At 50.6% G+C, this 115,343-nt stretch carries 110 protein-coding genes, 8 tRNA genes and 9 pseudogenes (1 of these 127 only partly in view); 51 read left to right on the top strand and 76 right to left on the bottom strand.

Annotation, left to right across the window (positions count from 1 at the left end; genetic code table 11):
- Positions 1-158 precede the first annotated feature (158 nt).
- The gene (mrdA, locus tag NA986_RS02140; RefSeq protein ID WP_000142866.1) at positions 159-2,030 is read left to right on the top strand and encodes a penicillin-binding protein 2; all 1,872 of its coding nucleotides are present in this window, start codon (positions 159-161) and stop codon (positions 2,028-2,030) included.
- Between the two features lie 53 nt (positions 2,031-2,083).
- Here the strand turns inward: mrdA and bglB are convergent, their stop codons facing one another.
- The 15 genes from bglB to flhD form a co-directional block, all read right to left on the bottom strand.
- Positions 2,084-3,223 (bottom strand): beta-galactosidase BglB, encoded by a 1,140-nt coding sequence (gene bglB, locus NA986_RS02135; RefSeq protein WP_000989908.1) that lies wholly within the window; start codon positions 3,221-3,223, stop codon positions 2,084-2,086.
- Positions 3,224-3,459: 236 nt separating this feature from the next.
- The gene (gene flhE / locus NA986_RS02130) at positions 3,460-3,852 is read right to left on the bottom strand and encodes a flagellar protein FlhE (RefSeq protein ID WP_001233619.1); all 393 of its coding nucleotides are present in this window, start codon (positions 3,850-3,852) and stop codon (positions 3,460-3,462) included.
- Positions 3,852-5,930: a flagellar biosynthesis protein FlhA gene (gene flhA / locus NA986_RS02125; protein WP_000002386.1), complete on the bottom strand. Its 2,079-nt coding sequence runs from the start codon at positions 5,928-5,930 to the stop codon at positions 3,852-3,854. The genes flhE and flhA overlap by 1 nt, the downstream gene beginning before the upstream one ends.
- A complete protein-coding gene (gene flhB / locus NA986_RS02120) occupies positions 5,923-7,074 on the bottom strand; it encodes a flagellar biosynthesis protein FlhB (protein ID WP_000797081.1) in 1,152 nt (383 codons plus the stop codon). The genes flhA and flhB overlap by 8 nt, the downstream gene beginning before the upstream one ends.
- Before the next feature lie 193 nt (positions 7,075-7,267).
- Positions 7,268-7,912 (bottom strand): protein phosphatase CheZ, encoded by a 645-nt coding sequence (gene cheZ / locus NA986_RS02115; RefSeq protein ID WP_000983586.1) that lies wholly within the window; start codon positions 7,910-7,912, stop codon positions 7,268-7,270.
- A gap of 10 nt (positions 7,913-7,922) precedes the next feature.
- Entirely contained in the window at positions 7,923-8,312 is a 390-nt protein-coding gene (cheY, locus tag NA986_RS02110; protein ID WP_000763861.1) for a chemotaxis response regulator CheY, read from the bottom strand.
- A 17-nt stretch (positions 8,313-8,329) separates the two neighbouring features.
- Positions 8,330-9,379 (bottom strand): protein-glutamate methylesterase/protein glutamine deamidase, encoded by a 1,050-nt coding sequence (gene cheB / locus NA986_RS02105; RefSeq protein ID WP_000036392.1) that lies wholly within the window; start codon positions 9,377-9,379, stop codon positions 8,330-8,332.
- Positions 9,376-10,242, bottom strand: a complete 867-nt coding sequence (gene cheR / locus NA986_RS02100) for a protein-glutamate O-methyltransferase CheR (protein ID WP_000204362.1) — start codon at positions 10,240-10,242, stop codon at positions 9,376-9,378. Before cheR ends, cheB begins: the two co-directional genes overlap by 4 nt.
- 153 nt (positions 10,243-10,395) lie before the next feature.
- Complete coding sequence (gene tar, locus NA986_RS02095) at positions 10,396-12,057, bottom strand: methyl-accepting chemotaxis protein II (protein ID WP_000483264.1); 1,662 nt, start codon at positions 12,055-12,057, stop codon at positions 10,396-10,398.
- A gap of 236 nt (positions 12,058-12,293) precedes the next feature.
- Entirely contained in the window at positions 12,294-12,797 is a 504-nt protein-coding gene (cheW, locus tag NA986_RS02090; RefSeq protein ID WP_000147295.1) for a chemotaxis protein CheW, read from the bottom strand.
- A 20-nt stretch (positions 12,798-12,817) separates the two neighbouring features.
- A complete protein-coding gene (gene cheA, locus NA986_RS02085; RefSeq protein ID WP_000061302.1) occupies positions 12,818-14,833 on the bottom strand; it encodes a chemotaxis protein CheA in 2,016 nt (671 codons plus the stop codon).
- Between the two features lie 4 nt (positions 14,834-14,837).
- Positions 14,838-15,767 (bottom strand): flagellar motor protein MotB, encoded by a 930-nt coding sequence (motB, locus tag NA986_RS02080; protein WP_000795653.1) that lies wholly within the window; start codon positions 15,765-15,767, stop codon positions 14,838-14,840.
- Positions 15,764-16,651 carry a flagellar motor stator protein MotA gene (gene motA, locus NA986_RS02075; protein WP_000906312.1) on the bottom strand — a complete coding sequence of 296 codons (888 nt, stop codon included), beginning with the start codon at positions 16,649-16,651 and terminating at the stop codon, positions 15,764-15,766. The genes motB and motA overlap by 4 nt, the downstream gene beginning before the upstream one ends.
- 124 nt (positions 16,652-16,775) lie before the next feature.
- The gene (gene flhC / locus NA986_RS02070) at positions 16,776-17,360 is read right to left on the bottom strand and encodes a flagellar transcriptional regulator FlhC (protein WP_000605987.1); all 585 of its coding nucleotides are present in this window, start codon (positions 17,358-17,360) and stop codon (positions 16,776-16,778) included.
- Complete coding sequence (gene flhD, locus NA986_RS02065; protein WP_001518146.1) at positions 17,357-17,698, bottom strand: flagellar transcriptional regulator FlhD; 342 nt, start codon at positions 17,696-17,698, stop codon at positions 17,357-17,359. Before flhD ends, flhC begins: the two co-directional genes overlap by 4 nt.
- Before the next feature lie 682 nt (positions 17,699-18,380).
- Here flhD and NA986_RS02060 point away from each other — a divergent pair.
- Together NA986_RS02060 and uspC are read left to right on the top strand one after the other, a co-directional pair.
- Positions 18,381-18,497: a hypothetical protein gene (locus NA986_RS02060; protein WP_001617301.1), complete on the top strand. Its 117-nt coding sequence runs from the start codon at positions 18,381-18,383 to the stop codon at positions 18,495-18,497.
- Complete coding sequence (gene uspC / locus NA986_RS02055; protein WP_000122606.1) at positions 18,494-18,922, top strand: universal stress protein UspC; 429 nt, start codon at positions 18,494-18,496, stop codon at positions 18,920-18,922. The genes NA986_RS02060 and uspC overlap by 4 nt, the downstream gene beginning before the upstream one ends.
- A gap of 17 nt (positions 18,923-18,939) precedes the next feature.
- Here uspC and otsA read toward each other — a convergent pair whose 3' ends face one another.
- The 4 genes and pseudogenes from otsA to NA986_RS02035 form a co-directional block, all read right to left on the bottom strand.
- Positions 18,940-20,361: an alpha,alpha-trehalose-phosphate synthase gene (gene otsA, locus NA986_RS02050; protein ID WP_000089042.1), complete on the bottom strand. Its 1,422-nt coding sequence runs from the start codon at positions 20,359-20,361 to the stop codon at positions 18,940-18,942.
- Positions 20,336-21,139: a trehalose-phosphatase gene (gene otsB, locus NA986_RS02045; protein ID WP_023216873.1), complete on the bottom strand. Its 804-nt coding sequence runs from the start codon at positions 21,137-21,139 to the stop codon at positions 20,336-20,338. The genes otsA and otsB overlap by 26 nt, the downstream gene beginning before the upstream one ends.
- 222 nt (positions 21,140-21,361) lie before the next feature.
- A pseudogene (araH, locus tag NA986_RS02040) lies at positions 21,362-21,543 on the bottom strand (L-arabinose ABC transporter permease AraH); the annotation flags it as partial.
- Positions 21,544-21,654: 111 nt separating this feature from the next.
- Positions 21,655-22,212, bottom strand: a complete 558-nt coding sequence (locus tag NA986_RS02035) for a DJ-1/PfpI family protein (RefSeq protein WP_000754800.1) — start codon at positions 22,210-22,212, stop codon at positions 21,655-21,657.
- Between the two features lie 550 nt (positions 22,213-22,762).
- On the opposite strand from NA986_RS02035, the gene NA986_RS02030 reads away from it, so the two are divergent.
- Complete coding sequence (locus NA986_RS02030) at positions 22,763-23,266, top strand: non-heme ferritin-like protein (protein ID WP_000741707.1); 504 nt, start codon at positions 22,763-22,765, stop codon at positions 23,264-23,266.
- Between the two features lie 178 nt (positions 23,267-23,444).
- Here NA986_RS02030 and NA986_RS02025 read toward each other — a convergent pair whose 3' ends face one another.
- Complete coding sequence (locus NA986_RS02025; protein ID WP_000684804.1) at positions 23,445-24,083, bottom strand: RpiB/LacA/LacB family sugar-phosphate isomerase; 639 nt, start codon at positions 24,081-24,083, stop codon at positions 23,445-23,447.
- Between the two features lie 255 nt (positions 24,084-24,338).
- On the opposite strand from NA986_RS02025, the gene NA986_RS02020 reads away from it, so the two are divergent.
- Entirely contained in the window at positions 24,339-24,674 is a 336-nt protein-coding gene (locus NA986_RS02020) for a YecR-like lipofamily protein (protein WP_000803229.1), read from the top strand.
- A gap of 239 nt (positions 24,675-24,913) precedes the next feature.
- Entirely contained in the window at positions 24,914-25,411 is a 498-nt protein-coding gene (gene ftnA / locus NA986_RS02015) for a non-heme ferritin (RefSeq protein WP_000920616.1), read from the top strand.
- A 45-nt stretch (positions 25,412-25,456) separates the two neighbouring features.
- On the opposite strand, the gene NA986_RS02010 is transcribed toward ftnA, so the two are convergent.
- Entirely contained in the window at positions 25,457-25,696 is a 240-nt protein-coding gene (locus NA986_RS02010) for a YecH family metal-binding protein (protein ID WP_000377238.1), read from the bottom strand.
- 226 nt (positions 25,697-25,922) lie between these two features.
- Here NA986_RS02010 and tyrP point away from each other — a divergent pair, with 226 nt between their 5' ends.
- Complete coding sequence (tyrP, locus tag NA986_RS02005; RefSeq protein ID WP_001562965.1) at positions 25,923-27,134, top strand: tyrosine transporter TyrP; 1,212 nt, start codon at positions 25,923-25,925, stop codon at positions 27,132-27,134.
- A gap of 74 nt (positions 27,135-27,208) precedes the next feature.
- Here tyrP and NA986_RS02000 read toward each other — a convergent pair whose 3' ends face one another.
- From NA986_RS02000 to uvrY, 10 genes and pseudogenes are all read right to left on the bottom strand, one after another.
- Positions 27,209-27,874, bottom strand: coding sequence for a YecA/YgfB family protein (locus NA986_RS02000; protein ID WP_000781521.1), 666 nt, complete (start codon positions 27,872-27,874; stop codon positions 27,209-27,211).
- Positions 27,875-28,112: 238 nt separating this feature from the next.
- The gene (locus NA986_RS01995) at positions 28,113-28,439 is read right to left on the bottom strand and encodes a glucose-6-phosphate dehydrogenase (protein WP_000240837.1); all 327 of its coding nucleotides are present in this window, start codon (positions 28,437-28,439) and stop codon (positions 28,113-28,115) included.
- Positions 28,440-28,651: 212 nt separating this feature from the next.
- Positions 28,652-30,091, bottom strand: a complete 1,440-nt coding sequence (locus NA986_RS01990; RefSeq protein ID WP_077905752.1) for an SH3 domain-containing C40 family peptidase — start codon at positions 30,089-30,091, stop codon at positions 28,652-28,654.
- A 214-nt stretch (positions 30,092-30,305) separates the two neighbouring features.
- Positions 30,306-30,637 (bottom strand): annotated as a pseudogene (locus tag NA986_RS01985) (hypothetical protein).
- Positions 30,638-30,886: 249 nt separating this feature from the next.
- Positions 30,887-30,973 (bottom strand) — tRNA-Leu (locus tag NA986_RS01980).
- Positions 30,974-30,984: 11 nt separating this feature from the next.
- Positions 30,985-31,058, bottom strand: a tRNA-Cys gene (locus NA986_RS01975).
- Between the two features lie 52 nt (positions 31,059-31,110).
- A tRNA-Gly gene (locus tag NA986_RS01970) sits at positions 31,111-31,186 on the bottom strand.
- A 151-nt stretch (positions 31,187-31,337) separates the two neighbouring features.
- Positions 31,338-31,886 (bottom strand): CDP-diacylglycerol--glycerol-3-phosphate 3-phosphatidyltransferase, encoded by a 549-nt coding sequence (gene pgsA / locus NA986_RS01965; protein ID WP_001160192.1) that lies wholly within the window; start codon positions 31,884-31,886, stop codon positions 31,338-31,340.
- A gap of 56 nt (positions 31,887-31,942) precedes the next feature.
- Positions 31,943-33,775 carry an excinuclease ABC subunit UvrC gene (gene uvrC / locus NA986_RS01960; RefSeq protein WP_070793955.1) on the bottom strand — a complete coding sequence of 611 codons (1,833 nt, stop codon included), beginning with the start codon at positions 33,773-33,775 and terminating at the stop codon, positions 31,943-31,945.
- Positions 33,772-34,428 (bottom strand): UvrY/SirA/GacA family response regulator transcription factor, encoded by a 657-nt coding sequence (gene uvrY / locus NA986_RS01955; protein ID WP_000611323.1) that lies wholly within the window; start codon positions 34,426-34,428, stop codon positions 33,772-33,774. Before uvrY ends, uvrC begins: the two co-directional genes overlap by 4 nt.
- A 311-nt stretch (positions 34,429-34,739) precedes the next feature.
- Here uvrY and NA986_RS01950 point away from each other — a divergent pair, with 311 nt between their 5' ends.
- Positions 34,740-34,895: a hypothetical protein gene (locus NA986_RS01950; protein ID WP_000546186.1), complete on the top strand. Its 156-nt coding sequence runs from the start codon at positions 34,740-34,742 to the stop codon at positions 34,893-34,895.
- Positions 34,892-35,116 carry a DUF2594 family protein gene (locus NA986_RS01945; protein WP_000106483.1) on the top strand — a complete coding sequence of 75 codons (225 nt, stop codon included), beginning with the start codon at positions 34,892-34,894 and terminating at the stop codon, positions 35,114-35,116. The genes NA986_RS01950 and NA986_RS01945 overlap by 4 nt, the downstream gene beginning before the upstream one ends.
- Positions 35,117-35,182: 66 nt before the next feature.
- Here NA986_RS01945 and sdiA read toward each other — a convergent pair whose 3' ends face one another.
- The 9 genes from sdiA to NA986_RS01900 all read right to left on the bottom strand — a co-directional run bounded on the left by sdiA (position 35,183) and on the right by NA986_RS01900 (position 43,981).
- Entirely contained in the window at positions 35,183-35,905 is a 723-nt protein-coding gene (gene sdiA, locus NA986_RS01940; RefSeq protein ID WP_001157167.1) for a transcriptional regulator SdiA, read from the bottom strand.
- A 232-nt stretch (positions 35,906-36,137) separates the two neighbouring features.
- Positions 36,138-36,890, bottom strand: coding sequence for an L-cystine ABC transporter ATP-binding protein TcyN (gene tcyN, locus NA986_RS01935; RefSeq protein ID WP_001273033.1), 753 nt, complete (start codon positions 36,888-36,890; stop codon positions 36,138-36,140).
- A complete protein-coding gene (gene tcyL / locus NA986_RS01930) occupies positions 36,887-37,555 on the bottom strand; it encodes a cystine ABC transporter permease (protein WP_001158238.1) in 669 nt (222 codons plus the stop codon). Before tcyL ends, tcyN begins: the two co-directional genes overlap by 4 nt.
- 20 nt (positions 37,556-37,575) lie before the next feature.
- Positions 37,576-38,562 (bottom strand): D-cysteine desulfhydrase, encoded by a 987-nt coding sequence (gene dcyD, locus NA986_RS01925; protein WP_023216558.1) that lies wholly within the window; start codon positions 38,560-38,562, stop codon positions 37,576-37,578.
- Positions 38,563-38,715: 153 nt separating this feature from the next.
- Positions 38,716-39,516 (bottom strand): cystine ABC transporter substrate-binding protein, encoded by an 801-nt coding sequence (tcyJ, locus tag NA986_RS01920; RefSeq protein ID WP_000761634.1) that lies wholly within the window; start codon positions 39,514-39,516, stop codon positions 38,716-38,718.
- A gap of 146 nt (positions 39,517-39,662) precedes the next feature.
- A complete protein-coding gene (gene fliZ, locus NA986_RS01915; protein ID WP_000218080.1) occupies positions 39,663-40,214 on the bottom strand; it encodes a flagella biosynthesis regulatory protein FliZ in 552 nt (183 codons plus the stop codon).
- A 58-nt stretch (positions 40,215-40,272) separates the two neighbouring features.
- Complete coding sequence (locus NA986_RS01910) at positions 40,273-40,992, bottom strand: RNA polymerase sigma factor FliA (protein ID WP_001087453.1); 720 nt, start codon at positions 40,990-40,992, stop codon at positions 40,273-40,275.
- Positions 40,993-41,188: 196 nt separating this feature from the next.
- A complete protein-coding gene (gene fliB, locus NA986_RS01905; protein ID WP_070793954.1) occupies positions 41,189-42,394 on the bottom strand; it encodes a flagellin lysine-N-methylase in 1,206 nt (401 codons plus the stop codon).
- Between the two features lie 78 nt (positions 42,395-42,472).
- Positions 42,473-43,981 (bottom strand): FliC/FljB family flagellin, encoded by a 1,509-nt coding sequence (locus tag NA986_RS01900; RefSeq protein WP_023137490.1) that lies wholly within the window; start codon positions 43,979-43,981, stop codon positions 42,473-42,475.
- A 256-nt stretch (positions 43,982-44,237) separates the two neighbouring features.
- Between NA986_RS01900 and fliD the strand changes: the two genes are divergently transcribed.
- The 4 genes from fliD to amyA all read left to right on the top strand — a co-directional run bounded on the left by fliD (position 44,238) and on the right by amyA (position 47,987).
- A complete protein-coding gene (fliD, locus tag NA986_RS01895; RefSeq protein WP_000146806.1) occupies positions 44,238-45,641 on the top strand; it encodes a flagellar filament capping protein FliD in 1,404 nt (467 codons plus the stop codon).
- 14 nt (positions 45,642-45,655) lie between these two features.
- The gene (gene fliS / locus NA986_RS01890; RefSeq protein WP_000287764.1) at positions 45,656-46,063 is read left to right on the top strand and encodes a flagellar export chaperone FliS; all 408 of its coding nucleotides are present in this window, start codon (positions 45,656-45,658) and stop codon (positions 46,061-46,063) included.
- Positions 46,063-46,431 (top strand): flagella biosynthesis regulatory protein FliT, encoded by a 369-nt coding sequence (fliT, locus tag NA986_RS01885; RefSeq protein ID WP_000204899.1) that lies wholly within the window; start codon positions 46,063-46,065, stop codon positions 46,429-46,431. The genes fliS and fliT overlap by 1 nt, the downstream gene beginning before the upstream one ends.
- A 71-nt stretch (positions 46,432-46,502) precedes the next feature.
- Positions 46,503-47,987: an alpha-amylase gene (amyA, locus tag NA986_RS01880; protein ID WP_023216556.1), complete on the top strand. Its 1,485-nt coding sequence runs from the start codon at positions 46,503-46,505 to the stop codon at positions 47,985-47,987.
- A 39-nt stretch (positions 47,988-48,026) separates the two neighbouring features.
- Here amyA and yedD read toward each other — a convergent pair whose 3' ends face one another.
- Positions 48,027-48,440, bottom strand: a complete 414-nt coding sequence (gene yedD, locus NA986_RS01875) for a lipoprotein YedD (protein ID WP_000754694.1) — start codon at positions 48,438-48,440, stop codon at positions 48,027-48,029.
- Between the two features lie 185 nt (positions 48,441-48,625).
- Here yedD and yedE point away from each other — a divergent pair, with 185 nt between their 5' ends.
- The 3 genes from yedE (at position 48,626) to NA986_RS01860 (ending at position 50,712) form a co-directional block, all read left to right on the top strand.
- Positions 48,626-49,831 (top strand): selenium metabolism membrane protein YedE/FdhT, encoded by a 1,206-nt coding sequence (yedE, locus tag NA986_RS01870; protein WP_001519382.1) that lies wholly within the window; start codon positions 48,626-48,628, stop codon positions 49,829-49,831.
- On the top strand, positions 49,828-50,061 hold the full coding sequence (yedF, locus tag NA986_RS01865) for a sulfurtransferase-like selenium metabolism protein YedF (protein ID WP_000790504.1): 234 nt from the start codon (positions 49,828-49,830) through the stop codon (positions 50,059-50,061). Before yedE ends, yedF begins: the two co-directional genes overlap by 4 nt.
- Before the next feature lie 264 nt (positions 50,062-50,325).
- Positions 50,326-50,712 (top strand): hypothetical protein, encoded by a 387-nt coding sequence (locus NA986_RS01860; RefSeq protein WP_000639596.1) that lies wholly within the window; start codon positions 50,326-50,328, stop codon positions 50,710-50,712.
- 120 nt (positions 50,713-50,832) lie between these two features.
- Here the strand turns inward: NA986_RS01860 and fliE are convergent, their stop codons facing one another.
- Positions 50,833-51,147, bottom strand: a complete 315-nt coding sequence (fliE, locus tag NA986_RS01855) for a flagellar hook-basal body complex protein FliE (RefSeq protein WP_000719037.1) — start codon at positions 51,145-51,147, stop codon at positions 50,833-50,835.
- Positions 51,148-51,363: 216 nt separating this feature from the next.
- On the opposite strand from fliE, the gene fliF reads away from it, so the two are divergent.
- The 14 genes from fliF to rcsA all read left to right on the top strand — a co-directional run bounded on the left by fliF (position 51,364) and on the right by rcsA (position 62,875).
- Complete coding sequence (gene fliF, locus NA986_RS01850) at positions 51,364-53,046, top strand: flagellar basal-body MS-ring/collar protein FliF (protein WP_001276834.1); 1,683 nt, start codon at positions 51,364-51,366, stop codon at positions 53,044-53,046.
- Positions 53,039-54,034 (top strand): flagellar motor switch protein FliG, encoded by a 996-nt coding sequence (gene fliG, locus NA986_RS01845; RefSeq protein WP_000067735.1) that lies wholly within the window; start codon positions 53,039-53,041, stop codon positions 54,032-54,034. The genes fliF and fliG overlap by 8 nt, the downstream gene beginning before the upstream one ends.
- The gene (gene fliH / locus NA986_RS01840) at positions 54,027-54,734 is read left to right on the top strand and encodes a flagellar assembly protein FliH (protein WP_000064158.1); all 708 of its coding nucleotides are present in this window, start codon (positions 54,027-54,029) and stop codon (positions 54,732-54,734) included. The genes fliG and fliH overlap by 8 nt, the downstream gene beginning before the upstream one ends.
- Entirely contained in the window at positions 54,734-56,104 is a 1,371-nt protein-coding gene (fliI, locus tag NA986_RS01835) for a flagellar protein export ATPase FliI (protein ID WP_000213257.1), read from the top strand. The genes fliH and fliI overlap by 1 nt, the downstream gene beginning before the upstream one ends.
- Before the next feature lie 21 nt (positions 56,105-56,125).
- Positions 56,126-56,569 (top strand): flagellar export protein FliJ, encoded by a 444-nt coding sequence (gene fliJ / locus NA986_RS01830; protein WP_000046981.1) that lies wholly within the window; start codon positions 56,126-56,128, stop codon positions 56,567-56,569.
- Positions 56,566-57,783: a flagellar hook length control protein FliK gene (fliK, locus tag NA986_RS01825; RefSeq protein WP_023216554.1), complete on the top strand. Its 1,218-nt coding sequence runs from the start codon at positions 56,566-56,568 to the stop codon at positions 57,781-57,783. Before fliJ ends, fliK begins: the two co-directional genes overlap by 4 nt.
- A gap of 104 nt (positions 57,784-57,887) precedes the next feature.
- Positions 57,888-58,355: a flagellar basal body-associated protein FliL gene (gene fliL, locus NA986_RS01820; protein WP_000132169.1), complete on the top strand. Its 468-nt coding sequence runs from the start codon at positions 57,888-57,890 to the stop codon at positions 58,353-58,355.
- A 4-nt stretch (positions 58,356-58,359) separates the two neighbouring features.
- A complete protein-coding gene (gene fliM / locus NA986_RS01815) occupies positions 58,360-59,364 on the top strand; it encodes a flagellar motor switch protein FliM (RefSeq protein WP_000502811.1) in 1,005 nt (334 codons plus the stop codon).
- Positions 59,361-59,774: a flagellar motor switch protein FliN gene (gene fliN, locus NA986_RS01810; protein ID WP_001282111.1), complete on the top strand. Its 414-nt coding sequence runs from the start codon at positions 59,361-59,363 to the stop codon at positions 59,772-59,774. The genes fliM and fliN overlap by 4 nt, the downstream gene beginning before the upstream one ends.
- Positions 59,774-60,151: a flagellar biosynthetic protein FliO gene (gene fliO, locus NA986_RS01805; RefSeq protein WP_000978276.1), complete on the top strand. Its 378-nt coding sequence runs from the start codon at positions 59,774-59,776 to the stop codon at positions 60,149-60,151. The genes fliN and fliO overlap by 1 nt, the downstream gene beginning before the upstream one ends.
- Complete coding sequence (gene fliP / locus NA986_RS01800; protein WP_001253411.1) at positions 60,151-60,888, top strand: flagellar type III secretion system pore protein FliP; 738 nt, start codon at positions 60,151-60,153, stop codon at positions 60,886-60,888. Before fliO ends, fliP begins: the two co-directional genes overlap by 1 nt.
- Before the next feature lie 9 nt (positions 60,889-60,897).
- A complete protein-coding gene (gene fliQ, locus NA986_RS01795) occupies positions 60,898-61,167 on the top strand; it encodes a flagellar biosynthesis protein FliQ (protein WP_000187355.1) in 270 nt (89 codons plus the stop codon).
- Positions 61,168-61,175: 8 nt separating this feature from the next.
- Complete coding sequence (fliR, locus tag NA986_RS01790; protein WP_000616953.1) at positions 61,176-61,970, top strand: flagellar biosynthetic protein FliR; 795 nt, start codon at positions 61,176-61,178, stop codon at positions 61,968-61,970.
- Between the two features lie 281 nt (positions 61,971-62,251).
- Complete coding sequence (rcsA, locus tag NA986_RS01785; protein WP_000103971.1) at positions 62,252-62,875, top strand: transcriptional regulator RcsA; 624 nt, start codon at positions 62,252-62,254, stop codon at positions 62,873-62,875.
- Between the two features lie 38 nt (positions 62,876-62,913).
- On the opposite strand, the gene dsrB is transcribed toward rcsA, so the two are convergent.
- Positions 62,914-63,108, bottom strand: coding sequence for a protein DsrB (gene dsrB, locus NA986_RS01780; RefSeq protein ID WP_000867218.1), 195 nt, complete (start codon positions 63,106-63,108; stop codon positions 62,914-62,916).
- A 128-nt stretch (positions 63,109-63,236) separates the two neighbouring features.
- On the opposite strand from dsrB, the gene yodD reads away from it, so the two are divergent.
- Together yodD and NA986_RS01770 are read left to right on the top strand one after the other, a co-directional pair.
- Positions 63,237-63,464, top strand: coding sequence for a YodD family peroxide/acid resistance protein (gene yodD / locus NA986_RS01775; RefSeq protein WP_000844798.1), 228 nt, complete (start codon positions 63,237-63,239; stop codon positions 63,462-63,464).
- 310 nt (positions 63,465-63,774) lie between these two features.
- Positions 63,775-64,590, top strand: coding sequence for a mannosyl-3-phosphoglycerate phosphatase-related protein (locus tag NA986_RS01770; RefSeq protein WP_000948786.1), 816 nt, complete (start codon positions 63,775-63,777; stop codon positions 64,588-64,590).
- On the opposite strand, the gene dgcQ is transcribed toward NA986_RS01770, so the two are convergent.
- The 3 genes from dgcQ to NA986_RS01755 all read right to left on the bottom strand — a co-directional run bounded on the left by dgcQ (position 64,569) and on the right by NA986_RS01755 (position 67,625).
- A complete protein-coding gene (gene dgcQ / locus NA986_RS01765; protein WP_023216961.1) occupies positions 64,569-66,281 on the bottom strand; it encodes a cellulose biosynthesis regulator diguanylate cyclase DgcQ in 1,713 nt (570 codons plus the stop codon). The genes NA986_RS01770 and dgcQ overlap by 22 nt on opposite strands.
- A gap of 164 nt (positions 66,282-66,445) precedes the next feature.
- Positions 66,446-66,631, bottom strand: a complete 186-nt coding sequence (locus NA986_RS01760; protein ID WP_001521741.1) for a YodC family protein — start codon at positions 66,629-66,631, stop codon at positions 66,446-66,448.
- 76 nt (positions 66,632-66,707) lie between these two features.
- Positions 66,708-67,625, bottom strand: a complete 918-nt coding sequence (locus tag NA986_RS01755) for a DUF808 domain-containing protein (protein WP_094445042.1) — start codon at positions 67,623-67,625, stop codon at positions 66,708-66,710.
- Positions 67,626-67,794: 169 nt separating this feature from the next.
- Between NA986_RS01755 and yedA the strand changes: the two genes are divergently transcribed.
- Entirely contained in the window at positions 67,795-68,715 is a 921-nt protein-coding gene (yedA, locus tag NA986_RS01750) for a drug/metabolite exporter YedA (protein ID WP_001212262.1), read from the top strand.
- Here yedA and NA986_RS01745 read toward each other — a convergent pair.
- The 4 genes from NA986_RS01745 to drpB form a co-directional block, all read right to left on the bottom strand.
- Entirely contained in the window at positions 68,704-69,174 is a 471-nt protein-coding gene (locus tag NA986_RS01745; RefSeq protein ID WP_070793951.1) for a very short patch repair endonuclease, read from the bottom strand. The genes yedA and NA986_RS01745 overlap by 12 nt on opposite strands.
- Complete coding sequence (locus NA986_RS01740; RefSeq protein ID WP_001157308.1) at positions 69,155-70,585, bottom strand: DNA cytosine methyltransferase; 1,431 nt, start codon at positions 70,583-70,585, stop codon at positions 69,155-69,157. The genes NA986_RS01745 and NA986_RS01740 overlap by 20 nt, the downstream gene beginning before the upstream one ends.
- Before the next feature lie 73 nt (positions 70,586-70,658).
- Complete coding sequence (locus NA986_RS01735; RefSeq protein ID WP_000377038.1) at positions 70,659-71,354, bottom strand: phosphohydrolase; 696 nt, start codon at positions 71,352-71,354, stop codon at positions 70,659-70,661.
- A 79-nt stretch (positions 71,355-71,433) separates the two neighbouring features.
- Entirely contained in the window at positions 71,434-71,745 is a 312-nt protein-coding gene (gene drpB / locus NA986_RS01730; RefSeq protein WP_000107439.1) for a cell division protein DrpB, read from the bottom strand.
- Positions 71,746-72,394: 649 nt separating this feature from the next.
- Here drpB and ompS1 point away from each other — a divergent pair.
- Positions 72,395-73,573, top strand: a complete 1,179-nt coding sequence (ompS1, locus tag NA986_RS01725; protein WP_001080668.1) for a porin OmpS1 — start codon at positions 72,395-72,397, stop codon at positions 73,571-73,573.
- Between the two features lie 260 nt (positions 73,574-73,833).
- Here ompS1 and ymcF read toward each other — a convergent pair whose 3' ends face one another.
- From ymcF to NA986_RS01690, 7 genes and pseudogenes are all read right to left on the bottom strand, one after another.
- Positions 73,834-74,022, bottom strand: a complete 189-nt coding sequence (gene ymcF, locus NA986_RS01720) for a cold shock small protein YmcF (RefSeq protein ID WP_024131109.1) — start codon at positions 74,020-74,022, stop codon at positions 73,834-73,836.
- 10 nt (positions 74,023-74,032) lie between these two features.
- Positions 74,033-74,245: a transcription antiterminator/RNA stability regulator CspE gene (cspE, locus tag NA986_RS01715; RefSeq protein ID WP_000208509.1), complete on the bottom strand. Its 213-nt coding sequence runs from the start codon at positions 74,243-74,245 to the stop codon at positions 74,033-74,035.
- A gap of 455 nt (positions 74,246-74,700) precedes the next feature.
- Positions 74,701-75,969 carry a Y-family DNA polymerase gene (locus tag NA986_RS01710; RefSeq protein WP_023216957.1) on the bottom strand — a complete coding sequence of 423 codons (1,269 nt, stop codon included), beginning with the start codon at positions 75,967-75,969 and terminating at the stop codon, positions 74,701-74,703.
- Positions 75,970-75,971: 2 nt separating this feature from the next.
- On the bottom strand, positions 75,972-76,391 hold the full coding sequence (locus NA986_RS01705; RefSeq protein ID WP_000394197.1) for a translesion error-prone DNA polymerase V autoproteolytic subunit: 420 nt from the start codon (positions 76,389-76,391) through the stop codon (positions 75,972-75,974).
- A 749-nt stretch (positions 76,392-77,140) separates the two neighbouring features.
- A complete protein-coding gene (locus NA986_RS01700) occupies positions 77,141-77,959 on the bottom strand; it encodes a hypothetical protein (RefSeq protein WP_001176775.1) in 819 nt (272 codons plus the stop codon).
- Between the two features lie 616 nt (positions 77,960-78,575).
- Positions 78,576-78,686: pseudogene (locus tag NA986_RS01695) on the bottom strand (DUF6387 family protein); the annotation flags it as partial.
- A 290-nt stretch (positions 78,687-78,976) separates the two neighbouring features.
- Positions 78,977-79,066, bottom strand: a tRNA-Ser gene (locus tag NA986_RS01690).
- Positions 79,067-79,154: 88 nt separating this feature from the next.
- Between NA986_RS01690 and mtfA the strand changes: the two genes are divergently transcribed.
- The 3 genes from mtfA (at position 79,155) to NA986_RS01675 (ending at position 81,552) form a co-directional block, all read left to right on the top strand.
- Positions 79,155-79,952 carry a DgsA anti-repressor MtfA gene (gene mtfA / locus NA986_RS01685; protein ID WP_000598920.1) on the top strand — a complete coding sequence of 266 codons (798 nt, stop codon included), beginning with the start codon at positions 79,155-79,157 and terminating at the stop codon, positions 79,950-79,952.
- Between the two features lie 100 nt (positions 79,953-80,052).
- Positions 80,053-80,128, top strand: a tRNA-Asn gene (locus tag NA986_RS01680).
- A gap of 161 nt (positions 80,129-80,289) precedes the next feature.
- Positions 80,290-81,552 carry a tyrosine-type recombinase/integrase gene (locus tag NA986_RS01675; RefSeq protein ID WP_023216875.1) on the top strand — a complete coding sequence of 421 codons (1,263 nt, stop codon included), beginning with the start codon at positions 80,290-80,292 and terminating at the stop codon, positions 81,550-81,552.
- 1,029 nt (positions 81,553-82,581) lie between these two features.
- On the opposite strand, the gene NA986_RS01670 is transcribed toward NA986_RS01675, so the two are convergent.
- The 5 genes from NA986_RS01670 to NA986_RS01650 all read right to left on the bottom strand — a co-directional run bounded on the left by NA986_RS01670 (position 82,582) and on the right by NA986_RS01650 (position 85,927).
- Complete coding sequence (locus tag NA986_RS01670; protein ID WP_023216878.1) at positions 82,582-83,466, bottom strand: integrase domain-containing protein; 885 nt, start codon at positions 83,464-83,466, stop codon at positions 82,582-82,584.
- Between the two features lie 846 nt (positions 83,467-84,312).
- The gene (locus NA986_RS01665) at positions 84,313-84,645 is read right to left on the bottom strand and encodes a type II toxin-antitoxin system PemK/MazF family toxin (protein WP_070793950.1); all 333 of its coding nucleotides are present in this window, start codon (positions 84,643-84,645) and stop codon (positions 84,313-84,315) included.
- On the bottom strand, positions 84,646-84,903 hold the full coding sequence (locus tag NA986_RS01660; protein WP_023216880.1) for an AbrB/MazE/SpoVT family DNA-binding domain-containing protein: 258 nt from the start codon (positions 84,901-84,903) through the stop codon (positions 84,646-84,648). It abuts the gene before it with no gap.
- Positions 84,904-85,250: 347 nt separating this feature from the next.
- Positions 85,251-85,457, bottom strand: coding sequence for a helix-turn-helix domain-containing protein (locus NA986_RS01655; protein WP_024147225.1), 207 nt, complete (start codon positions 85,455-85,457; stop codon positions 85,251-85,253).
- Complete coding sequence (locus tag NA986_RS01650) at positions 85,454-85,927, bottom strand: hypothetical protein (RefSeq protein ID WP_023216882.1); 474 nt, start codon at positions 85,925-85,927, stop codon at positions 85,454-85,456. Before NA986_RS01650 ends, NA986_RS01655 begins: the two co-directional genes overlap by 4 nt.
- A gap of 359 nt (positions 85,928-86,286) precedes the next feature.
- Between NA986_RS01650 and NA986_RS01645 the strand changes: the two genes are divergently transcribed.
- Positions 86,287-88,242 (top strand): hypothetical protein, encoded by a 1,956-nt coding sequence (locus tag NA986_RS01645; protein WP_070793949.1) that lies wholly within the window; start codon positions 86,287-86,289, stop codon positions 88,240-88,242.
- A 111-nt stretch (positions 88,243-88,353) separates the two neighbouring features.
- Here the strand turns inward: NA986_RS01645 and NA986_RS01640 are convergent, their stop codons facing one another.
- Complete coding sequence (locus NA986_RS01640) at positions 88,354-94,518, bottom strand: ATP-binding protein (protein ID WP_070793948.1); 6,165 nt, start codon at positions 94,516-94,518, stop codon at positions 88,354-88,356.
- A 246-nt stretch (positions 94,519-94,764) separates the two neighbouring features.
- On the opposite strand from NA986_RS01640, the gene NA986_RS01635 reads away from it, so the two are divergent.
- From NA986_RS01635 to NA986_RS01600, 8 genes and pseudogenes are all read left to right on the top strand, one after another.
- Positions 94,765-95,613, top strand: a complete 849-nt coding sequence (locus tag NA986_RS01635) for a hypothetical protein (RefSeq protein WP_023216788.1) — start codon at positions 94,765-94,767, stop codon at positions 95,611-95,613.
- A gap of 307 nt (positions 95,614-95,920) precedes the next feature.
- Positions 95,921-96,226 (top strand): annotated as a pseudogene (locus NA986_RS01630) (Arm DNA-binding domain-containing protein); the annotation flags it as partial.
- A gap of 421 nt (positions 96,227-96,647) precedes the next feature.
- Positions 96,648-96,723, top strand: a tRNA-Asn gene (locus tag NA986_RS01625).
- Between the two features lie 164 nt (positions 96,724-96,887).
- A complete protein-coding gene (locus NA986_RS01620) occupies positions 96,888-97,412 on the top strand; it encodes an endoprotease (RefSeq protein WP_023216790.1) in 525 nt (174 codons plus the stop codon).
- Between the two features lie 474 nt (positions 97,413-97,886).
- Positions 97,887-98,758: pseudogene (locus NA986_RS01615) on the top strand (integrase domain-containing protein).
- Between the two features lie 23 nt (positions 98,759-98,781).
- A pseudogene (locus tag NA986_RS01610) lies at positions 98,782-99,060 on the top strand (transposase); the annotation flags it as partial.
- A gap of 683 nt (positions 99,061-99,743) precedes the next feature.
- Positions 99,744-101,438 carry an SEL1-like repeat protein gene (locus NA986_RS01605; RefSeq protein ID WP_077905241.1) on the top strand — a complete coding sequence of 565 codons (1,695 nt, stop codon included), beginning with the start codon at positions 99,744-99,746 and terminating at the stop codon, positions 101,436-101,438.
- Between the two features lie 56 nt (positions 101,439-101,494).
- Positions 101,495-103,225: a hypothetical protein gene (locus NA986_RS01600; RefSeq protein WP_070793946.1), complete on the top strand. Its 1,731-nt coding sequence runs from the start codon at positions 101,495-101,497 to the stop codon at positions 103,223-103,225.
- Positions 103,226-103,282: 57 nt separating this feature from the next.
- Here NA986_RS01600 and NA986_RS01595 read toward each other — a convergent pair.
- Positions 103,283-103,387, bottom strand: a pseudogene (locus tag NA986_RS01595) (DUF520 family protein); the annotation flags it as partial.
- Between the two features lie 47 nt (positions 103,388-103,434).
- On the opposite strand from NA986_RS01595, the gene NA986_RS01590 reads away from it, so the two are divergent.
- Complete coding sequence (locus NA986_RS01590) at positions 103,435-103,608, top strand: hypothetical protein (RefSeq protein ID WP_000957535.1); 174 nt, start codon at positions 103,435-103,437, stop codon at positions 103,606-103,608.
- A 506-nt stretch (positions 103,609-104,114) separates the two neighbouring features.
- Here NA986_RS01590 and NA986_RS01585 read toward each other — a convergent pair.
- Positions 104,115-105,569: an AMP nucleosidase gene (locus NA986_RS01585; protein WP_000428191.1), complete on the bottom strand. Its 1,455-nt coding sequence runs from the start codon at positions 105,567-105,569 to the stop codon at positions 104,115-104,117.
- 45 nt (positions 105,570-105,614) lie between these two features.
- Here NA986_RS01585 and NA986_RS01580 point away from each other — a divergent pair.
- Positions 105,615-105,776: pseudogene (locus NA986_RS01580) on the top strand (cytoplasmic protein).
- Here the strand turns inward: NA986_RS01580 and NA986_RS01575 are convergent.
- The 4 genes and pseudogenes from NA986_RS01575 to NA986_RS01560 form a co-directional block, all read right to left on the bottom strand.
- On the bottom strand, positions 105,765-106,091 hold the full coding sequence (locus tag NA986_RS01575; protein ID WP_023216795.1) for a DUF1493 family protein: 327 nt from the start codon (positions 106,089-106,091) through the stop codon (positions 105,765-105,767). The pseudogene NA986_RS01580 and the gene NA986_RS01575 overlap by 12 nt on opposite strands.
- Positions 106,085-106,548 (bottom strand): annotated as a pseudogene (locus NA986_RS01570) (STM2901 family protein). The gene NA986_RS01575 and the pseudogene NA986_RS01570 overlap by 7 nt, the downstream one beginning before the upstream one ends.
- A gap of 419 nt (positions 106,549-106,967) precedes the next feature.
- Positions 106,968-107,043: transfer RNA gene (locus tag NA986_RS01565), tRNA-Asn, on the bottom strand.
- Between the two features lie 140 nt (positions 107,044-107,183).
- Positions 107,184-108,641 (bottom strand): EmmdR/YeeO family multidrug/toxin efflux MATE transporter, encoded by a 1,458-nt coding sequence (locus tag NA986_RS01560; RefSeq protein ID WP_001538409.1) that lies wholly within the window; start codon positions 108,639-108,641, stop codon positions 107,184-107,186.
- Between the two features lie 159 nt (positions 108,642-108,800).
- On the opposite strand from NA986_RS01560, the gene NA986_RS01555 reads away from it, so the two are divergent.
- Together NA986_RS01555 and NA986_RS01550 are read left to right on the top strand one after the other, a co-directional pair.
- Positions 108,801-108,876, top strand: a tRNA-Asn gene (locus tag NA986_RS01555).
- Between the two features lie 165 nt (positions 108,877-109,041).
- Positions 109,042-109,344: an Arm DNA-binding domain-containing protein gene (locus NA986_RS01550; protein WP_001219031.1), complete on the top strand. Its 303-nt coding sequence runs from the start codon at positions 109,042-109,044 to the stop codon at positions 109,342-109,344.
- 18 nt (positions 109,345-109,362) lie between these two features.
- Here the strand turns inward: NA986_RS01550 and arsB are convergent, their stop codons facing one another.
- Genes arsB through NA986_RS01525 form a run of 5 tightly spaced genes read right to left on the bottom strand, consistent with a single transcriptional unit; the run spans position 109,363 to position 113,477 of the window.
- Entirely contained in the window at positions 109,363-110,412 is a 1,050-nt protein-coding gene (gene arsB / locus NA986_RS01545; protein WP_001276038.1) for an ACR3 family arsenite efflux transporter, read from the bottom strand.
- 17 nt (positions 110,413-110,429) lie between these two features.
- The gene (gene arsA, locus NA986_RS01540; RefSeq protein WP_064012746.1) at positions 110,430-112,190 is read right to left on the bottom strand and encodes an arsenical pump-driving ATPase; all 1,761 of its coding nucleotides are present in this window, start codon (positions 112,188-112,190) and stop codon (positions 110,430-110,432) included.
- A 43-nt stretch (positions 112,191-112,233) separates the two neighbouring features.
- Positions 112,234-112,596 (bottom strand): arsenite efflux transporter metallochaperone ArsD, encoded by a 363-nt coding sequence (arsD, locus tag NA986_RS01535; RefSeq protein ID WP_000849418.1) that lies wholly within the window; start codon positions 112,594-112,596, stop codon positions 112,234-112,236.
- Positions 112,597-112,629: 33 nt separating this feature from the next.
- On the bottom strand, positions 112,630-113,106 hold the full coding sequence (locus tag NA986_RS01530; RefSeq protein WP_001101537.1) for an arsenate reductase ArsC: 477 nt from the start codon (positions 113,104-113,106) through the stop codon (positions 112,630-112,632).
- Positions 113,103-113,477, bottom strand: a complete 375-nt coding sequence (locus NA986_RS01525) for an ArsR/SmtB family transcription factor (RefSeq protein ID WP_001041816.1) — start codon at positions 113,475-113,477, stop codon at positions 113,103-113,105. The genes NA986_RS01530 and NA986_RS01525 overlap by 4 nt, the downstream gene beginning before the upstream one ends.
- Positions 113,478-113,890: 413 nt before the next feature.
- Between NA986_RS01525 and NA986_RS01520 the strand changes: the two genes are divergently transcribed.
- Positions 113,891-114,076: an Arm DNA-binding domain-containing protein gene (locus NA986_RS01520; RefSeq protein ID WP_077957219.1), complete on the top strand. Its 186-nt coding sequence runs from the start codon at positions 113,891-113,893 to the stop codon at positions 114,074-114,076.
- Between the two features lie 149 nt (positions 114,077-114,225).
- On the opposite strand, the gene ldtA is transcribed toward NA986_RS01520, so the two are convergent.
- Both ldtA and cobT read right to left on the bottom strand, forming a co-directional pair.
- Positions 114,226-115,155, bottom strand: coding sequence for a L,D-transpeptidase (gene ldtA / locus NA986_RS01515; RefSeq protein WP_023216059.1), 930 nt, complete (start codon positions 115,153-115,155; stop codon positions 114,226-114,228).
- Positions 115,156-115,232: 77 nt separating this feature from the next.
- Positions 115,233-115,343, bottom strand: partial view of a nicotinate-nucleotide--dimethylbenzimidazole phosphoribosyltransferase gene (cobT, locus tag NA986_RS01510; protein ID WP_001649922.1) — the end only. The gene runs 960 nt beyond the window's last position; the window shows 111 of its 1,071 coding nt (coding positions 961-1,071); the start codon falls outside the window, past its right edge; it ends in the stop codon at positions 115,233-115,235.

The following is a 115,343-nucleotide window of genomic DNA, read 5'->3' as shown; positions in this document are numbered from 1 at the left end:
CTCCGGGTAACGGACTCAGGCCTTTTTATTGCCACAGCGGTATATCTGTAACAAATCACAAGGAATGACACATTTCTATAGAGAGATGGAACATCTTTTACCTGTGCTGGCGCTGACCGCCCCGTATCATTAGGCGGCGGATTGTTCAGGTACAGGTAATGACTTTTAAAGACTTTGATGCGGAAGAGAAACTCTTCCTGAGACGTGTGATTGTGGCGTTTGGTGTAGTGGTTGTCTGCTTTGGTATCCTGATCTTCAACCTCTATAACTTGCAAATCCGCCAGCACCACTACTACACCACCCGTTCGAATGAGAACGATATCAAGATGCTACCCGTCGCGCCCACGCGCGGCATCATTTACGATCGCAACGGCATTCCGCTGGTGCGTAACGTAACCTGGTATGATATCGCGGTTACGCCCTATAAAATTGCCGATATGGATGCGCTGCTAAAACAGCTCACCCCTATTGTTGATCTCTCCCCCGACGATATCGCCGACTTTCGCCGCGCGCTAAAATCCAGTAGCCGCTATCGTCCGGTGGTGCTCAAAAACGCGCTAACGGATGTTGAAATCGCACGCTTTGCGGTCAATCAGTTTCATTTCAACGGCGTCACGATCAATAGCTATCAGGATCGGCAGTATCCTTACGGCGCGGAGCTGGCGCATGTTCTCGGTTACGTGTCAAAGATAAACGATAACGACCTTAAAGCGCTGGATAAAAAAGGGCTGGCAGAGAATTACGCGGCGGACCATAACATCGGTAAACAGGGGATTGAGCGTTACTACGAAAACGATCTTCATGGCAAAACCGGTTATCAGGAGGTCGAGGTGGATAATCACGGGCGTATTGTCCGCCTGCTGAAAGACGTTCCTCCCATCGCGGGTAAGAACATTCACCTGACGCTGGATCTCCATTTACAAGAGTACATTGAAAGTTTGCTGGCCGGGCAGCGTGCTGCCGTACTGGTTGAAGATCCGCACGATGGTTCAGTGCTGGCGATGGTATCTATGCCCAGCTACGACCCGAACCCCTTTGTAAAAGGCATTAGCTATCAGGATTACGGCAAACTGCTGCACGATAAAAATCTGCCGCTGATCAACCGCGTGACGCAAGGGCTTTATCCCCCGGCGTCAACGGTTAAACCCTATATGGCGATGTCCGCGCTGTTATGCGGGATTATTACGCCGCAAACCACCTTCTTTGGCGCGCCAACTTGGACGCTTCCCGGCACGCAGCGGCATTACCGGGACTGGAAAAAAACCGGACACGGTATGCTGGATGTCACTAAAGCGATTGAGGAATCTGCGGATACCTTTTTCTATCAGGTCGCTTATATGATGGGTATTGACCGTATCGACACGATGTTGTCTCAGTTCGGCTATGGCAAACCGACGGGTATCGACCTTAATGAAGAGTATGACGGGCTGCTTCCCAGCCGCGCATGGAAACAGCGGGTCCATAAAAAAGCCTGGTATCAGGGCGATACCATCTCTGTCGGCATCGGCCAGGGCTACTGGATTGCCACCCCCATCCAGATGGTAAAAGCGATGGTGGCGCTCATCAACAACGGTAAGGTGATTGCCCCTCACCTGTTACTCAATGAAGAGAGCGGCAAAACGGTGGTTCCGTATCGTCCTTCAGGAACACCGGCACAGATAGCCGATCCGGCGTCGCCATACTGGGGACTGGTGCGTCAGGCGATGTATGGCATGGCGAATGCACCCAACGGAACGGGCTATAAGTTCTTTCACACCGCGCCCTACGGCATTGCGGCCAAAAGCGGCACGTCGCAGGTGTTTAGCCTGAAAGAAAATCAGACCTACAACGCGAAAATGATCCCCATTCGCCTGCGCGATCATGTGTTTTATACCGCTTTTGCACCGTATAAAAACCCTAAGGTCGCTATTGCCTTGATTCTGGAAAACGGCGGAAGCGACGGCGTTACCGCCGCGCCCATCATGCGAAAAATCCTTGACCACCTGTTTGATCCACAGGCTGATACCACGCAGCCGGGTCAGGCGCCATAGTCAAATAAGCAAAGCGCCATCAGACAAGGATACGACCGGAATATCCGCATACATCAGAAATAGTTACGCAGATATTCCGTCAAACACAGCATAGCCATCGCCTGCCCGTAAGGCATAGAGGTCAACGGAATATGACGGTAAAAATCGAGATCGTGGCCCATGCCAGTGCCAAATGACGTTTGCAGCAGTTCGCCTTCCGGCGAGATATGTTTCACTATCCCCCGAATAGCTTTTTCCGCCACCTGCGCATAGTGCCGTTCGACATAACGTTTGCGCACCGCTTTAAGAATACCGTAGGCAAAACCCGCCGTCGCCGACGCCTCAAGATAAGAGTGCGGATCGTCAAGCAGCGTATGCCACAAACCGCTTTCATCCTGACATTTCGCCAGCGCGGCGATCTGCGCATTCAGTACCTGGACCAGGTAACGGCGCACGGCATTATTTTCCGGCAAGTCCAGCAGTTCAAGAAAATCCGGGATCACAATGGTCAGCCAACTGTTGCCGCGCGCCCAGCGAGCGTTAGCGAAGTTATGATGACCGTCATAGCTCCAGCCGTGGAACCACAGCCCCGTCTCTTTATCCATCAAATTCTGCACGTGTAGCAGGAACTGATAGGTTGCCTCTTCCACATATTCCGGCCGGTTCAACAGCTTACCGATTTTCGCCAGCGGCAGCACCGTCATCATTAGCGTGTCGTCCCACATCTGCTGATGATTTTCCTCCGCCAGCGTGATGTGCTGCATTCCGCCGTGATCGGTACGGGGCATTTCATTCATCGCCCATTCGGCCCACGTTTCCAGCCACGGTAAATACGCTGGATTACGCGTCTCTTCATAGCGATACGCCAGCGTTAAAAACGGCGCCATCGTATTAACGTTTTTCGTCGTCGCGCCTTCCGCAAAACGATCTGCAAACCAGTCATCAATGATCTTACGCATCGTCTGGTCGCCGGTCTGTTGGTAATAGTGATACATTCCGTACAGGCCCACGCCGTGCGTCCACTCCCATCCGGCCCAGCCTTTAGTATCGATCACGCGTCCGTCGTCCAGTCGCAATAAAAATTCGCCTGTCTCATCTTTAATATTGACCAGGTTATGCGTCACCTTTTGCACCAGGGCTTTTAGTTCATCTCTGGCGATAAAATGCTCAGGCTGACGCAATAGCGGACTGTGTTTGACTGGATAAACCATCATTTGCTTAACCTCTGTGTAATGTCGAATTCAGTGCTGCGTGCAGTTTTACCGCCGACGCAGTCGATTCGCTACAGTAAAAGCTAAGCTGGGCGGAAACCTTTTTGTTTCTGCCATTGCCAGAGCGTAAATGGCAAAAACGCAAAGAGTCCGGCAACCTACCTCACCATTTTATAAAACAGCGTTTCTATTTATTCAAAAAGAGAGTCAGGTCTGCTACCTGGCAAAGAAAGGGGCGGTTAGCGGTAGTTCACAATCACCTGATTGCTCCGCACTTTTAACGCCGGGATAAGTCGGCCGCCGCCGGGGACTTCCCAGACAAAGCGGAGCGGCTCGACTGCGGGAACATGAGCAAAACCGTGGGTCGTGCCACTCTGACCATCAAGTTCTACGCAACGGGACTGGGAACATAAACGTACCCGTAAGCCCGCGGGAGTCGGGCCATTCAGTTCATAACGCCAGGCGACCAGCGTCATCACACCGGAAACCGGCTGACGCGCCGACAATGGCGAAGACGATGCGGAAACACCCCGGTAATTTAAGGTTACACCCATACCGCTATCCTGCCACGCGCCTTCGCCTGCGGCCTGAACCGTCAGGGGAAAGAGCAACAATGCCAGCCATTTACGCATTATTTTCCTCCAATGGTCGCCGTCATGCGGATATGACGGTTATCGGAAAGCTCAAGGTTCGACAACACCACCAGCTGCGGTAAACTGCGCCGCAAAAAGCGGGACAATAATGGACGTAGCGCATGGTTAACCAGTAATACCGGCGGCGCGCCAAGCATTTCCTGGCGAGAAAGCGCCTCTTGCGTCTGCGCCAGCAGGCGATCCGCCAACCCAGGCTCAAGACCGCCGCCGCCCTGCAATGCCTGAAGCAGCAAACGCTCCAGCGCGGTATCCAGGCCAATCACCTGCACTTCTTCATTACCGGGGAACCACTGTTGCGTAATCGCTCGTCCTAATGCCACGCGTACCACGGCGGTTAATTCATGCGGATCGCTTTGTAACGGCGCATGTTCCGCCAACGTTTCCAGAATGGTGCGCATATCGCGAATCGGGACTTTTTCCGCCAGTAAGTTTTGCAGGACTTTGTGTAAAGTCGTGAGGGTCACGACGCCGGGGACCAGATCTTCCGTGAGTTTAGGCATCTCCTGAGAGACACGATCCAACAGTTGCTGCGCTTCCTGGCGGCCAAACAGTTCGGCGGAGAATTGGCCAATCAAGTGGTTAAGGTGCGTCGCCACAACGGTACTGGCTTCAACAACGGTAAAGCCCTGAATTTGCGCCTGCTCTTTCAGGGCGCTTTCAATCCAGATGGCATCAAGGCCAAAAGCTGGATCGACGGTTTTCTCGCCCGGTAGCGTTCCCGCCGCCGTGCCGGGGTTAATAGCCAGCCAACGTCCCGGATAGGCGTCCCCGCTGCCAATCTCTACCCCTTTCATCAAAATACGGTAGCGCGCAGGCTGTAAATCCATATTGTCGCGAATATGGACCACCGGTGGCAGGAACCCCATATCCTGCGCGAATTTTTTACGAATGCTGCGAATACGTCCGAGCAATTCGCCATCCTGTTGAAAATCCACCATCGGGATCAGGCGGTAGCCCACTTCCATTCCCAGTGAATCCTCAAGCTGTACGTCATTCCAGGTGGCTTCGACCACCGAGTTATTTTCCGGCATTTTTACCGGCTGCGGCTCCTCCGGCGCTTTTTCTTCACGCCCGCGCAGCCACCATGCCAGGCCGAGCAAAGCGGCGGTAAAGAGTAAAAATACCAGGTTAGGCATTCCTGGCACCATGCCAAGCAGCCCCAGCACCGCCGCCGCCAGCAGCATCACCCTTGGATTACTGAACAGTTGGCCAACCATCTGCTCGCCTACATCCTGATCGGTACTGACGCGGGTCACAATGACGCCCGCCGCCGTGGAGATAACCAGCGCCGGGATCTGGGCGACCAGGCCGTCGCCAATGGTCAGCAGGGTGTAGCTTTCCGCCGCGCTGCCTATGCTCATTCCGTGCTGCAATACGCCGACCAGCAGCCCGCCGACCACGTTAATGACCATGATGAGAATACCGGCGATGGCGTCGCCGCGTACAAATTTACTTGCCCCGTCCATCGAGCCGTAGAAGTCGGCTTCCTGAGTGACTTCCGAACGCCGTTTTTTGGCCTCGTCTTCACCAATCAGACCGGCATTAAGATCGGCGTCAATCGCCATTTGCTTGCCGGGCATACCGTCCAGCACAAAGCGCGCGCCGACTTCGGCAATACGTCCGGCGCCTTTGGTGATGACCATGAAGTTGATAATGACGAGGATGATAAAAACCACAATCCCGATCGCGAAGTTACCGCCGACCAGGAAATGACCGAACGCCTCCACTACCTTTCCCGCCGCCGCCGCGCCGGTATGCCCTTCCATCAAAATAATGCGCGTTGAGGCTACGTTAAGCGCCAGACGCAGTAGCGTGGTAAACAGCAGGATGGTCGGAAACGCGGCAAAATCCAGAGTGCGCTGGGTAAACATCGCCACCAGCAGCACCATGATCGATAGCGCAATATTAAAGGTAAACAATAAGTCGAGGATAAAAGCAGGCAGCGGCAGCACCATCATCGACAAAATCAGCAGAATGAGGATCGGCCCGGCAAGAATTTGCCATTGCGTCGATTTCAGGTTGCTGGGCAGGCGCAGCATCGCGACCAGATTAGCCATCAGTATTCTTCTCGTTCATAAAATCCAGCGCTTCTGGCACCGGAAGGTTCTCAGGTTGTGGAGGACGTTGCCCGCCCGCAAGCCGCCAGCGTTTAAGCTGCCAGACCCAGGCCAACACTTCCGCAACGGCAGCATATAACTGCCCGGGAATTTGCTGACCGATTTCGGCGTGGCGATATAGTGCCCGCGCCAGCGGCGGCGCTTCTAAAGTGGGAACCCGATGTTCAGCGCCGATCTCGCGAATGCGCAGCGCTATTAATCCAGCCCCCTTCGCGACCACTTTCGGCGCGCTCATTTTGTTTTCGTCATACTGCAGCGCCACGGAATAGTGCGTCGGGTTAGTGACAATGACGTCCGCTTTCGGCACATCTTCCATCATGCGGCGCTGCGCGGCGGCGCGTTGCATCTGGCGAATTTTGCCCTTAACATGCGGATCGCCTTCGCTCTCTTTAAATTCGTCGCGAATGTCCTGCCGCGACATGCGTAATTTTTTCAGGTGGCTAAAGATCTGGAAAAACACGTCAAATCCCACCATCGGAATCACGCCCAGTACCACCAGTAACGCGCAGAGTCCAACCAGATCCAGCGCATTCCCCATTGCGACGATCGGCGACTCCGCCATCAGGCGCATCATTTGCGGCCAGTGATGCCAGAGATAAAAGCCGGTAACGCAGCCGACCAGCGTGGATTTCAACACCGCTTTTAGCAGTTCCGCGCCGGTCTGCGCCGAAAACATGCGCTTAATTCCCGGCAGCGGGTTTAATTTAGAAAATTTTGGCTGTAGCGACTTACCGCTAAAAATCAGGCCGCCAAGCATAACCGGTGAGATAAGCGCCACCAGCACCACGCCCGCGATGAGTGGTAGCAACGCCATCATCGCCGCTTTAATCAGCAAAATTATCTGCCCCAGGATCAGGTTAGGATCGTTCACCATACGGTGATCGAAGTGCAGGCCTGCTGAAAGCATTCCCGCCAGTTGCCGCGCTAACGACTCGCCGCCGAACCAAATAATACAAACGCCCACCAGCAATATCAGCAGTGAGGTCAGTTCTCTGGAACGGGGGATCTGCCCTTCTTCCCGCGCTTTTTCAAGTCGGTGGGGTGTGGGGGCTTCTGTTTTGTCGTCGTCGCTCTCTTCTGCCACGCAGCAAACCCTGGATAGATTGATAAGCGAGAATGATGCCAGAACCGCTTTACGCCAATGGGCAGAGTAAGCGGTAAAAAAGGCGGGGTTTATGGCGTTAATAGAGATAGCCGGATACGATAAGAAAGTATCGTATCCGGCCGGGTTGACGGATTCGAACCCGATAAGCGCAGCGCCATCAGGTCAAAAAAGCTTAAAACCCAAGACTGTCCAGCAGGTCGTCCACCTGATCCTGACTAGCGACGACGCCAGCTTTCGAGGTATCCACCTGCGGGCCGTTGAGTAAGCTTTCGTTCTCGCGTTTTGGTCGCGCGCTCTGTTCCGGGATGTTTTCCAGCAGCACCATTAACAACTGACGCTCAATCTCCTGAATCACGTCCATCATGCGTTTGATCACCTGACCCGTCAGATCCTGGAAATCCTGCGCCATCATGATGTCCAGCAGTTGCGCGTTAGTAAAACTAGTATGGCCCGGGACATCCCTGAGAAACTGGCGCGTATCCGTCACCAGTTCACGGGCGTCGGAAAGCTCGATCGGATTGTCAAACCACTCGTCCCAACGTTGGGTTAGCGCTTTCGCCTCTTTTTCCATCGCATCCTGATGCGGCTGCGAGGCTTCGACACTGTTTAGCGCGCGTTCCGCCGCCTGCGCCGTCATCTGGACGACGTAATCCAGACGGTCGCGCGCATCAGGGATCGCCTCCGCCGCTTCGGCAATCGCCTGGTCCAGCCCCAGTTCACGCAGGCTGTCGCGCAGCATTCGGGTCAGACTACCGATGCGCGCAATGATGTCTCCTGCTGAACCTTCATCAGCAGGCTTGATAGATGGTTGCATCATCATCGCATCCTCACATGCCCAGTTTCTCAAAGATTTTGTTGAGCTTCTCTTCCAGAGTCGCTGCGGTGAACGGTTTTACGACATAACCGCTGGCGCCAGCCTGTGCGGCGGCGATAATATTCTCTTTCTTGGCTTCCGCCGTGACCATCAACACGGGTAACGCCGACATGGCGCTATCGGCGCGAATGGTTTTCAGCAGCTCCAGGCCATCCATGTTCGGCATGTTCCAGTCGGAGATAATAAAACCAAAGCCGCCCGCCTGGAGCTTGTTCAGTGCGTCGACGCCGTCTTCGGCCTCTTCCACATTGTTAAATCCAAGCTCTTTTAAGAGGTTGCGCACGATACGACGCATGGTCGAAAAGTCATCCACAACCAAAAATTTAAGCTCTTTATCCGCCATAAAATACTACTCCTGGTTCAAATACGTATCGCCTGTCCGGCACTGATTTTCGCCAGCATCTGCTGGCTTACTTGGCTAAGATCGACCACTTCGCTTACGCCACCCATATTGATGGCCTCGCGCGGCATGCCGAACACCACACAACTTGCTTCGTTTTGCGCAATGGTCCAGGCGCCAGCCTGGTACATCGCTAACATTCCAGCGGCGCCATCGTTGCCCATCCCCGTAAGAATGACGCCTACGGCGTTGCGCCCCGCGTGTTTCGCCACCGAATGAAACAGCACATCCACGGAAGGCCGATGCCGGTTTACCGGCGGGCCATCATGAATTTTGATTTGATAATTCGCCCCGCTACGCGCCAGCTCCATATGCTTGTCGCCGGGCGCAATGTAGGCATGACCTGGCAATACGCGTTCGCCGTCCTCGGCCTCCTTCACGCTGATTTGACAGAGTTTATTCAGACGCTCGGCAAACGAGCGGGTAAAGCCAGGCGGCATATGCTGCGTAATAATCACTGCCGGACTGGAAAGCGGCAGCGGTTGCAGCACATGTCGGATAGCTTCAGTACCGCCCGTTGAAGCGCCGATAGCAATCAGTTTTTCCGAACTGAGCAGCGGACCGGCTTTTAAGGTTGTCGGGGCCGCCATCGGTTTATGTGCGGCGATGCGGGCCCGCGCGGCGGTACGCACTTTTTCGGCAATCATCTCGCTATACGCCAGCATACCTTCACGAATGCCAAGCTGCGGTTTGGTGACAAAATCGATGGCCCCCAACTCCAGCGCCCGTAGCGTCACTTCGGAACCTTTCCCGGTCAGCGAAGAGACCATCACCACCGGCATCGGTCGCAGGCGCATCAGTTTTTCCAGAAAATCGAGGCCGTCCATACGCGGCATCTCAACGTCCAGGGTCAATACGTCCGGATTAAATTTTTTGATGAGATCCCTGGCGACCAACGGGTCCGGCGCAGTCGCCACCATCTCCATATCGCTATGGCTATTAATAATTTCAGTCATGATTTGGCGCATTAGCGCGGAATCATCAACTGACAATACCCTGATTTTACTCATGCTTTATCCTTACTTAGCGCATACACCGTCTGTCCGCGCAGGCTAAACTCGCGCACGAGGTTGCTAAAGTTTTCTGAGTGACCGGCAAACAACAGTCCGTCAGGTTTAAGGAGTGGAACAAAACGGCGCAGAATGTCCTCCTGAGTCGTTTTATCAAAATAGATCATGACGTTACGGCAAAAAATCGCGTCAAAGGGACCGGGTACGTTGTACTGCTTTTCCAACAAATTAACGGAGGAAAATTCAACATAATTGGCCAGTTCCTGACGCACGCGCACCAGTCCTTCATGCGGCCCCGTACCGCGCATGAAGTAACGTTGTAGCTGCTGCGGCGATAACGTTTTCAGTTCGCTGAGGCGATAAATACCGCTTCTCGCTTTTTCCAGCACTTCAGTATCAATATCGCTGGCGAATACTTTCCAGCGACCGGGGGCCATCCCTAACGCATCCGCCAGCGTAATGGCGATACTGTAAGGTTCTTCTCCTGTCGATGCCGCCGCACTCCAGACGCGATACTCGCCGTGGCGGCGACGCGCATGTTCCGCAAGGATGGGAAAATGGTGCGCCTCGCGAAAAAAAGCGGTCAGGTTGGTAGTCAGAGCGTTGATAAAAGCCTGCCACTCAGCGCTGTTTTGATTAGCCTCCAGCATACTGAGATAACGGCCAAAATCATCCAGTCCCAGGGCACGCAGCCGACGGACCAGGCGGTTATAAACCATATCCCGCTTATGGTCGGCCAGCACGATCCCTGCGCGCTGGTAGATTAATTGACATATCCGACGAAAATGCGCGTCGGACAGCGCGAGGCGCTGTGTCATCTGTAACAATACTGACGTTTGCCCGGAGGGCAGAGATGATGTCATAGCGCCTTCTTAATCACATTCAAAGTACAACGGGCGCGCCCTGCGGCAGCGCCATGCTTCCCGTATTACACATTTTTTGCTTTTATCTATGCGAACCAGACGAAAGGGATCGGCGGGTTCGCAAATTAATCGAGAACCGACAGCACACGTCGATCAGAAGGTTTCCCAGTTCGCATCATCCCCGGCGGCTAATGGCCGCGGCGTATTGCCGGACTGAGCGTCCGCTGACAAACGCATCTCAGGCTTATTTACCGCCAGCGGTCGCGATGCCAGGCGGAAAGCCGATACCGCCTGGGTCAGACGGCTGGCCTGCTCTTCCAGCGCGGCGGCGGCCGCTGCGGATTCCTGAACCAGCGAGGCGTTCTGTTGCGTTACGCGATCCATTTCGGAAACGGCCAAAGCGACCTGATCGATACCCCGGCTTTGCTCATCCGAGGCGGAGGCGATTTCGCCCATGATATCCGTGACGCGCGTAACGGCATTGACGATGTCAGTCATGGTTTCCCCGGCGCTTTCCACCAGCACTGAACCGGTATCGACACGCGAGACGGAATCTTCAATCAACGCTTTTATTTCTTTCGCCGCCTGGGCACTGCGGCTGGCCAGATTACGCACCTCGCCTGCCACGACCGCAAAACCGCGCCCCTGCTCTCCCGCGCGCGCCGCTTCTACCGCCGCGTTCAGCGCCAGAATGTTAGTCTGGAAGGCAATACCGTCGATAACGCTGATAATGTCAGCGATTTTTTTCGAACTGTCGGCAATTTCGTGCATAGTGTTTACTACGCCGTCGACCACTTTGCCGCCATGACGCGCGGTCTCGGAGGCGCTTTGCGCCAGTTGCGAAGCCTGACGGGCATTATCGGCGTTTTGCTTCACGGTGGCCGTCAGTTGTTCCATGCTGGCCGCCGTCTCCTCCAGAGCGGAGGCTTGTTGTTCGGTACGGGAAGAGAGGTCGGTATTACCGGCGGCAATTTCACTGGTGCCGGAATAAATCGCATCCGAACCTTCACGAACCTGCGTCACGGTGTCAATCAGCGAGCGTTGCATATGTTCAACCGTTCCCGCCAGTTCGCCAATTTCATTACGTCCTGAGACGGTGAGCGTTTTCGTCAGATCGCCGCTGGCAATTTCACGGATATGAGTAATCACTCGCGCTAATGGGTTAAGCAAGGCATGACGAATGCCGAACCAAACCACCATCAAAATCAGCACCAGCACGACCGCAAGCCCCCCCAGTTGCCATTGCGCAAAACGGTAGTCATGAGCGCTTTGATCAAATGTCTGGCGGTACAGGTTTTCGCTCACCCGGGCGTAATTGCCCAGCGCCTCGCCCAACGCGTTTTGCATTCCCTGGGTTGGCTGGGCGAAGTAGGCATCCATATTGCCATTGTCCAGAAACTGAATAAGTTCGGCTAATGCGGCCTGATAGCGCTGATATTTTTCATCGACGTTCGCGCTGGCCTCCGCCATCGCTGGCAATGGCGTCATGTTTTTGAAATTGGCGTAGTGCGCCGCCGCCTGTGCGAGGGTCGTTTTTGCATTCTGGAGTAAATCCGTTTTGGCGCTGCTCTGCTGGTTAGAAGCGTCCATCATCATGCGTGCGGCGGAGCGGCTCAGGTTAATGCGCGTTTGCAGCATTAAGTCCCATGTCGACGTGAGTTCGCTTTGTTGCTGGCGTAATTCGTTAGAAATAACAAAACCTTGCTGGTTATGCTGTAATGAAGAAAACAGCAAACCACCGGAAACAAGCTGTAGCAGTGCGAAAACCCCCAGCACCATCATCAGCATTGTGACAACGCGGATACGGTTAAACATAAGGCACCTTCCTGATAACGAGTTATCAACGTTATCGGCACCTGCGGTGATAACTTTACTTTTGCAAAAAGGAAATACGCTGTTCCGGAAGACGATATTGACAATAACAGTGTCGCAGCGGCGATGCCGGCGCAAAATGCAGGGGCTGGGCGCGGGCGATGAAGAGGCACTCTCACCGCTGGCGGAAGCATAACGGCGAATATTGCCGGATGGCGCGACGCCATCCGGCAACGTTATTACGCGACGTGTGATGCTGCGATATCCAGCAGCGCCATCTCTTCGCTGTTAAGCAGTTTTTCGATATTCACCAGAATCAGCATACGCTCGCCGAGCGCGCCCAATCCCGTCAAATATTCTGTTGACAAGGTCACGGCAAATTCTGGCGCCGGACGGATCTGTTCCGCCGTTAACGACAGTACGTCAGACACACCGTCTACCACTATCCCGACGACGCGTTGCCCCAGATTCAGTACGATCACTACCGTATTGTCATCATACTCAACGTCGCCTTCACAGAATTTCACGCGCAGATCGACAATGGGTACAATCACGCCGCGCAGGTTAGTCACCCCTTTTATAAAGGCCGGTGTATTGGCGATACGCGTCACCTGGTCATAGCCACGGATCTCCTGCACTTTCAGGATATCGATGCCGTACTCTTCATTTCCCAGTGTAAACACCAGGAATTCCTGACCTGACGGCTCGCCGGCCAGTTTGCTTACATTACTCATACCGGTCATATTATTCCCTTCTCACTCAATCAGGCGGCTGTGATCGCCATACGTTGTTCGCGGTTTAAACCCTGCAATGCGGAAACATCAACAATCAGCGCGACGCTGCCGTCGCCCAGGATCGTCGCGGCGGAAATCCCCGGTACCTTGCGATAATTGCTTTCCAGATTTTTGACCACCACCTGGTGCTGACCGATGAGCTGATCGACCAGCAGCGCGTAACGGCGTCCCGCGCTTTGCAGGATCACAACAATGCCCTGCGTGGCTTCGGTTTTCGCCCCGTCCACGTCAAACACTTTCCACAATTCGACCAGCGGCAAATACTCGCCGCGAACTTCCAGAACCCGTTCGCCGCCCGCCAGCGGATGAAGATCCTCTTCACGCGGTTGCAGCGACTCCATCACCGCATTTAACGGCAGGATAAAAACTTCCCCCGCCACGCGAACCGACATCCCATCGAGGATGGCCAGCGTCAGCGGCAGCAGAATACGAATCGTGGTGCCGGAGCCTTGTTTTGACTGGATCTCAACGTGACCGCCCATCTCCTGAATGTTACGTTTCACCACATCCATGCCAACGCCGCGACCGGAGACATCCGTGACCTGTTCCGCAGTTGAGAATCCCGGCGCGAAGATCAACATGCCTACTTCATCGTCGGTCATGTTTTCATTCACCGCCATCCCCTGCGACATGGCCTTCGCCAGGATACGCTCACGGTTAAGCCCCGCGCCGTCATCGGTCACTTCAATACAAATATTCCCGCCCTGATGTTCTGCGGAAAGAATCAGGTTGCCGACAACATTTTTCCCCGCCTCAAGGCGTTTTTCCGGCATTTCAATCCCGTGGTCGAGACTGTTGCGCACCAGGTGTGTCAGCGGGTCGATAATGCGTTCGATCAGGCTTTTATCAAGTTCAGTGGAGCTCCCCACCAGCGTCAGCTCTACCTGCTTGCCCAGTTTGCCCGCTAAATCGCGTACCAGACGCGGGAAACGGCTGAAGACGTACTCCATAGGCATCATACGAATCGACATCACCGACTCTTGTAAGTCGCGGGCGTTACGTTGTAACTGCCCCATACTGGTAATGAGATCGCCGTGGTTTACCGGGTCCAGCTCGTTAGAACGCTGGGCCAACATTGACTGGGTAATCACTAACTCGCCGACCAGGTTTATGAGCTGATCCACTTTCTCTACCGCCACGCGAATGCTGGTGGACTCGCGTTCACGCGCAGGTTTTTCACGCCCCGCATGATGTTCATGGGCCGCGCTTTTGGCGGCTGGCGCAACGACTGCCGGAGGCGCTACCGGCGCTACCTCGGTTTTCTCTTGCGCTTTTTCAACCGGCGCGGCGACCACTTTTTCAAAAGCGATCTGATCGGCCTCAATGACAAAACAGAGCACCGCGACAATGTCATCTTCCGCGACGCTGCCATCCAGAGTTGCCGACAGTGAATCCGCCCCCTTAACGACATCCGTCAGAGTAGCCAGATTGCCCAACTCTTCTTCAAGCAGATCGACCTCATTGGCTTTCAACCGTGAAAGTACAATGCGCAGTTTACTCTCGTCACGAGGCGATTCGGTTTCGGCTACGCTCTCTTCCTGGATCGCCGCGCTTAGTGCCGCGGTTTCTACGACCGCCGGCGTGGTTTCGCCTTTCGCCTCCAGCGCCAACTGGCGTAGCGCATTGCAGATATATTCGAAGCTTGCGGCATCCGGCTCTTCGGAGTTTTTATAGGCGTCGAGCTGTTCCTGCATAATATCTTTCGTTTCCAAAAACAGGTTGATAATGTCGGTATTGAGCTGCATTTCACCGCGTCGGGCTTCATCCAGCAGGTTTTCCATTAAATGTGTGGTTTCCTGCAGAATAGTGAAGCCGAATGTGCCCGCGCCGCCTTTAATGGAGTGCGCCGCGCGAAAAATGGCGTTCAGTTGTTCAGCGTCCGGGGATTCCGGCACCAAATCCAGCAGATGCTGCTCCATATCAGCCAACAGCTCGTCAGCTTCATCAAAAAATGTCTGATAAAAATCGCTAATATCCATGCTCACGCTATCACCTCGGTTCCGCTTTTGGCGATGTGGGTACGCTTGCCGGCGGGGCTGCCGCAGGCTGTTGTAATACACTTACCGGCTCATTCTGGCTTTCAGCGTTTTCATGCAAAATGGCCTGTTCCGCCTGTTTGTTTAACACCAGCAGGCTTATACGGCGGTTGATGGCGTCATCAGGACCGCGATCGCTCAGCCGCATCGTGGCGGCCATGCCAACCACCCGTAATACTTTTCCGTTATCCAGCCCGCCAGCGACCAGTTCGCGACGAGAGGCATTGGCGCGATCGGCGGATAACTCCCAGTTGCTATAGCCTTTTTCGCCGTTCGCGTAGGGAAAGTCATCGGTATGGCCGGCCAGGCTAATGCGATTAGGTATACCGTTTAACACTGGCGCAATCGCACGCAGGATATCGCGCATATACGGCTCAACTTCGGCGCTGCCGGTTTTAAACATCGGGCGGTTCTGGCTGTCGATAATCTGGATGCGCAACCCCTCCTGAACTAAATCAATTTTCAGATGCGGACGTAACGCGCGCAGTTTGGGATCGGATTCGATCAGTTGATCCAGATCGCCGCGCAGTTTGTTTAACCGACTCTGCTCCATCCGTTTTTTCAGCTCGTCGATATTCGGCTGCTTTTCCACTTCACCCTGCTGTTGGGTGTAATCATCGCCGCCGCCTGGTATCGGGCTCTCGCTATTGGCAATCCGATTCCCCCCCGTTACCGCGGTGGCCAACGGCGTACGAAAATATTCGGCAATCTGAATTAATTCTTTAGGGCTGGAGATGGAAATCAGCCACATCACCAGAAAAAAAGCCATCATCGCCGTCATAAAATCGGCGTAGGCAATTTTCCAGGAACCGTGCGCCCCGCCGCCGTGCGGTTTGTGCCTGCGGCGTTTTACGACGACAATGGGATGAGCCTGATTTTTCATGCTTCCTCAGTCGTCTGCTGCTGGTTTGGGTTTCTCACTGCGCGAACGTGTTCTTCCAACTCAATAAATGATGGACGCTCACTGGAATAAAGCGTTTTACGTCCAAATTCCACGGCAATCGGCGGCGCATAGCCGTTCAGATTAGACAGCAGTGTAATTTTTACGCACTGCATCATCTTGGTGGTTTCGGCGCTCTTCTGGCGCAAAACGGTCGCTAACGGTGAAATGAATCCATAAGCCAGTAAAATACCGAGGAACGTACCTACCATGGCATGGGCAATCAGCGCCCCCAACTCCGCTGCCGGACGATCGGCTGAAGCCAGAGCGTGAACCACCCCCATTACCGCCGCGACGATACCAAAGGCAGGCAGCGAATCCCCCACCATCGCCAGACTGTTGGCCGGGACTTCCGCCTCGCTTTCATGGGTTTCAATCTCTTCATCCATCAACGCTTCAATTTCGAACGTATTCATGTTGCCGCTGATGATCAGGCGCAGATAATCGACAATAAAATCAAGCATTACCGCATCGGCCAGAATACGCGGATAACTGGCGAAGATTTCACTCTCTTTCGGATTTTCAATATCGCGTTCAAGGGAGAACATCCCCTGCTGGCGTGATTTGGCCATCAGGCGATAGAGCAACGCCAGCAAATCCATGTACATAGATTTTGTGTATTTCGAACGACGAAATAACAACGGGATCGCTTTCATCGTGCCTTTGATGGCCTTCCCGTTGTTGCCGACAATGAACGCCCCTATCCCCGCGCCGCCAATGATGACCAGTTCAGCAGGTTGATAGAGTGCCCCAAGGTGCCCGCCGGTCATGACATAACCGCCGAAAACTGTACCGATAACCACCAGGTAACCTAATAAGATAAGCACGACATCATCCTTCCGCTGTTGACTATGACAGGATGCGCAGTCGGGCGATTAACGCGAAGGCAAGGCAAAAAAAAGCAGCGGTAATGACTTACCGCTGCTGGAGTGTTTGTCCACACCGTTTCGGTTAAACAGCCTGTTCGATCTGTTCATCCAGCAGTTGTGGAATAATATCGGCAGCATCTCGGGAAAGTTTACGTCTTTTTACTGCGCGGGATGGCGGCTGGCATAAACTACACGCAAAGCTGCCCACGGGCTGATGCGCATGGGTAATAAAGTTCCCACCGCAGCAGTTACAGCTCGACAATTCAAGCAACCCACTTTCAACAAAACGCACCAGCGTCCATGCGCGAGTCAGCGCCAACAACGGCCCTTCAGGCGGTTGCGGACACTGCTCAAGATAAAGCCGATAAGCTTTAATCACCGCATCCACACCGCTGCATAAGCCGGTCTTCAGTAAAAATTGCCAGGCGTTGCAGAACATGGAGGCATGAATATTTTGCTCCCAGGTCATAAACCAGTCTGTCGAAAATGGCAGCATCCCTTTAGGCGGCGGGCTACCGCGTAATTCTTTGTACAGCCTGATGAGGCGACCACGGCTGAGCTGTGTTTCGCTTTCCAGCATTTGTAGACGAGCGCCAAGATTAATCAACTCCATCGCCAACTGGATATCGCGAGCTTCCTGAACAATGCTTTTTTCACTCATTATCATGCCCTTTTCTTACGCGCCGTATCGTCCACTTCATTGAGCAGACGCGTTGAAAGCATGATACCTGTGTGAATCTGCTGTAAGTCATCGACGCGCGAATCCTGAGTCAAACGGGTGATCGTCTGATGATCGTCAAACCGGAAATGACAAACTAACTGGTTCGTCTCCGCCAGTTTGACCATCTGCGGCAGGGTCAACGCGCCCAGTGTGTTTGCCATCTCTTCGTTGATACCGAGGCGGAACATCGCAGATGCTTTGTCCTGGACGATCAAACGCTGTGCAAGGAGTAAATATGACAAATTGATGTCATAAATGTGTTTTAGCAACTCGGATGTATGCATTGTTCCCATCCAGAATAACCAACTTTATTTTTGTGCGACGTAGCCGCACCCCGTGATGTCGCCGGGAAGGCCCGGTAAAAGAAGCAAAAAGGTCAAATGCATAGCAGCGCTCAGACATTGTGGACATTGTGACGTATAACGCAGCTTCCCACTGAGATTCGCCTTACACGTTTACATCAATTTTTACAAATGCCTAAGATTTTTCCTAATTCGACGCAACTCTACTCGTCAGCTTCGTGACATACAACGGAGCGGGACGGCGATTTTAGAAAATATGTGATGTAGATCACATAATTTAACGGAATACTTACGATAAAACCATCAGCATGGCTTTTACTTTGTTTAATTAATAACCTAATGTTCACTTTTTCTATTCCACACTGCTGAATAGGGGTACGTCAACACCAAATTCTTTTTTGTTTCTCTCTGTTAAAATAACGCCAGGATAATAGATAACAGGCTATTATTTCTATTTTAGAAACGATTTTATTTTACCTTTAGTAAACAGTGGCTTAAATATTAAACGTTATTAATTAATCTCGTCACAGCATACGCCCTCCGCTGTTAAAAATAAGCTCATTTGATTTAACTTTTAGCTTTCATTGTTCACCCGTTTAAATGAAGCATCCTGGTGGTGTGTAAAAAGTGTCTTATGCCACGATTCTTTACATAAGAATAATTAATGATTAATTATGATGTCCTTCACATTAATGTGGCATTAGCGCATTGCAGAAATGCGATAAACAGAGTAAAGCTAAAGCACAATCTCATATTCTTGCAATCAAGGAGCGAGTTATGAGCTACACCCATATTCTTGTCGCCGTTGCCGTCACCCCGGAAAGTCACCAGCTACTGGCTAAAGCGGTCTCTATCGCCCGCCCTGTTCAGGCGAAAGTAAGCCTGATTACTCTCGCTTCCGATCCTGAACTGTATAACCAGTTCGCCGCGCCCATGATGGAGGATTTACGCGCGGTTATGCATGAGGAGACCGAGAATTTTCTTAAGATGCTGGGGGAAAAGGCGGATTATCCGATTGAACAAACTTTCATCGCATCAGGTGAGTTAAGCCAGCATATTTTGGCTGTGTGCCGCAAACACCATGTTGATCTGGTCATTTGCGGCAACCATAACCACAGTTTCTTTTCGCGCGCGTCCTGCTCGGCAAAAAGTGTCGTCAGCGCCAGCCAGGTAGATGTGTTGCTGGTACCGTTAGCGGGCGACTAGTCGCCGCTCGCGATATTTCAGGCCAGCTTAGGGAACGTCGCCACGTTGTTCTGCTGCTGACGCTCAGGGCTACGCGGCGTGACCTCCTTTAGGTCATGAATAAAACGCTCCTGCCAGCGATTAATGTCATTTTTAACGATCACGTCCAGCATTTCCGCATGGCGCGAAATACGCTCGGCAAGGGGCATCGTTAACGCACGATTGAGCGCCGCCGCCACGTCATCCCGATCGTAAGGATTGACGATTAACGCCGACGTCAGTTCATTCGCCGCGCCGGCAAACTGTGACAGTACCAGTACACCAGGGTTAGCGGGGTCCTGCGCGGCGACAAACTCTTTCGCCACCAGGTTCATCCCGTCACGCAACGGGGTGACGAGCCCGACGTCTGAATAACGGAATATCTTCATTAACAGTTTACGGTCGAAATGCTGATTCAGATAATAGAGCGGCGTCCAGCCCAATTGTCCATATTTCCCATTAATCCGGCCTGCTTCCGTCTCAAGCTGGTGGCGAATATCCTGATATGCCTGTACTTCGCCGCGTGACGTAGGCGCAATTTGGGTATAACGAATTTTTCCCCGATGCTGCGGGTAGTTTTCCAGTAGTGCTTCATACGCCAGAAAACGTTCCGGCAGCCCTTTCGAATAATCCAGCCGCTCAACGGAAAAAATATTCTTCACATTTTTCAGTTCCGCCTTGAGCTGCGCCAGTTTAGGCGGCAACGGCCCGGCAGCCTGCAGAGCAATCTCATCGGGCTCAATACCGATAGGATACACTTCTGTCTGGAAGTCTTTACCCCACGCGATATGCTGCTTGCCGCTGCGAGTCGTGACTCGCGTTTGACTCGAAAGGCTATCCAGAAAAGCCAGGCGATCATTTTCGGTCTGGAACCCTAGCAGATCAAAGTCACACAACTGCTCCAGCAGTTCATCATGCGGCGGTAAAGCGTTAAAAATCTCCGGGGTCGGGAATGGAATATGCAGGAAAAAACCAATTCGGTTGTTCACGCCGCGTTTACGCAGCTCGCTGGCAAACGGTAACAGGTGGTAGTCATGCACCCAAATGATGTCGTTCTCTTTAATGAGGGGCAATAACTTATCCGCTAATAGCGCATTCACCCGCATATAGCCTTCCCATGCAGGACGCTGAAACTGTACCAGGTCCAGACGATAGTGGAACGCAGGCCAGAGAACCGCATTGGAAAATTGACAGTAATAATCTTCGTAATCTTGTTCGCTCAGATTAAACGATGCCCAGGTAATATTACCTTTTGTCACCTTTTTTAATGGCTCATCCTCGTTACCTGTCTCGCCACTCCAGCCGAACCACAACCCGCCAGCCGCTTTTAGCGCGCCAAGCACGCCAACGGCGAGGCCGCCGGCGCCGCCTTTATTATCCGGGGGGGCAATTCGATTAGATACTACGACTAAACGACTCATAGCCATCTCTCCTGTTATTCATTACTTGTTGTTCTTGTTGTGGATAATTGATTTGTTCCAGCCAGCGCCAGACATCGGGTACGCTTTCCAGCCGCCATGCCGCCTGGGTTGCCCCGACGCCCACTTTTACGGAAATTCCGCCAGCGTGATTCACCACGCCAAAGCCAGCCTCATCGGTCAAATCGTCGCCCACAAAAACGGGAATCCGTCCCGCAAAGGGCGCCTCCTGCATAAAGGCGGCAATGGCTTCGCCTTTATTGGTTCCCTTAGGTTTGATTTCCACAACACATTTACCAGGCTGCAACGCCAGTTGCGGCCAGTGCTGCGTAACGTGTTGCGCAAGCGCCAACAGCGCCGCTTCATGTTCCGGAGCCTGACGGTAGTGCAGCGCAAACGCCATCCCCTTCGTCTCCAGCTCCGTTCCGGGCAGCGCTACAAGCGTCGAACGTAATAACTCCTCCACCTCACGGACTACCGCTTCAGGAAGGCGCACGATATGGGTTTTACCATTGATGTCACGACGCTCTGCCCCGTGAACGCCAGCGAGCGGAAAGCGAAAAGGCTTCGCCAAAGCATCCAGCTCAGTCATTGAACGCCCTGAAATCAATGCCAGTGCCCCTGCGTTGTGCGCCGCGAGACGGTCTAACAACTGAAGGATTTTATGCGGTACCACTACCTGATCGGGATGAGGCTTTATCTCTGCCAATGTGCCATCAAGGTCAAAAAAATACGCATAGTTCGCAGTGAGTTCGGGGGATACGGTTAACGGTTCTGCCACCCTGGTCTCCTCCTTATCATCATATTGAGACTCACAAACGGTCTCATTAGTCATGTAAGTATAGACAGTGTGACGCTGCTCGCCATTTAGAAAGACCATCGCCAGCCGGGGTAGCGGTTGGCGATGACGTGAAGCTATACTGTTTAGTTGAGTGTTAATTCATCAAATCGTACGCTTCGCTTTTTGCTTATAATGGTCGAAGATAACTGCTGCCAGAAGGATTCAGCCGCGAACCACGTACTGTGCAAAAGGTGAAATGTTGAACAGGTTCATCGCGTTCTCCACCGTTCCTGATATCAGTACGCTCGCCACCACATATGAGATTTTTCCGAGGCTGCCTCTCAGGAATCCCCCCCTAAGACACACGCAGAAATAACGATTAGCTCATAACCCAGGGAAGTCATTAGCCAGCATGACATAACCCAGAGCGAATTCATCAGCCAAAAGGCAGAAAAGCCAGCACATTAATCCATAACATCAGCCAGCTAATCCTTACGGCCCTGGGTGAATAACGATTACCAGGGATAATAGATATGTTCAGCCTGTTCGCGAACCGGCGCATCGTCTCCCAGCAGTCTGGCGGAAAGGGTTAGCGCGAAATCAAAGACATGACCCAAGCCTTTGCCGCTAATTAAATTACCATCTTCAACAACGGGCGCATCCACATAGACACCTTCCGGAACCGCTTTCCACAGGTCGCCGGAACAGACATAACGACGCCCCTTCAGCAATCCGTGAGCACCCAGCACCCTTGCCGCCGCGGAACAGATAGGACAAATTAATTTGCCTGCCGCATCATGACGCGCAACGAAAGCGATCACCGCCGGATTAGCCGCCAGATTAGCGCTCCCCTGCGGACCGCCCGGCAGCACTACCGCATCGAAAAGCGCCTGCTGGCGTTCACTCAGCGTGCTGTCCGCAACCATAGGAATATCATGGTAACTCACCACCGCCCGTGATTCAGCACACGCCAGCGTTTCGACGTCGATATGCAAACGTCGCAGAATATCAAGAGTAACAATGGCCTCTGCTTCTTCAAATCCTGGTGCCAACAGCACCGCGACCTTTTTCATTGACTGCTCCTTGTTAACGAGTCACCCATCAAAACTGTGCTCAACCGAATAACGTGCTCGTATGATTAATGACATTAAAAATGATCTACCGCAAAACCGGCTAGTTTATAAAAACAGGCATATTTGCTCTCAACCGTTTATGCGTGTGATATCCAGACTGGCTAATGTTTATTTTATTGAAATTACCATACTTGAAAGACTCACCCCATGATCTGAAACAATGTTTCATAAACCATAAATCCATATAATATCATTTAACTTTCAAACGGTTGCAATTTCTCTACACTCAAAATCATTACACCTGAAAAAATCACACCGCTGAAAATGTAAAAAAAGATAAACAATTGCATTTAAGGATTTTCTTATTTTTATTGACGCGCTATTCTCATTACCGATCGATAAACAGGAAATGAGATCGCATAAGGGACTGGCGGAACGGAGTTCTTCTGCTAAGAGTATTTATTGTGCATAGAGGTAAGAATGTGACAACGGCCCGTTGCATTCTCGTCTGTCATGCACATCAACACTTTCTGGAAATAAGGATATTGTTATGGCAGCTGTAGGAATGGTTCAAAAGCTCAACACGCCAATGAACCTTGAGTTTTACGCATCAAATCTTTACCTCCATCTAAGCGAATGGTGTTCTGAACACAGTTTAACAGGCACCGCCACCTTTCTTCGTACCCAGGCGCAAGGCAACGTGACGCAAATGATGCGCATGTTTAATTTTATGAAAAACGCTGGCGCCACCCCTATCGTTAAAGCCATTGACGTTCCGGGTGAAGAGCTCTGCTCTCTGGAAGAATTGTTCCAGAAAACCCTGGAGGATTATCAGCAACGCGCCAGCACGCTGTCGCGTCTGGCAGATGAAGCGAAAGCGCTGAATGATGCCTCAACGCTCGATTTTCTCCATACCCTGGAAAAAGAGCAGCAGCAGGATGGCGTACTTTTACAAACTATTCTCGAAGAAGTTCGCAGCGCTAAACGAGCAGGGCTATGCCTGGCGCAAACCGATCAGCATCTCCTTAACGTCGTGACCTATCAGCATCACTGATAGCGGCACCCCGAGCGACAATATTGAGACGTTATTAGCCGGATAGCAACGCGAAGCAGCTTATCCGGCCTACACCGTTTCTGGTCTGTTTGCCAGAGGTGGCGCCTGTCGCTACTGGCGTATTATCGGCACATCATGCCAGCCGACAGGCGCGAAACGTCTCTGTCTTGTCCGGGCATTACCCCAGCATCTCACGTACAAACGCTTCTATTTCTTTATTCTGGCCGTTTTCAAACAAACATTGCTGGAAACGCGGCCCTGAAACCGCCGTTTTAACCAGTTCAGGATCGATAGCCCGTAGTGTATCCAGATAATTCTCTTTGACGACCGCGGCCTTAACCTGGTTCAAAATGCCCGCATTGCGTACCTGCGGCGCTTTGCGCTCAGGCGGATACCCCTCGCCTTTACGCCCGGTAAACGCTTTTTCAAAGATGAAACGCACGTTCAGCTCAGCGCCCCAGCCAAAGCCTTTCGCAAATGGCAGGGACAACGCATTGCCGTTGTTGATCTGCGCAAACAGAAAAGCATCTGCCGGATCGATGCAATAGCCACAAATGACACCTGGATGAATATTTAACGACATCAGCGCGCCCTGACCAGTGCCACAGCCAGTAACCACAAAATCAACCGCGTTTGCATTAAGCAGAATACTCGCCATGATGCCTAAATGAATGTACGTCAGGTGATGGTCATTTTCGTCGCACATGCCGACGTTAAAAACGGGAAATCCCTTTTCATTGGCGACGGCGCTAAGTTCGTTATAAATGATGGCATTTTTGCTGGCCTGGCTATTTTCCATCATCAGTGCAATTTTCATCGTGTTCCTCCTGAATGCAGACGGTCGCGTCTGCGTAAATCATGACGTTTTGCCCACACTACACACTTAAGAACACGCATTCAAATTTAATAAAACGAAGTTTCATCAAATGAAGAGACGCTCACACATTTTCTGTTTCCGCTGTAAATCCCCTGCCGTTACCTTTAATCAAGGCGAATCCGTAAGTTATTCCAGCCATTGACGGTGCAAGACACGAGGTAGCATGGTCTGATACCGAATTGTCGGAGCGATTTTATGAAGCCTCTTATTTTTACTCTTTCACTGCTAGCCCTGACGGGATGCACCATTACTCGACAAGCGCAGGTCAGCGAAGCCAGCCCGATAAGCGGCATCGTGCGCCTGACGTATAACCAGCCGCTATTTTTTACTTCACGGACAGATGACTATGTATCTCACGGGACCGCAACACGCGAATGCCAGCAGATGGGCTATGCCGATGCCGTTTCGTTTGGTCAGCCGGTAGGAACCTGTAGCATTTATGCGGGCTCGTTGTGTCTGAACACCCGATTTACCCTCTCCTGGCAGTGCCGGGGCGTTGCAGTCCCGCAAATTATGCCGCTTTATTATTAAGGCGGCTGGCTTAACGCCGACACCATGTACAATGGAGGAGAGCGCAGGGTCGCTATTGCCAGCATGAAGGTGCTGGCTTTTCTTTATTTTTATACCCTATACACTGGCGTTAATGCGTTTTATTCCCATTCGTATTTTTAATAATTAAATTTAATATTTTACCTTTTGCAAATAATAAAATAACAAATTATAGTGGCGCCACATTACCGTATATCTTTTGCTATTTGTGGAGCGGAACCATGCTGAAAACAGAAATGATCGACAAACTGAATGAGCAAATGAATCTGGAGTTATACTCCTCCCTGCTCTATCAACAAATGAGCGCGTGGTGCAGCTATCACAGTTTTGAAGGCGCGGCCGCATTTCTTCGTCGCCATGCGCAAGAAGAGATGACGCATATGCAGCGCCTGTTTGACTACCTTACCGATACCGGAAGCCTGCCGCGCATTAATACCGTTTCTTCGCCCTTCGCTGAGTACGCCTCGCTGGATGAACTGTTCCGCGCGACCTATGAGCATGAGCAGCTTATTACGCAAAAAATTAATGAACTGGCTCATGCCGCAATGACCAGCCAGGATTATCCGACATTTAATTTCTTGCAGTGGTATGTGGCAGAACAGCATGAAGAAGAAAAACTGTTCAAATCTATTATTGATAAATTAACGCTGGCGGGAAAAAGCGGCGAAGGGCTTTATTTCATTGATAAAGAACTCTCCACCCTGGATACGCAAAATTAATCCAACACGTCCTTACACGGTGAGACGCGCTCTCACCGTGGCGTATTAATGGCGGCAGATTTTACTCTCATGCGTTGAAAAACCGTCCTCCACCGCAATAAACTTTCCTTTCGCCGCCAGAAACGCGACCAGTTCCGCCGCCGTCATATCTGACGCTGAACAGGTGTGAAATCGTGCCCGCTCGCCAAAGCGCGCTTTTATTGCCGCCTCCAGCGAGGTATGCGTGTACTGCTCGCCAGACTCAATCATCATGTTGAGCACTTCGTGACCGTGAATGGAATCCATAACCCCTCCTGAATAAAACTCGTAGCCTAATGTGTCCTTGTGCGAGCGACTTTGCGCTAGCGCAGGTTTGCGGCGGTTGTCCGCGTCTCCTCCCATACTCGCTTTTATGCCCGTAACTGTAAACTTTACAGTACACCTATTGTAACGACCATTTGACGAAAATAGCGTAATGCCTTACCCTGCGCCGCGGATATCACCGTTCTTTGTTACCGGGGTAGTAGAAAGCGTGAAAAACAGAACTCTGGGCAGTATTTTTATCGTGGCAGGCACCACTATCGGCGCCGGGATGCTGGCAATGCCGCTGGCAGCGGCTGGCGTTGGTTTCAGCGTCACGCTGGGATTGTTGATTGGCCTGTGGGCGCTGATGTGTTATACCGCGCTACTATTACTGGAGGTATATCAACACGTTCCGGCGGATACCGGGCTGGGCTCGTTGGCAAAACGCTATCTTGGACGTTACGGACAGTGGCTTACGGGATTCAGTATGATGTTCTTAATGTATGCGCTCACTGCCGCCTACATTTCCGGAGCCGGAGAATTACTGGCATCCAGTATTAATAACTGGCTTGGCGCCACGCTCTCGCCCGCTGCCGGGGTGCTGCTGTTCACCTTTGTTGCCGGTGGGGTGGTGTGTGTGGGCACCTCGCTGGTCGACCTTTTTAACCGCTTCCTGTTTAGCGCAAAGATCATTTTTCTGGTCATCATGCTTGCGTTGCTCACGCCACATATTCATAAAGTAAATCTTCTTACGCTTCCTTTACAGCAGGGGCTGGCGTTATCCGCCATACCGGTCATTTTCACCTCGTTTGGTTTTCACGGAAGCGTACCGAGTATTGTGAGTTATATGAACGGCAACATTCGCCGGCTGCGTTGGGTCTTTATGACGGGTAGCGCCATTCCGCTAGTGGCCTATATTTTTTGGCAGCTCGCCACGCTGGGAAGTATCGACTCGCCGACATTCAGAGGGCTACTGGCCAGCCATGCCGGGTTAAATGGCCTGCTGCAGGCACTCAGAGAAGTGGTCGCTTCGCCACATGTCGAACTGGCGGTCCACCTGTTCGCCGATCTGGCGCTGGCGACCTCTTTTCTGGGCGTAGCGCTAGGATTATTTGATTACCTGGCCGATCTATTCCAGCGCCGCAGTACGGTGTCCGGGCGTCTGCAAACCGGGCTGATTACCTTTCTGCCGCCGCTGGCGTTTGCGCTTTTCTACCCGCGCGGATTTGTGATGGCATTAGGCTATGCCGGCGTAGCGCTGGCAGTGCTGGCACTGCTCATCCCAGCTATGCTGGTCTGGCAATGCCGTAAACAGAGCCCTCAGGCGGGATATCGTGTGGCAGGCGGCACCCCAGCGCTGGCGCTGGTGTTTATCTGCGGCATTGTCGTGATTGGCGTCCAGTTTTCGATCGCACTGGGGTTCCTGCCCGATCCAGGTTAATGTCAGGCAAAGATTACCGGGCCCGGACGCCGTCCAGGCTCGATAATCATCACGCTATGGCCGTTTACGAGCCATTAATGCAGGCAGCACTGCTTAAATTTTTTGCCGCTCCCGCATGGACAAGGATCGTTACGCCCCACTTTCACCTCTGCTTTTATCGGCATCTGTAGCGGCGTCGTGTGCGGATGCGCCATCCACCAGGCATGCAGCTCAAGCGCCGCGATACGGATAGCGTCAACGCTTTTATCGAACGCTTCCGGGCTCATTTTATCCAACAGCGCAAAGTTTTCTTCCGTGCCGTGTAAGGCAATCGCTTCCAGCGCCGGTTTTAGCGTATCCGGCAAGTCAGACCAGTCGGACAGCGACACTCCGCGCATGTAACCAAAGCACCATTCTTCAACAATCGTTAATTCATGGCCATCAACTTCTCGCAGGCCAAACAGCGGCTCGAACTGTTCTGGATAGTCTTCAAGCCGGGCGGCTGTGTCCGCCATGTGCTGGAACACCAGATCCATAAATCGCGTCATTTCTTTTTCAGATGTCCAGCGCGGTACGTACGCGGGTCCCCCCCATATCGCGACCAGCCACTGTTCCGGCTCGATGGGACGCGGAGAACTTAGTACCGCAGTAATCAGACCGTCCAGCTCCGCGACATCCAAAATGGCCTGATCGGTATTGTATTTCGTCAGCACATCATCCAGCCATTCCAGCTCGTTCTCGTTTAATGGTTCCATTTTCATAACGCTTTTCCTCAGTGATGACTTCCGCCTGTAGGCCTCTTACATTGCAGCGGATAAAAATAATTTTTTTGCAGGCAGTTTGGATGGCAACCATCAGGGGCCAGATTAACACGAAATGAGGAGGATTCCGGAAGTTAACGCACAAAAGGAGGATCAGGGCGCAGATTTTCCGCCAGGAAGCGCTCGCCCCACACAAAAGCGAGAGATGGGTTTCTCGCTATATTATACTCATGCTAACTTATACCACCGCCGCGGACAGATAAAACCGCCCTCTCAAATAGAGCTTATTTTCAGTAAAAAAGTGTTTAATGAGTTCGTCTACCGCTTCTCTGTCAGCAGAAAAGGTTATTTCCATAAACAGCGTATCGTACCCTATTTTGATATTTTTTTTCTTACAGTAAACACGGATCTCATCCTGCACACTCAGCAACGGAAGGCTAAATGTGTATAGCGGTTGCGGTTCTTTTTTCGCCGCTTTCTCAAAAACTTTAGTGACCAGATCCCCAAGATCGCGCTCTGACCGGGCACCGTTATTAAAATGCAATAAATTACGTCTTTTTACCACCCAGCCTCCAGCCAGATACCGCCAACAATAACTCTCACTTCAATGTGTGAGGCACATAATCACATCCAGAATCAGCTCCAGATAGTATTTCAAATAAACAGCCCGCACTATAGCTCATACTTTTTTCAGACACAGTTTACAGGGATACTCTCTTTATATCCACGCGCACGGTTGCCTTAATCATGTCTTCCGCGATAACACAGTTTGTCAACCTATTCTATATAACCAAGCTTAAACAGAACCTTACCAGCCAGCGATATCAGCTCAGGATTTTCAGGATAAAAACGCAGTAACGGCAAAAATACTGCCTCACCGATAATGCTCCGGCTATTAGCATGGTTTGGGCGCAATCCCCAGATATTCTGATAAGTCATCGGCACGACCTGCCCATTCATGGTTGTGTTACCGATATACAGCATAATATGCCCTGGAATATAGACCAGCGTAGTAAACGGCTTTCCGTATCTGGTGAGATAATCGATCCGCATTTGGGGATTTTTATGACTAAGATCGACCACCCGTCCAGCAGACTCTACCTGCGCGGATGAATGTCTGGGCAGGAATATGCCAAACGGCATTAACAGGCTGCGGACTTCGGCTGAACAATCATTATAAAAGTTAAAATTTCCCCAACCGTAGGGGGCGCCGTGCATTGCTTTCATTAGCACGGCGATATTTTCCGGCGTCATTTTCCACGGCATAGCCGTAAACTCGTTACCGCTTAGCCAGACCCAATGGATAAACGCGCGACCGTTGCTGCCGCGAACTGGCGCCGCAATCAGGAACTGGCCCGCCCGTTGATGTCGGAACGGTAAAATAGTGCCCGGTCGCCCGGTGAAATAATAGACGCCTGCGGCATGGACAGAAACCGGCGCGTTGATAAATGCCCCCAGTTGCTTATGAGCAAGCAAAACCCACTGTGTTATAAATTTCTGATCCGTACTGGCAATATCTTCACTATGAACCCAGCCAGTTACCGCTGGTGAAACGACATATTGCCAGCGTTGGTCTTTGCTCTTCGTCAGCGTATAGACCGGCGTACCGGGACGCAGCGAAGACATTTGTAAATTATCAAACGGATACCCCTCGCCCGCCTGACGGGGATCATTAAAGAGCGGGTCGTCCGTTGGCAGCGCTCTGACTAAACTTTCTCTGACCATAATGCCTCGCCGGGAGGCATGATAGATATTGTCAATCTGCGTATCCGTATTCCCTCTAACCTCCTCTTTCCAGCGAGAGGTATAAAGTCTGAAGTTTTCTCCCCAATAAGCACTGCCGTCGCTAAGAAACTGCTTAATACTGGCATCCCGCGCCTGTGCTGCGTTTTTTTTCAGCAATGCGGTAATATAAAAACCATTCCACGGCGAGTGCGCTTCACTGTCCATTCCGAAATAATGAGATTTTAGTGCGTTAAAGTAGCGTTGTTGGGTAGCACTATCAATAACCGGAATAGTGTAATCAGCCGAGTCCGGAGGTATCCATTTATCAACCGACTGTGAATAATCCGCTAACGGAAAGCGTGTTTTTGTCGGGTCAATATAGCTCCCTGCGACAATTTCATCTTTGGCTGTTGATCGGTTGGTCGTCTGGTGGCAAGCGGTGAGGCACAATGGTATCAATAAAACGGCCCAGGTTTTCTTTTGCATCATCATCTCCGTAAAGCGGGGAAAGCATAATATAGAGACTGACCAAAACCGCCATTCACGAAAACCCGAAATTATCTGTAGTTGACCTGTTATTAAGACAATATTGCAAAACGTGATTAAAGCATGAAGCGGATCACATTACCTAGTGATGAATATTAGTTCGCTATCTACCTTTAATTAAATTGTGCAGAAAACACCCCCTGAACAGTTTTATACTCGTTTAATTTGCATAAATACTCCACTGGCCCGCCCCTGTTTTTTTCAGACAATACATACTGTAGCGCGTCAGTTCTACTTTTTTTATATACTCTGCAAAGTCATTTTCATCGACGTAGCCAATAAAATTACGCGCATCACATGTCGAAGAGGAAAGCTCACCGGGAAGAGAGTAGGTTACGATTGCACTCTCAGGCTCATACAAAATAAAAAAAAGTAGCAAAGCACAACCTACAATCCCAATATTAATGAAGCTAATAAATAATTTTGCATTATCGGTATATTTCACTGGCAGACCTACTCACTTTATAAAGCAGGCATAAAACATATCAGCATTTTTTATAGAGATTAATGGATTTTATCGGCTGATTTACCCGACGTTTAGTATTTACCGGGCATAAGTTCTTGCGGGTCGGTAGCACATAACTGTTGTACTGGCAGAAATGCCGCTACCGATGTTTTTTACTGTGTATCGCGCTTGAGAGTTCACGCTCGCGGTCGGCATACAAACTGAAGGCACAAAAAAACCACCCGTAGGTGGTTTCACGACACTGCTTATTGCTTTGATTATTCTTGTCTTTCCCATGGTACCCGGAGCGGGACTTGAACCCGCACAGCGCGAACGCCGAGGGATTTTAAATCCCTTGTGTCTACCGATTCCACCATCCGGGCTCGGGAAAAATTGGAGGCGCGTTCCGGAGTCGAACCGGACTAGACGGATTTGCAATCCGCTACATAACCGCTTTGTTAACGCGCCAAATTTTTTTGGCTTTTCAGCCAGCATCCGCTTTACGCCAATGCTTTTAAACTGGAGCGGGAAACGAGACTCGAACTCGCGACCCCGACCTTGGCAAGGTCGTGCTCTACCAACTGAGCTATTCCCGCAGTATCAAGCAACTTTGTTAATCACTTGATTTTGTTATCGTCTGGCAATCAGTGCTGCCGTTCGATGCGTTGCATTCTACTTACCTGACGCACTGAGTCAACGATATTTTTCGTCACTCACGATCGTTTGCTGAAATTTGCGGCGAAACGATCACTGATCAAGCAAATCTCCGCGTGCAGCGCTCAAATATTGCAACATGGACCACAACGTTAGCACTGCTGCGACAAAGAAAAGCGCGATCCCGGCATACTCTACCCAGATATTCGGACGCCACAAGAGCCACGCCAGCGCCACCATCTGCGCGGTAGTTTTGACTTTACCGATCCAGGAAACCGCTACACTACTGCGTTTGCCCAGCTCCGCCATCCATTCACGCAGAGCAGAGATAATAATTTCGCGGGCGATCATCGTCGCCGCAGGTAACGTCACCCACCAGCTATGATAATGCTCGGTGACCAGCACCATAGCGATCGCCACCAGCACCTTGTCGGCGACGGGGTCGAGGAAAGCGCCGAAACGCGTACTCTGATTCCAGCGTCGCGCCAGAAAGCCGTCAAACCAGTCGGTAATAGCGGCAATACAGAAAATCAGCGCACTGACCATCGGCGCCCAGGCGAACGGCAAATAAAACACCACGACAAAGAATGGAATCAGGATGACGCGAAACAGCGTGAGCAACGTAGGGATATTAAATTGCATAGTGACGGGTAACTATCTGTTGTCAGTGAAATTACCCCTATGTTGCTACAGTGGCCTCAATGTTTCAACGACCAGAAGATCTTTTCTGCCAGACCTTGCGAAATACCCGGCACTTTTGCAATTTCTTCTACGCTGGCGTTACGTAGTCCTTGCAAACCGCCCATATATTTCAGCAGCATCTGGCGACGTTTAGGCCCAACGCCTTCAATAGTTTCCAGCGTACTGGTATTTTTAACCTTCGCGCGTTTTTTACGGTGCCCGCCGATCGCGTGATCGTGCGACTCATCGCGAATATGCTGAATAACATGCAGCGCCGGCGAGTCCGGCGGCAGGCTAAACCCCTCGCCTTCCGGTTCAAAAAAGAGTGTTTCCAGACCGGCCTTTCTGTCCGCGCCTTTGGCGACGCCAAGCAGCAAAGGGCGATGCTTATCCCAGGGGACATCCAGCTCAGCGAAAACGGCTTTCGCCTGGGCGAGCTGCCCTTTTCCGCCGTCGATCAGAATAACATCCGGAATCTTACTTTCTTCTATGGCCTTGCCATAACGTCGACGTAGCACCTGATTCATCGCCGCGTAGTCATCACCCGGCGTGATGCCCGCGATATTATAACGACGATACTCGGCGCGTAACGGCCCGTTAGCGTCAAATACCACACAGGATGCGACCGTTTGCTCCCCCATGGTATGGCTGATGTCAAAACACTCCATCCGCTTGATCGCAGGAAGCTTTAATACCGTCGCCAGCACAGTCAAACGCTGCGTGATGGTGGACTGCTGCGAAAGTTTAGTGATTAAGGCCGTTGCCGCGTTGGTCCGCGCCAGCTTGAGATAACGGGCGCGATCGCCACGCGGTTTTGTCTGGACATGAATACGCCGTCCGGCAAGTTCCGACAACGAGTCGGCCAGCAGCGTTTTATCACTCAGATTAAAATCGAGCAGTATCTCGCCCGGTAGCGTGCGCATCTGGCTACCCTGCAGGTAAAACTGCCCGACAAAGGTTTCCACCACTTCGCCCAGTTCCGTACCGCCAGGCACTTTTGGAAAATAGCTGCGGCTGCCCAGCACCTTACCCTGGCGAATAAACAACACATGCACACAGGCCATACCCGCATCAAAAGCCACACCGATCACGTCGAGATCGTCGCCCGCATTGGAGACAAACTGTCTCTCCGTGACCCGGCGTACCGCCTGGATCTGATCGCGAATACGCGCCGCCTCTTCAAATGCCAGATCCTGGCTGGCCTTTTCCATCCGGGCAATCAGTTGTGTTAAGACCTGGTCGTCCTTGCCGGACAAAAACAACCGGACATACTCCACCTGTTGCGCATACTCCTCCTCGCTGACCAGTCCTGCAACGCAGGGGCCTAAGCAGCGGCCAATCTGGTATTGCAGGCAAGGACGCGAGCGGTTGCGATACACGCTGTTTTCGCACTGGCGGATAGGGAAAATTTTCTGTAACAGCGCCAGCGTTTCCCGCACGGCATAGCCATTAGGAAATGGGCCGAAGTACTCGCCTTTCGCATGTTTGGCGCCACGGTGCATCGCCAGACGCGGATGGGTATCGCCGCTCAGAAAAATAAAAGGATAGGATTTATCATCACGCAACAACACGTTGTAACGCGGTTGATACAACTTGATGTAATTATGCTCAAGCAGCAGCGCTTCCGTTTCGGTATGCGTTACCGTGACATCAATGTGTTGAATTTGCGCAACTAGCGCTTCGGTTTTACGCGAAGCCAGGTTGCTGCGAAAGTAGCTGGAAAGACGCTTTTTCAGGTCTTTTGCTTTACCGACATAAATAACCGTACCGCCGGCGTCATACATACGATAGACACCGGGTTGGCTGGTAACGGTTTTCAAAAACGCCTTTGCGTCAAATATTTCACTCACTGGCTTGTTAACGTCTCCGCATTACACAGGCCATGGCGGATTGCCAGGTGAGTCAGCTCAACATCACCATGAATGTTTAATTTACTGAACATACGATAGCGATAGCTGTTCACCGTTTTAGGACTGAGATTCAGCTGTTCTGAAATCTCATTGACCTTCTGACCCTTGGTGATCATCAGCATAATCTGCAACTCGCGTTCAGACAAACTGGCGAACGGCGTTTCCGTTTTTGCAGGCTCGATCTGACTGAGCGCCATCTGCTGAGCGATATCGGAGGCGATATAACGTTGTCCGGAATACACCGAACGAATAGCGCTCACCACCTCCTGAGGCGCAGCGCCTTTGCTGAGATAGCCAGCTGCGCCAGCCTGCATCACTTTGGCGGGCAACGGGTTCTCCGTATGGACGGTCAGCATGATCACTTTGATATCCGCTGTCGATCGGGCAATTTTACGCGTCGCCTCAAGGCCGCCAATACCGGGCATGTTCATATCCATCAGCACGACGTCAACGGCGTTAGTACGGCACCATTTTACCGCATCCTCTCCGCAGCACGCTTCACCGACAACTTTAATGCCCTTTATATCTTCAAGAATGCGTCGTATCCCTGCGCGCACCAGTTCGTGGTCATCAACAAGAAGAACGTTGATCAAAGGAATATCTCCAGAATAGGGATAACGCTACTGATAGTTAATCGCCCTTATATTAGCTGGTTTTATCTCAACTTTGAAACGTAAAAAAACACCGGGTATTCGATTTTGCTCTCGTTTTTGGAAATTATGTTGTACGTCGTGTGGCAACTGCCAACGTTGTAGCCCCTTCTGACGGCGCTGTCCCGGGCTGCTATTTCATAATGGTGACAAAAATTTCACGTTCCGCTGTCTAAACACTAATTAGGGAATCAACTTTGTAACAATAATTAACGAGTAAAATACGCGTAATAAACAAAGAATGAAGAAAATATATGCATCACGCGGCAACGTTTATTTTGTGGGTAACCCCTCCGCTTTTTGATCAAAAAACAACCACTGCTATTTTTAGCGTAGCTTATGGTATACTCCGCCGCCTTAACATCTGCTATCGCACATTTTCACTGAAACATAACGAGGAAAATAAATGAGTACGCCTGATTTTTCCACCGCTGAGAATAATCAAGAACTGGCTACTGAAGTCAACTGCCTGAAAGCCATGTTAACGCTGATGCTGCAGGCGATGGGCCAGGCCGATGCAGGGCGCGTGATTCTTAAAATGGAAAAACAGATCGCGCAGATGGATGATGAAGCACAAGCGGCGGTATTTTCCAGTACGGTTAAGCAAATTAAACAGGCTTACCGCCAGTAGTAAAAAACCGGCTGTTAGCATCGCTTTCAGCCGGTTTCGCGTCTGGCGCGAAGCATCGTCAGCACGTCATATCAGACCTGTCGCCGCAGCGTAGCAGGCAATCTGTGTTTTATTTGGCGCATTGAATTTCTTCTGCATATTTTTCTGATGGAAGTTAACGGTATTTTCAGAAATCGACAGAATAATGGCGATCTCCGATGAGGTCTTCCCTTCCGCCGTCCACTTCAGAATCTCTTTCTCACGTTTACTGAAACGCATCTCAGGCGCCATCACCATGTCGTCTTCAAATCTTGTCAGCGCCGAAAGACTCTCCCGCGCCAGCAGTTGCAACCTCAGCTCCACTTCATCGTAGGTAAACGAGGAGCAGCGTAAACTGCTACGAGAGAAAGATAAAAAGCCCAGCGCCCGGTTCGGCAACATCACACACTGGGTTACGCCTCTGCGTAATCCGAAACGCTGGGCGGCATCCCACATCGCCTGCGCTTCATGAAATAGCACGTCATCCCAATGTAAATGACCCTGTCTGAAATTTTCCGGCTTTAATACCGGATCGATCGCGAAATAGTTTTCGGACTGATAATGCGTTACCCACGCCGGAGGATAAGTGGTACGAAGCGATATTTTAGGCCGGGTAAAGGGGACGGGATGACGAACACACAGGGCATAATAATCAAATTCCAGCCGCTGTGTCTGATATTGCAATTCAGTATAAACATCCTCTGCTGCCGCCATCTCCTGAAAGCGTAACAACATTGCGCGTCGCCAGGTGAAGAAATCATTTTCCTGCATATTTTATGGTCACGCCTTTGATATTGATAATCATTATTATGAATGACTTAAATTAACACATAAATAGTGTTTATATATAAGAAATATCGGACGAAACGTAGAATACTTGAGCGGCATTACACTTTTTTGGCTTCCGCCTGAGAGCGAGGTTAATAATCTGGCAGAATGAGTTCATAATTATTCATTGCGCTCGCCCGAGGCACGGCTAATTCGGGCGAGCGTTGAAAAGGTATTATTTCACTAAAAATTTCTCAAGGAACTGGCGGGTACGCGGATGCTGAGGATCGGCGAACAAGGTTTTCGCCGGCCCCTGCTCAACGATTTGCCCCTGATCCATAAATATCGCCCGGTCAGCCACGTCACGCGCAAAGCCCATTTCGTGAGTAACGATCACCATCGTGCGCTTTTCCTGCGCCAGCTGGCGAATCGTATTAAGCACCTCGCCGACTAATTCAGGATCAAGCGCCGACGTCGGCTCATCAAACAGAATCACTTCCGGGCGCATCGCCAGCGCGCGTGCAATCGCCACGCGCTGCTGTTGCCCGCCCGACAGGCGGCGCGGATAACGGGTCTCTTTACCGGCCAACCCGACTTTGGCTAACAGTTCCCGCGCCAGCGCCGTCGCCTCGGCTTTCGGCTCTCCCTTTACAATCACCGGACCTTCAATGATATTTTCCAGCACGGTACGATGCGGGAACAGGTTAAAACTCTGAAAGACAAAGCCGACATGCTGACGCAACTGGCGAATCAACCCTTTTTGCTGGCTGAATGGGCGGGCGGTATCGATGATAATATCGCCCACTTTAATGGTGCCCGCTTCCGGTTGTTCCAGCAGGTTAATGCAGCGTAATAACGTTGTTTTCCCTGAGCCGCTCGGGCCGATAATGGCGACGACTTCTCCGGGCTTCACCTCAAGGTCGATACCGTGCAGCACCGTTTGACCATGAAATTTTTTGACCAGGTTGGTGACTTCGATCGCACTCATTTTGGCTCTCTCTCCTGGCGGTTAAGCTGGTTTTCAAAATAGTTTTGCAGTGCCGATAAGACGGTCGCCATTACCCAGTAGATTAACGACGCGGCCAAATACATGGTAAACACCTCCAGCGTTCGCGAGGTAATTAACTGCGCCTGGCGGAACAACTCCGGCACCTGAATCGTCGCGGCGAGCGACGTATCTTTCACCAGGCTGATAAAGCTGTTGCTCAACGGCGGAAGCGCGACGCGAGCCGCCTGCGGCAAAATAGCGCGACGTAGCGTTTGCCACGGCGTCATGCCAATGCTCGCCGCCGCTTCCCATTGTCCCTTGTCGATAGCCGAGATCGCCGCACGCAGCGTCTCGGACGTATAAGCCGCGGTATTGAGCGATAAACCAATCATCGCCGCCGGGATAGGGTCCAGCTCAATACCAAATTGCGGCAGGCCGTAATAGATCATAAATAACTGGGCGATAAGCGGCGTACCGCGAAAAATCGAGATATAAAAGCGCGCCAGCCAGCGAACCGGCCATAGCGGAGACATCCGCATCAGCGCCAGCACAAATCCCAGCAGCAGACCAAAAAACATACCGCCAATACTCAGTTGCAGAGTAAAGACGGCGCCTTTAAGCAAATACGGCAGCGATTCAATAACCAGTTGGATACTTTCTTGCATTCGCGTTGATTACCTGGAGGTTATACATGAGGATGGTAGGCAAACAGCGCAGGCGCCCCACCGGTGTGAATAAAGAGAATCGGCCCGTCATCGTTAAAGCGTTTCTGGCTGATGCCGTCTATCAGACCCGCCATCGCTTTGCCGGTATATACCGGATCCAGCAACACCCCCTCCAGGCTCGCCAGCAGTTTCACCGCCTCCATCCCCGCGTCATTTGGCACGCCGTAACCCGGGGCAAAATAGTCATCCCATAAATGAATATCCGCCGTCGCCGTCAGCGCCAGCTGACCGGCAATAGCCTGCTGCAAGGCAATCACTTTGGGTTTCTGCTCGGCGACAGAACGTGAAACGGTCACGCCAATCAGTCCGACGTCAGGCATCAGATGTTCCAGCCCGACAGCTAACCCGGCGTGCGTTCCGGCGCTGCCGGAGGCCACCACCACCGAAGAGAGCCCGACAACTTCTTCACACTGCTGGGCGATTTCCAGGGCGCTCTCTACGTATCCCATTGCCCCCAGCGCGCTGGAGCCGCCGGCCGGAATCACATAGGGCCTGAACCCTTGCGCTTCAATGCGCGTCGCCAGCGTTTGCAGCTGCGCATCCGGATCGGTTAGCGCATCGCACATCTCAATTTGCGTATTAAATAAATCCAGTAACAGGCGATTACCATTCGTCAGGTAATTTTCCGCGGTGGTACCGATTGGATTTTCCAGCAAGGCGACGCAATGCAGTCCCAATTTGGCCGCGACCGCCGCCGTCTGACGGACATGGTTCGACTGAATCGCCCCTGCGGTTATCAGCGTATCCGCCCCTTCTCGCAGCGCGTCGGCCACCAGAAACTCCAGCTTGCGCAGTTTATTGCCGCCCATTGCAATGGGCGTAACGTCATCGCGCTTAATGTAAATCTCACGGCCAAGATAATCAGACAATCGCGGCAGGTATTCGAGCGGGGTCGGCGCGCCAATAAGCTCCAGGCGAGGAAAGCGCGTTAAGTGATGTAGTGGCATTGAGCCTCCGGTAACGTTGTGGTGTGTTCTTTTTATTATGCACGTTGATCTAACGGAAATAAAAAAGGCGCCGATTCACGCGCCTCCGTTTGCTGACATAGTATGAGGTTGATATTGCCCGGCGGCGCACTGCCTGCCGGGCAACGTAGAACATTATTGGGTCACGTCAGCGCCAAACCATTTTTCAGAGAGGGCTTTTAAGGTGCCATCTTTTTGCATTTCCGCAATGGCGTTATCTACCGCCTTCAGCAAGTCTTCGTTGCCTTTACGTAACGCAACGCCGGACTCCTGACGCGAAAACGCATCACCGGTGACGGCCAGCGTACCTTTGGTTTTTTTCACCAGATCCAGCGCCGCCAGACGATCGACTAAAATCGCGTCAATACGGCCTACGCGCAGATCCTGGTATTTTGTAGGATCATCGTCATAGGTACGGATATCCACGCCCTGCACATGTTGACGTAGCCACTCTTCATAGTTAGTCCCCAGCCCAACGCCGACTTTTTTGCCCTGCAGATCGGCCGCCGTTTTGATCGTGCCTTCATTGCCTTTTTTCACCAGCGCCTGAACGCCGGAGACAGTGTAAGGCGTAGAGAAATCATATTTTTTCTTGCGGACGTCTGAAATCGTGACCTGGTTTATCACCACATCAATGCGTTTAGCGTCCAGCGACGCCAGTATTCCGTCCCATTTGGTCGGCTTCAACGACGCTTTAACGCCCAGATGTTTTGCCAACGCCTCGGCGAAATCGACTTCAAAACCGGTTAATTTGCCGTCTTCGCCCTGAAAACTAAACGGCGGATAGGTACCTTCCAGCCCTACCAGCAGCGTGCCACGTTCTTTAACTTTGTTCAGCAAACCCTCATCGGCAAAGCTCTTCGCGCTCATTCCCGCCACCAGCGCTACAGCCATTACTCCCATCAGTGCCTGACGTCCCAGCAGTGCTAATTTCATAGTAACCCCGAATATTGCCGTTAATGACCATAGACTGTGTCCCGCCATGGCGCATCGTCACGTCTCGCGAACCTTTGGGGGACTCAGCCTAATGTAGAAGGTTTGCCACGTTTCACCAACACGACTCTGCTACATCTTATGCTTTTTTAATATATATCAGAACTGGCGGTAAAGGGGGATTTCTGTCTGGGCGCAATCTGCTGATGCGCTTTATATTGCTGGTATTTACGTAGTGCGATACGGTAATTATTGGTGCTGGTTTCCGGCAACCATGGCGCCAGGCTTTCATCGAGAAAACCGTCCTGCAGCAGATCGTGGGAAATGTTTTGCTCGCTGAGGTAATTGCCAAGACGTCGTAAACGCACGACATATTCCCGCACCGTGCCATGGCTCATCTCGGTTTGTTCAAACAAATACTGTTTGAAACCGATAATATCGAAAAAATCACTCTGCTTTTTGCAGTGCAAATCGCCGCAAAAGCGACATAGCGCCACCCACTCCTTCTGCTCCCGCTGCCAGGCAGCGTCGTCAAGTAGCATATCCAGCTGTGAAATAGCGATTTTATTAACGATCTTGCCACGGCGAACCAGCGTAATGCGGTCGAGCAGCTTGTGACAATGCGCGCAATGCGTCTGGCTGTGTTTAAAGTCTTTAAGATAGCGGCTCAAGGGCCGCCTTTTAGGTTGCTGCACCGTCATGAGAACTCCTGGTAGTCTATACGTTGTGCGGCACTTTTCGGGTGCGACCATGCGCGACCTATAACTTACCCAGTTTGGTGCGTAATCGTTTGATGGCCTGACTATGCAACTGGCTGACCCGCGATTCGCCAACTTCCAGTACCGCGCCAATCTCTTTGAGATTGAGCTCTTCCTGGTAATACAGCGTTAACACCAGTTGCTCGCGTTCCGGCAGCGATTCAATCGCATCCATTACCCGCTGTCGCAGGTCGCCCTCCAGCAGTTGATGTAACGGGTTTTCCTGTTGATGTTCTTCAGTCACCAGTTCGATGCTATCGCCATGCTCTTCCCGCCACTCATCGTAAGAGAAAAGTTGGCTGTTGTTGGTATCGAGCAACATCTGACGATACTCCGCAACAGGGATGCCAAGACGTTCCGCCACTTCGGTTTCCGTCGCATTACGCCCCAGTTCCTGCTCCAGTTGTCCCATCGCCTGCGCCACTTCGCGGGCATTACGCCGGACGCTACGCGGCACCCAATCGCGGCTGCGTAATTCATCCAGCATCGCCCCACGAATACGCTGCACTGCGTAAGTGGTAAATGCCGTTCCTTGCAAAGCGTCATATCGGTCGACCGCATTTAATAACCCGATGCCGCCCGCTTGTAGCAGATCGTCCAGTTCCACGCTCGCCGGCAATCGCACCTGCAGGCGCAATGCTTCGTGACGCACCAGCGGTACATAACGCTGCCACAGCGAGTGTTTATCCATTACACCTTCAGCGGTATACAGTGAATTCACGATAAACAGCCCTGCGTTAAATGAGTTATCGGCATGATTATCCGTTTCTACAGAGGGTTCTATCGAAGGAATAAGGCTATAAAAGAAGGGTTATTTCACTTATGTAACCTGTAGCGCCTTTTTAGCGGCTAAAAGAGCAGAATAAAATCAGCCAGATAGAATAAACGGGATGCGCAAAAGCCCACCCCGAACAAAACTATGTCAGAAGATGAATCATCGACAGATCGTCGCCAGTACGCACCGTTTCTATATGGCGATGAAAATTCTTCGCCACCTCGCTGTTATGCTGGCTGCGGGAGTGAAAACTATACACAATATTGGTAACGTCATCCCACTCTAGCCGCCCGCGCTCATGCACGCTGGCTGCCGTTAATAGCTTAATAAACGCATATTCCGCCACGATAATATACAGCGCGCGTAACGGGTCGACATTCGGCTGGTTGGGGAAATTATTTTCCCAAATTTTATAGAGAATTAAATTTCTGAAAGCCCAGTTCTTCTGCTGCTCATCCGCCTGTAAACAGCGCGCTAATGAGGACTCAATATCGCTCACCTTCTGCTCCATTGAAACGCCCTCTTCCGCCGTCAGCACCCGCAGAAGACACTGGATGTAGTGATCGAGGATAACACTGCCACGATTAAGCGGGAGCGAGCGGAAATAGTCCTGCATCTGCAATACCAGCGAGGTTTTTACCTTGCTATCCGGCGCGATATTCATTAACTCCTGCGCCAGCACGCCGGTCTGCAACTGCTCAAGTAGCGCAGCATACACCTGTTCCAGTTCACCCAGCGCCGCATCATCAATTTTGGCAAATTTCTGCGTATACATGACAAATTTTATTAACGCATAGAGCGCCGCTTCCGTACTGCTGTTGGCATGGTTGATCAGACTCAGGCAAAACAGATTGAGTAACTTTTGCTGCGGTGGGAATAACGGCGCAGTATTGAATGTCTGCTGAATGATTGTTTTTTCGCCGAGCGCCATCGCGTCAGGATCGTTTAAAATACGCGACGTTACCTCCGGGCAGGCAAGACTCAGGGAGTTACGTACCTCATTTTTATAGGTATGGTGCGCCCGCGGGAAAGAGGAACAGGTATGACTTAATGCCTTTGCGCCTAACGTTTTTTGTACCCGGCACAGACGTTCCTCATCCAGATAAGGGCAATTCCCCAGCGCCGAAGGCAGCTTAATTTCGCCCCAGTGGCTGTTGTTCTTTTTCAGCAGGATAATATGCTCTTGCGCGATGGTACGAATCGTCGCGTCTTTACTGGCGAGATACTTTTTAACCGTCGTCTTATCCAGCGTGATTTTCCAGCCCTTACAACAGTGGTCGCGACAGGCCGAGCCAGAACAGGAAAAGCGGGTGACAAAGGCAGGTTCAGTGACGGTGATTTCTTTCATTACACAGGCTCCGGAATTAAAAAAGGCAGCTTTCGCTGCCTTGATTGTGTACCACGAGTCGGTGAATCAATCGCCGGATTAACGCAGTAAAGAGAGGACGTTTTGCGGAACCTGGTTAGCCTGCGCCAGAACGGAGGTACCGGCCTGCTGCAGAATCTGCGCGCGAGACATGTTGGAGACTTCGGTCGCATAGTCGGAATCTTCGATACGGCTACGCGCTTCAGACAAGTTGTTTACGGTGTTGCCCAAGTTGGTGATAGCGGAGTTGAAACGGTTCTGTACCGCACCCAGGTCAGAACGCAACGCATCAACCTGCGCCAGCGCGGCATCAATTTTAGCCAGCGGGTTTTCGGTGGTTTTAGCGGCTGCTTCAGCCAGCTCTGGCTGCGCTTTGAAATCGTGACCAGCGGCTTTACTAGCATTGTAGGTTTTACCGTCGATAGTAACAACTTCGGTTTTACCGTCTACGCCACCAAGTTGGTTAGCCGCAGTTTTTGTGGCTCCCGTGGAATCAGTATAAGTGGTTACATTAGCTGTGATTTTACCTGTACCTTCGTCATAGGTTGCAGCATAGTACTTGCCACCGGCTTCAAGCGCATAACCACCGTCAATAGATTTTCCATTTTTATCGGTATAAGACATTTTTACTAATTTAGCTGCGGTAGCGTCCGCATTTGAAACGCCACCATCTTCTAGCGCTTTTTTAACATCAGTACTGACTGCAACAGGAGCATTAACCTGTACTTTGGTTACTGTTGTATCCCCAGTTACTGTGGCTTTAGTTGGTGCTGCATTGAAAGTTACCGCACCTGTCGCACTATCAACATTCACTTCATATTTACCATTCTTACTGGTATCGGCAGCATTCGTATACCCTGCAACAGTGGCGTAATACTTACCATCTTTAAACGAAAGCGTAGCAGACAAGGAATCGCCTGTTGCCGTGGGATTTCCCAACGCGGCTTTGATAGCAGTAGCATCAGGCGCTGTAAGATTTTTAGTACCGTCAGTAAATGATTTCGGATCCATTGCATCAGTTGCTGATACATCATACGCTTTCTGCACATTCAGCGTATCCAGACCCAGGGTCTGAGAGTTGATCTGCTTCAGATCGATATCGATAGTTTCACCGTCGTTCGCGCCAACCTGGATGGTCAGGGTGTTGTCCTGCGCCAGGACTTTCACGCCGTTGAACTGAGTCTGACCGGATACACGGTCGATTTCGTTCAGGCGCTGGGTGATTTCAGCCTGGATGGAGTCGAGGTCAGACTGGGAGTTGGTGCTGTTAGCAGACTGAACCGCCAGTTCACGCACACGCTGCAGGTTGTTGTTGATTTCGTTCAGCGCGCCTTCAGTGGTCTGCGCAATGGAGATACCGTCGTTAGCGTTACGGGAAGCCTGAGTCAGACCTTTGATGTTCGCGGTGAAACGGTTAGCAATCGCCTGACCTGCCGCATCGTCTTTCGCACTGTTGATACGCAGACCGGAAGACAGACGCTCGATAGCGGTGCCCAGTGCGGACTGGGATTTGTTCAGGTTATTCTGGGTCAACAGCGACAGGCTGTTTGTATTAATGACTTGTGCCATGATCTTTTCCTTATCAATTACAACTTGATGTTATTGGGCTGTTGCCCACGGTTTCTCACCGTAACCCTTGTATCGGCACCTGAATTTCGAACTTTAGAAAATTTTTCACTTCCCCCGATCTTTTTCTTAGGCGGCGAAATAGCCGCTTTATGCATCATTATTCCGCGCATTATTTTTGCAAAATTATCATTAAACTTTGCCTCCAGATTGCCGATAACGCGCTTAACTACTGTTTGCAATCAAAAAGGAAGAAGGCATGGCTTCAATTTCATCATTAGGTGTGGGATCAAACTTACCGTTAGACCAGTTGTTGACAGACCTGACAAAGAACGAAAAAGGACGCTTAACGCCAATTACCAAACAGCAGAGCGCGAATTCGGCAAAGCTAACCGCCTATGGCACATTGAAAAGCGCATTAGAAAAATTCCAGACGGCAAATACCGCGTTAAATAAAGCGGATTTATTTAAGTCTACCGTGGCGTCCAGCACGACAGAGGACCTCAAAGTCAGTACTACCGCAGGCGCTGCCGCAGGGACTTATAAGATTAGCGTAACCCAGCTTGCCGCCGCGCAGTCGCTGGCGACAAAAACCACCTTCGCAACCACCAAAGAGCAGTTGGGCGATACGTCGGTCACGTCCCGGACAATTAAAATTGAACAGCCGGGACGTAAAGAGCCGCTGGAAATTAAGCTGGATAAAGGCGACACCTCCATGGAGGCGATCCGTGACGCCATCAATGACGCCGACAGCGGTATCGCCGCCAGCATCGTTAAGGTCAAAGAGAACGAATTCCAGTTGGTGCTTACCGCCAATAGCGGTACCGACAATACGATGAAGATCACGGTGGAAGGCGATACAAAACTTAACGATCTACTCGCTTATGACAGCACCACCAATACCGGCAATATGCAAGAGCTGGTGAAAGCAGAAAACGCGAAGCTGAACGTAAACGGCATCGACATTGAACGTCAGAGCAATACCGTAACCGACGCCCCTCAGGGAATTACGCTCACCCTGACGAAGAAAGTGACCGACGCGACCGTGACGGTAACAAAAGATGATACCAAGGCGAAAGAGGCGATTAAATCCTGGGTGGATGCCTATAATTCGCTGGTGGATACCTTTAGCTCGTTAACCAAATATACCGCCGTTGAGCCGGGCGAAGAAGCCAGCGATAAAAACGGCGCGCTGTTAGGCGATAGTGTGGTTCGTACTATCCAGACCGGGATTCGGGCACAATTTGCCAATAGCGGCAGTAATTCTGCGTTCAAAACAATGGCGGAAATTGGCATCACCCAGGATGGGACTTCCGGCAAACTGAAGATTGATGATGATAAGCTGACCAAAGTACTGAAAGATAACACAGCCGCAGCGCGTGAGCTGTTGGTGGGCGATGGTAAAGAAACGGGGATCACCACCAAAATTGCCACCGAAGTGAAAAGTTATCTGGCGGATGACGGCATTATTGATAATGCGCAGGACAACGTTAACGCCACGCTGAAAAGCCTGACAAAACAGTACCTGTCCGTTAGCAACAGCATCGATGAAACCGTTGCCCGTTACAAGGCCCAGTTTACCCAACTGGATACCATGATGAGTAAGCTGAATAACACCAGTAGTTATTTGACCCAGCAATTTACAGCTATGAACAAGTCCTGATAACAGAGGTCACCATGTACACCGCGAGCGGTATCAAAGCTTATGCGCAAGTCAGCGTGGAAAGCGCCGTGATGAGCGCCAGCCCGCATCAGTTGATTGAAATGTTGTTTGATGGCGCGAATAGCGCTCTGGTGCGCGCTCGCCTGTTTTTAGAACAAGGCGATGTTGTCGCGAAAGGTGAAGCGTTAAGCAAAGCCATCAATATTATCGATAACGGGCTGAAAGCCGGTCTCGATCAGGAAAAAGGCGGTGAGATTGCGACGAATCTTTCCGAGCTATACGACTATATGATTCGCCGTTTACTGCAGGCTAATTTGCGTAACGACGCTCAGGCCATCGAAGAAGTGGAAGGGTTACTCAGCAATATTGCAGAAGCCTGGAAACAGATTTCACCGAAAGCATCTTTCCAGGAGTCTCGTTAATGACCTCAACCGTGGAGTTTATCAACCGTTGGCAGCGTATTGCGCTGCTCAGTCAATCGCTGCTTGAACTTGCGCAGCGAGGTGAATGGGATCTCTTACTGCAACAAGAGGTCTCCTATCTGCAAAGTATTGAAACGGTGATGGAAAAGCAAACTCCACCGGGCATTACGCGAAGTATTCAGGATATGGTCGCCGGATACATCAAACAAACGCTGGACAATGAGCAGCTCCTGAAAGGGCTGCTGCAACAGCGACTGGATGAACTGAGTAGTTTGATCGGACAATCCACCCGCCAAAAATCACTCAACAACGCTTATGGCCGTCTTTCCGGTATGTTACTCGTGCCAGATGCGCCTGGCGCCTCATAATATTTTCCCGTCTCGTATGAAAATTCTTCCATACTCCAGAGGTCGGCTAAACGACTTCTGGAGCACGGAAGATGAAAAACCCCACGTTATTGCAGTACTTCCACTGGTATTATCCCGACGGCGGTAAACTCTGGTCTGAGCTGGCGGAACGTGCTGATGGGCTGAATGATATCGGTATCAATATGGTCTGGCTACCGCCCGCCTGTAAAGGCGCCTCCGGCGGCTATTCCGTAGGCTATGATAGCTACGACCTGTTTGACCTCGGCGAATTTGACCAAAAAGGAACTATCGCGACAAAGTACGGCGATAAACGCCAGTTACTGACGGCGATAGACGCGCTCAAAAAAAATAATATTGCGGTGCTGCTCGACGTCGTCGTGAACCACAAAATGGGCGCAGACGAAAAAGAACGTATTCGCGTTCAGCGAGTGAATCAGGATGACCGCACGCAAATCGATGACAACATCATTGAATGCGAAGGCTGGACGCGCTACACCTTCCCTGCCCGCGCGGGCCAGTATTCCAACTTTATTTGGGACTATCACTGTTTCAGCGGCATTGATCACATCGAGAATCCCGACGAAGACGGCATTTTTAAGATCGTCAATGACTATACCGGCGATGGCTGGAACGATCAGGTTGATGATGAGATGGGTAATTTCGACTATCTGATGGGGGAAAATATCGATTTTCGCAATCACGCGGTTACGGAGGAGATTAAATATTGGGCTCGCTGGGTTATGGAACAAACCCATTGTGACGGCTTTCGCCTGGACGCGGTAAAACATATACCCGCCTGGTTTTATAAAGAATGGATTGAGCATGTACAGGCGGTTGCACCAAAACCGCTGTTTATTGTCGCAGAATACTGGTCGCATGAAGTGGATAAACTGCAAACGTACATCGATCAGGTCGACGGGAAAACCATGCTGTTCGACGCGCCGTTGCAGATGAAATTTCACGAGGCCTCGCGCCAGGGCGCGGAGTATGACATGCGCCACATTTTCACCGGCACGCTGGTAGAAGCCGACCCTTTTCATGCGGTGACGCTGGTCGCTAACCACGATACACAACCGTTACAGGCGCTGGAAGCGCCGGTAGAACCCTGGTTCAAACCATTGGCCTATGCGCTGATCCTGCTTCGTGAAAACGGCGTACCGTCAGTGTTTTATCCCGATTTATACGGCGCCAGCTATGAAGATAGCGGCGAAAATGGCGAGACCTGTCGGGTCGACATGCCGGTGATTAACCAACTGGATCGGCTGATCCTTGCTCGTCAGCGTTTTGCGCACGGTATACAAACTCTCTTTTTCGATCATCCTAACTGTATCGCCTTTAGTCGCAGCGGTACTGAAGAGAATCCAGGCTGTGTGGTCGTACTTTCCAATGGCGACGACGGTGAAAAAACCCTCCTGCTCGGCGACAATTACGCTAACAAGACCTGGCGTGATTTTCTGGGAAACCGCAGTGAGCATGTTGTAACTAATGATCAAGGCGAAGCGACGTTCTTCTGCAACGCAGGCAGCGTCAGCGTGTGGATCATTGAGGACGTGTGATGAGCGTTCCCGGCGGCAGAGCGCTGCCGGGAAGCGAAATTATGGCAGCGGCGTCGGCAGCGGCGTTTTTTCTAACGCGGCGGCGCACTCCGGCGTCGGACGAGCGACCCGTTGCAGCGTCATGCCATCATATTCCAGGGTATTCCCGTCGCGCTCAATCTCATAGAGTTCACGCTTAACCGTAACATTGGTTAAGTCATCGGAGAGCATGGTCAGCTTGCCCGGCAGAGCAATAACGCGCTGCCACTGGCGGCAGTCCAGCGTATCGCCTTCTTTAGTCACCACCAGGCTGGCGATAGCTTCAGGGCTCACCAGCTTACGTTGCGGGCCTTTTGACTGCCAGTACCCTTCCAGACCGGCCGGCGCGGGCGTTTTCACCACATCATTATAGTTTTCCACCTCGGCGCATCCGGCCAGAACCAGCAATGCGCCAACGATCGCTACTTTTTTCATCATTCATCCTGCATCAGAAGAAAGAAGAATTGTGGCATTAAAGCCCTGACGCCGCCAGCCTTTCCAGGCGCTGGCCGCAATTTGATCCAGTCGGTATTACCGCTTATTAGGTGTAGGCAAATTCTGTGATCGGTGTAGTATGCGCACTTCTTGTTTCACACCTTCTGAGTTCAGAGGCTAAACACATGTCATGGCAACACTTCAAGCAGACCTGGTTAATTAAATTCTGGGCGCCGGCCCCTGCGGTGATCGCAGCCGGTATTCTCTCTACCTACTATTTTGGCATCACCGGCACGTTTTGGGCCGTGACGGGCGAATTTACCCGCTGGGGCGGGCAAATTTTGCAGCTTTTTGGCGTTCATGCCGAACAGTGGGGCTACTACAAGCTGATTCATCTGGAAGGTACGCCGCTGACGCGTATCGACGGCATGATGATCCTCGGCATGTTCGGCGGCTGTTTCGCCGCGGCGCTGTGGGCCAACAACGTAAAACTGCGTATGCCGCGCAGCCGAATCCGTATCGTACAGGCGGTGGTCGGAGGCATGATCGCTGGCTTCGGCGCGCGTCTGGCGATGGGGTGTAACCTGGCCGCCTTTTTTACCGGGATCCCGCAGTTCTCCCTACACGCGTGGTTCTTTGCGCTGGCGACCGCTATCGGCTCCTGGTTCGGCGCCCGCTTTACGTTGCTGCCGATATTTCGCATACCGGTGAAAATGCAAAAGGTCTCCGCGGCTTCGCCACTGACGCAGAAACCGGATCAGGCAAGACGGCGTTTCAGGCTCGGTATGCTGGTCTTTATCGGCATGATTGGCTGGGCGTTATTAACGGCAATGCATCAGCCGAAACTGGGGCTGGCGATGCTGTTCGGCGTCGGGTTTGGGCTGCTGATCGAGCGCGCGCAAATCTGCTTTACTTCGGCCTTTCGCGATCTGTGGATCTCCGGACGCGCCCATATGGCGAAAGCGATTATTTTCGGCATGGCGGTCAGCGCTATTGGTATTTTCAGCTACGTGCAGTTGGGCGTTGCACCTAAAATTATGTGGGCTGGCCCGAATGCGGTCATTGGCGGACTGCTGTTCGGTTTTGGCATCGTGCTGGCGGGCGGCTGCGAAACCGGCTGGATGTACCGCGCCGTAGAAGGCCAGGTGCATTACTGGTGGGTGGGCCTCGGCAATGTCATCGGTTCGACCATCCTGGCTTACTACTGGGATGATTTCGCGCCCGCTCTGGCGACCAGTTGGGATAAAGTTAACCTGCTGAATACCTTTGGTCCGCTGGGGGGTCTGCTGGTCACCTATCTGTTGTTATTTACCGCGCTGATGTTAATCATCGGCTGGGAAAAACGTTTTTTCCGCCGTGCGGGGCTGACGCCTGCTAAGGAATCTGTATGAAAAATATCGTCCCTGATTACCGTCTGGATATGGTTGGCGAACCTTGCCCGTACCCGGCGGTCGCCACTCTGGAAGCGATGCCGCAGCTAAAAAAAGGTGAGATCCTGGAAGTGGTCAGCGACTGTCCGCAGTCCATTAATAATATTCCACTGGATGCGCGCAATCACGGTTATACGGTGCTGGATATCCAACAGGATGGCCCGACAATTCGTTATCTGATTCAAAAATAAGCGCATACTCCCGCTGTACGTTACGGCGGGAGACCTTTTACGGCATAACCGGCAAAAATCTAAAACGCATAAAAGAAATCAGACAAGGTCGTCTTGTGCGCCGTGGCATAAATCTATTATATAACGTATACCGTTTTAATTTTGTCTGAGCCGATGAAAAATCCAGGGTTATTTTAAGCAAAACATAAAATAATCATTATTTTCCCTCTACGTCATAAAAGACTATCAGGTATTTATATTTTTACTCACTGACATTATCAGGTGATGATTTATTTATGCACAGCAGAAGCCAAAAAAATGATAAAAATTATTTTCATCTCCATTATTGGAGTCGTCTGTCTTGCCGCTGCCCGTTACTCACCCGTCACAGTGGTCAATGCACATCCGAGCGCCATTGCCCGCTGTCTCGCTGATAATCTGTCCCCGTATGGGTATATACTGGATCTCCATGAAACAGATATTCCAGGCATTAATAAAGAATTTACCGTGTATTATCGCAACGGCGCATATATTGCAGGAACATTCTGGATTGCAAACTCAATGACAATCGCGTCAGAACGAATAGTAGGAATGAATGGCGTCAGTAAACAGGCGTACCCTATTTTTAATAAGTCCCTGCAACAATGTGCAACCCGCTTATCAATAAAATGAGCGCGCCTCGCAAAAAACAAGCCCACATAATCACGCACTGGTTGCATGGGCGTCGCGTCCCCCGCCGCTGACTTAGGTAAGCGCCCGGGAGTTCGCTGCGGATGTGTTGTCAACCCTGGCTTAAACCTGCATGGACATGACTTCCTGGTACGCGGCGACCAGCTTATTGCGCACCTGAATCCCCATTTGCATGGAAACGGACGCTTTTTGCATATCAGCCATCACGTCATTAAGCGCAATGCCCGGCTCACCCAGAGTGAATTTTTCCGCCTGAACGCGCGCCGCCGTCTGTCTGTCGCTAATACGATCCAGAGCAGCATGTAGCTGGCCGGCAAAACTCACCGTCGACTGCGAGTGCGTGTCTTGCCCGCGCGCGGCCATCGCCGTCGCCTGTAACTGGCTAATAACCCCTTCAATCCCCTGTATTGCTGCCATGCTATTCCCCTGGATGATTTTTTACGCAGCAGAGATTACCAGTTTGTCAATAAGATAAAGGCGTTAAATAACGATAAAAAACCTCGGTTTTTAGCGCATAGAAAAATTCGAAACCACAAATAATGAGACCGTCAATTTTTCGAGTTTGCTGACCCGGGAGTGAGTCTTGTTCCACTTTGCAAAAAACGCCGTCCACGATCAGTCACGAGGTGCGAGATGAGTGCGACTGCATCGACTGCAACCCAACCTAAACCTCTCGAGTGGCTTAATCGCCTACGCGCGAATCCCCGAATTCCGTTAATTGTGGCGGGTTCCGCCGCCGTGGCGATCGTCGTTGCGATGGTGCTGTGGGCCAAAACGCCCGATTACCGCACGCTATTTAGCAACCTTTCCGATCAGGACGGCGGCGCGATCGTCGCGCAGTTGACCCAGATGAATATCCCCTATCGCTTTGCCAATGGCAGCGGCGCGATTGAAGTGCCCGCCGACAAAGTGCATGAACTGCGTCTGCGTCTGGCGCAGCAGGGGCTGCCTAAAGGCGGCGCGGTAGGCTTTGAACTGCTTGATCAGGAAAAATTCGGTATCAGTCAGTTCAGCGAGCAGGTGAATTATCAGCGCGCGCTGGAAGGTGAACTGGCCCGGACGATCGAGACGCTGGGGCCGGTAAAAAGCGCCCGCGTTCACCTGGCGATGCCAAAGCCGTCGCTATTTGTGCGGGAACAAAAATCCCCTTCCGCCTCCGTCACCGTCACACTGGAACCGGGACGGGCGCTGGATGAAGGACAAATTAGCGCCGTGGTACATCTGGTTTCCAGCGCTGTCGCCGGTTTGCCGCCAGGAAACGTCACTCTGGTCGATCAATCCGGTCATCTGCTCACGCAATCCAATACCAGCGGTCGCGACCTTAATGACGCGCAATTAAAATTTGCTAATGATGTGGAAAGCCGCATCCAACGCCGTATCGAAGCCATTCTGTCGCCTATCGTCGGGAACGGTAATGTTCACGCTCAGGTAACCGCCCAGTTGGATTTTGCCAATAAAGAACAGACGGAAGAGCACTACAGCCCGAACGGCGATGCGTCGAAGGCCACTCTGCGTTCACGTCAGTTGAATATTAGCGAACAGGTAGGCGCGGGCTATCCCGGCGGCGTGCCTGGCGCGCTGTCGAACCAACCAGCGCCGCCTAACGAGGCGCCGATCGCCACGCCGCCGACCAATCAACAAAACGCGCAGAATACGCCACAAACCAGCACCAGTACCAACAGTAACAGTGCTGGCCCGCGCAGTACACAGCGTAATGAAACCAGTAACTACGAAGTGGACCGCACCATTCGTCACACCAAAATGAATGTGGGCGATATTGAGCGTCTCTCCGTGGCCGTCGTGGTGAATTACAAAACGCTGGCGGATGGCAAACCGCTGCCATTGACCGCCGATCAGATGAAACAGATCGAGGATCTAACCCGTGAAGCGATGGGTTTTTCTGATAAACGCGGCGATACGCTAAACGTGGTGAATTCACCGTTTAGCGCAGTGGATAACACCGGCGGCGAACTGCCCTTCTGGCAACAGCAGTCCTTTATCGATCAGTTGCTCGCGGCAGGTCGCTGGTTACTGGTGCTGGTGGTGGCCTGGATTCTGTGGCGCAAAGCGGTACGTCCGCAGTTGACGCGCCGTGTTGAAGAAGCGAAAGCGGCGCAGGAACAGGCGCAGGTTCGCCAGGAAACCGAAGAAGCCGTGGAAGTACGCCTTAGCAAAGACGAGCAGCTCCAGCAACGCCGGGCTAATCAGCGTCTGGGCGCTGAGGTGATGAGCCAGCGTATTCGCGAAATGTCAGACAACGATCCGCGCGTGGTGGCGCTGGTCATTCGCCAGTGGATGAGTAACGATCATGAGTAATCTTAGCGGTACCGATAAAAGCGTCATTTTGTTGATGACCATTGGCGAAGACCGGGCGGCAGAGGTGTTTAAGCACCTCTCCACCCGCGAAGTGCAGGCGCTAAGTACAGCGATGGCTAACGTGCGTCAGATCTCCAACAAACAACTGACGGACGTACTATCAGAGTTTGAGCAAGAAGCGGAGCAGTTCGCCGCGCTGAATATTAACGCCAACGAATACCTGCGCTCCGTACTGGTTAAAGCGCTGGGCGAAGAACGCGCCTCCAGCCTGCTGGAAGATATTCTGGAAACGCGCGATACCACCAGCGGTATCGAAACGCTCAACTTTATGGAACCGCAGAGTGCCGCCGACCTGATTCGCGACGAGCACCCGCAGATTATCGCCACCATTCTGGTCCACCTCAAACGCAGTCAGGCCGCCGATATTCTGGCGCTGTTTGACGAGCGTCTGCGTCATGATGTGATGCTGCGTATCGCGACATTTGGCGGCGTACAGCCGGCGGCGCTGGCGGAGTTGACCGAAGTGCTGAATGGCCTGCTCGACGGTCAGAACCTGAAACGCAGCAAAATGGGCGGCGTAAGAACCGCGGCGGAAATTATCAACCTGATGAAAACGCAGCAGGAAGAAGCGGTTATTACCGCTGTGCGCGAATTCGACGGCGAACTGGCGCAGAAAATCATCGACGAGATGTTCCTGTTCGAAAATCTGGTGGATGTGGACGATCGCAGTATCCAGCGTCTGTTGCAGGAAGTGGATTCCGAATCGCTGCTGATCGCTCTGAAAGGCGCCGAACCACCATTACGCGAGAAGTTCCTGCGCAATATGTCCCAGCGCGCCGCCGATATCCTGCGCGACGACCTTGCCAACCGTGGCCCGGTTCGTCTGTCTCAGGTGGAAAACGAGCAGAAAGCGATTCTGCTTATTGTGCGTCGTCTGGCGGAAACCGGCGAAATGGTGATTGGCAGCGGCGAGGATACCTATGTCTAATGAATTGCCGTGGCAAGTCTGGACCCCCGACGATCTCGCCCCGCCGCCGGAGACGTTTGTGCCGGTTGAGGCTGATAACGTGACCTTGACAGACGATACGCCGGAGCCCGAACTCACTGCCGAACAGCAGCTGGAGCAGGAGCTGGCGCAGCTAAAAATACAGGCCCATGAACAAGGTTATAATGCCGGGCTGGCGGAGGGACGGCAAAAAGGACACGCGCAGGGATACCAGGAAGGGTTAGCGCAGGGGCTGGAGCAAGGACAAGCCCAGGCGCAGACGCAGCAGGCGCCGATTCATGCCCGTATGCAGCAGTTAGTGAGCGAGTTTCAGAACACGCTTGACGCGCTCGATAGCGTTATCGCCTCACGGCTGATGCAAATGGCCCTGGAGGCTGCGCGTCAGGTCATCGGCCAAACGCCGGCGGTGGACAACTCGGCGCTGATTAAACAGATTCAACAACTGTTGCAGCAAGAGCCGCTCTTTAGCGGCAAGCCGCAGTTGCGCGTGCATCCGGACGACTTACAGCGGGTGGAAGAGATGCTGGGCGCCACGCTCAGTCTTCACGGATGGCGGTTGCGCGGCGATCCAACGTTGCATCACGGCGGGTGTAAAGTCTCTGCCGATGAGGGCGATCTGGACGCCAGCGTCGCTACTCGCTGGCAAGAGTTGTGTCGCCTGGCGGCGCCGGGAGTGCTCTGATGACCACGCGCCTGACCCGCTGGCTTACCGCGCTCGACAACTTTGAAGCAAAAATGGCGTTATTGCCGGCGGTGCGTCGTTATGGACGTTTAACCCGCGCCACTGGCCTGGTACTGGAGGCCACCGGTCTCCAGCTTCCGCTGGGCGCCACCTGCATTATTGAGCGCCAGGACGGCCCTGAAACCAAAGAGGTGGAATCGGAAGTCGTCGGTTTTAACGGCCAGCGTCTGTTTTTAATGCCGCTGGAAGAGGTCGAAGGCATTCTGCCCGGTGCCCGCGTTTACGCCCGTAACGGACATGGCGACGGTCTGCAAAGCGGCAAACAGCTACCGCTCGGCCCGGCCCTGCTTGGTCGGGTGCTGGATGGCGGCGGTAAACCGCTCGACGGACTGCCTGCGCCGGATACGCTGGAAACCGGCGCGTTAATCACGCCGCCGTTTAACCCGCTACAGCGAACGCCAATCGAACATGTGCTGGATACCGGCGTACGCGCTATCAACGCGTTGTTAACCGTAGGGCGCGGTCAGCGTATGGGACTCTTTGCCGGTTCCGGCGTTGGTAAATCGGTTCTGCTTGGCATGATGGCGCGCTACACGCGGGCGGACGTGATTGTCGTGGGACTTATCGGCGAACGTGGCCGCGAAGTTAAAGATTTTATCGAAAATATTCTCGGCCCCGACGGCCGCGCGCGTTCGGTGGTGATCGCCGCCCCGGCGGATGTCTCGCCGCTGCTGCGAATGCAGGGCGCCGCCTATGCCACCCGCATCGCCGAAGACTTTCGCGATCGCGGACAGCATGTGTTGCTGATTATGGATTCGCTGACGCGCTATGCGATGGCACAGCGTGAAATTGCGCTGGCAATCGGCGAACCGCCAGCCACCAAAGGTTATCCGCCCTCGGTGTTCGCAAAGCTGCCAGCGCTGGTCGAGCGTGCCGGTAATGGCATCCACGGCGGCGGCTCTATCACCGCGTTTTATACCGTGTTGACCGAGGGGGACGACCAACAAGATCCCATTGCCGACTCGGCACGCGCAATCCTCGACGGGCACATTGTCTTGTCCCGCCGTCTGGCGGAGGCCGGGCACTATCCGGCCATTGATATCGAGGCGTCAATCAGCCGGGCGATGACCGCGCTCATTACCGAGCAGCACTATGCGCGGGTACGGCTATTTAAACAGTTGCTTTCCAGTTTCCAGCGTAACCGCGATCTGGTCAGCGTCGGCGCTTATGCCAAAGGCAGCGATCCGATGCTCGATAAAGCCATTACCTTATGGCCGCAACTGGAAGCGTTTTTACAGCAAGGCATTTTTGAACGGGCCGACTGGGAGGACTCTCTGCAGGCGCTCGATTTAATTTTCCCGACGGTGTGATAAAGCAGGAGGGCGACGATCATGGCACAACATGGCGCTCTGGAAACACTCAAAGATCTGGCCGAAAAAGAGGTAGATGACGCGGCGCGTTTACTGGGCGAAATGCGTCGCGGCTGCCAACAGGCGGAAGAACAGCTCAAAATGCTGATCGATTATCAGAATGAGTATCGCAGTAATTTGAACACCGATATGGGCAACGGCATCGCCAGTAATCGCTGGATCAACTATCAGCAGTTTATTCAGACACTGGAAAAGGCGATAGAGCAGCATCGCCTCCAGCTTACGCAGTGGACGCAAAAAGTCGACCTGGCGCTGAAGAGCTGGCGTGAGAAAAAGCAGCGACTTCAGGCCTGGCAAACCTTACAGGACCGACAAACCGCGGCAGCGCTGTTAGCTGAAAACCGCATGGATCAGAAAAAGATGGATGAATTTGCTCAGCGTGCAGCAATGAGGAAACCCGAATGATCACCCTGCCCCAACTGATCACCACCGATACCGACATGACCGCGGGTCTGACGTCAGGAAAAACCACCGGTTCAGCCGAGGACTTTCTGGCGCTACTGGCGGGCGCGTTAGGCGCAGACGGCGCACAGGGCAAAGACGCCCGCATCACGCTGGCCGATTTACAGGCGGCAAGCGGCAAGTTATCGAAAGAGCTACTGACCCAACATGGCGAGCCGGGCCAGGCGGTGAAGCTTGCCGACCTGCTGGCGCAAAAAGCGAATGCGACGGATGAAACGCTTACCGATCTGACACAAGCGCAGCATCTACTGTCTACGCTAACGCCATCGTTGAAAACCAGCGCTCTGGCCGCATTGAGTAAAACGGCGCAGCATGATGAGAAAACGCCCGCGCTGAGCGATGAGGATCTTGCCAGTCTGAGCGCCTTATTCGCCATGCTGCCCGGACAACCTGTCGCGACGCCTGTCGCCGGAGAGACGCCGGCTGAAAATCACATCGCCTTGCCGTCACTGTTGCGCGGCGACATGCCATCGGCGCCGCAGGAAGAGACACATACGCTCTCTTTTAGCGAGCATGATAAAGGGAAAACCGAGGCGTCGCTTGCGCGCGCCAGCGACGATCGCGCCACGGGGCCATCACTGACGCCGCTGGTGGTCGCTGCCGCCGCGACCAGCGCGAAAGTGGAGGTGGATAGCCCGCCCGCGCCAGTAACGCATGGCGCGGCAATGCCGACGCTCAGCAGCGCCACGGCGCAACCGCTACCTGTCGCCTCAGCCCCGGTACTCAGCGCGCCGTTAGGCAGCCATGAATGGCAGCAAACGTTCAGTCAGCAGGTCATGTTATTTACGCGTCAGGGACAGCAAAGCGCGCAGCTTCGATTGCATCCGGAAGAGTTAGGTCAGGTGCATATTTCGCTCAAGCTGGATGACAATCAGGCGCAGCTCCAGATGGTATCGCCGCATAGCCATGTCCGCGCCGCGCTGGAAGCCGCTCTACCCATGTTGCGCACTCAGTTGGCGGAAAGCGGCATTCAGTTGGGACAAAGCAGTATCAGTAGCGAAAGCTTTGCCGGACAGCAGCAGTCTTCATCGCAACAACAGTCTGCCCGCGCCCAACACCCGGACGCGTTTGGCGCTGAAGATGACATAGCGTTAGCAGCGCCGGCCTCGCTTCAGGCCGCCGCGCGCGGCAATGGCGCAGTGGATATCTTCGCCTAACGCCAGAGGTAGCATGATTATCCGCGTCTTTTCCACGCTTTGTCGTGGACAGGACACGGGATAATCAGCCAATAAGCAGTACCGAAACAGGAAGCCCGTATCAGATGACTGACTCCGCGATTAACAAAAAGAGCAAACGCTCGATTTGGATACCTTTGCTGGTGTTGATTACCCTCGCCGCCTGCGCGACCGCCGGTTATAGCTACTGGCGTATGCAGCAGCAACCGACCACGAACGCTAAAGCGGAACCGGCTCCGCCGCCCGCGCCGGTATTTTTTGCGCTGGATACGTTTACCGTCAATCTGGGCGATGCGGATCGCGTGTTGTATATCGGCGTGACCCTGCGTCTGAAAGACGAAGCGACGCGCGCGCGATTAAATGAATATCTGCCGGAAGTGCGCAGCCGTCTGCTGTTGTTGTTTTCCCGTCAGAATGCCGCCGAGCTCTCAACAGAAGCTGGCAAACAAAAACTGATTGCCGCCATTAAAGAGACGCTGGCCGCGCCGCTCGTTGCCGGACAACCAAAACAGGTCGTCACTGACGTGCTTTATACAGCTTTTATTCTGCGGTAACGATATGGGCGATAGTATTCTTTCTCAGGCTGAAATCGATGCGCTGTTGAACGGCGACAGCGACACCAAAGACGAACCCACTCCCGGTATCGCAAGCGATAGCGATATTCGCCCTTACGATCCCAATACCCAGCGTCGCGTCGTGCGTGAACGCTTGCAGGCGCTGGAGATTATTAACGAGCGTTTCGCACGCCAGTTCCGGATGGGATTATTTAACCTGCTGCGCCGCAGCCCGGATATTACCGTGGGTGCCATACGTATTCAGCCGTATCACGAATTTGCGCGTAACCTGCCGGTACCGACCAACCTGAACCTGATCCACCTGAAGCCGCTACGCGGCACCGGGCTGGTGGTGTTCTCGCCGAGTCTGGTGTTTATTGCCGTCGATAACTTGTTCGGCGGCGACGGTCGTTTTCCGACCAAAGTCGAGGGCCGCGAGTTTACCCATACGGAACAGCGTGTCATCAACCGTATGCTGAAACTGGCGCTGGAAGGCTATAGCGACGCATGGAAAGCCATTAATCCGCTGGAAGTGGAGTATGTGCGTTCCGAAATGCAGGTGAAATTTACCAATATCACCACCTCGCCGAACGATATCGTCGTCAATACGCCGTTTCATGTGGAGATCGGCAATCTGACCGGTGAATTTAACATCTGTCTGCCATTTAGCATGATCGAGCCGCTGCGTGAGCTGCTGGTGAATCCGCCGCTGGAAAACTCGCGCCATGAAGATCAGAACTGGCGTGATAACCTGGTACGCCAGGTTCAGCACTCTGAACTGGAGCTGGTAGCCAATTTTGCCGATATTCCGTTACGTCTTTCCCAGATTTTGAAGCTGAAACCCGGCGATGTACTGCCGATTGAAAAACCCGACCGCATTATTGCTCATGTGGACGGCGTTCCGGTACTCACTAGCCAATATGGCACCGTAAACGGACAGTATGCGCTACGCGTAGAACATTTGATCAACCCAATTTTGAATTCGCTGAATGAGGAACAGCCCAAATGAGTGACATGAATAATCCGTCCGATGAGAATACTGGCGCATTGGATGATCTGTGGGCTGACGCGTTAAACGAGCAAAAAGCGACCACCAATAAAAGCGCCGCCGACGCGGTTTTCCAACAGCTTGGCGGCGGCGATGTCAGCGGTGCTATGCAGGATATCGATCTGATTATGGATATCCCGGTCAAACTGACCGTAGAGCTGGGCCGCACGCGAATGACCATTAAAGAACTGCTGCGTCTGACGCAGGGGTCGGTCGTCGCGCTGGACGGGCTGGCGGGCGAGCCGCTGGATATCCTGATTAATGGCTACCTGATTGCCCAGGGTGAAGTGGTCGTCGTGGCGGATAAATACGGCGTACGTATCACCGATATTATTACGCCATCCGAGCGTATGCGTCGTTTGAGTCGTTAATGATGAAGACAGAGGCCACGGTTTCTCAGCCCACCGCGCCAGCCGGATCGCCGCTCATGCAGGTGAGCGGCGCATTAATTGGCATTATTGCGCTCATTCTGGCGGCGGCCTGGGTGATTAAGCGTATGGGATTCGCGCCCAAAGGAAATAGCGTCCGGGGGCTCAAGGTGTCAGCCAGCGCCTCGCTTGGCCCACGCGAACGCGTGGTGATTGTCGAGGTCGAAAATGCGCGTCTGGTACTGGGCGTGACCGCCTCGCAGATCAACCTGCTGCACACCCTGCCGCCCGCGGAGAATGACACGGAAGCACCCGTTGCCCCACCGGCGGATTTCCAGAACATGATGAAGAGCTTACTCAAGCGTTCCGGGAGATCCTGATGCGCCGTTTGTTATTCCTTTCTCTGGCGGGTCTGTGGCTTTTTAGTCCCGCCGCCGCTGCGCAACTGCCGGGGCTTATCAGCCAACCATTAGCGGGCGGAGGCCAAAGCTGGTCATTATCCGTCCAGACGCTGGTTTTCATCACCTCGCTGACGTTTCTGCCGGCGATTTTACTGATGATGACGAGCTTCACGCGTATCATCATTGTTTTTGGCCTGTTGCGTAACGCGCTGGGCACGCCCTCGGCACCGCCAAATCAGGTGTTACTCGGGCTGGCGTTGTTTTTGACCTTTTTTATTATGTCGCCCGTCATTGACAAGATTTACGTGGATGCTTACCAGCCGTTTAGCGAGCAGAAAATTTCTATGCAGGAAGCGCTGGACAAAGGCGCGCAACCGTTACGCGCGTTCATGCTGCGCCAAACCCGCGAAGCCGATCTGGCGCTGTTTGCCCGTCTGGCCAATAGCGGTCCGTTACAGGGACCGGAAGCAGTACCGATGCGTATCCTCCTGCCCGCTTATGTCACCAGCGAATTAAAGACGGCGTTTCAGATCGGTTTTACGATTTTCATCCCTTTTTTGATTATCGACCTGGTGATCGCCAGCGTATTGATGGCGTTGGGGATGATGATGGTGCCGCCAGCGACAATCGCCCTACCGTTTAAGCTGATGCTGTTTGTGCTGGTCGATGGTTGGCAATTGCTTGTGGGGTCGCTGGCCCAAAGCTTTTACAGTTAGAGGCGCAAAATGACTCCTGAATCCGTCATGATGATGGGCACCGAGGCGATGAAAGTCGCTCTCGCCCTGGCTGCGCCGCTGTTACTCGTCGCGCTGATTACCGGCCTCATTATCAGCATCTTGCAGGCCGCGACTCAGATTAATGAAATGACGCTGTCGTTTATCCCTAAAATCGTCGCGGTATTCATCGCAATTATCGTTGCCGGCCCGTGGATGCTCAACCTGCTGCTGGACTACGTACGCACTCTGTTCAGCAATTTACCTTATATCATCGGATAAACAGAACGATGATTCAGGTTACAAGCGAGCAATGGCTATACTGGCTGCATCTCTATTTCTGGCCTTTGCTGCGCGTACTGGCGCTGATTTCAACGGCGCCCATTCTCAGTGAGCGCGCTATTCCCAAGCGGGTAAAACTGGGGTTGGGAATAATGATTACCCTCGTTATCGCGCCGTCGCTACCGGCAAACGATACGCCGCTTTTTTCTATTGCCGCCTTATGGCTGGCGATGCAACAAATTCTGATCGGTATTGCGCTGGGATTTACCATGCAATTCGCCTTTGCGGCGGTGCGTACCGCAGGTGAGTTTATCGGTCTGCAAATGGGGCTTTCCTTTGCCACCTTCGTCGACCCGGGCAGCCACCTGAATATGCCGGTTCTGGCGCGTATTATGGATATGCTCGCCATGCTGCTGTTTCTCACCTTTAATGGCCATTTGTGGCTTATTTCGCTGCTGGTCGATACCTTCCATACTCTGCCCATCGGTAGTAACCCGGTGAACAGTAATGCATTTATGGCGCTCGCCAGGGCCGGTGGGCTCATTTTCTTAAACGGACTGATGCTGGCATTGCCGGTCATTACCCTCCTGCTTACGCTCAACCTGGCGCTGGGGCTATTAAACCGCATGGCGCCGCAGCTCTCGATATTTGTTATCGGTTTCCCGCTTACCCTCACCGTCGGCATTATGCTGATGGCCGCGCTAATGCCATTAATTGCGCCGTTTTGCGAACATTTATTCAGCGAAATTTTCAATTTGCTTGCTGATATTGTTAGCGAGATGCCGATAAATAATAACCCATAATTTTTATCCTGTTTTACTAAGGTTTATCCGAAAATAAATTTTAAAAAACATTCACCAGGATATATCCGCTGCCCCTTATTTGTTTTTACTTCACTCACATAACGCAACATTCACTTTACTTTAAGATGATTCCTGGCAAATTATATGTAACTTTACGGGATAGTAAGTTCGCCTGAAAAACCGCGTAAGCGTTGTCTAAGGTGACTATTCGTGTTCCGTCTGATTATGGTGAGTTATTCAGGTAAGGGGAATTATCGTTACGCATTGAGTGAGGGTATGCCATGTCAACGATTATTATGGATTTATGCAGTTACACCCGGCTAGGGTTAAGCGGGTATCTGGTCAGCAGAGGGGTGAAAAAAAGGGAAATCAACGACATCGAAACCGTTGACGAACTCGCTATCGCTTGTGGCGCGCATCAGCCTTCGGTGGTGTTTATTAATGAGGACTGTTTCATTCATACGCCTTCAGACAGTCAACAAATAAAGCAAATCATTAATCAACATCCTGACACGTTATTTATTGTTTTTATGGCAATTGCTAATGTGCATTTTGATGAATATTTATTAGTAAGAAAAAACTTATTGATTAGCTCGAAATCGATTAAACCTGACTCGCTGGATACCATTCTTGGCGATATTCTGAAAAAAGAGTCGGGTATTTCAGGAACCATAAATTTACCAACATTATCGTTAAGTCGAACTGAATCCAGCATGTTGCGAATGTGGATGGAAGGTCAGGGAACCATTCAGATTTCTGACAGAATGAATATTAAAGCAAAAACAGTATCCTCCCATAAGGGGAATATAAAAAGAAAGATAAAAACGCATAATAAACAAGTGATCTATCACGTAGTGCGGCTGACAGATAACGTCACTAACGGCATTTTTGTTAACATGCGCTGAGACATCCGGACTGGCAATGTACCTCCAGTCCGGCTCAATTAGTCCTGCTCCGCCTTCTCGACAAAAATACCATCCTGGTGACCTGACTCATTGAAGAACCAGATGCCGAGCGGGTAATCCTCCAGCGAAACCAGGTACATTGTGCCTTCACTAAATTCTTCCACTGCCAGTACCACGCCTGGTCGGCGGGGACCGCCGTCCGTTTTAACGGTTACCCGATCATTCACCTTCATCATTTTCCTCCTGTCGCTTTGTGCCAGTGTAGAACAATTTTCTGCGTCTGACAGCGCCTTGCTGGCGTGTTTGCTGGTTTTCTCAACGGTCTATACTTAGGCTGTCAGGAACCCGTGAGGTAGTGAAGATGAAAACGGCAAAAGAGTACAGTGATACGGCCAAGCGCGAAGTGAGCGTCGATGTAGATGCGCTACTGGCGGCCATCAATGAAATCAGCGAAAGCGAGGTTCACCGTAGCCAGGAAGATCCTGAGCGGGTGAGCGTAGACGGACGGGAATATCATACATGGCATGAATTAGCTGAAGCATTCGAGCTGGATATTCATGATTTTAGTGTAACAGAAGTAAACCGTTAAAAATGGCCGAAAAAAATCCCGGCCCTACGGGTCGGGATCAAACTTGCTTATGCAAGAAGCACTTGAAAATTCGTTACACCAGGAAATCTGATGTGAGATTTACCTTATCTGCAATTTTTTTTGCATGACAAGTAAATATTTTTTACATGAATGATTAAGCGCGCTAATAGTTCGGTAGCAAAAGTGTGACAACGCATGTGCTGCCTGGAAGCGACGGGATCGGTTCCAGTTAGCGTTCGACTTCTTTCGGGTGTGCTTTAGGACTTTTCCTGGAAATAAGCCCGCCGTTGCAACGGAAAATGAGGAAAAAATGCTCTCAATCCATGACCCCTTGCTGATTTTTACCGATCTGGACGGCACATTGCTGAACAGCCACACTTTTGAGTGGCAGCCCGCGGCTCCCTGGCTTACACGCCTGCATGAAAGCGGCGTGCCCGTGATCCTCTGTAGCAGTAAAACCGCGGCTGAAATGCTCCAGCTCCAGACGACGTTAAATCTACAGGGACTGCCGCTGATTGCGGAAAACGGCGCGGTGATCCAACTGGACGTTCATTGGGAAGACCATCCCAACTATCCCCGCCTGATAGCCGGTATTTCTCACAACGAAATCCGCCTCGTCCTGCATAAATTGCGTGAAAAGGAACAGTTTAAGTTCACCACGTTTGATGACGTTGACGATCAGGTGATAAGCGAATGGACGGGCCTAAACCGGGCACAGTCTGCCCTAACCCGTCTGCATGAAGCGTCGGTGTCGCTGATCTGGCGCGATAGCGATGAACGCATGGCGCAGTTTGTCGCCCATTTAAATGACCTGGGACTGCAATTTGTCCATGGCGCCCGTTTCTGGCATGTGCTGGACGCCTCCGCCGGTAAAGATCAGGCTGCTAACTGGCTGATAGAAGCATATCGTCGGCAATGGCGCGCGCGTCCTCTGACGTTGGGACTGGGAGACGGTCCCAATGATGCGCCTTTACTGGATGTGATGGATTATGCGGTTGTCGTTAAAGGGCTAAACCGGGAGGGCGTACATTTGCGTAACGACGATCCTCAGCGCGTCTACCGTAGCCAGAACGAAGGGCCGGATGGCTGGCGCGAAGGAATGGACTATTTCTTTTCCCGCTCCTGAGTCGCGTCGCTGGCGCAAATACGGTTACGTCCGGACTGTTTGGCGTAATAAAGCCGTTTGTCGGCCAGCGTCTGCAACTGCTCAAAATCATAGTCGCCGTATTCCTCCGCGCTACTGATCCCCATTGACGCGCTGATACGAAGCGTCGTGCTTTTCGTCACCAGAATCTCTTTGTCATTAATGCGCTGGCGTATGCGTTCGGCAATCTGCAGCGCCTGCGCTTTCGTCGCGCCGGGCAGCACGATACAAAACTCTTCGCCCCCTACCCGTCCGGCGATGTCGTGCGCTCGAATGGTGCTGCCAATGAGCCCAGCGGCATGGGACAACACGCGATCGCCTGCCTGATGACCAAAGCGATCGTTAACGCTTTTAAAATAATCTAAATCCAGCTGTATCACAGAAAATGGCTGGCGGGCTTCCCGATAGCGCTTTGCCAGCCTGGACGCTTTTTCAAACAGCGCGCCACGGTTATATAGTCGGGTCAGCGGATCGTGCCATGCCTGCCATTGCAGCGAATTTTGCAGAACAAACATGTTTTTGACCATATGTCGAATAACACCCCAGGAGATCAACAGCATCGCCGTAAAAAGCACCCATAACAGCGTCAGCGCGATACTAATACTGCCAAAATTCCCTTGTATGCCTTCACGTAATGTATGCACGCGCAGCAGGACGCCATCAAAATGATCCAGCCGCTCCCAGCTTACATAATGCGTTCCTAAACGCAGCCCGCCCAGGGTATCTTTTTCTATTTCACGCGCCAGTAAGGCGCGCTCACGGTCATTTAACGTATTCGCGGTTTGTTGTTCCGGCGCGGAGTCCGTCAACAAACGGAGATGGTTATCGTATAGCTGATATTCCCCTTCAATATCCTTTTCGGCCGCATCGCGCAGGAACCGCTGTAATGACGCAACGGGAATATCCATTGCCAGTACGCCATACCAGTAATTATCGTGATCCAGCGGTAGACTGGCTGTCACTTTTTTCTGCTCGTCAGCAACATAGGGCTGTGCGGAGGTAAACCACCGCACGCCGCGCTGTGGGTTACGCCGTTGGCTTTGCTCGATAAACCAGGGCTGAGTCACGTACTGATAGTAACGGGAGACAATATCGCTACCGTACGCCGTAGGGAGAGTTGAGAGGTAAAACCCTGAGCGAGAAACATACATCGTCTCCAGCGTCAGCATGGCGGATGAGCGCGCCAGACGCGCCAGATACCCTAACTCCAGCGTGGCGGTTAATTCATTTGCCAGGTCACGACTCTCCCGCGAAAGAAGCGTCGTCCGGGCGACAAATTGATCGGAAACGCCATATAACGGCAATGTCCGCCGCTTATCCAGCTCCAGTTGCCAGAAATGTCTGACGCGTCGTTGCTCAAACTGCGTCACCGCGCTCTGCAATGCGGAAAAAGCCAGCGGCGCCACCAGCGCTTCATGCATACCGTTGCGTAAAAAGATCAACCTGTCCATGTTGAATTGCAGTTGGCGGTCAAGGACATTCGCGACGCTCCCCAGATGATTGCGCTGACTGGCGACATACGCGTCTTTCAGTATCATCACTTCCCGCCAGGTAAGTAGCGTCGAGAACAGCATCACGATCAGAAAACAGGTGTTGACGACATGACCGGGACCAAAACGCCGCGCCAGCTTTTTAAACCAGCCTTGATTGTCTAACAGTGTTTCGTGCGGCACCCTGGTAACTCCTGGTTATTGATACAACTCCCCCTGATGGCTTACGGTAGCCAGACCTCATCAAGGGATACCACTCAATCCTGGCATAACCAGGTAGCAGCATGTCGCAGCGCGACGACTCTTTTTCTCCACAGCAAAACGCCCGGCATTAACCGGGCGTTTTGTCATCGGGCTTCGTCCCGCCCGCGCCTTTCCTTGCCTGGCACGAGCTCATTCTCATGGAATGCCTCCCGCTTTACGCCAAAACCATCATACCAGCGACACTCTACCATTCCGCTGGAATAACCGGTGACGATCATCCGGGGCCCACCCTCTTTCACGGTAACTTCCTCACTGACAGAAAAGACCATACCTGCCTCCTGTATCAGATGAAACGTTTTCACCTTAGACGAGGATGGACAATTTTGCATAATTCATTGTAGAAAATCAGTGCGAAACACCGCGAATTTTCGCCACACCTTTCACCAGCGCCACCACAATGGCGCCGATAATAAAGCCGAGCACCAGATTCAGCCCCGCAGGGATCGTATGCGCCATGAAAGCCCCCTGCTGCTGCGCAAGATGTTCAATGGCATGGTGTAGCGGCGCAATACCATGTACGACAATCCCGCCGCCGACCAGAAACATCGCCAGCGTACCGACAATGGATAATGCTTTCATTAACCAGGGCGCGATAATCAGTAATCCTTTACCGACGCCCTGCGCCAGCACACTACGCTTTTCCGCCAGCCAGTACCCCATATCATCCAGTTTGACAATAATACCCACCAGGCCATACACGCCAATAGTCACAACCAACGCAATCCCCGCCAGTACCAACACCTGATTAAGCAGCGGCGCCTGCGCGACAATCCCCAGGGTAATGGCCACAATTTCAGCGGACAGAATGAAATCGGTACGGACCGCCCCTTTTACTTTATCTTTTTCAAAGGCCAAAGGATCTTGCGCAGCCAGCGCCTCAAGACGTTTTTGCCGCTCCGCCGGGTCTTCTTTGTGTTTTCGCGCCTCAAAGGTATGCAGGACTTTTTCTACCCCTTCAAAGCAGAGAAACGCGCCGCCTAACATTAATAAAGGCGTAATGGCCCACGGGATAAATGCGCTTATCAACAGCGCCAACGGCACCAGAATAACCTTGTTGATTAATGATCCTTTCGCCACGCTCCATACCACTGGCAGCTCGCGATTAGCGCGAACGCCGGTCACCTGCTGCGCATTGAGCGACAGGTCATCCCCCAGTACGCCCGCGGTTTTTTTCGCGGCCAATTTGCCCATTACCGAAATATCGTCCAGCAGCGTGGCGATATCGTCGAGTAATGTCAGTAAGCTACTTCCTGCCAAAATGATTTCCTCGGTCTTTTCTTCTAAGACGTTAAGTATGTAGCAAAATGCGTAATGCCGAAACCGGCGGCGCGGGTCAACGCCTTTTTATTCCAAAAGGACAATTATAATGCTCGCCAGCATAATAATTTTGACGTTTACTATATTCACCCTTTTTATTTCACCGTGAGTGATTATGCGTTTCCGGCAGTTATTACCTCTTTTTGGCGCGCTTTTTGCCTTGTACATCATTTGGGGGTCTACCTATTTTGTTATCCGCATAGGCGTTGAAAGCTGGCCGCCGCTGATGATGGCTGGCGTACGTTTTCTCTCGGCGGGGATGTTGCTCATGGCGTTTTTGCTGTTGCGCGGCGAAAAACTTCCGCCGCTGCGCCAGACCATCAACGCCGCGCTGATTGGTCTACTGCTGCTGGCGGTGGGTAACGGTCTGGTGACGGTGGCGGAGCATCAAAACGTGCCATCGGGCATTGCTGCCGTCGTGGTCGCCACTGTCCCGCTATTTACGCTGTGCTTTAGCTACTTTTTTGGTATTAAAACGCGCAAATTAGAATGGGTGGGGATTGCCATTGGACTTGCCGGGATTATTCTGCTGAACAGCGGCGGTAATTTAAGCGGCAATCCGTGGGGCGCGATTTTGATCCTGATAGGTTCGATGAGCTGGGCATTTGGTTCCGTTTACGGCTCGCGCATCGCCCTGCCTGTGGGCATGATGGCGGGCGCGATTGAAATGCTGGCGGCGGGCGTGGTATTGCTTTGCGCGGCGTTTCTTTCCGGCGAAAAGCTCGCCACGCTGCCTGGTTTATCGGGGTTTATGGCCGTCGGCTACCTGGCGTTATTCGGTTCTATTATCGCCATTAATGCCTATATGTACCTGATTCGCAACGTCAGTCCGGCGCTGGCGACCAGCTACGCCTATGTGAATCCGGTTGTCGCCGTGTTGCTTGGCACTGGCCTGGGCGGTGAGAGGTTATCGCCCGTTGAATGGGCCGCGCTGGGCGTGATTGTGTTTGCCGTAGTGCTGGTGACTCTGGGTAAGTACCTGTTTCCCGCCAGGGCGGTGATCACACCGTGTAAAACGGAAGATTCACGCCAGTAGATGAATCCCCTGGGTGTCGATCTGCGCGCTGGCGCCGCTGCCGCAGATCCACTCTTCCAGGCGCTCCGCCAACGCCGCGTCGCTCAATTTCGCTCGCCCGCGCAAGGCGCACTCCCAGACGATCAGTACCCGCCAGCCAAGCGCCTGTAAACGCTGAATATCGCGCTCATCGCGCTCAACGTTCTTACCGATTTTTTCCAGCCAGAAAGCCGTTCGCGTGGCCGGCACTTTGAACAGATAACAGTGGTGATGATGCCAAAAGCAGCCGTGAGTAAAAATCACACAATCATAATCATTCACCACAAAGTCCGGCTTGCCCGGTAATGTCGCGTCCTGAGTATGAAACGTAATCCCCTGCGCGCTTAACAGGCCAGCAAGACGTTTTTCAATAGCCGTATCGCGGGTCGCTATCGCGCGCATATTTTTACTGCGCGTGGCTTTATCGTGAACGTCCGCCATCTACCGTCTCTCTCTGACGCAACGTCACCGCCTGGTGAATTTTGGGTTCCAACAGCTTTGCTACCGCAGCAAATACCGGCACCACCACGGAGTTGCCAAACTGGCGATAGGCCTGCGTATCCGAGACAGGTATCCTGAACTGGTACGTTTGCGGCGCCTCAAATCCCATTAAACGCGCGCACTCTCTCGGCGTGAGTCGGCGGGGACGATGTTGTTGGTTGCCAGCATCGTCGAAATTCACTTCGCCTTTCGCCATATCCCAACCACGATCGATCAGAATTTCGGCACCATCTTTGTAGTAGCGAGCAGATAACGTGCGCGCCACACTTTCCGGATTGTCAGGATAAACCATGCCATAGCCAAAACCGTTTCCCCGCGCCTGGTGCTTTTTCGCGTAGCGATATAAATATTTCCACAGCACCGGCGTCAGGATATATTTGGCTTCGACGACGGGCTCCAGCAGTTCTGCCAGCGTCGGACGGCGCGGTGGATAACAACGGGCGATATTGCGTAACGTAAAATCGGTTTTCAGGTTTAAATCGCGACGGAATCCCACCAACACAATACGTTCCCGATGCTGAGGAAGAAAGTGCTGCCCGTCGATAATTTTCGGATCGTCCGGGCCATTGTCAGCGGCATCCGCCACGTCATATCCCAGTTCATCGAGCGTTTGCATAATAATGCGGAAGGTGTTGCCCTGGTCGTGACTTTTAAGGTTTTTCACGTTTTCCAGCACAAACAGCGCGGGGCGGCGGGCGTCGATAATTCTTACGACATCAAAAAATAACGTCCCCTGAGTCTCGCAGGCAAAGCCGTGGGCGCGGCCCAGCGCATTTTTCTTGGAAACGCCCGCCAGAGAAAATGGCTGACAGGGAAAGCCCGCCAGCAGGACATCATGTTGCGGAATATGCTGGCGAATGTGTTCCGCCGCCTCATCATCGCTGACCCCTTCCCGGTGGCTCAATGTGATATCGCGGATATCTTCATTAAAGCGATGTTGCAGCGGATCGCAAAAATAGTTCGCTTTATATGTCCGTACCGCGTGCTTATTCCATTCGCTGGTAAACACGCACTGTCCGCCTATCGCTTCAAATCCGCGGCGAATACCGCCGATGCCCGCGAAGAGATCGATAAAACGAAAGGCGTAATGTGGATGATGCGCTGGCGGCGTCGGCAACTCTGTTTTAAGACAGGTGAGTTCATTGTCGCTCAAACGATGCCATGCCGCGTTCATCATTACGCGCTTTAAGATGGCCGGGCTCCAGTGCTGTTCGCCCAGGCCGTTAAGGTGCGCCACCAGCGTTTTAACATCGTAGATTTCCAGCAATTGACTCAGCATCGCCTGGATCTCGCTTCCGGCGTCGTCGGCGATGAGGTTCCGGGCGTGTGTTACTGAAATATTTTCCTGCATACATTTAACCGGCCAAAAATAATTGCCGACAGACTAACATAAAATGACGCGGTTTACGTTTCAGCGGCAGGGGTTACTGATGCGTAGCAAACATCTGGATGACCGCCTCATCCCGTGTTTCATAGTCGCCTTTCAGCTCAGCGCTCAGTTTCGCCATGTACGACACCAGAAAATCCGCATTACGCTGCGCCAGGCACTTGCCCCGTTCAGTCTGCATCGTCAGCGGCAGTTTCAGCAGTTTGGTTTGAAAATGGTCGAGCGCGAATTGCTTATCGTTAAGAGGCCGTCTGTCGGCAAAGGGATCGTCGGCATCAAACAGCGCGACGCCCAGCGCGCCGGAAACCGCGAAGACCCGCGCCAGACCAATGGCGCCCAACGCCTCCAGCCTGTCTGCATCCTGTACGATTTTTGCCTCTGGCGTGGTAGGCGCAATTTTTGCGCTGAAGCTATGCGCTTCGATAGCATGACAAATGCCCGCCAGTTTTTCTGCCGGAAAGTCAGGAAAATCCCGCAGAAAAATACGTCGGGTTTCTGCCGCCGCCAGAATGGAAGAACGATGCCGCTGCGGATGATTTTTCGCCAGGCTGACGATGTCATGGAAATAACATGCCGATAGCACCACCAGCCAGTCGACAGGACTGTTTTCCCCGAGCGTTTGCGCGGTTGCCCAAACACGACGAAAATGGAAGATGTCATGGGCGGCATCCTGTTCCTGGTGGTGGTGACGTAGCCAGTCTTCAAACTGCGATTGCCAGTATCCTGAGTCCATACGCCCTCTCTTTATAGCAGACCATTTTTATTACATGCCTGAGCACAGGGTTCGCTATCCTGACATATCCGCCACCACTTTACATCCCTGCGTGCTTGCGCGTTTCTGGCTGAGTGTCGGCGGGATACCCCCTGTTTTTGCGAGGCCGGGTGTACCAGGCAATACTCCCCAGAATAAGCCAGACGACGCCCAGCGAAAGCGCGTTAAGCCATTTTTCCGTTGTGCTGCCAGGAGTGCTGATTGGGCCGAGAACCGGCTCGGTTTGTATGGCGGACATCAGCCACACGCAACGCGCCATCGCCCAGATGAAGTAGCCGCAAAAGGTATAAAAAACCCATAACGCTAATTTGCCGCCCATGCTACGGGTGGCGTTGTCCTCCCTGGTACTCAAACTTTACTCCGCTTTTGTGATGTAAGTCATATGACATTAATTACATTATAATGTGACATTAGTCACATTTCGACCATAAAATACCTTATCCACCTGTTCTGGTTATTCATTCCACAAATAGTTTATTCTCAGATAATGTTACGCTTGGCGCTGAACCTGCTGTTAAATAAGGGAATGGTGATTGAATCGCACTCTGATGCAGAATAACCCATAACCAGAACAACTTATTTTTACGCACCGCGATAGCGTTTTATTTTATTAGCATTAAGTGTCAGAATGATTCGGTTATTAGCCTTTTATCATTTATTTTATCATTACCCACATTACCGGCATTTATGCCGGTTTTTTTTATGATTTTTCATAATCAAATCATGAAATACATATAAAAAACAAATTATATTCACGCCAAAAAACATCAAACCAAAACACATAACCCATTGATAAAAAATGATAATTATAGAATATATATTCTTAGTTACTTATATTGCCTGTATTATAAAAAACCAAACAGAAACAAATTGAAATATTTTAAATACCTTTGTTACATGTTATTTTTTAAATTCCATGAACTTCATAGAATAGTATCAATTTGTAGTTTTGTTGAAGTGGCTACATATTCATATAAATTATTATCATAAGGGAATACATAATGAACAGAAAAGTTCTGGCACTGCTTGTCCCGGCGTTATTAGTGGCAGGCGCAGCAAATGCGGCTGAAATTTATAATAAAAATGGCAACAAACTCGACCTGTACGGCAAAGTTGATGGTCTGCGTTACTTCTCTGACAATGCAGGCGACGATGGCGACCAGTCCTACGCCCGTATTGGCTTTAAAGGCGAAACGCAGATCAACGATATGCTGACCGGCTATGGTCAGTGGGAATACAACATTAAGGTGAACACCACCGAAGGCGAAGGTGCAAACTCCTGGACTCGTCTGGGCTTTGCCGGTCTGAAATTCGGCGAGTACGGCTCTTTCGATTATGGCCGTAACTATGGTGTTATCTACGACATTGAAGCCTGGACCGATGCGCTGCCGGAATTCGGCGGTGATACTTATACCCAGACCGATGTCTATATGCTGGGCAGAACCAACGGCGTTGCCACCTACCGTAATACCGACTTCTTCGGTCTGGTGGAAGGCCTGAACTTCGCGTTGCAGTACCAGGGTAATAATGAAAATGGCGGTGCTGGTGAAGGTACAGGTAACGGCGGCAGCCGCAAACTGGCCCGTGAAAACGGCGACGGTTTCGGTATGTCTGCCTCCTACGACTTTGACTTCGGGTTAAGCCTGGGTGCGGCCTACTCTTCCTCTGACCGTACGGACAATCAGGTTGCTCGTGGTTATGGCGACGGCATGAATGAGCGCAACAACTATGCTGGTGGTGAAACCGCTGAAGCCTGGACCGTAGGTGCCAAATATGACGCCTACAATGTTTACCTGGCGGCGATGTACGCTGAAACCCGCAACATGACCTATTATGGCGGCGGCAATGGCGAAGATAATGGCGGTATTGCTAACAAAACCCAGAACTTTGAAGTGGTTGCGCAGTATCAGTTCGATTTCGGTCTGCGTCCGTCCATCGCCTACTTGCAGTCTAAGGGCAAAGATTTAGGCGGTCAGGAAGTCCATCGTGGCAACTGGCGTTACACCAACAAAGATCTGGTTAAATATGTTGACGTCGGTATGACTTACTACTTCAACAAAAATATGTCCACCTACGTTGATTATAAAATCAACCTGCTGGACGAAGATGATGACTTCTACGCAAGCAACGGTATTGCAACCGATGATATCGTAGGTGTTGGTCTGGTCTACCAGTTCTAAGACGCTTTATGTTATTCAAGCCCGTGCTTAGCGCGGGCTTGTTATTATAGGGCAAGAATTAAATAACGGATAACGGCGCAAAGACAGGTGACCTGGCTTCATCGGATAGATGAGGACAACGTCGCTCTTTTCAGGCGCTGCCTGCAAGAGAAATAACACCTTTGGGGAAAGGAAAATGCCACTATAGATGATGGATGTCAGCGTCTATAGATGATAATCATCCGGGCATAAAAAAAGCTCCTGTACGGAGCTAATATGAATTATTTTCTAAAATCTGGCGGAACCTGTCCTGAGCGAATGTATAATCCAACATTATCAAAAGTGATCATGGTTGACTTACAAAAAATACATTTCGCGCCAAATGGGTTTTGCTCAGTAACATCGAATGTCGATGTTCTGTATTGTGAACCATGGCAACATGGACACCGGAAGTGAATTTTATTAGTAATATCAGATACCTTAAAGCGCCACAACGTTGACCGCTGATGGACCTTTTGGTCCCTGCTCTACTGAAAACTCCACTTCCTGATTTTCATTCAGAGTGCGGAATTCATTACTTTGAATGGCGGAAAAATGCACAAACACATCTTTGCTGCCATCTTTAGGCGTAATGAAACCAAAGCCCTTTTCAGGGTTAAACCATTTTACTAAACCAGTGATTTTCGTCGTCATAATATTGTTACCTTTTGAATGAGCCCGTGGGCAAAATGGCCTGAAGAAAATTATCAGAGAGAAAAAAACCTAAAGGAGATCTCAAGAGGAACAAATGATGAGAAATATTACAATCACTACTTCAGATAAGTTTGTATCAAACCGCACAACCATTAACGCATGGTTAACTGAACATAGCAAGCTTTAGTTTTGTTAAAAAAATATTAATTGTTTTTTAGCATTATCACGCTGATTGCCATACTCTTTTTATCCATGTCCGTCGCTACGGCTGAAACCTGGCGTAAATAAGTGACGTCTCACAACGCCTACCTGGCAATAAACGCACCACATTTCCTGATGTCGTAAACCAGGATACATGCGCCTCATCGTGAGAGGTTCCTGTGATCTTGTGCGACCAAAACCGGTTAGAGAACGGGGACGAGTTGGGGAACTATCTCAGGCATTGATCGCACAAGTTACTTAACACGCAGTAGATCAGAGTATCTTGTGGTGTACCGAGGCGAAAGCATTTCTCGCTTCATAGCCCACTGTTGCGACATCCCCTGCCCGGCGAAGTACAGCGTCCCCTTCCCGTCTTTTGCGTTAAGATGGTCCAGTACTTCCATCAACTTCGCACTACCGGCGCGCGGCGCATTATCGTCGAAAAGGTTGAGTTGCGCTACGCCCTGACTGAAGAAGTCACCCAGCATCACCCCCGCTTTCTGGTAGCGATGGCCGTCGCGCCAGATTTTATCCAGGCATTTCACAGCCGCATTGATAATGTCGCGTGAATCCTGCGTGGGGGTGAGAAGCGTCACTGCGGCGCTGTTACCGTAGTAGGGCTCGTTCAGGGCAAAGGGGGATGTTTTGACGAATGTTGAGATGAAACGGCAGTACTGGTGCTCGCCGCGGAGTTTTTCTGCCGCGCGCGCAGCGTAGCTGTAAACAGCCTGGCGCATTTCCTCATAGTCTGTGACCCGCTCGCCGAAAGAGCGGCTACAAACGATTTCCTGCTTTGCCGGCGCAAACTCTTCAAGCTCCAGACATGGCTCTCCGCAAAGCTCTCTCACGGTACGCTCCAGCACGACATTGAAGTGTTTCCTGATGATCCAGGTACTTTGTTCAGAGAGATCGAGAGCAGTCTTGATGCCCAGGGCATTGAGCTTCTTACTGATGCGCCTGCCGACACCCCAGACATCCTCTACGGGTATCAGGGCCAGCAGCCGACGCTGGCGATCGATGTTCGACAGGTCAACCACCCCGTCGGTCTGGCGCTGCCACTTTTTCGCAGCATGGTTAGCCAGCTTGGCAAGGGTTTTCGTCTGGGCAATGCCTACACCGACAGTCAGGTGCGTGCGCTTCAGGACCGTCGCTCTTATCTCGCGCCCGAAATCTGTCAGATCCCGGCAGTTTCGTACCCCCGTCAGATCACAAAAAGCCTCATCAATGCTGTAAATTTCTACCCGCGGCACCATCTCCTCGAGTGTGGTCATTACCCGGTTCGACATATCAGCGTAAAGCTCGTAATTACTGCTGAAGCAAACAACACCGGATCGCCGGAAGCGTTCTTTCTGTTTGAAGTATGGCTCACCTGGTGCGATACCGAGCTGTTTCGCCTCGGCGCTACACGCGATAACGCAGCCATCATTGTTTGATAACACCACCACTGGTCGGCCACATAAATCAGGACGAAAGACCGTTTCGCAGGAGGCGTAAAAGCTATTAACATCGCAGAGCGCGAACATAATCAACTGACCGCTTTAATGATAAAGGTCACCACCCCGAATATGTCGAGCGTGTCTTCACTGCCGACAGGTATAGGTCGATAGGCGCCGTTCATGGGGATTAACTGCACTGTCGGGCGCAACTGCAACCGTTTTACGGTGAACTCTCCTTCAATTGCCGCAATTACAATGTCACCGTGGTCAGCGTTCCGTGAGCTATCCACCACCAGCAGATCACCGTCGCTGATGCCTGCTTCAATCATTGAATCACCCGTGGCTTTGACAAAATATGTTGAGCTGGGATGAGAAACGAGCAACTCATTAAGATCGATACGCTGCTCAATGTAGTCCGCCGCGGGGCTAGGGAATCCACACGGCACTAAGTAACTGAAAAATGGGAGAGGAATAATTTCGCGCAACTCTGTAGGTCTGAAAAATTCCATAATCCATACCTCGAATACTGTTTTTATATACAGTAGTATTATTTGAACATGCGCGCAAGATACCGGAGTCGCTGCGGCTGTTTAAATCTTCGTCGCTTCGTTTGTAAGTTTCTCTCTCAGTTCAAATTATGGGTTTTGTAAATTTTCCGGTTGTATTGTCATGTGCGCATATTTAAGCCAGCCTGGAGGCCAGATTTTCTGTACAGCGTCGACAGTCCCGCAGCGTAAGTTATCGCCACGCGCCAGCGCGTTTCCCTGACAGCAATTAATCTTCTGCCCGGCGCCCATGTCTACAGGGGAACATTTCGGGCAACAGGCCGGGTGCGATGATTACCGAGGACGACGGCGTTAAGTCGCCGCGAGTGACATCACTGTGAATCCCGATGGGGTACAGCGAGCTTCATGGATTTACTAAAAATATAACAGACACAAAAAATAGTTTTATTTTTCATTATGATTAATATCAGTTTGCATATTGGAAATAAGGATAACTGACCAGAACACCATGATAAACACTGACAACAAATTAAAAGCGTAGTATTTTTGATTTGCGGCAACAAAATTAATAAGAGTCATGGTAGCTAAAAAAACTCTTTTTCTTTTCCTGTACAAATAAGATAAAAATCGCTTCATCCACCACCGCAAGAATATGTATATTATCTGTTATTACTATTTCGATAACACAATATCAAATTAAATATATCTCTATTACCTATCCATTAGTGTAATTTTCTTAAACTGAAAATTTATCATTTACAGCCCAAACTCTTACGCATTTTTTCTTTTAATGGCTCGGCTACTTCTGGACGTAATTTTGAGTATAAATTTTGCACATTTTCACAGCCAGCAGGTTGGCCTGATGATAAAGGTTCTATTTTCGTCAGGATATTCCACAAAATATAAATTGCAAATGCGATTAGCATTATACTTAAAAAATAAATACGGATACCCCGAGCATTAAACAACGCAGGGACATTTGATGTTTCTTGTTTAACGGATGGCACATAATTTACGACCGGAGCAGCAACCTCAGGAATAACAAGTTGTTTTCCATACGGAACGAAGTATGCAGAAATATGCTCTGGGCTATAACGCTGTTCAACACGTTTCCACTCATCTGACGGAATGAGTAAGAACGATAATGTATCACTAAAAGTGCTGTTCTGATATACCCGCAAACTATATCCACTATTAGCCAATATATGCTCAATGCGCACCAGTTCTGTATCAAAACCATCACTTCCCATTGGGTAGTGATGAAACACATACTGCGTATCAACCAAATTTATCGTTGCTGTTTCAATCTCACTGTCATAATCGAATTTGACCGTGACAGGCTTCCCTCCCTGATTATCTGAAAGTGCCTCAAGCAGGCTAAAAGTCCCCTCTTTCCAGTCAATATTAATTCCGTAGATACTCATAAACAGCGCCTGGTAGTCCTCTAATGCAGACTCAGACAGACACGGTTCTTTATGTTTCTCCAAAAAAAACTTACGCCTTAAAGAGGCTTGTTCATCATCATTGGCAGCAAAAAAATCAAAAAACTCATCCTGTTCTGGTAATTGCATCGTGGTTCCATCCAGTATTTTATTAATCAAAAATCGATCCCAGCAGCTAATTTCCCCTACTGTCTATGATAGAATAGAATATGTGATCTCAAAGCGTCAAGATGACAAGACCAAACGAACACGCATCCATTCAATAAATGAATAAACCCCGTTAATACAAATAGTTTTAAAAATGATTTATCTGGACAACTGAAATTATCTTTATACTGATAGCAGTACAGCCATTTCTGTAAGTTTAAATGACAGATAAAAAACACGGACAAATCGTTTTACGTTATTTCCAATATTTTTCAATGTCTGCCCTCTGTTTTTTTACGTAATCTCTATGTTGTCGCGACGGGAACAATAATAGCGAATTCGCGTATGACGTTTTAGGGGCATTCATAAAAGAGTTTTTTGAAAAACATGAAGGGAGATGAACGGAAAAAGGTTCGTTAAGGCTGGATGCGATCACGTTCGCTTACGGCGAACGTAACCCTTTTTACCTGGCTGCATTTTTCTTCTTCTTTTCGTCCTCAACATGCTTATCAACAGGTGAGTCTTTTAAGCGATTGTTTTGCATGATGTCATCTTCAAGCGATTTTAGATAGCTTGCATCAGTCAGCAAGGCTATTGCCAGCGTTTTCGCATAAAATTGCGCGTGGCTTCGTGTCGTAGGATTTACCGCGTAGGTTCTGGCAAGCTCATGTCCAGGGGAGGCGGTATCACCACTGAAAAAGATTTCGCCTCTTTTCCTCCATCCTCCAGCAATCCATTTCCTTTAAGATACCCTTACAAGATCCGTGTGAAGCAACGGCAGTTAAACTGTTTTGTCACCAGAGATGTGAGATGGGCGTTGCAAAAGAGTGTGAGCTTGTGAGCTAAAGAAGATAAAAGTGGATGCCCGACGCGCAGCAAAATGGTAAAAAACAGCATCAGTAGTAAGAAAAATCGAGCGAGTGAAAGAAATTTTAATGCAGGGATTTATGTATGACGAAATCAAAAACGCTTTGTCAGTGATTGATTTTGTTGAATGATTGGCGGAGAGAGGGGGATTTGAACCCCCGGTAGAGTTGCCCCTACTCCGGTTTTCGAGACCGGTCCGTTCAGCCGCTCCGGCATCTCTCCGTATATTGCAATGATGCCAGGTAATTTGGCATTTTAACAGACCCTATTCGGGTAATTTTGTTCAAGTGACGAGTTTACGAGCAAAACGATGATTAAGTGGCCCTGGAAAGCACAAGAAATAACCCAGAACGAAGACTGGCCGTGGGATGATGCGCTGGCTATACCTCTTCTGGTAAACCTCACCGCGCAAGAACAGGCTCGGCTTATTGCGCTAGCCGAACGTTTTTTGCAGCAGAAAAGACTGGTAGCGCTACAGGGATTTGAGCTCGACTCGTTAAAAAGTGCACGTATTGCGTTAATTTTTTGCTTACCGATCCTGGAGCTCGGTATTGAGTGGCTTGATGGTTTTCATGAAGTGCTCATTTATCCCGCGCCCTTTGTGGTAGATGATGAATGGGAAGATGACATAGGTCTGGTGCACAGCCAGCGTGTCGTACAGTCGGGGCAAAGCTGGCAACAAGGGCCCATCATTCTGAACTGGCTGGATATCCAGGACTCGTTCGATGCTTCGGGTTTCAACCTCATTATTCATGAAGTCGCGCACAAACTGGATATGCGTAATGGCGATCGCGCCAGCGGCATCCCTTTCATCCCGTTGCGCGATGTGGCTGGCTGGGAACACGATCTCCACGCGGCAATGAATAATATTCAGGATGAAATCGATCTTGTTGGCGAAAGCGCTGCCAGTATAGATGCCTATGCCGCCACCGACCCTGCAGAATGTTTTGCCGTGTTGTCAGAGTATTTTTTCAGCGCGCCAGAACTGTTTGCTCCACGTTTCCCGGCGCTATGGCAGCGTTTTTGCCAGTTCTATCGCCAGGATCCTTCTCAGCGCTTACGGGTAAGCGCTGCCGAAGGCGACTACGGCGAGGAATCCGAACATTAATTCCTCACTTTGTGGGTTAATTAACCAATTGAATTGGCGCGTTAATTTTACTGTTGACACGTTATAGCCGGCCCAGTATTATGCGCCTCGTTGAAACAATTCCTCTGTAGTTCAGTCGGTAGAACGGCGGACTGTTAATCCGTATGTCACTGGTTCGAGTCCAGTCAGAGGAGCCAATTTCTTGTTTTTATGCTTCCTTATACGTCAAAATACGTTTTAGATTCAGTAAGTTAGCATAAAAAACCTTCCCGATGCGTATCTGGTTTTCTCTCCGCATCCGAGAAATTTGGTGGTCAGATCTGGGGTCAGTTTGGTTCGATTGTGGAGTGACCCCCAAATGTCTTTAAACGATTCTAGAATCCGTAACTTAAAACCCTCGGCTAAACCTTTCAAAGTGTCAGATTCGCATGGTCTCTATCTGCTGGTTAATCCTGGCGGTTCACGCATCTGGTATCTCAAATATCGCTTCAACGGTAAAGAATCGCGCATCGGTTTAGGCGCTTATCCGCTGGTTTCTCTTGCCGATGCTCGTCAGCAGCGTGACGTATTTCGTAAGCAACTGGCGCAGAATATCAATCCGGTGCAACAGCGCATGGAAGAGAAAGCCGCCAGTTCGCCGGAGAAATGTTTTAAGGCCGTGGCGCTCGGCTGGCATAAGACCAATAAGAAATGGTCTGAACATCATGCCAGTCGCATTCTTGCCAGTATGAGTAATCACATCTTCCCGGTGATTGGGAATATGCGGGTCACTGACCTCAAAACGCCGCACTTCACCGCTTTACTGAAAGGGATTGAAGAAAAGGGGCTGCTGGAAGTTGCGTCCCGTACCCGGCAGCACCTGAACAACATCATGCGCTACGCCGTGCAGCAGGGGCTGACGGAAAGTAACCCGGCGCAATATCTGGAAGGTGTGACTGCGGCACCTGTCAGGGAGCACTACCCCGCGTTACCGCCGGAACGTCTGCCGGAACTGCTGGCGCGCATCGACGGCTACACAAAAGGCCGGGAGATCACGCGACTGGCGGTTGAACTGACCCTTCACCTGTTTATTCGCTCCAGTGAACTGCGTTTTGCGCGCTGGGGTGAGATTGATTTCAAAAACAAAATCTGGACGCTTCCCGCCACCCGCGAGGAAATAGACAAAGTACGCTATTCCGGGCGTGGCGCAAAAATGCGCACGCCGCATATTGTGCCGCTTTCGCGTCAGACCATCGACATCTTGAAACGGATCAGGGAGATTTCCGGGCATCTGGAACTGGTATTCCCCGGTGATCACAACCCGTATAAGCCGATGTGTGAAAATACCATCAACAAAGCGCTGCGTTTAATGGGATACGATACGCAGGCGGATGTTTGCGGTCACGGCTTTCGGGCAATGGCTTGTAGCGCGTTAGTCGAGTCTGAACTCTGGTCGCGGGATGCGGTTGAGCGGCAAATGAGCCATCAGGAGCGCAACAGTGTGCGGGCGGCGTATATTCACCGCGCCGAGCATCTCGACGCCCGTAAAGCCATGATGCAGTGGTGGTCGGATTATCTGGATACGTGCCGGGAGGGTTTTATCCCGCCCTATATTTATGCGCGGCAAAATAAAGCGGCCTGAGCCAGCAACAGTATAATTTGTTGGTAATGAAAAAGCAGATCCTGATTGATTCGGATCTGCTTTTTGTATTGAAAGGTTTTATTTTCATTTTTTCTGCTATTAATCGAAAAGCGTACAAAATTATTTGAGGACAAATAATTTTGTATGAAAACCTATCAATACCGACACTATCAATAGGCAACCACCTGTTTTTATTACAGCTGTAATAATTTTCGGCATTTGCCTTTTAATCGAGCCTGATTGTAAGAGAAAACTTTATCTTCGGTATTACCGGAAGTCTTTTCGTCTGCGCCAGAAATTTATCTGCCAGTAAACTGCACCAGAACATATGTTACCTGGCCATATCCATTACCGGGAAATAATATAACAGCACTGCGCCAGGTATCCAGCAAAGAAGTACTGAACTGCACCCGTTCAGCCCTTTAAGCCTTTTCGGCCCTTTCCGGGCTGGCGCAATTACCCTTAATTATCTTTTTCCCTGCGGCCCTTTTCCCTTTCGTGGCACAGTCGTTTTATTATCGTTACTGCGTAACGCAAATGCCCGGAGGCAAATAAAATGGCAACGACCAATGCAGAACGTCAGGCAAGATACCGCCGCACCACGCGGGAGCGCCGGAAAACTACACGTCACGACTGAACACGGAGATCCTGTGTGGGGCAAAGCTGGCCCTGAAACGGCTGTCGCTGCATCATGATCTTTCACAACACAGCATACTGGAGCAGATTATTATTTAGGCAGATGAAATCCTGCGCCAGTCCATGAGCGATAAGAAATGCGACCGCTATCTGGAACTGACTCTGGAGCCGTTACGCAGTAACGATGGTCAGGATGTACGCCATGAAGCTGTTGTCTGCGCTAGCCTGTGAGGGAAGCAAATGAAAAATTACAAAATATTAACATCGTGATAGTTTATATCTCCTGATACTGCATTCATTGATAGAAGATCGTACGAAAAATTTTGCCCTCAAAATTTTTTGTACGAAAACCGATTGATCACCGAATATATACAAGGTACAGACTATCAGCCGTCAGTCCTCCCCACGCAACCCATACACCTGCGCCACATAGCGCCCGCGTCCATCGCCATGTCCTAAATCCATCGCCACCATGGCCAGCGCCTCTTTTTTGCAGAATCCCTGCGCCAGATAGTGACGGATCGCATCCTGCGCCCAGGCGTAACGCAGCGAGTGCGGGGTATTTTTGCCCGTTAAACCGAGTTGCCCCGCCTGACCGCGCCAGTAGTCCATCGCGCTTTTCAGATCGGCCTTATCGATCAGCCTGCCGTTACGCTGTTCCGCAATATTAATAGCGTTCTCCAGCGCTTTTTTGACAGCTATAGTATCCAGGATCACGGTTTCGCGGGGCCGCCCGCCTTTGGTGCCAAATACCACCGCCAGCCGGGTTTCGCCACGCGCCAGCGCCTGCCGCCACGTTTTAAACGACTGCGGGCAGCGCACCGCCTCCTGCGAGCGCAGGCCCATCAGCCGCGTCAGCTCCAGTGCTGCCGCCAGCCCCGGATCTTTCAGCCGGGCATTTTCCTGCACCGTCTGGTATTTACCATCGGCGATAGCGCGACGTGCGCCGCTGCGTGATGCGCCGCCGATCCCCACCGCCCGGTTGCTGATCCGGTCGCCATCCGCCAGTTTTTCGCGTCCGGCCTGCCGCAGAACAATCCTTATCATCGACATTTCATTTTGCAGGGTGCGTTTATCAATCCCCTGCGCCAGACGGTGACGGATGTAATCCTCTATGTGTCGCGCTTTCAGGTGCCTGACATAACGGATCTGCACGTTCAGTTCCGTCACCAGCCGTTCGCAAAAACGTTCCGCCAGCGCCATGCGATCGCTGACCGTTTTATGTGCGCCGCCCGCCTGCTTCGCCAGGTGCCGCATTTCCCGCTCCAGCATACTCATTTTTCCCCCTTTCATGATTGCTACAACTCATTCACCCAAAAAACAAATACAGCGTTCCCCGGCGCGTAGGCCAATAGCTCCTGATTTTTGTCGGGGCTGCGAACGATATCTGAGCGCCGGGGCGACGGCTGTTGAGGTGTGGCGGGGCGTCGGTTGTGCTCTCAGAGCAGCCGCCCGCTTTCGCGGGTTATCCCCCGGATCGTCCAGATCCCCCTCTGATATCGGTTCATGTTCTCCTTGTGGTGAATAAATGGTCTGAAAGGGCGCGTCAGAATGTGGGATTCGTCTGTAACAGACTGATTTCTGGTGCATAAAGGGTGTGGTGCAGCGTGCGTCACTTTCCCGCGACTTCGCGGTAAAAGTGACGCACGGGTCTGGTGCAGGGGTTAAACGTTGCGTTTCTGGTGCAGTTTTACGGTCACGCGGCAGCAAAGCATGACGGCAATGCAGGCCGCAGCCCGTAAGGAAAAAGGCGCTGAGGGTGTCAGCAGAACAGGTTAGCCGGGAGAATTCCGGCGCGGTGCAGATTCAGGCAAGCAGGCTGGCGCAGTAAAAGGACATATTGTGTTAAAACTCAGGCCTCCGTCGCGATGTTCTGCAACCCAGTGTTTGCAGAGGTCTGCACCGGTAAACGGATCAACCGTCCTGATAACAGGCGCTTCTTTCAGGTTGTGAAGCGTGGCGCTGTCAACGACAGCATAGGGCAAGGAGGAGACTACGCCAGTGCCGCTGGCGCGGAAAGGAGAAACTGTTTTTACCTGCAAAAGGATTTTTTAATCACTTGTCGTTATAAAAAATGAGGGCGCTGTACGTGACAGCGCCCTCGTTCAGGTTACATAAAAAGCATCAGCTCAAAATGGCCTCCAGTCGGGCCAGCACTTCATTCACAACAGCGTCGGGTATACGTTCCAGCCGCTTACCGTTCCGGGCGCCCATATCAATAGTTCTGGGCTGGTCGCAGCGAATAACGCCCGTTGTTTTTGTTCCCGCGCCGTCCAGGGAGACGGTAAAACCGGCTGCGCGGGCAAAGTTTCCGCCGCTGGTGACGGGAACAATAACGGGTAGTCGGGTCAGCTTGTTAAACGATGCTTGCGATACGATGAGTACCGGACGTTTTCCACTTTGCTCATGGCCGGCAATCGGATCCAGTGAAACGAGCCAGATTTCCCCTCTGTCCATTTACAGGATCTCCTTGCCCACCGCAGGCGCATCAATCCATTCCCGATCCTCTTCGCTCATTTCAGCGTGCGGATCGCACTGCGCCAGCAGTTCCTCAAGCGAATAACGTGGCCGTTTCTGGGGTTCAATAATCAGGCAGCCATTATCAATGGTCATGCCCACTTCGCTGTCCGTCGACAGCCCCAGCGTTTTCAGCACGGCGGGAGGAACAGCCAGCATGACGGATCCGCCAACCTTTTTCAGACGAGTGGTATACATAGAGCACCTCCGGATATTATATTTTAATATAACATCTACGGCAGGCGATGCACAATTATTCATCAGATTCATTGTGATTTCCTTAGCGTAATAAAGCGTGAAGAAAGCCTTAATCTATCAGAGGACAGATCCGGCATTTTTCAAAGGCGACATTGCCGGTAAAAAGGCAACCGTCCTGATACATCAGGCGCTTCTTTCAGGTCATGAAGCATTTCGTGCAGGCGGGAGCTTAGTTCGTGGTAAGAAGGTCGATAATAGAAAACTGTTTTTGCGGTTCAAAGGATTATGACAAATCAGATAAACAAAATGCGGCGCAGCTTCCGTATCCGGGCTGCGCCGGAGGAACATCAGAGATAGCGTGAAGGCCAGATTTGCTCAGGCGCGATGCCTAACGCTTCCGCTATCAACCTTTCGCCTTTGGGCCAGCGGCGGTTAAGGGCGTTGGTCAGCGTAGAGGACGCCAGCCCGGCGTTACGGGAAACCGCCGCCAGCGACGTTCCTTGCTTTTTCAGCGCCGCAATAATGTCGGCGGGATGCCAGTCCTGTTGCATCATGCCGTCACCTCGTCAATAAATTTCACTCCATCAGATGTGCGTAGCCAGCGAGGGGCTTTCATTTCCGCGGCGAAATAGCTGATCAGTTCATACAGCAGGCCGCTAAGGTGTTTCTCCATTTCAGAGTAAAAGCCTTGCCCTGCCAGCGTCTGCGTCAGGGCGAGACAGTAGCGGCAAAGCTCTGTGCATTCAGGCTCGAAACGGGGGGAATTTGCAGGAAGGGTGTCAACGGTCAGGCTTTCAATAAGATGGGGAGGAACGGGGTCTAACAACGTGGGCTGCAACAGTGTAAGACAGGCATTGAGTCTGCCGCAGAGCGCCATTTTCAGTGTGGGATCGTTGCTTTCAATCAGGGTTTCGGCGAAGTTTTCGCAGTGGTTGGCTAGTACGGTAAAATCCGTGGCAGCGCTGAAGGGAACTGTAAGCAGCTTGTCGGGCGATTGACTTAAAGGAAGTGAAAAATTAGGCATATTAACCTCGTTAGTTTCTTTGAGAAAAGCACCACCAATAGGGTGCCGGGAGGCTCAAAACGGTCTAACGAAACCGCGGACTAATTTCCCCGAAGGGTGTTGTATTCGTCGCCCTCCCGACCTTGATCGGGCAGCACACACCCTCCGTCCTTACGAACGGAGGGTACAAAAAAGCCAACACTGACGGGGTTGGTTTTGGCCGCGTTAGATGAGGTTTTGAGTCCTCGTCCGGTAGGATATCAACGATTAGGGGCTAACGGCAAGGGAGTTTAATGGGAAATGGGTCATTATTCATACAATCGAAATCTCATTGACTCGTCATTTATATAATTTCTGACTTACGGAATGGAGAAGATCCGTTGAATACTACAGAACAACAGATTGTAAAGCTGGGGCCACCAGTAGGAAAAGCAGATGCTTATTTACCACTGGAGCTTATGGAACAGAAAACGTTTGAGCTATTTTGTTGTGAGCTCATCAAGAAACGGCTGAAAATCGAAGACGGCGAGATAGTTGATACCATGACGATTGGCATTTCCGGCCAATCACAATTTGGGGCGGATATTTTTACGCATCGCCAGCACGGCAATCAGGACGTTTATTCGTTATACGAAGTGAAACGTTGTAAAAAATTCACAAACAGCCACTATATTTCCACTGTTCGACGCTTTAATGAACATCGGGAAAAATGGCAGGTAAATATCAATGAGTTTTACATTTTTCTCAGTGAGAAAGCGTCAGCAAAATTAATAGCGGAATATAAAAAACAAGAGTCTATATTTAAAGAACTGAATATAGTACATCGTGTGCTTGATACGGAATTGATCCACGACTGGCTGAAAAATCTGTATTGTCCAGATCTGTTGTATCGCTTTTGTCACGAGAGCTGGGTGTCTCTTTTTTATGGCGAGCGAGCACTGTTAAATATCAAAAACTATGGCGTTTGGGACTATAACGAATCTTCTGCCTGGCAAAATTACACACATCCATATGAACACATTAATGGTGATACCTATACACTTCAGAACGATCATGTTTTTATTCAGGCGTTTTTACCTAACCTGAAAGGGAACCCTCTCTCCTGTTTTATTGATTTTCGTAATGGCCGCTATAGCCATGTTTTGCTGACGATGAGTCAAAATGACCTGCTAAATTCGGCCTTCGAAGGAGCCGGTAGCCCACCGGAGGCGGGAGTCAGACCATGGGTTTTAAAAGAACCTCATGGCGAAAATTATTATTGCGATATCGGTAACTGCCGCCTTGCACTTACCCTAAATGAAACCCGCTCTCTCTGTGATGCTTTTGATAAGTTCTGGAGGGGTTATAAACAGCGCATGGAAGAGATTGACCGGATTTGTCGCACTGTTGATTTCTCGAACAGTACACCACTGGGCGATAATATTCATCTCATAACCATTCCTTACTGGCTATGGGGTCGCATCAGCATCTTTTGTCAACAGCATGACTATCTGGATACCGAAGGCGAGTGGTCGATATTTAATCCTGCCCGTGAGCGTATTATGGTCTTTACCCGTCATAAAGACGAAGTAATGAACGAAGGGCATCACGTCACACTATTAGCCAGCCGCGACCCTAATTATAATCGCCTTACTAATCATCGCGTGGCGCTAATCTGGCAACCTCCCAGTCGCTACGAGATCGATAATATGGAAGAGGACGCCATCGGGCCTCGTAATTACTGGGATGCGTTGACGACATATCGCTGGCTGATGGAGAAATTAATCCCTGCGGCAGATAGCTGGTACTGTGCTAATCACTTTCCAGAACGCAGGGGCTGGCAACGACTACCATTTCGCGCACCCCGCCATATCTCCTGTACATCCGATGATATTTATTCCAACTACCAACCGGAAAGTAATATCTCTGTTGAACAGGTTGACAGCAAACAGAGTCTGCTGGCGTTGCTGACTGAACTACAAGATTTTTTTAATATCTACACTCGCCGGGTGTACTTTAGGGCAAGTGAATTTGAGCAACTTTGCGATGCCTTTCTCTTTTTATTGAACAAGACTACCGTCAATTACTGGGGCTATATCCGCAGTAGCGTCGGTGCTTCGCAGGATGAGCGAGAGTCTGTGGTAACAGCATTGCAAAAGTATCGGAGGGAAAGTACGGTTTATGAAAGCAATTCGTCACTGTATGACTATCTGTTTCGCGGCATGATGGCGCTATTTCGCGACGGTGACTGCCATATTAACGAAGTGGAAGCGATTAAGGTTGCGGCATTGTTGCGCCCTTTTGTGGATAAGGTGTCGGAGGGGCGTTTTTTGCGGCGCTGCCAAAAGAAATTATGAATTCCCTCTAACAAATAGCACGTTTAATTATATTAAACAATGCTATTGGGCAGCTGAAACATATGTCTTCCACTGCCCATTAACATCCTAATTGTTTTATTCTCCGCGCTTCTACGAAATGGTTTCGCAGTGAACAGAATTAAGCTCTTTAAGCGGTCCGCCGTATGCCGTATGCAATACCTTTTCCAGTTTGGGATGCATAATTAAATCAGCGCCGATAATTACGTGGGCATCTATGTCACCAGTACCTTTTCCCTTAACTCGCCATGTTCGTAAAACAACTACCGGTTGGCCATTCTCATCGTACCAGCATAGCGGCCCCGCGTAATGAGATGATTTCAATTGTGCATCATATTTCAGAGCCGCAGGAGGAAGCAGAACAAAGACATCATCCAACCAGTCTTTGACTTTATCCAGCTTAACTAATTGTGGCTTTGCTCGAGCCTGCATTGCCTCCATCCAATCAATGTCTTCCCACCAAACTAAGGCATCATCACTGCCTAAAGGCGATACTTTCGGAGGAACCATCCCATCAGGATTTGTCCTAACAATCGCAGCACATTGCACCGTTTTCCTGTCCATGGGGCCATAATCTTTACCATCTGCCCGAAAATAGTATTGTTCAAACAGCCCTAATCTTATCCATCCCCCCCATGTTGGGTCTTCATTAGAGACCCGCGTAAATTCTGCCAGTTTATATTGTTTACTTTCATATAACGGCCAGTCTGGTCTGGGGATCCGACTGGCGTCCATAGCCAGATGAAGAGGCATAAAAGGCAGAATTTGTCCCAGGATGCTACGTTCTATGTCTGCTTCCCACAATCCCTTGCGCCAGAGTTGTGCCGGAAATTCGGTCAAAACATTATCAAAAATGGCAAGAAATAATTCAGAATGCCATAGTAAAGTTCGAGCCGAAGGTTTTACATAATTTCCTCGGTCATATTTTAGTTCATATCGTTCCTTCATAAAATGCTTGAAAACGTTTTCAGCGTCACCAGTAATATATGATTCCATTCTGGTAGCCACAAGCATAGGCAACTCAGGCCATACTTCTTGGAAAATATTCAATAAACAGCTTTCATCAGCAAAGGTAACTACTTCCATGGATTTATTTGAAGGTGTGTTTGTTGCCAATGACATCGCTGATTTCGCGTTAAATGTTGTTTCTTTGATACGCGATAAAAGAAGCTTGGCCAACAGTGACAAACTTAATGAAGGACTTTGAGCATAATCCCTTAATGGCTCTTTAAGCCTTTGAACCAAAGCAGTCACATCTGCCAGAGTTTCGTTAAGAATCTGTAGTATGGATTGTAGTGAGGAAACACTACTGGTATGCATCAGATAATATTTTAGAGGGTTATAAAAGAGTTCCGTTCTCTCTTTTACCAGTCGAGCAATACCTGACAGAGCTGCTATTCGCCTGGAGATAACCGCATTGCCTGTATTCGTGAGTAAAAGCACGCAAAGTGATTCATCCAAAGACCATTCAGGGGTAGCCTGAAGTTCAAGGTTTTCAAACACATGAATTTGACCGGGGAGCGGTAATCGGCTTTCAATAATGGTGAAGGCCTCTTCCCAGGCATTCACTGCCAGTTCATGATCGCCCCAGTCAGCTATCCTTTCAATCAGGTGACGGGATAACCCATAATAGCCGTCCATATTTAGCCGTCGGAGCGTCTCCTGTGCCAGCGTTTGCAGTGCCAGCTTTTTATCCATCTCCAGAGCCCGACAGAGAGGTGCGGATTGTGTGTCATCACCAAAATTGAGCCACCCCCGTCCTCCTCTTGCAGAAGTGAAAGCAAGCGTATAGGCGACAACAGCCAATTTTTCATGTCCAGAATTCTCCAGACACTCCGCCAAACATAATACCGGCGTAATACTCTCCAGAGACCAATAAGAACGTTCGTGAACAAAAAAATAGAGTAGACGCAGAGCCTGCTCTTCTTCTCCTCTTTGTACCATTTCCGTCATTATATAACTTAATGGTAGTGAAACAGACTCTTGATATTCAGCACGAGAAAGAGTTGATTTTGAAAGCTTTCGCAATATTGTTAGCAGTTCGACAAATTTGGGTGTTGGCGGAAATACTGGAATGCGTAAAGCCATAGAGGTAATCGTAGATGTATCTCCAATATATTCTCTTCGATGAGTTTCTCTATTTTTATTCGTTTCATCAAGTTTGTAAGCTGGCATATGCAGACTATGTTCTTCGGCAAATTCCCGCAAAGGTTCAACCGCGCTTAATTGGTAGTTAGAAGAATCATTAAATACTTCTGCACAAAGTACCGTGAATCGTTCCTGAGCATAAGCCGGATATTCTGTAAGTAAGCGTTGGACAGAGGACAGTCTCTCTTTTACTACTGCTTCTCCGGCATTCTCATAGTCAATATCAACCAATAATGTTGACCATAATGCATTCAATAAAATTGAATCCCCCCGGTCAGCCAGTTGACGTAATGTCTCCTTCTGTGCCTCTATACTTGTCCAAGAAAAAATACCTCGTTCATACATTAGAGTACGGTTAAGTAATTCGATTGCCTGAACTTCGTCAACTTGCAACAGTGAACTAAACCATGCATTGGGGGCATGTTTTGTCGTTCTATGATCGGTATGACAAAGTACTGCACTTAGTAGTGGGCGGAGACGAATCAATGCATATATCGCTGATTCTCTTGAATGAAGTTTTAATGCAGGAACGCATTCGATGATATCAAACAATGTAATATCTTTTCGAAAACCATAGCCTAATAAAAATACAATGGCCTGTTGCCAGTGCCGGATTGCCTCCGAGGGGGACGTTTTCGCATAAAGTTGAGCCAACTTCATTCGTTCTAACGCATGTATACTGTAATAAGTACCATTTGCTTCCATAGATTCAAGCTCATCTTCTAGCCTTTTAATGATTAAATCTGCAATCTCGGGCTTTATTGTGTGTGCGAGAAAAAATGAATACAATACATCTCCTGAAAGCGGACTATTTTCATCTCGATCCAGATATGTTGTCGTATCATTACGAACCATAGAAATAATACTTAGAGCTTTTTCCCACTCCTCACGAGTTTTGAGGAGCTTAAGTGCACGAACGAGGCTCGCTTTGATAATAGGATGTATCGAATAGAGATCGCAGGCTCTGGGGCTACCAGCGAATGGTCTTGTGTCCTTAGTTAATTCTTCAAAAGCGGCTAGAATATCGTATGCTTCATCTTTCACCGCAGCCGCTTCAGCCAATGCAACAGCAAGAACAAACCTCAGCCAGCAGCGATACCAGCCGTCTCCCTCCAGACTAAGTCGTTGAAGCTGGAAAAACCTCTCACAGTCCACATCGCGAGCTTTCAGACGTACTGATGCCACCCACTGGTGTACAAACTCGGCTTCTGGTGAATAACGCTCATTTGCTGGAGTTGTTTCAACTTTAAGCTCGTTACGTACTATATCAAGCGCTCGTTCACCTGAAGCTCCAGCGTCAACACACCACATAGCTTCTATTGGCGTAACAGCCTGGCATAAGGCCATTTCGGCATAATGCCGACTGCCATCTACTGCTTTTATATTCCGGTAGAAATCTGAAAGACCTAGAAATAAGAGACAGACAGTTCTGTCTGGTAATCTGTAGCGTCCAGTATAAGTAGGATCCCCTCTATGGCAAATTCTTTCGACTAAGGCTGGGGACGTAAACTGAGCTAGTTGTTGAGCTAAATTACGCAAGAACCAAGGCGAAAAAAGCAATCCTGAACGACAGAGATTCCAATAAATATGTCGAATAACTTGTCTATACCGCCCTAACCGTAATGCACCGTAAATGGTTGCGAGAGCTTCCTCTTCATTATCACAACGAACGTCACCATGAGACTTAGTATCCGAATAATCGAGTCTATCTTCTATTTCTGTTGTAATAGATAAGTATTCTTGCCAAGGTGCGGCAACCCCTTTGGAATCAACTAACTGACAGGCCAGTAAACCTTCTTTTTGAGTTAGTGTTGGACGACCATCAAACAACAGCCTCTCGGCCAATGCATCAGCCCCATAAATAGAATAGTAAGTCCGCCAATACTCTTGCCAATCATTGTTCCCTTCCTCAAAGCAAGAATTAAGTGCTCTGGATAATTCAGCATAGCGGACCAATGCAGGCCAGTTAAGAGTACGAGCAGCCACATCCGTCGCAAGCATGATATTTTTCTGAATAGCTTCGGAAGGATGACCATGAGCGACACTTTCGCGTACAAATGATGCTGAAACGTATGTCAGAATTTCGTTATCTCTTCCAGCCCGCCTCATAATTGGTAGCAAAAAGCGATAACTTTTAGCATCAACAAAAAATCCTCGCATTTCCAGCCATACCGCTACGGGATATAAAATATCAGCGACTTGTCTTCCCTGACGTATCAATTCATCAATCATGAAACGTCGAAAACTTTCATGAAATATCCTCATGCCGCCCTGAGTAGTTGCCTGGGTTAGGACGGGACGTAGGATCTGTAGTGCAGTGGAAACATATCCTCTAAGTAATGGGCCGACAATTTCACATAATTCACTTTCAGTTACTGAGAAATCCATCACCCCCATAAGATCAGCAATCGCCTGAGCTTGTTTGCCTGCCGACGAATATAGGTGCCCGTAGTAATGTTTAATATCGCCATTTAGGTCGGGCACCCCTATGAGCCATTCAAATGGTTCAGTAATTGCACCAGATAAAAGACCATCCATCAGACCAAAACAAAGGTAACGAGTATATAGAGGATTACCTTCCGAGCGCTGGAACAGTATTTGCAGAACGTCATTTTCTTTTTCTTGTAGGTTAATCTCTGCTAGTGAAGTACCTAACCCAAGTTTTATAGTTAGTTCCCTCACTTCTTCGAATGACCAAGGTTCAACAACGTATTCGTTCAAATTAGAGTTGTATACTTCCCGTAATGGCTCAAGATGATTTCCTGGTTGCGAGCCGATAATTAGCGTTACTCGTTCTGGTAGCTCAAGCGTTGCCAATTGTTCAACAATATCTGTTTCATTATCACTGAGGCCTAATGATGCATCACGAACACGCGCAATATGATCCAGCCCATCAACAATGATCACAGTATGTATTTCACAGGCAGAGATTTCACCTAAGGTCTGTTCGAGCTCATGAATACCTGAAGAAAAAGTCTGTTGTAAAGGGATTGCATGTTTTTGACAGGATTCATGCAATTCAGCCAACAAATTAGCGAAGAAAACGTTTGTTGTAATTCTTCGTTCAACCAGTTCATCCCCTGGCTCCAAAAAACAATAATGGCGAGCTACAATAAAACCCTGTTGTACCAGTTCTTCTGACAACTGCGTCAAAGACCATGATTTACCGGCTCCTGGACCAGCAAGAACAAGATGAACCCCTTGTTGTTGTGCTGCCTCAAAGAGTTGTTTCTGTAATGACTTCCGCTCGAATAAAACAGCTCTGTCTAGAGGGAATGCTTGAGCAATACGACCAAAGTCAGTACGGAGTGATAAACGTTGCGCTATAAGGGATGGCGATAATGATTCTCCCCTTGTCCTTGCAACATTAGCAATATGAACTGCCAGTGCTGCCACATCTTCCACGCGGCGTTCATCATTTGGATAGCGACCAATACCAACATGCTCCACAAGCATTTTTAATAGTAAATTCTCGAGAGGCCCGGGATGTTCAAGATCAAGGGAAGCAGGAGGAAATGCAATTTCAATAATAAACCGCTCGCAAAAATCAATTACATCATCGCGACTAGGTACAGCTTCCCCTCCAGGGATACTCACCAATGGTTTAAATACTGGGGAAGAACTCTTCGGCCAGACCCTATCAGGATCTAAATAGTATAGCTCCGTGGAGTATCCATCGAAAGTACCAGCAGCGCTATTAGCTGGTATAAGTAATTCAACAACAGGGTCGTCAGAATCAGGATACTGCCATGTTGCACAGAGCCGATATTCTTCAGTAGCAGTATCCTCTTCTGAGGAGAGAAAAGTATTGACTAATCGATCAAACCGTAAAGATGAATTCTTTTTATCAAAATCATCGAAAGTTAATGGCCTGGTTATATTTTCACTTGATTTTAGTTGCCTACGTAATTTATGCCCATTTACAATGACCTCAATATCATCAAAACGGTCGTCTTCAACGGTTTTGCGATCAACAGTTATCTTCTCGTCTCGGCGAACAAGGCAACAGATGAATAGATATGCCGTGACTAAATCTTGGTAGACGTAACCCCTGTGGGCAGCACTTAGGGGACTGTTACTAAATCGCTTCTCTGATCTTCGGTCACTCATAATACCAACACCCCCCAACAAAATGATTACATATACTAAGTCATTAAACTTTTATGTTCTTAATATTCAAATACATTACTCAGATACTTGCAAGACAAAATCAAGAGAATCAAATAGATACCTCACATAACGAATTAAATCAATAAATTCATTAAGTTACAGTGCTTTTCGGTATAAAATGGTAGGATTGGTCGCATCAAATTACGATACTTTCTCACAGCTATAAACAAAAAACGGGGATTAAAAATGGAGATGTTGGGAAATTTTCTTTTACAAACGATTACATCTACTGCTTTCAGTCTGGTATTTCTGACTGGTGTTGGTTGGCTTTTAAGAACCTGGATTAGAAACCGAATTCATTTAAGCATTAAAAATCAATATGATAATAAATTAGAAAGGCTTAAGGCTGAACTTAAAACCGAAAGCGATGCTCATCTAACAGATATGAAGGCAGAATTAGATCGACAATCAAATATATTAAAAATTGCTGCTGCGTCTTTCTCTGAGGTACAAAAAGCAACAATTTCAAGAAAAATTGATGCAGTCGATATTCTTTGGAAAGGGATAATCGACTTTCGCAAAATATTTCCTGGTGCAGCCTCTTTTACGGACGTTCTCACTGATGAAGAAATGAAAAATTTCTATACTGATCCACGATTACATAAATATTCACATGAATTGGAGCAATTTGATATGATATGTTTAATCAATGCCAGCTCTGAAGAAGTTAAGTTAGTAAGGCCACATATTGGTGAATTTGTGTGGGCGCTTTACTCTACTTACTGCACTATTCTGATGCGTTCCATTTATTTATTGAAGTCAGGAAAGGATGAGCCATCTAAAGTGGCATGGCATTGCGATGCTAATATTGAAAACTTAATTTTAGTTGCATTTGGTGAAGAGTGTTCTTCTGAGTTTAAAAAACTCCGTTGGGGGAGATATCAATGGCTTCATAACCAGTTTGATTCGTCATTATTTAAAGCGATTGATACTCTTCTAAGTGGTAAAAGTTTCAGTGATGCAGCTTTACATGAAGCACAATTGATGGAGCGTCAAATTAGTGCTAATGAGCTCAAGATTCCGTATCCTCTTTAATAGGTGCGCTGCTGATTATCACCATTTTAGATATACAATATAAATGGTGGTCATTCTGGTGGTCTTGACAAGACTGGATTTCTGATTTAGCTTAATCTTCAGCCAGTTAATGGCAAAGGCGATCCCAGTCAGAGGAGCCAAATTAAGGAAAGCAGACGTTTACTGACGTCTGCTTTCTGCATTTATATCAACTGATTAACCCCTTCTTCAGGTTCACTCTCGTTTACTAAAAACCACTCGAAGCCATACCCTTTTGCTGGTAAAGCTGGTTCGATTTGCGTTTTACCAGCACGCGGAGGGAACCGTCATGTCACTGACTGATACTAAAGTAAAAAATGCCAGACCAGCGGAAAAGGCCGTCAAGGTCGCTGACGGGTTTGGCCTCTATCGATTCAAAATACTGGCAGTCAGGCTATCGCTTCAATGGCAAACAGAAGGTGTTTTCTATTGAAGTTTACCCTGCGGTTTCTCTTGCTGATGCCAGACAACGCCGTGACGAGGTCAAAAGGCTGCTGGCTCAGGGGATTGACCCGAACGCAAAAAACAGGCTGATGAAAAAATCCTTCAGGAAAAGCGCGATAAAACCCGCTCGTCCCGTGTCGTCGCCAAAAGCTGATGCGCCATAATTCTGCCTATGATATTGACGGAAATCTTTTCGCCTTCACCAGAAATTTATCTGCCATTTCCGCTACCGGCGTCAGACTGCCTGTATCAACCATTTTCACAAAATATTTCACGTCTAAAGTTCATTCTACCCCCTGCCCTTAATCTCTACGGCGTTATGTCTCAGAATTATTTGCCAAGTGCCTGCCAATTTTTCACGCCTCATCAGGCGCTGGTACATAGCCATTGCGGTAAGGTCACAGCATTTGACTTGTGCAATTACAGATAAAGTTGCGCCATGCCGGGGCAAAGTAGAAATTAGATCAAAACTTCAACGCTTTGTTGTTTTTGTCAGCAAACAAACGCACAACCTTATTTCCCCCTTTGACAAGCCGATCGCACATCGTTACTATGCGCCCCGTTCACACGATTCCTCTGTAGTTCAGTCGGTAGAACGGCGGACTGTTAATCCGTATGTCACTGGTTCGAGTCCAGTCAGAGGAGCCAGATTTTAGTTTCGGGACATCCTGGCGAGTCCGGAGACATTTAAAAAAACAAGAAGTTATCTTTACCCGGTTGATCTGATAAGGTTTTCCGGGTTTTTTGACATCCATAGTTTTTGGGGCTTAATCGGGGCCTCACGGTTCGTTGAGTAAATAGAGCCCCCTCCTATGGCATTAACCGATACCGCTGGCGGCACGCAGACCGATCCGGGTACAGGAAAACCGTCAGAAAATCCACCCGCCGATCCACCGTCAGATGGTCCCGCTTCTGAAAAACCACACGACCCACCCGCCGATCCCAATAAGCCCACTCCACCGAAAGAAGAAACGCCGCCCGGCGCGCCGGAGAAATACGCGTTCACCGCCCCTGAAGGTCAGGAACTCGATACCAGCGCGCTGGCGCAGTTCGAACCAGTGGCGCGTGAACTGAACCTGACGCAAGAGCAAGCGCAGAAGCTGGTGGACGTCTATCCGAAAGTGCTGGCGGGAGTGCAACAACAGCAAGCGGAGTCATGGCAGAAGCAAACAGAAGACTGGGCTGCGGCAGTTAAAGCCGATAAAGACATTGGCGGTGACAAGCTGGCGTCTAATCTCGGCGCAGCTCAGTGGGCTATCGACACGTTCGGTACCAAAGAACTGAAAGAGTATCTCGATGGTACCTGCGCCAGATCTCTGGTCAATGCTGCACCGTGACGGAAGCGATTCCACCCGGCCCCCGTTACCACATCAACGCCTTTTACTTTACGGGCTGCGGCCTGCAAAGACGTCCGGCTTTGCTGCCGCGTGACCGTAAAACAACACCAGAGTCTGCGATCTTTCGCGTACTGCACTCGACCAGTGCATCGCTTTCGTCGCGCAAAGCGACAAAGTGACGCACAACCACTACACCGCGCCATGCCCCTGTTTTCGGGGTTCCGGCGTTCATTCCCGAAACTGACACGCCTTTTTGGGGCCGCTGTCAGCAAGAAAGAAGAGAAAAAGATCGATACCGAGGGGGGGCATGATGCCCCGGAGAATTTCTGCTCATGCAGGCAGCCTGTACCGCGTACAGTCTGAAACTCCCTATACCTCAACAAACTGCCACTCCGGCGTAAAGGTATCGTTCTGGCGCAGCCAAAAAGCATACGCCGGAGACTGTTTGTGTTCTCAAAATCACAGGAGAAGTGTATGGGCAAGTTAGGTGGTGAAATGAAGGCGCTGGCAAAGCACTGTGGCGGTAGCCATAAAACGGTGCACGATCGCATTCATATCGTGCAGCGTTTCGATCACCACTTACGGGCTTTGAACGTCCATATCCAGCGGGTTGCGCAGATTAAGGTGCGCCACATTGAAAGCTATATTCATGAAAGGTTGGCGCAGGGGATCGGCAAACGCACGCTGCAAAATGAAATGGCCTCGCTGCGCGCTGTTCTGCAACAGGCCGGGCGTAAACTGGTGGCAGGGCATGAGCGGCTGACTAATAAATCGCTGGTTTTGTCTGGTGCATCGCGCAGCGGGACGCGACAGGCGATCACGCCGGAACATTATCATCATGTGCTGGAGACGGCCCGCATGAAAGATCAGGGACTGGCGGCGGCGCTGGAACTGGCGAGGCTGATGGGCTTACGTTCACAGGAAGCGGTGCAGAGCGTGCAATCGCTGAAAACGTGGAAACAGGCCATTGAACGCAGCGATACGCGCTTAACCGTGGTGTTCGGCACCAAAGGCGGACGGCCCGCGAAACGGTGATTCTGGATACTATGGCTGTCAGAAAAGCGCTGGATAATGCGCTGGCTATTGCAGAAAGCCGTCATGGCCGACTGATCGACAAACCGGATCTGAAAAGCGCGATGGACTACTGGCACAACCAGGCGGCGCGTATTGGTCTGACTGGCGCATATTCTCCGCATTCCCTGCGTTATGCGTGGGCGCAGGATGCCATTAGTCACTATCTGGCGCAGGGGTTCAACAGGAAAGAAGCGCTGGCAATTGTGGCGATGAATCTGGGGCATGGGGACGGGCGTGGGCGGTATGTGGCGCAGGTGTATGGGCAAATTTGACAGTTGGCTAAGAGCGAGCAGCGGATGGAGCAGGTTACCACAGTTCACAGTTAGTGAAAGACTGGGCGGAGGTGATAAATATCAGGCTGCATTACCTTCCCCCTTACAGTCCAAACCTGAATCCGATAGAACGAATGTGGAAATTAATGAACGAACATGCCCGGAATAATCGCTACTTCAGCAGTACGCGAGAGTTCAGGGACGCAATATCTGTCTTTTTTAACCAGACGCTGCCGGATATAGCAGACTCACTGACATCCCGAATTAAAGATCACTTTCAGGTGCTCACTCCCGCATCTTGAGGTTTATTGGGTATATAATCGTTAATAATCATCAGCGCGTTATTAGCAAATTAAAAACAACGCGCTTGTAATACTTAAATTATTCTTACCGGTAACTGAAGCAAACTCTCTCCTGCCAGAATATGCTCCTCGCATCCTTTACATTAACTCTTTGTTTCTATAGCATGAAATAAGTTTCAGGGAGTTATTATTCATACAAGGAGAACATCTTGAAGAAAATATTCATAACAATTATAGTTTCATTATATTGCGCGAATATATGTGCAAAACAATCCCCCAGTACAGAATCCAAACCCGTTAATTTCATCGCCCAAATTGAAAATATCGATTTTAATAAAACCGCCATTAGCAGTGACCTGAAACTTTTACTCGCCGACCGTTATTATTTTAAAGATAAAACACCCTGTAATACTAATACCCTTTCTGCGCGCGCAGAATCAATGGGACTGACGACAGAAAAATATATTAATAAAATACGCAGTTTAAGGCCGGCTATTCTCGATGACCGTTATTTTTACCTGACGGTCGATCAGTGCGATGCTGGCGGCACGCCCATGCTGACTGGAATCGAGCTATGTACCGAAGCGCTGTGCGGTGCCGAATACATGAAAAGATCGTCTGACTTGTGGCTGGATGATGAACTGCAACCGACGGTTAAACGTCAGGCAACAACAATAGTCCATATGCCCCTCCCCTATGACAAAGAGAAAAAATTATGGAAAGTCACCGGCTGGTATCTGGAATCCTCAGAAGAAACAGGGGAGGTGATGCAGAGTAAACAGATAGCCTTTGAAGGCTATACTAACGAAGAAAACTTCGCTAACCGACAACGTGTTTCTGTATTTAAATCTTTCTATGAAAGCGGCAATCTCAAAAGTATTTATCATTATAATGCGCAAAATAAGCGTGACGGAAAAGCTGAAACTTACTTTGATGAAAAAGACAAAATAGCGGAAACGCTGACGTTTAAAGATGGTCAACCCGAAGGGGAATACATCGTATACCATGAAAACGGAGCCGTTGAAAGTAAACGTTACTTTGCCCAAGGTAAAATTAAAGATGGCGAATGCCCACATTTTTATGATAACGGCGTTTTAAAACAAAAACACAGCTATTTAAATCAGAAACTGGAAGGCCCGGCATTTGAATATTTCCCTGATGGGAAAATAAAGGAGAAATATTCATACAGTAAAGGCACCATTGTCGGCACCAGTACGGAATATTATTCTACCGGTAAAATTCGTGGTGTTTACCACAGAAATAACCAAGGTGAAAACGACGGAACGTTCGAACAATACAGTGAAGAAGGCAAACTCCTTTCTAAAGCGACCTATAAAAATGGCAAACAGCTTTCTGCTCAGAGCTGGTATGGGAATGGGCATCCCAAAGAAGAATCCTCTTTTGATAGTGAAGGCCGTAAACATGGTGCGGTCAAAGAATGGTTCAGCAACGGAAAGCCTGCCTCATCCAAAATGTATAAACATGATGTGTTAGACGGGGATTCCGAAAAGTGGTACGAAAATGGTCACCGCGAATCAGTCTATCCCTATAAAAACGGTATGCTAAATGGGGACGCTAAGCACTGGAATGAACAGGGCAAACTCACCTATACCACCGAATATAAAGACGATAAAAAGCAGGGAGCCGATCGCCGCTGGAGCGAACGTACCGGTAAACTTGTTGAAGAGGTTATGTTTGCTAATGATGAAAGAAACGGCCTGAAAAGAGAGTTTAACGATCGTACGGGTAAGGTCTTAAGTGCGCTGCCCTATGTCGATGGCGACAAGGAAGGTACAGAAGAAGCCTATGATGAAGACGGCATAAAATACATCCGTTGTTACCACAACGATAAAGAGCTTTCAGAGCTATATGCGCCGACTGACGTCACCAATAAGGCAAAGCAGGGTGACAGCACTGCGCAATATCATTTAGGTAAGTATGAGTTTGAATGCACAAACTACGATGCGGCGATGAAATGGTTAACTCAGTCCGCAGAGCAAAATCATCCCGGCGCGCTTCTCTTTTTGGCCTATGCGTACAACGACGGTGATGGCGTAGCGCAAGACAGCAAAAAATATCTCTCCTATTTATTCAAAGCGGCAGAGCTTGGCGAAAGTGATGCGCAGTTAGAAGTGGGATATTTAAATCTTATCGGCGAAGGAATGCCGAAAAACCTGCCGGAAGCCTATAAGTGGATTAAAAAATCCGCTGACCAGGGAAATGCTCGGGCGCACTATAACCTTGGACTCATGTACAGGAATGGTGATGGCGTTGAGAAAGACCTCAACAAAGCCAAACTTCATCTTACAGCGGCGGTAAAAGGCGGCGTCAAACCTGCACTGGCAGCCTTAAAGGAATTAACGCCTCAAACTAAGTAAATATGACTTTGCTGTAAAGAGGCTATTCAAACGGAACTGAAAGGATACACGTTGCTATGAAATTTAAATTCGCCACATTACTCACAGCCGCCACGGTTTTTTACTCTTATCAGAGCGTTGCACAAAGTCAGCAATCGCCTGATGTCTGGTCAGTTGTCGAACAGAAACTGCAAAATGCCGTCCCTTTAAATGAAAACACCACTTTTAAATCGCAGGCAGCCTGGTTTGAATTACACAGGGAACTGTTTATGTACGGCCCGATGAGCCGTGCGGATGCATTACTGAAAAAGCTGGACACACAATCGAATGATGCGAAGTTTTCGCTAAACCATGAGGCCTCGTGGATCGCTGAAAATAATAGCCCGGATGCCGCGATGGTTTTCCTGTCCAAAATTGGTCTCGATAAACCGTCGAGCATTACCGCCTACGAGAGCTACGTTGATGGCTGGGTTAATCGCAAACAGCCTGAAAAAGCCTTAGCCCTTCTTAGCAAAAATGCCGACGCGAGGAATTTTTATTTAGCCACGGTTTTAGAATCCTGGCACTCAGAGCCTGATAAAACCGCCGCTATTTATAATGAAAATTACGCTGATAAAATTGTTGTTCCTTATACTCAGCTAAAAATGCTGCTTATTATTGCGAAGCAGTACCATGCCAAGGGCGACACCGCAAAGGCGTTGGTTTACGCAGATAGCGCGCTGAAAATGTTTGATACGGCTATTGCTCAACAACCGAGTGCTGAAGCCTACCGTTATCAGGAGTATCTCGACCTGATGGAGATCTATTACGCCACGGGTAATAAAGAGAAGGCGATGGCGTTGTCTGCGAGATTGCGCAAAGCAACCGGCAATAAAGGAAGCTATTTCCAGTATTCATTATCGGGATTGCTCTCTTTTTATAAGAAAAACGAGCTGACACAGAATTATCAAGAGACGCTTTCAACCTATGTGACGCAGGTCGATAAAATATTCAATTTTGCCCCTTCACCGCGCATTGAAATGGAGCTGATTGATTTATTAAGCAAGCTTGATGATGTTGCGCTGATGAATAAGCGTATCGATTTGCTGATGAGCGCGCCGGAATATACCTGCTACGACGACAGGTATTGCTACGAGTACAAAATCAAAGCGCTGAAGAATCTCTTTCAGCATAAGCAGAATGCTGTGGCGGAAAAGCATATCGCAACCCTCTCCGCCGAGGCGCAAACCCTGACGTTCGCCGAATGGGAAGATGCAACAAATGAAATGGGTGAAGTACTCGAAGAAATTGGTCATCCTGAGGCAGCGCAAAAATTAGCCGTCAGCGCCGAGGCGATTTACCTCAGCCAGGCAAAAGCCTGGCCTGATGAAGATATGTCGCGTTCCTTTCAAAGACTTGCGGAGCTTTACGGCTATGGCAACGACACGGTGAATGCCAAACGGGTGTTACACCAGCACGTTCCCTCTCTCGAAGAGGAGGCGATGATCGACCACTACATGAATGCAAAACAGTGGAGTCAGGCAAGGGAATTGATGATTAACGCAGATAGGGTCGATAATAAAAACCTGATGCTGTTACGCCAGATTTGTGCTGAAAACACGCCCGAGTGTCAGGAACATATTACCTTTACGCTGAAAAAATTAACCACGCAGGCGTCGATTACCCGCCAGGACGACACCGGTAATCAGCAGCTTTATCAGATTGGGAATATTTTTCACAGATTGGGTATCATACCGGGAGCGGAACAGCAGGCGCTGATTCAGGCGTTGTATAACAAGGCCGCAGAGCCTAAAAAAGCCACGCCTTAATCGATTTACCCGCCCTGCCACCTTTCTCACATGCGGGAAGGCGGCGGGCGGGAAAAATCAATCGCGGAAGTTTTTGAACTGGAACGGCTGGCCCAGATTGCCGCCGCGCACCAGCGCCATCGCTGCCTGCAGATCGTCGCGGGATTTACCGGTCACACGCACTAACGTAAATTCGAATCCAAACCCACAGAGATTACCGCAAGATATTAATGTTGACCCAACACCGCCTGCCGGAAGACCCGCGCTGGAACGCCCTGCACGAGGAGTTCAGCTTTGACGACGACGACAACCTGCTGGGCATGAACATGCCGCCCGAAGGTGGCGAGCATCAGGCGAAAGTCAAAGGCGACCGCCTGCTGCTACAGGGCAGACCACCACTATGAGTACGGCGAGTTCGGCAATCCCATCGCTGACCGCAGGGGCAAGGCGCAGTGCCGGGAGCACCGATTTGAATGGAACGGCGAGCACCGGCTGGTGCGCTTTACCGACGTGCGCCAGCTTTGCGCGCCACTCGTGGCGCTATGAGTTCGATAATGACGTGACCACCCTATATCCCTGTCCAACGCGAAAATCCTCAGTATCAAGCCTTCTGACACCCCTTTAAGCTGACCGCTTCTCACGGTCGGTATCTGCTTGTTAATCCGGGCTTGTGGGTCAGGCGCTCAAGGAGCGTGAAGTGCGACGCAATGTTTTCGCCTTCCGGCGCGTTTCCTGGCGTAGACGCGATTATCGGCGACAGGTATCCGGCGATGGTGATGAAGCTCGCGGCACAATAAGGCCTTGGCGGGATGCAAAATCGCCTCCCGCTAAGGCTTCATTCAGCCGCTTTTCATATCACATAAATACGCCTCTTCCACTCCTGTCCAACAGCAGGCGACAGCTCATTTCGTTAGCGAAACGGTGGCTCATTAAACGTGCGTAATTTACGTGAGTGCAAACGATCACCTTCTGCGCGTAGTAAATCAATAGCACGAATACCAATTTGCAAATGTTCTGAAATAGCCCCCTCATAAAACCGGTTTGCCTGCCCGGGCAGTTTAATTTCACCGTGTAAAGGTTTGTCAGAAACACAAAGCAGCGTGCCGTAAGGCACGCGGAAGCGATAGCCCTGGGCTGCAATCGTCGCGCTCTCCATATCAATCGCGACCGCGCGGCTAAGGTTGAATCGCAGCGCCGATGCGGAATAACGAAGCTCCCAGTTACGGTCATCCGTGGTGACGACCGTTCCCGTGCGCAGTCGCTGTTTCACCTCTTCGCCGGGCATTCCGCTAACCGCTTTGGTAGCGTCGTACAGCGCACGCTGTACTTCCGCAATGCTTGGAATCGGAATATCAGGCGGCAGAACGGCATCCAGCACATGATCATCGCGTAAGTAGGCATGGGCCAGCACATAATCGCCAATCGCCTGACTTTCTCGTAACCCTCCACAGTGCCCAATCATAAGCCAGACGTCAGGCCGCAACACGGCCAAATGGTCGCAAATCGTTTTAGCATTTGAAGGGCCAACACCGATATTTACCAGCGTAATCCCCTGCCCATCTGCCGTTACCAGGTGCCAGGCGGGCATCTGATGTTTCTTCCAGGCCAGATCGGAAATAGCCTCTTCCGGCGCTTCCGTTTCTGCCGTGATCCAAATTCCGCCAGCACAGGAAAGCGCGATATAGGGGCTGTCAGGATCAAGAATTTGGCTGCATCCCCAGCGCACAAACTCATCGACATAGCGGGTGTAGTTGGTAAACAAAACGAAGGGCTGAAAATGTTCAACCGGCGTACCGGTATAGTGCCGTAACCGGGCCAACGAGAAGTCAACACGACGCGCGTCGAAGTGCGATAACGGATAGAATTCGCCGGGGTGGAACAGACCGTCTGCTGTCTCATCGCCAATCTGCGCCAGTTCTGTGGTAGGAAAATGGCGCGTTAGCCCAGCGCTCATAGAACGATCCAGCGTCAGAGCCGAGCCATCGATCACGTAAGGATACGGGATCTCATGGTGCGAGGCCTCCACCGCAATATGCGCACCATAATCATGGTAAACGAGGTTAAGCTGTTCCAGAAGATAAGCGCGAAATAGCGCAGGCCGCGTAACGGTAGTGGTATAACAGCCAGGATGAGTAAAGCGTCCAAAAGCGCGTGTTTTAGGCGGGTTCGGTGTCGCGCCATCCCAGCTTACAGACAGCGAAGGATAAACAAACAGTCCGTTAAGCCTGGCGTGGGGATCGGGCAGCGTACCGTTATCAACATAGTCAGCGATGGCTTCACGGAGCGCGTTAACCGACTGCTCGTACAGCTCCTCCAGGCGATCCAGCGCCTGCTCGGGCGTCAGGTTTGTGCCTTTATTTTCCATATTATTCTCCTTAGCGTTCACAGGTGAGGCACGTCATTCGATAGTATGACAGCAAAGGAGGAAACTAAAGGGGTTAGCGTAAGGGCGGCGGCAGTAAACATGAACCTTTAAAAAAGAAAAGAGAACTATCTTAGCGCCACCATCATCGCTCAAAAAGAAGGGTACTGGTACAGCCATTTGTTAAGTTCATTACAATTAGTCATATAACCATTTCCCGGCTTTTGCTGACTCGATCAGCATGCTGATAGTGAAATCTGGGACGGGTACAGGCTCCGTTTTCTTGAACGGATGCCATGAAAAAGGGTGATTAGGAAAATAGGTTTCTATTCTGAAGTTACCTCGCTCGACATTGAGTTTCTCGAAGAATTTATTCATGAGATCTTCGGCTTCAAGTTCATCAATGCTCAGATCAGTATCAAGGTCAATCTCTGGTGCTAATTCCACTTGCTTAATGTTGAACAGATATGTGCCAGCATAAGGCCGTACAAGCTCGTAAACTTGCTGTTCAATATTGTCTACCATAACTTATCATTGCCCCGAGCAATGGTATTGTAGTCGCGTATAGTGCGATATGTTATTTGTGACACATCTGCGGCAAGGATAATTTCCCCGATCAAAGGAATGGAACGTCCAACAAACGGCGCAATGTTACGAACCATAACACGTCTGGCTGTCCACGGGGTGTAACCGCCTAACCATGTCGGAAGGGATATTCCAAAGGGAAATTTTGACTTTTTAAACACTGCACGTGCAGTCCTGGACGCGTATGATGTGCCTTTAGTCGCTCCAGCGGGTTTCGCCCTTGTCCAAAGATTATTACGACCTGATGCCAAAGCAACAACAGCCCCGAAATCTGCAACACCAATCCCAAACTGGCTTGCGGTATTCTCACAAAAAATCATAACAGAAGTTCGGCAGCAGTCAGATTGGATTTTCCTGCATAGAAGTATGTTCCATTTAGTTCTTCTACTGTATCCATTAGAAACTCTATAGTTACTATTTTGGTTTACTTATTGTACATCCTTGTTTCGAATGAAAGAAATCAATCTTTTGGGAAAGAACGGATCAAGATCACTGGAAATATCTGAAATCAGATGAAAGAGACGGTCGCGATTCCCACCAGGGGCATCACCTCGCAAGCTTGTGTGATCGCTCCGTTTGAACCGAACACATCTATATGTCAGCATACTGATACGGGTTTGATCTTGCGGATAGCGGTATCGGTTAATGCCATACGTGGGGGCTCCATTTTTCCAACGAACCGTGAAGCCTCCGATTAAGCCCCAAAAACTATGGATATCAAAAAACCCGGCAAACCTTATCAGGTCAACCGGGTAAAGATAAGTTCTTGTTTTTTTAACGTCTCCGGACTCACCAGGATGTCCCGAAACTAAAATCTGGCTCCTCTGACTGGACTCGAACCAGTGACATACGGATTAACAGTCCGCCGTTCTACCGACTGAACTACAGAGGAATCGTGTGAACGGGGCGAATATTAACGAGGTGCCCCTGGCTTGTCAAAGCCTGTTTTCACAAAAAAAGTTCGTTTGCTGCTTTATTCCACACTTCGGTTAAAATTCACCGTTTCCTGATGATTTTCACAGCAAAAAGCGCTTACTCCCTCTTTACGCGCGGGTATCTCCACAGCCAGCGCCCGCTTACCAGACGCCAGTAAAACAGTGCGCCGCGCACGGCCCAGTCAAGAAACATCCCCAGCCAAACCCCTACAACCCCCATACCCAGCACAATACCAAGCGTATACCCTGCCACAACGCGACAGCCCCACATCCCCAGCATCGATACCCACATCGCAAATCGCACATCGCGCGCGCCTTTAAAACCCGACGGCAGCACCCACGCGGCCGCCCAAATTGGCATAAAGGCAGCATTAAGCCAGAGCAGAACTTTCACTACCTCTTTTACGTCCTGCTCCTGGGTATAAAATGAGGCAAACAGACCCGCGAACGGCGCCGTCCCCCAGGCAATTGCCGTAAGTACGATAGTCGACATCCAGAATACATGGCGCAGTTGACGCTCTGCCTGACCAATTTGCCCGGTACCAAGACGCTTACCGGTGATAATAGTCGACGCCGAACCAAGGGCGTTACCCGGCAGGTTGATAAGCGCCGCCACGGAAAAGGCAATAAAGTTACCCGCAATAACGTTAGTGCCCATTCCTGCGACAAACATTTGCGTCAGTAGTTTGCCACCGTTGAACAGCACTGATTCAATGCTCGCCGGAATACCGATACCCATCACTTCCCAGATAATGCCGAAATTCAGCGGCTTCAGATAGCTTTTCAGCGGAATACGCAGCGCCGGATTAAAACCAATCATCAGCACCCAAATAATCGCTACCGCGCCGATGTAGCGCGAAATGGTTAATCCCAGCCCCGCGCCGGCAAAACCCAGCCCTTGCCAGGAGAAAGCCCCGTAAATCAGGATGCTGCTGATGATAATATTGAGAATGTTCATCCCGCCGTTAATCATCAACGGGATTTTCGTATTCCCTGCCCCACGCAGCGCGCCGCTACCGATTAGCGCAATTGCCGCAGCCGGATAACTCAGCACCGTCAGTTCAAGGTACGTTAACGCCAGCCCCTTTACTTCTGGCGTCGCCTCGCCTGCGACAATATTAATAATTTCACTGCCGAAATAATGAATGACCACTGCCAGCACAACGGCAAATAGCGTCATAATCACCAGCGACTGGCGCGCCGCCGCCCTTGCCCGTCGCCTGTCGCGCTTGCCCAGGCTAAAGGCAACCACCACCGTAGTACCAAGATCGATAGCCGCAAAAAAAGCCATAATTACCATATTAAAACTGTCGGCAAGCCCCACGCCCGCCATTGCTTCCTTGCCCAGCCAACTGACGAGAAAAGTACTGAGCACGCCCATTAGCAAAACACAGGTATTTTCCAGAAAAATAGGGATAGCAAGTGGGGTGATTTCACGCCAGAACAACACTTTGTAGCTCTTGCGTTTGGCATACCAGGGCGTACGGACGACAGCCTGGCGTAAGGCAGTGGAGACGTTCAAAATGGACCTTAAAGAAGAGAGTTGAAACCACATTTCAATAATGAGCGAGAAATCGTAAGGCTGCAAAGCTTTTTGCAGAAAAAATGTCTGCAAATGCAACAAAGTGATGAGATAACCCGCAATCGAATCTGTAAGAGGTTAAATGGGGTTTGACAAAAATTTTTCCGCCGCTAATATACGACCCCACACGATTCCTCTGTAGTTCAGTCGGTAGAACGGCGGACTGTTAATCCGTATGTCACTGGTTCGAGTCCAGTCAGAGGAGCCAGATTTTAGTTTCGGGACATCCTGGTGAGTCCGGAGACGTTCAAAAAACAAGAACTTATCTTTACCCAGTTAACCTGATAAGGTTTGCCGGGTTTTTTGACACCCATAGTTTTTGGGGACTTAATCGGAGGGCTCGCGGTTCGTTGAGAAAATGGAGCCCCCGCCGATGGCATTAACCGATACCGCTATCCGCAAGATCAAACCCACCGAGAAATCCTTCAAGATTACCGACAGTTCAGGACTCTACCTGCTGATCAAACCCAACGGCTCGAAACTCTGGTACATGAAGTACCGCATTGACGAGAAAGAGAAGAAGCTGGCTTTTGGCCCCTATGCGGTGAAAAAACAGTTAATCAGGTCGAACCCTGCGCAAAATCTGGATGGTGAGTTCACGCCGCCTGAAACACAGCATTACCCGGCCCTGCCCCTTGAGAAACTGTCTGAATGTTTGCCGCGAACGGATAATTAGAGAGGGATAATATCTCCGCTAAGCTCTCTCATACCACCCTTTCGAACGATTCACCACCCGCACAACCAGCAGCATCACCGGCACCTCAATGAGCACCCCAACCACGGTCGCCAGCGCCGCACCGGAATGAAAACCAAACAGGCTGATTGCCGCTGCGACAGCCAGTTCAAAGAAGTTCGATGCGCCGATCAGGCTGGATGGACAGGCAATATTGTGCTTTTCGCCCACCAGTCGATTCAACCCATAGGCCAGTGCCGAGTTAAACAGCACCTGAATCAGAATTGGCACCGCCAGCAGGGCAATGACCAGCGGCTGTTGCAGAATGGCTTCGCCCTGAAACGCAAACAGTAACACCAGCGTTGCCAGTAATGCCGCCATTGACCACGGGCCGATTTTCGTCAGCGCATTATCGAATGCCGCTTGCCCCTTGCGTAGCAGGGCCTTACGCCAGAGCTGGGCCAGAATAACCGGCACAACGATGTACAGTACCACGGAGGTTAACAGGGTGGCCCACGGCACGATGATTGAGGACAAGCCGAGTAGCAGCCCAACAATCGGCGCAAAGGCGAAAATCATGATGGCATCGTTCAGCGCCACCTGCGACAGCGTGAAATAAGGGTCGCCGTTGGTGAGTCGGCTCCAGACAAACACCATTGCCGTACAGGGCGCGGCGGCCAGCAGAATAAGCCCGGCGATGTAGCTGTCAAGCTGATCGGCTGGCAGCCACGGCGCGAATAAATAACGGATAAACAGCCAGCCAAGCAGCGCCATTGAGAATGGTTTAACCAGCCAGTTGATAAACAACGTTACGCCGATCCCGCGCCAGTGCGCTTTGACCTGACCCAGCGCCCCGAAATCAATGCGCAGCAGCATAGGAATAATCATTACCCAGATAAGTAAACCGACCGGCAAATTGACGCGGGCGATCTCCAGACCGCCGATAACGCGAAAGACGCCCGGCATTACCTGCCCGAGCAGAATACCGATCGCGATGCAGAGCGCAACCCAGACGCTCAGGTAACGTTCAAACAGGTTCATGGCCGGAGCGGCCTGGGTTTGTGCTGACATGTCAGGCTCCTTTGGGGTTATTTTCCCGTTGTGCTCAGTTGTAGTAAACGCTCAACGCCGACAGGCTCTTCCGCCTGTAGCGGCACCAGCGCACAGCGTCGGGTATGGTGGGTACAGACGGCATCAATCTGCGACCGTTCGCGTTCGGCACGCTGGCGCAGCAGCGGGGATGTAGTCGGCGTATTGATCAGGCTGTTATTAATGACCCAGCCCCACGGTTCAATCCCCGCGCGACGCAGGTCGTCCTGCAAATGAGCGGCTTCCAGCACCGGCGTGGTTTCCGCCAGCGTGGCGATGAGAACTTTCGTCTGCTCGCTGTCCTGTAGGCGCATCATGGGCGTCAGTACGGGCTGACCGTGTTCTCCGGCTAGTCGGGCAATCTCACGGTGGTAAGCGCCGGTGGCGTCAAGCAGTAGCAATGTATGGCCGGTTGGCGCTGTATCCATAACGACAAACTGCTTACCCGCTTCCTGAATGATGCGTGAAAAAGCCTGAAACACGGCAATTTCTTCCGTACAGGGAGAACGCAGATCTTCTTCAAGAACGGCACGCCCCTGTTCGTCGAGGTTTTTACCCTGCTCAGCCATCACCTGCTGCCGGTAACGCTCGGTTTCAGCCTGCGGGTCGATACGGCTGACGCTCAGACCGTCGAATGAGCCGTCCAGCGTGTCAGTCAGGTGCGCCGCCGGATCGGATGTGGACAGGTGAACAGGATAGCCGCGACGAGCCAGTTCAACGGCAATCGCCGCTGCCAGCGTAGTTTTCCCCACGCCGCCTTTGCCCATCAGCATGATCAGGCCATGTCCCTGCGACGCGAATCCGTCGATCAGTGATGACAACGAAGGAAGATCTACGGGGGAGATGTCTCCGACTTCCGCCGGGGTGCCAGTTGAACTGTCGTCCAGCAGACCCCGTAATGCCGCCAGCCCCACCATATTGAACGGTTTTAACGGCAGGCGATCGCAGGGCAATGCGCGCAGGTTATCAGGTAAATGTTGCAGCGCCTGTTGTTCACGCTGATACAGTGCCTGCGCCAGCTTATCGCGTGCGGTTTCCTGCTCAGGCAACAGGCCGTTAATGACCAGATACTGCTGCGTCAGACCGATGGCGGCCAGTTCGTCATAGGTACGCGATACTTCTTTCAGCGTTGCGGTTTGCGCTCTGGCGACCAGCACCATCCGCGTCAGTTCCGCATTCGCCAGTGCGTCTACGGCGGCGCGATACTGGCTGCGCTGTTTTTCCAGCCCGACCAGAGGGCCGAGACAGGACGCACCGTGCTGGCTGTTGTCGAGATAACCGCTCCACGCGCCGGGCAGTTGCAGCATTCGTAGCGTATGCCCGGTTGGCGCGGTGTCGAACACAATATGATCGTACTCATCGCGCAGTTGCTGATTAGTCAGCAGCGCGGTGAATTCGTCAAAGGCGGCAATCTCGGTGGTACAGGCACCGGAGAGCTGTTCCTCAATACCCGCCACGATATCGTCTGGCAGGATCCCCCGTACCGGCCCGACAATGCGTTCACGGTATGCCGCTGCGGCAGCAGATGGATCGACTTCCAGCGCGGACAGTCTGTTAACCGCTGCAACCGAGGTTATCTGATGGCCGATGGTCTGTTCAAACACCTGCGCGACATTGGAAGCCGGATCGGTGCTGACCAACAGTACACGTTTGCCAGAGGCGGTCAGATGAATCGCGGTAGCACAGGCCAGCGATGTTTTACCCACACCGCCTTTACCGGTAAAAAACAAAAAGGGGGGCACCTGCCGAAGCATCAGCATAAAAAAGACTCCTTTAAATTAAATAAAGCGGGAAATCAGTCCATCAGCAGCACTTATCGCCGCCGCAACAGGAGGAAGTCGCTGGCGTAAAACTCGAATAGACGGTAAGCCCCATCCAGCGCGCCAGTTCCTCTCTGCGAGGGTAACGACCAGCCAGTGCGACTTCACCATCCACCAGAATCAGCGGTAGCGCCTCTTTGCCGGAACGGGCCAGAAAGCCTTTAACGATTTCGTTCTGTGCGAAGAGCAATGGTTGCTGTGCCAGATTGAAACGCTCAATATTGACGCCCTGCGTTCTGGCCCACTCAAAATCAGCGGCGAACGCGACCAGCGCCGGATCGGTTTCCGGGCCACAGACACCGGAAGAACAGCATAAAGCGGGATCGAAAATCTGAATCGTCTTCATTTGACTCTCCATCAATTATTGAAATACAGGTCGTTAAAAAATTTCACCAATACGATCCAGTTCGACTTTCAGACGAGCGCGATCGTGCAGCAATTCATTCAGCGGCAGCGCCAGAAAAGCTTCAATACGCGCACGTAATGTCTGGTAAGCAGTGACAAAAGCCGCATCGATTTCGGCATCGCTACCGGTAGCATGAGCCGGATCGTCAACGCCCCAATGGGTACGCATCACGTTACCAAGCCAGGCCGGACAGGTTTCTCCGGCAGCGTTTGAACAGACTGTCACGACAATATCCGGCGTCTGCGGTAGGCCATCCCACGATTTGCTGAAATAGCCTTCTGTTGAAATTCCTTCCCGCGCCAACAACGCCAGTGCTCGGGGATGTACGTAACCCGCCGGGTGACTGCCTGCGCTCATGGCGCGCCATCCGGCAAGAGCCAGATGGTTAAACGTGGCTTCGGCCAGCACGGAACGGCAGGAGTTGCCGGTACAGAGAAAAAGTACGTTCATGATTTACTCTTTTTCGTGGTGTTGAGTGGGGGTAAAACGGCTTCTGAGCAGGAAGAAGCCGAACGAAAATCTGCGCATTGTTCCGGGTGGCCTGAACAACACTCCTCGGTCAGCCAGCCGATTAAATCCAGCATCAGTGGGATGTTGGCACGATAACGCTGGTAACGACCTTCCTGTTCTACCGTCAGCATCCCGGCTTGCGTCAGCGCCTTTAAATGAAACGATAAGTTAGTCGGCGGGATATCCAGCGTTGAAGCGATCTCCCCGGCAACCATGCCCTCGGTACCCATTTTGATCAGTAGGCGATATACATCCAGACGCACGCCGGAGGAGAGGGATTCAAAGATGGTTGTGGCAGTTTGTTTGTTCATAATGTGGGGCGGCCCTCTATGATTCAATATTTCAATCATTATTGAATAATCGAATTAATTCAAGTATCCGTTAATAATATCTAGTGGAAATGGCAAGATGGGGGGAAATAATCCCACTTTTAAAATGTGATAAAAATCACATTCTTAGTGCATCATTACGATCGGGGCTTTTATAAGGGCCTTATTTTGAATTTAGAAAATAAATATTTTATTATTCAATGAGATAAAAAACGCACCCAGTCAGAGGAGCCAAATTCCTGTTTTCAGGCATCTCAGCATGTCTCAATAGTATTTTGATTCAGAGAGTTAGCGTAGAAAACTGTCTCAGTGCATATTGATTTATCTCTCCGCATCGGGACAAATTGGTGGTCTGCTTTGGGGTCATTTCAGTTAGATAAAGGAGTGACCACCACATGCCCCTTACTGACAGTAAAATCCGCGCTACTAAACCTTCACCAACTCCCTTTAAACTGACCGCTTCTCACGGTCTGTATCTGCTTATCAATCCGGGCGGTTCCCGCCTCTGGTATCTCAAATATCATTTCGACCGAAAAGAATACTCGGCGCGGTGGATAAGAGGGCCTTGCAAACGCATATGAAAAACCTCCGGCGATGCCGGAGAAAAGATTTATGACTTTGAGCTTAATCGGGGGCCTCACGGTTCGTTGAGAAAATGAAGCCCCTGCCATGACACTCACTACTAATACAGATACTCCAGCCCATGAAAACCAGCAATGTGGCAGGATATTTAAAGGCCAGACCTGCCCGCGCTAATGTTGACCGGCATTCCAGAACGGCGCTCCAGCACCTTATTAACCCGCGAAGTATCAACGTCGTCCCCTTTGATAAACGTGCGCAGCACTGGCGTAACGGGCAATGGAACTTTTTTGTCTGACTCAAATTCAGCACGGTTACGAGAAAGCGGTTCGTGTACCTCCAGCCAACGACTGCCATCCGGCTCTACCGAAAATTTAACGGGCCTGTCGATAATCTGAACGCGGGTTCCTACAGGAACATGGTCGAATAAATATTTAATATCGTCATTGCGTAAACGGATACAGCCCTGACTGACGCGAAGGCCAATGCCAAAGTTAGCATTAGTGCCATGGATGGCATATAACCTGCCGATATATATTGCGTATAGCCCCATAGGGTTATCCGGCCCCGCAGGCACCATCGCGGGCAGCGTTTTTCCCTCTTTAGCATATTCCCGACGCGTATTAGCCGTTGGCACCCAAACCGGGCCATCTTGTTTGCGTTCAACCGCAGTTACCCAGTTGCGCGGCGTTTCACGGCCAGCCTGACCAATACCAATGGGTAGCACCTCAACCGTATTCGTGCCTGCGGGATAATAATAAAGGCGCATCTCGGCGACGTTTACCACAATACCTTCACGAACGGTGTCAGGCAGAATCAACTGCTGCGGCACTACCAGTGTGGAACCAGACTGAGGTAAAAACACATCCACGCCGGGATTCGCTTCAAGCATATTACTCAGCCCCTGACCGTAGCGGGCGGCAAATGACTCTAAGGGCTGAGTATTGTTCTGTGGTACGGCGATTGTGACAGGCTGTCCTACCAGACGACTGCCTTCGGGCGGCAACGGATAGCTTATAGCCAGCGAGAAATGGCTTACCAACAAGACGAAAAACGGAAAAAAAGGTGTGATACGACGCATTATATCCCTTCCTTTGTCGCGGCAGGTGTGCGTTAAGTATAGCTTTTTTCTCACATGGCTGGTGTTGTGCGCCCGGGTTATGTTGCGTTTGCGTTCCCCTCCGGCAGGACAATATTACTGGCCGCTAACTCCCCCATATTGTGGAACATGGCGCACGCGGCTTCCACGATCGGCATCGCCAGCGCCGC

It is taken from the genome of Salmonella sp. NW177 (assembly GCF_051811585.1).
In the GTDB taxonomy this organism is placed as follows: Bacteria; Pseudomonadota; Gammaproteobacteria; order Enterobacterales; family Enterobacteriaceae; genus Salmonella; species Salmonella enterica.
The sequence above is the reverse complement of the archived record's forward strand: the minus strand, read 5'-3'. Positions and strand labels throughout refer to the sequence as shown.

Bases quoted from the DNA above. Each gene is read 5' to 3' on its own strand.
- NA986_RS01600 (WP_070793946.1), top strand. From the start codon at position 101,495: ATGAAATTTAAATTCGCCACATTACTCACAGCCGCCACGGTTTTTTAC.
- tcyL (WP_001158238.1), bottom strand. From the start codon at position 37,555: ATGCAAGAAAGTATCCAACTGGTTATTGAATCGCTGCCGTATTTGCTT.
- fliI (WP_000213257.1), top strand. From the start codon at position 54,734: ATGACCACGCGCCTGACCCGCTGGCTTACCGCGCTCGACAACTTTGAA.
- pgsA (WP_001160192.1), bottom strand. From the start codon at position 31,886: ATGCAATTTAATATCCCTACGTTGCTCACGCTGTTTCGCGTCATCCTG.
- NA986_RS02035 (WP_000754800.1), bottom strand. From the start codon at position 22,212: ATGAAAAAGGTCGCGGTGCTGTTGGCACCAGGATTTGAAGAAGCAGAG.
- NA986_RS01900 (WP_023137490.1), bottom strand. From the start codon at position 43,981: ATGGCACAAGTCATTAATACAAACAGCCTGTCGCTGTTGACCCAGAAT.
- ftnA (WP_000920616.1), top strand. From the start codon at position 24,914: ATGCTGAAAACAGAAATGATCGACAAACTGAATGAGCAAATGAATCTG.
- flhE (WP_001233619.1), bottom strand. From the start codon at position 3,852: ATGCGTAAATGGCTGGCATTGTTGCTCTTTCCCCTGACGGTTCAGGCC.
- flhA (WP_000002386.1), bottom strand. From the start codon at position 5,930: ATGGCTAATCTGGTCGCGATGCTGCGCCTGCCCAGCAACCTGAAATCG.
- NA986_RS02060 (WP_001617301.1), top strand. From the start codon at position 18,381: ATGATTAATTATGATGTCCTTCACATTAATGTGGCATTAGCGCATTGC.
- fliR (WP_000616953.1), top strand. From the start codon at position 61,176: ATGATTCAGGTTACAAGCGAGCAATGGCTATACTGGCTGCATCTCTAT.
- tcyN (WP_001273033.1), bottom strand. From the start codon at position 36,890: ATGAGTGCGATCGAAGTCACCAACCTGGTCAAAAAATTTCATGGTCAA.
- cheR (WP_000204362.1), bottom strand. From the start codon at position 10,242: ATGACATCATCTCTGCCCTCCGGGCAAACGTCAGTATTGTTACAGATG.
- NA986_RS01700 (WP_001176775.1), bottom strand. From the start codon at position 77,959: ATGCAATTACCAGAACAGGATGAGTTTTTTGATTTTTTTGCTGCCAAT.
- dcyD (WP_023216558.1), bottom strand. From the start codon at position 38,562: ATGCCACTACATCACTTAACGCGCTTTCCTCGCCTGGAGCTTATTGGC.
- arsB (WP_001276038.1), bottom strand. From the start codon at position 110,412: ATGTCAGCACAAACCCAGGCCGCTCCGGCCATGAACCTGTTTGAACGT.
- flhC (WP_000605987.1), bottom strand. From the start codon at position 17,360: ATGATAATGAGTGAAAAAAGCATTGTTCAGGAAGCTCGCGATATCCAG.
- NA986_RS01590 (WP_000957535.1), top strand. From the start codon at position 103,435: ATGTTGACCCAACACCGCCTGCCGGAAGACCCGCGCTGGAACGCCCTG.
- NA986_RS01560 (WP_001538409.1), bottom strand. From the start codon at position 108,641: ATGTGGTTTCAACTCTCTTCTTTAAGGTCCATTTTGAACGTCTCCACT.
- NA986_RS01740 (WP_001157308.1), bottom strand. From the start codon at position 70,585: ATGCAGGAAAATATTTCAGTAACACACGCCCGGAACCTCATCGCCGAC.
- fliD (WP_000146806.1), top strand. From the start codon at position 44,238: ATGGCTTCAATTTCATCATTAGGTGTGGGATCAAACTTACCGTTAGAC.
- flhD (WP_001518146.1), bottom strand. From the start codon at position 17,698: ATGCATACATCCGAGTTGCTAAAACACATTTATGACATCAATTTGTCA.
- NA986_RS01640 (WP_070793948.1), bottom strand. From the start codon at position 94,518: ATGAGTGACCGAAGATCAGAGAAGCGATTTAGTAACAGTCCCCTAAGT.
- NA986_RS01710 (WP_023216957.1), bottom strand. From the start codon at position 75,969: ATGTTCGCGCTCTGCGATGTTAATAGCTTTTACGCCTCCTGCGAAACG.
- cheW (WP_000147295.1), bottom strand. From the start codon at position 12,797: ATGACCGGTATGAGTAATGTAAGCAAACTGGCCGGCGAGCCGTCAGGT.
- NA986_RS01550 (WP_001219031.1), top strand. From the start codon at position 109,042: ATGGCATTAACCGATACCGCTATCCGCAAGATCAAACCCACCGAGAAA.
- cspE (WP_000208509.1), bottom strand. From the start codon at position 74,245: ATGACGACGAAAATCACTGGTTTAGTAAAATGGTTTAACCCTGAAAAG.
- NA986_RS01735 (WP_000377038.1), bottom strand. From the start codon at position 71,354: ATGGACTCAGGATACTGGCAATCGCAGTTTGAAGACTGGCTACGTCAC.
- NA986_RS01525 (WP_001041816.1), bottom strand. From the start codon at position 113,477: ATGAACAAACAAACTGCCACAACCATCTTTGAATCCCTCTCCTCCGGC.
- motB (WP_000795653.1), bottom strand. From the start codon at position 15,767: ATGAAAAATCAGGCTCATCCCATTGTCGTCGTAAAACGCCGCAGGCAC.
- rcsA (WP_000103971.1), top strand. From the start codon at position 62,252: ATGTCAACGATTATTATGGATTTATGCAGTTACACCCGGCTAGGGTTA.
- fliS (WP_000287764.1), top strand. From the start codon at position 45,656: ATGTACACCGCGAGCGGTATCAAAGCTTATGCGCAAGTCAGCGTGGAA.
- fliG (WP_000067735.1), top strand. From the start codon at position 53,039: ATGAGTAATCTTAGCGGTACCGATAAAAGCGTCATTTTGTTGATGACC.
- uspC (WP_000122606.1), top strand. From the start codon at position 18,494: ATGAGCTACACCCATATTCTTGTCGCCGTTGCCGTCACCCCGGAAAGT.
- fliH (WP_000064158.1), top strand. From the start codon at position 54,027: ATGTCTAATGAATTGCCGTGGCAAGTCTGGACCCCCGACGATCTCGCC.
- NA986_RS01530 (WP_001101537.1), bottom strand. From the start codon at position 113,106: ATGAACGTACTTTTTCTCTGTACCGGCAACTCCTGCCGTTCCGTGCTG.
- NA986_RS01675 (WP_023216875.1), top strand. From the start codon at position 80,290: ATGTCTTTAAACGATTCTAGAATCCGTAACTTAAAACCCTCGGCTAAA.
- fliL (WP_000132169.1), top strand. From the start codon at position 57,888: ATGACTGACTCCGCGATTAACAAAAAGAGCAAACGCTCGATTTGGATA.
- arsA (WP_064012746.1), bottom strand. From the start codon at position 112,190: ATGCTGATGCTTCGGCAGGTGCCCCCCTTTTTGTTTTTTACCGGTAAA.
- fliM (WP_000502811.1), top strand. From the start codon at position 58,360: ATGGGCGATAGTATTCTTTCTCAGGCTGAAATCGATGCGCTGTTGAAC.
- fliJ (WP_000046981.1), top strand. From the start codon at position 56,126: ATGGCACAACATGGCGCTCTGGAAACACTCAAAGATCTGGCCGAAAAA.
- bglB (WP_000989908.1), bottom strand. From the start codon at position 3,223: ATGATGGTTTATCCAGTCAAACACAGTCCGCTATTGCGTCAGCCTGAG.
- fliQ (WP_000187355.1), top strand. From the start codon at position 60,898: ATGACTCCTGAATCCGTCATGATGATGGGCACCGAGGCGATGAAAGTC.
- NA986_RS01705 (WP_000394197.1), bottom strand. From the start codon at position 76,391: ATGGAATTTTTCAGACCTACAGAGTTGCGCGAAATTATTCCTCTCCCA.
- fliB (WP_070793954.1), bottom strand. From the start codon at position 42,394: ATGAAAGAAATCACCGTCACTGAACCTGCCTTTGTCACCCGCTTTTCC.
- NA986_RS01950 (WP_000546186.1), top strand. From the start codon at position 34,740: ATGCATCACGCGGCAACGTTTATTTTGTGGGTAACCCCTCCGCTTTTT.
- fliO (WP_000978276.1), top strand. From the start codon at position 59,774: ATGATGAAGACAGAGGCCACGGTTTCTCAGCCCACCGCGCCAGCCGGA.
- NA986_RS01745 (WP_070793951.1), bottom strand. From the start codon at position 69,174: ATGGCGGACGTTCACGATAAAGCCACGCGCAGTAAAAATATGCGCGCG.
- amyA (WP_023216556.1), top strand. From the start codon at position 46,503: ATGAAAAACCCCACGTTATTGCAGTACTTCCACTGGTATTATCCCGAC.
- yedD (WP_000754694.1), bottom strand. From the start codon at position 48,440: ATGAAAAAAGTAGCGATCGTTGGCGCATTGCTGGTTCTGGCCGGATGC.
- NA986_RS02025 (WP_000684804.1), bottom strand. From the start codon at position 24,083: ATGAAAATTGCACTGATGATGGAAAATAGCCAGGCCAGCAAAAATGCC.
- NA986_RS02020 (WP_000803229.1), top strand. From the start codon at position 24,339: ATGAAGCCTCTTATTTTTACTCTTTCACTGCTAGCCCTGACGGGATGC.
- fliE (WP_000719037.1), bottom strand. From the start codon at position 51,147: ATGGCAGCAATACAGGGGATTGAAGGGGTTATTAGCCAGTTACAGGCG.
- NA986_RS01650 (WP_023216882.1), bottom strand. From the start codon at position 85,927: ATGCCTAATTTTTCACTTCCTTTAAGTCAATCGCCCGACAAGCTGCTT.
- fliZ (WP_000218080.1), bottom strand. From the start codon at position 40,214: ATGACGGTGCAGCAACCTAAAAGGCGGCCCTTGAGCCGCTATCTTAAA.
- tar (WP_000483264.1), bottom strand. From the start codon at position 12,057: ATGTTTAACCGTATCCGCGTTGTCACAATGCTGATGATGGTGCTGGGG.
- yodD (WP_000844798.1), top strand. From the start codon at position 63,237: ATGAAAACGGCAAAAGAGTACAGTGATACGGCCAAGCGCGAAGTGAGC.
- mtfA (WP_000598920.1), top strand. From the start codon at position 79,155: ATGATTAAGTGGCCCTGGAAAGCACAAGAAATAACCCAGAACGAAGAC.
- NA986_RS01665 (WP_070793950.1), bottom strand. From the start codon at position 84,645: ATGGACAGAGGGGAAATCTGGCTCGTTTCACTGGATCCGATTGCCGGC.
- NA986_RS02010 (WP_000377238.1), bottom strand. From the start codon at position 25,696: ATGGATTCCATTCACGGTCACGAAGTGCTCAACATGATGATTGAGTCT.
- NA986_RS01945 (WP_000106483.1), top strand. From the start codon at position 34,892: ATGAGTACGCCTGATTTTTCCACCGCTGAGAATAATCAAGAACTGGCT.
- mrdA (WP_000142866.1), top strand. From the start codon at position 159: ATGACTTTTAAAGACTTTGATGCGGAAGAGAAACTCTTCCTGAGACGT.
- NA986_RS01760 (WP_001521741.1), bottom strand. From the start codon at position 66,631: ATGGTCTTTTCTGTCAGTGAGGAAGTTACCGTGAAAGAGGGTGGGCCC.
- fliF (WP_001276834.1), top strand. From the start codon at position 51,364: ATGAGTGCGACTGCATCGACTGCAACCCAACCTAAACCTCTCGAGTGG.
- NA986_RS01860 (WP_000639596.1), top strand. From the start codon at position 50,326: ATGATTTATTTATGCACAGCAGAAGCCAAAAAAATGATAAAAATTATT.
- arsD (WP_000849418.1), bottom strand. From the start codon at position 112,596: ATGAAGACGATTCAGATTTTCGATCCCGCTTTATGCTGTTCTTCCGGT.
- NA986_RS01620 (WP_023216790.1), top strand. From the start codon at position 96,888: ATGGCATTAACCGATACCGCTGGCGGCACGCAGACCGATCCGGGTACA.
- NA986_RS01770 (WP_000948786.1), top strand. From the start codon at position 63,775: ATGCTCTCAATCCATGACCCCTTGCTGATTTTTACCGATCTGGACGGC.
- cheZ (WP_000983586.1), bottom strand. From the start codon at position 7,912: ATGATGCAACCATCTATCAAGCCTGCTGATGAAGGTTCAGCAGGAGAC.
- tcyJ (WP_000761634.1), bottom strand. From the start codon at position 39,516: ATGAAATTAGCACTGCTGGGACGTCAGGCACTGATGGGAGTAATGGCT.
- sdiA (WP_001157167.1), bottom strand. From the start codon at position 35,905: ATGCAGGAAAATGATTTCTTCACCTGGCGACGCGCAATGTTGTTACGC.
- ldtA (WP_023216059.1), bottom strand. From the start codon at position 115,155: ATGCGTCGTATCACACCTTTTTTTCCGTTTTTCGTCTTGTTGGTAAGC.
- fliK (WP_023216554.1), top strand. From the start codon at position 56,566: ATGATCACCCTGCCCCAACTGATCACCACCGATACCGACATGACCGCG.
- fliN (WP_001282111.1), top strand. From the start codon at position 59,361: ATGAGTGACATGAATAATCCGTCCGATGAGAATACTGGCGCATTGGAT.
- dsrB (WP_000867218.1), bottom strand. From the start codon at position 63,108: ATGAAGGTGAATGATCGGGTAACCGTTAAAACGGACGGCGGTCCCCGC.
- NA986_RS01605 (WP_077905241.1), top strand. From the start codon at position 99,744: ATGCCCCTCCCCTATGACAAAGAGAAAAAATTATGGAAAGTCACCGGC.
- NA986_RS02030 (WP_000741707.1), top strand. From the start codon at position 22,763: ATGGCAGCTGTAGGAATGGTTCAAAAGCTCAACACGCCAATGAACCTT.
- NA986_RS01635 (WP_023216788.1), top strand. From the start codon at position 94,765: ATGGAGATGTTGGGAAATTTTCTTTTACAAACGATTACATCTACTGCT.
- yedF (WP_000790504.1), top strand. From the start codon at position 49,828: ATGAAAAATATCGTCCCTGATTACCGTCTGGATATGGTTGGCGAACCT.
- NA986_RS01660 (WP_023216880.1), bottom strand. From the start codon at position 84,903: ATGTATACCACTCGTCTGAAAAAGGTTGGCGGATCCGTCATGCTGGCT.
- yedE (WP_001519382.1), top strand. From the start codon at position 48,626: ATGTCATGGCAACACTTCAAGCAGACCTGGTTAATTAAATTCTGGGCG.
- fliP (WP_001253411.1), top strand. From the start codon at position 60,151: ATGCGCCGTTTGTTATTCCTTTCTCTGGCGGGTCTGTGGCTTTTTAGT.
- NA986_RS01575 (WP_023216795.1), bottom strand. From the start codon at position 106,091: ATGGTAGACAATATTGAACAGCAAGTTTACGAGCTTGTACGGCCTTAT.
- yedA (WP_001212262.1), top strand. From the start codon at position 67,795: ATGCGTTTCCGGCAGTTATTACCTCTTTTTGGCGCGCTTTTTGCCTTG.
- cheB (WP_000036392.1), bottom strand. From the start codon at position 9,379: ATGAGTAAAATCAGGGTATTGTCAGTTGATGATTCCGCGCTAATGCGC.
- cheY (WP_000763861.1), bottom strand. From the start codon at position 8,312: ATGGCGGATAAAGAGCTTAAATTTTTGGTTGTGGATGACTTTTCGACC.
- ompS1 (WP_001080668.1), top strand. From the start codon at position 72,395: ATGAACAGAAAAGTTCTGGCACTGCTTGTCCCGGCGTTATTAGTGGCA.
- otsA (WP_000089042.1), bottom strand. From the start codon at position 20,361: ATGAGTCGTTTAGTCGTAGTATCTAATCGAATTGCCCCCCCGGATAAT.
- NA986_RS01655 (WP_024147225.1), bottom strand. From the start codon at position 85,457: ATGATGCAACAGGACTGGCATCCCGCCGACATTATTGCGGCGCTGAAA.
- NA986_RS01520 (WP_077957219.1), top strand. From the start codon at position 113,891: ATGCCCCTTACTGACAGTAAAATCCGCGCTACTAAACCTTCACCAACT.
- NA986_RS01990 (WP_077905752.1), bottom strand. From the start codon at position 30,091: ATGATGATGCAAAAGAAAACCTGGGCCGTTTTATTGATACCATTGTGC.
- NA986_RS02000 (WP_000781521.1), bottom strand. From the start codon at position 27,874: ATGAAAATGGAACCATTAAACGAGAACGAGCTGGAATGGCTGGATGAT.
- fliT (WP_000204899.1), top strand. From the start codon at position 46,063: ATGACCTCAACCGTGGAGTTTATCAACCGTTGGCAGCGTATTGCGCTG.
- NA986_RS01670 (WP_023216878.1), bottom strand. From the start codon at position 83,466: ATGAGTATGCTGGAGCGGGAAATGCGGCACCTGGCGAAGCAGGCGGGC.
- NA986_RS01585 (WP_000428191.1), bottom strand. From the start codon at position 105,569: ATGGAAAATAAAGGCACAAACCTGACGCCCGAGCAGGCGCTGGATCGC.